General features: G+C 53.2%; 99 protein-coding genes and 1 pseudogene (1 of these 100 running past the window's edge). 17 read left to right on the top strand and 83 right to left on the bottom strand.

The window, feature by feature from the left end; all coding sequences use genetic code 11:
- Positions 1 to 118 (top strand): annotated as a pseudogene (locus D7M11_RS37375) (IS30 family transposase); the annotation flags it as partial.
- Positions 119 to 194: 76 nt separating this feature from the next.
- Here D7M11_RS37375 and D7M11_RS37115 read toward each other — a convergent pair.
- Positions 195 to 455: a hypothetical protein gene (locus tag D7M11_RS37115; RefSeq protein ID WP_205127061.1), complete on the bottom strand. Its 261-nt coding sequence runs from the start codon at positions 453 to 455 to the stop codon at positions 195 to 197.
- Between the two features lie 189 nt (positions 456 to 644).
- Here D7M11_RS37115 and D7M11_RS15995 point away from each other — a divergent pair, with 189 nt between their 5' ends.
- Together D7M11_RS15995 and D7M11_RS16000 are read left to right on the top strand one after the other, a co-directional pair.
- Complete coding sequence (locus D7M11_RS15995; protein WP_120748250.1) at positions 645 to 2,234, top strand: Ig-like domain-containing protein; 1,590 nt, start codon at positions 645 to 647, stop codon at positions 2,232 to 2,234.
- A 323-nt stretch (positions 2,235 to 2,557) separates the two neighbouring features.
- Positions 2,558 to 3,781: an IS110 family RNA-guided transposase gene (locus tag D7M11_RS16000; RefSeq protein WP_120748251.1), complete on the top strand. Its 1,224-nt coding sequence runs from the start codon at positions 2,558 to 2,560 to the stop codon at positions 3,779 to 3,781.
- Positions 3,782 to 3,924: 143 nt separating this feature from the next.
- On the opposite strand, the gene D7M11_RS16005 is transcribed toward D7M11_RS16000, so the two are convergent.
- The 3 genes from D7M11_RS16005 to D7M11_RS36435 form a co-directional block, all read right to left on the bottom strand.
- The gene (locus tag D7M11_RS16005) at positions 3,925 to 5,277 is read right to left on the bottom strand and encodes an FAD-dependent monooxygenase (RefSeq protein ID WP_120748252.1); all 1,353 of its coding nucleotides are present in this window, start codon (positions 5,275 to 5,277) and stop codon (positions 3,925 to 3,927) included.
- Positions 5,278 to 5,479: 202 nt separating this feature from the next.
- Positions 5,480 to 5,980 carry a CHY zinc finger protein gene (locus D7M11_RS16010; protein WP_338042497.1) on the bottom strand — a complete coding sequence of 167 codons (501 nt, stop codon included), beginning with the start codon at positions 5,978 to 5,980 and terminating at the stop codon, positions 5,480 to 5,482.
- A gap of 37 nt (positions 5,981 to 6,017) precedes the next feature.
- On the bottom strand, positions 6,018 to 6,308 hold the full coding sequence (locus tag D7M11_RS36435; RefSeq protein WP_158606647.1) for a hypothetical protein: 291 nt from the start codon (positions 6,306 to 6,308) through the stop codon (positions 6,018 to 6,020).
- A gap of 89 nt (positions 6,309 to 6,397) precedes the next feature.
- Between D7M11_RS36435 and D7M11_RS36920 the strand changes: the two genes are divergently transcribed.
- Complete coding sequence (locus D7M11_RS36920) at positions 6,398 to 6,628, top strand: hypothetical protein (RefSeq protein WP_193556209.1); 231 nt, start codon at positions 6,398 to 6,400, stop codon at positions 6,626 to 6,628.
- A 196-nt stretch (positions 6,629 to 6,824) separates the two neighbouring features.
- On the opposite strand, the gene D7M11_RS16020 is transcribed toward D7M11_RS36920, so the two are convergent.
- The 16 genes from D7M11_RS16020 to D7M11_RS16085 form a co-directional block, all read right to left on the bottom strand.
- Positions 6,825 to 7,982, bottom strand: coding sequence for a LamG-like jellyroll fold domain-containing protein (locus D7M11_RS16020; protein WP_120748254.1), 1,158 nt, complete (start codon positions 7,980 to 7,982; stop codon positions 6,825 to 6,827).
- 183 nt (positions 7,983 to 8,165) lie between these two features.
- Complete coding sequence (locus tag D7M11_RS16025) at positions 8,166 to 8,933, bottom strand: VOC family protein (RefSeq protein ID WP_120748255.1); 768 nt, start codon at positions 8,931 to 8,933, stop codon at positions 8,166 to 8,168.
- A gap of 82 nt (positions 8,934 to 9,015) precedes the next feature.
- On the bottom strand, positions 9,016 to 10,551 hold the full coding sequence (locus tag D7M11_RS16030; RefSeq protein ID WP_120748256.1) for an RNA polymerase sigma factor: 1,536 nt from the start codon (positions 10,549 to 10,551) through the stop codon (positions 9,016 to 9,018).
- A 195-nt stretch (positions 10,552 to 10,746) separates the two neighbouring features.
- Positions 10,747 to 11,676: a pentapeptide repeat-containing protein gene (locus D7M11_RS16035; protein WP_120748257.1), complete on the bottom strand. Its 930-nt coding sequence runs from the start codon at positions 11,674 to 11,676 to the stop codon at positions 10,747 to 10,749.
- A 72-nt stretch (positions 11,677 to 11,748) separates the two neighbouring features.
- Positions 11,749 to 12,237, bottom strand: a complete 489-nt coding sequence (locus D7M11_RS16040) for a DinB family protein (RefSeq protein ID WP_120748258.1) — start codon at positions 12,235 to 12,237, stop codon at positions 11,749 to 11,751.
- A gap of 261 nt (positions 12,238 to 12,498) precedes the next feature.
- Positions 12,499 to 12,651, bottom strand: a complete 153-nt coding sequence (locus D7M11_RS37380; protein WP_240041153.1) for a group II intron maturase-specific domain-containing protein — start codon at positions 12,649 to 12,651, stop codon at positions 12,499 to 12,501.
- 87 nt (positions 12,652 to 12,738) lie between these two features.
- Positions 12,739 to 12,897 carry a hypothetical protein gene (locus D7M11_RS37385; RefSeq protein ID WP_240041159.1) on the bottom strand — a complete coding sequence of 53 codons (159 nt, stop codon included), beginning with the start codon at positions 12,895 to 12,897 and terminating at the stop codon, positions 12,739 to 12,741.
- Positions 12,855 to 13,082, bottom strand: coding sequence for a reverse transcriptase domain-containing protein (locus D7M11_RS37390; protein WP_240041137.1), 228 nt, complete (start codon positions 13,080 to 13,082; stop codon positions 12,855 to 12,857). Before D7M11_RS37390 ends, D7M11_RS37385 begins: the two co-directional genes overlap by 43 nt.
- A gap of 246 nt (positions 13,083 to 13,328) precedes the next feature.
- On the bottom strand, positions 13,329 to 14,180 hold the full coding sequence (locus D7M11_RS16050) for a VOC family protein (protein WP_120748259.1): 852 nt from the start codon (positions 14,178 to 14,180) through the stop codon (positions 13,329 to 13,331).
- A gap of 640 nt (positions 14,181 to 14,820) precedes the next feature.
- The gene (locus tag D7M11_RS16055; protein ID WP_158606648.1) at positions 14,821 to 15,375 is read right to left on the bottom strand and encodes an AAA family ATPase; all 555 of its coding nucleotides are present in this window, start codon (positions 15,373 to 15,375) and stop codon (positions 14,821 to 14,823) included.
- A 182-nt stretch (positions 15,376 to 15,557) separates the two neighbouring features.
- On the bottom strand, positions 15,558 to 15,998 hold the full coding sequence (locus D7M11_RS16060; RefSeq protein ID WP_120748261.1) for a LysR substrate-binding domain-containing protein: 441 nt from the start codon (positions 15,996 to 15,998) through the stop codon (positions 15,558 to 15,560).
- 275 nt (positions 15,999 to 16,273) lie between these two features.
- Entirely contained in the window at positions 16,274 to 16,780 is a 507-nt protein-coding gene (locus D7M11_RS16065; protein ID WP_120748262.1) for a VanZ family protein, read from the bottom strand.
- 966 nt (positions 16,781 to 17,746) lie between these two features.
- Entirely contained in the window at positions 17,747 to 18,835 is a 1,089-nt protein-coding gene (locus tag D7M11_RS16070) for an RNA-guided endonuclease InsQ/TnpB family protein (RefSeq protein ID WP_120748263.1), read from the bottom strand.
- Positions 18,836 to 19,014: 179 nt separating this feature from the next.
- Positions 19,015 to 19,524, bottom strand: a complete 510-nt coding sequence (locus D7M11_RS16075) for an SRPBCC family protein (protein ID WP_120748264.1) — start codon at positions 19,522 to 19,524, stop codon at positions 19,015 to 19,017.
- 56 nt (positions 19,525 to 19,580) lie between these two features.
- Complete coding sequence (locus D7M11_RS16080) at positions 19,581 to 19,919, bottom strand: DUF1801 domain-containing protein (protein WP_120748429.1); 339 nt, start codon at positions 19,917 to 19,919, stop codon at positions 19,581 to 19,583.
- A gap of 7 nt (positions 19,920 to 19,926) precedes the next feature.
- Entirely contained in the window at positions 19,927 to 20,526 is a 600-nt protein-coding gene (locus D7M11_RS16085; RefSeq protein ID WP_120748430.1) for a TetR/AcrR family transcriptional regulator, read from the bottom strand.
- Between the two features lie 289 nt (positions 20,527 to 20,815).
- On the opposite strand from D7M11_RS16085, the gene D7M11_RS16090 reads away from it, so the two are divergent.
- Both D7M11_RS16090 and D7M11_RS16095 read left to right on the top strand, forming a co-directional pair.
- Positions 20,816 to 21,601, top strand: a complete 786-nt coding sequence (locus D7M11_RS16090) for an alpha/beta fold hydrolase (protein WP_120748265.1) — start codon at positions 20,816 to 20,818, stop codon at positions 21,599 to 21,601.
- Complete coding sequence (locus D7M11_RS16095) at positions 21,576 to 22,160, top strand: TetR/AcrR family transcriptional regulator (RefSeq protein ID WP_120748266.1); 585 nt, start codon at positions 21,576 to 21,578, stop codon at positions 22,158 to 22,160. Before D7M11_RS16090 ends, D7M11_RS16095 begins: the two co-directional genes overlap by 26 nt.
- Here the strand turns inward: D7M11_RS16095 and D7M11_RS37120 are convergent.
- The 20 genes from D7M11_RS37120 to D7M11_RS16195 all read right to left on the bottom strand — a co-directional run bounded on the left by D7M11_RS37120 (position 22,141) and on the right by D7M11_RS16195 (position 41,174).
- The gene (locus tag D7M11_RS37120) at positions 22,141 to 22,344 is read right to left on the bottom strand and encodes a hypothetical protein (protein WP_120748267.1); all 204 of its coding nucleotides are present in this window, start codon (positions 22,342 to 22,344) and stop codon (positions 22,141 to 22,143) included. The genes D7M11_RS16095 and D7M11_RS37120 overlap by 20 nt on opposite strands.
- A gap of 76 nt (positions 22,345 to 22,420) precedes the next feature.
- Entirely contained in the window at positions 22,421 to 22,963 is a 543-nt protein-coding gene (locus tag D7M11_RS16105) for a DinB family protein (RefSeq protein WP_120748268.1), read from the bottom strand.
- A 419-nt stretch (positions 22,964 to 23,382) separates the two neighbouring features.
- On the bottom strand, positions 23,383 to 23,694 hold the full coding sequence (locus D7M11_RS16115; RefSeq protein WP_120748270.1) for an RNA polymerase sigma factor: 312 nt from the start codon (positions 23,692 to 23,694) through the stop codon (positions 23,383 to 23,385).
- A 134-nt stretch (positions 23,695 to 23,828) separates the two neighbouring features.
- Positions 23,829 to 24,563: an MBL fold metallo-hydrolase gene (locus tag D7M11_RS16120; protein WP_120748271.1), complete on the bottom strand. Its 735-nt coding sequence runs from the start codon at positions 24,561 to 24,563 to the stop codon at positions 23,829 to 23,831.
- An 88-nt stretch (positions 24,564 to 24,651) separates the two neighbouring features.
- A complete protein-coding gene (locus D7M11_RS16125) occupies positions 24,652 to 24,888 on the bottom strand; it encodes a DUF6953 family protein (RefSeq protein ID WP_120748272.1) in 237 nt (78 codons plus the stop codon).
- Positions 24,889 to 24,989: 101 nt separating this feature from the next.
- Complete coding sequence (locus D7M11_RS16130) at positions 24,990 to 25,709, bottom strand: SMI1/KNR4 family protein (RefSeq protein ID WP_120748273.1); 720 nt, start codon at positions 25,707 to 25,709, stop codon at positions 24,990 to 24,992.
- Positions 25,652 to 25,828 (bottom strand): hypothetical protein, encoded by a 177-nt coding sequence (locus tag D7M11_RS36440; protein ID WP_158606651.1) that lies wholly within the window; start codon positions 25,826 to 25,828, stop codon positions 25,652 to 25,654. Before D7M11_RS36440 ends, D7M11_RS16130 begins: the two co-directional genes overlap by 58 nt.
- 184 nt (positions 25,829 to 26,012) lie before the next feature.
- Entirely contained in the window at positions 26,013 to 26,846 is an 834-nt protein-coding gene (locus D7M11_RS16135; RefSeq protein ID WP_120748274.1) for a hypothetical protein, read from the bottom strand.
- A 61-nt stretch (positions 26,847 to 26,907) separates the two neighbouring features.
- Positions 26,908 to 28,116 (bottom strand): hypothetical protein, encoded by a 1,209-nt coding sequence (locus D7M11_RS16140; protein WP_120748431.1) that lies wholly within the window; start codon positions 28,114 to 28,116, stop codon positions 26,908 to 26,910.
- A 27-nt stretch (positions 28,117 to 28,143) separates the two neighbouring features.
- A complete protein-coding gene (locus D7M11_RS16145) occupies positions 28,144 to 29,817 on the bottom strand; it encodes a P-loop domain-containing protein (protein WP_120748275.1) in 1,674 nt (557 codons plus the stop codon).
- 367 nt (positions 29,818 to 30,184) lie between these two features.
- Positions 30,185 to 30,799 (bottom strand): class I SAM-dependent methyltransferase, encoded by a 615-nt coding sequence (locus tag D7M11_RS16150; RefSeq protein ID WP_120748276.1) that lies wholly within the window; start codon positions 30,797 to 30,799, stop codon positions 30,185 to 30,187.
- 205 nt (positions 30,800 to 31,004) lie between these two features.
- Entirely contained in the window at positions 31,005 to 31,619 is a 615-nt protein-coding gene (locus D7M11_RS16155) for a DJ-1/PfpI family protein (protein ID WP_240041141.1), read from the bottom strand.
- Positions 31,620 to 31,632: 13 nt separating this feature from the next.
- Positions 31,633 to 31,980 carry a VOC family protein gene (locus tag D7M11_RS16160; protein ID WP_120748278.1) on the bottom strand — a complete coding sequence of 116 codons (348 nt, stop codon included), beginning with the start codon at positions 31,978 to 31,980 and terminating at the stop codon, positions 31,633 to 31,635.
- 156 nt (positions 31,981 to 32,136) lie between these two features.
- Positions 32,137 to 34,764: a glucosidase family protein gene (locus D7M11_RS16165; protein WP_120748279.1), complete on the bottom strand. Its 2,628-nt coding sequence runs from the start codon at positions 34,762 to 34,764 to the stop codon at positions 32,137 to 32,139.
- A gap of 47 nt (positions 34,765 to 34,811) precedes the next feature.
- On the bottom strand, positions 34,812 to 36,107 hold the full coding sequence (locus tag D7M11_RS16170) for an ABC transporter substrate-binding protein (RefSeq protein WP_120748280.1): 1,296 nt from the start codon (positions 36,105 to 36,107) through the stop codon (positions 34,812 to 34,814).
- A 118-nt stretch (positions 36,108 to 36,225) separates the two neighbouring features.
- Complete coding sequence (locus D7M11_RS16175; protein ID WP_120748281.1) at positions 36,226 to 37,206, bottom strand: nucleoside hydrolase; 981 nt, start codon at positions 37,204 to 37,206, stop codon at positions 36,226 to 36,228.
- 36 nt (positions 37,207 to 37,242) lie between these two features.
- Complete coding sequence (locus D7M11_RS16180; protein ID WP_120748432.1) at positions 37,243 to 38,364, bottom strand: mandelate racemase/muconate lactonizing enzyme family protein; 1,122 nt, start codon at positions 38,362 to 38,364, stop codon at positions 37,243 to 37,245.
- A 260-nt stretch (positions 38,365 to 38,624) separates the two neighbouring features.
- Positions 38,625 to 39,590 carry a zinc-dependent alcohol dehydrogenase gene (locus tag D7M11_RS16185; RefSeq protein ID WP_240041142.1) on the bottom strand — a complete coding sequence of 322 codons (966 nt, stop codon included), beginning with the start codon at positions 39,588 to 39,590 and terminating at the stop codon, positions 38,625 to 38,627.
- Positions 39,591 to 39,653: 63 nt separating this feature from the next.
- Entirely contained in the window at positions 39,654 to 40,430 is a 777-nt protein-coding gene (locus D7M11_RS16190; protein ID WP_120748282.1) for an SDR family NAD(P)-dependent oxidoreductase, read from the bottom strand.
- Positions 40,431 to 40,466: 36 nt separating this feature from the next.
- A complete protein-coding gene (locus D7M11_RS16195; RefSeq protein ID WP_120748283.1) occupies positions 40,467 to 41,174 on the bottom strand; it encodes a PIG-L deacetylase family protein in 708 nt (235 codons plus the stop codon).
- 164 nt (positions 41,175 to 41,338) lie between these two features.
- On the opposite strand from D7M11_RS16195, the gene D7M11_RS16200 reads away from it, so the two are divergent.
- Entirely contained in the window at positions 41,339 to 41,995 is a 657-nt protein-coding gene (locus D7M11_RS16200) for a GntR family transcriptional regulator (protein ID WP_120748284.1), read from the top strand.
- 156 nt (positions 41,996 to 42,151) lie between these two features.
- Here D7M11_RS16200 and D7M11_RS16205 read toward each other — a convergent pair whose 3' ends face one another.
- Entirely contained in the window at positions 42,152 to 42,856 is a 705-nt protein-coding gene (locus tag D7M11_RS16205) for a TetR/AcrR family transcriptional regulator C-terminal domain-containing protein (protein ID WP_147433446.1), read from the bottom strand.
- A gap of 154 nt (positions 42,857 to 43,010) precedes the next feature.
- On the opposite strand from D7M11_RS16205, the gene D7M11_RS16210 reads away from it, so the two are divergent.
- Entirely contained in the window at positions 43,011 to 43,376 is a 366-nt protein-coding gene (locus tag D7M11_RS16210; RefSeq protein WP_120748286.1) for a VOC family protein, read from the top strand.
- Between the two features lie 66 nt (positions 43,377 to 43,442).
- Here D7M11_RS16210 and D7M11_RS16215 read toward each other — a convergent pair whose 3' ends face one another.
- From D7M11_RS16215 to D7M11_RS16250, 7 genes are all read right to left on the bottom strand, one after another.
- Positions 43,443 to 44,519 (bottom strand): sialidase family protein, encoded by a 1,077-nt coding sequence (locus D7M11_RS16215; RefSeq protein ID WP_120748287.1) that lies wholly within the window; start codon positions 44,517 to 44,519, stop codon positions 43,443 to 43,445.
- A 978-nt stretch (positions 44,520 to 45,497) separates the two neighbouring features.
- Positions 45,498 to 46,661, bottom strand: coding sequence for an alpha/beta hydrolase family protein (locus D7M11_RS16220; protein WP_120748288.1), 1,164 nt, complete (start codon positions 46,659 to 46,661; stop codon positions 45,498 to 45,500).
- Between the two features lie 62 nt (positions 46,662 to 46,723).
- On the bottom strand, positions 46,724 to 48,013 hold the full coding sequence (locus D7M11_RS16225; RefSeq protein WP_158606652.1) for an ABC transporter substrate-binding protein: 1,290 nt from the start codon (positions 48,011 to 48,013) through the stop codon (positions 46,724 to 46,726).
- Positions 48,014 to 48,136: 123 nt separating this feature from the next.
- Positions 48,137 to 49,786, bottom strand: coding sequence for a hypothetical protein (locus tag D7M11_RS16230; protein ID WP_120748290.1), 1,650 nt, complete (start codon positions 49,784 to 49,786; stop codon positions 48,137 to 48,139).
- Between the two features lie 54 nt (positions 49,787 to 49,840).
- Positions 49,841 to 51,145 (bottom strand): ABC transporter substrate-binding protein, encoded by a 1,305-nt coding sequence (locus D7M11_RS16235; RefSeq protein ID WP_158606653.1) that lies wholly within the window; start codon positions 51,143 to 51,145, stop codon positions 49,841 to 49,843.
- Positions 51,146 to 51,342: 197 nt separating this feature from the next.
- On the bottom strand, positions 51,343 to 52,167 hold the full coding sequence (locus D7M11_RS16240) for an AraC family transcriptional regulator (protein ID WP_120748292.1): 825 nt from the start codon (positions 52,165 to 52,167) through the stop codon (positions 51,343 to 51,345).
- Between the two features lie 381 nt (positions 52,168 to 52,548).
- Complete coding sequence (locus D7M11_RS16250) at positions 52,549 to 53,703, bottom strand: glycoside hydrolase family protein (RefSeq protein ID WP_120748294.1); 1,155 nt, start codon at positions 53,701 to 53,703, stop codon at positions 52,549 to 52,551.
- A gap of 188 nt (positions 53,704 to 53,891) precedes the next feature.
- On the opposite strand from D7M11_RS16250, the gene D7M11_RS16255 reads away from it, so the two are divergent.
- A complete protein-coding gene (locus D7M11_RS16255) occupies positions 53,892 to 54,344 on the top strand; it encodes a NanQ anomerase/TabA/YiaL family protein (protein ID WP_158606654.1) in 453 nt (150 codons plus the stop codon).
- Positions 54,345 to 54,451: 107 nt separating this feature from the next.
- Here the strand turns inward: D7M11_RS16255 and D7M11_RS16260 are convergent, their stop codons facing one another.
- The 4 genes from D7M11_RS16260 to melA form a co-directional block, all read right to left on the bottom strand.
- A complete protein-coding gene (locus tag D7M11_RS16260) occupies positions 54,452 to 55,300 on the bottom strand; it encodes a glycoside hydrolase family 43 protein (protein ID WP_120748296.1) in 849 nt (282 codons plus the stop codon).
- Between the two features lie 222 nt (positions 55,301 to 55,522).
- A complete protein-coding gene (locus D7M11_RS16265) occupies positions 55,523 to 57,637 on the bottom strand; it encodes a right-handed parallel beta-helix repeat-containing protein (RefSeq protein WP_240041143.1) in 2,115 nt (704 codons plus the stop codon).
- An 18-nt stretch (positions 57,638 to 57,655) separates the two neighbouring features.
- Positions 57,656 to 58,741 carry a sialidase family protein gene (locus D7M11_RS16270; protein WP_120748297.1) on the bottom strand — a complete coding sequence of 362 codons (1,086 nt, stop codon included), beginning with the start codon at positions 58,739 to 58,741 and terminating at the stop codon, positions 57,656 to 57,658.
- A gap of 112 nt (positions 58,742 to 58,853) precedes the next feature.
- Positions 58,854 to 60,152, bottom strand: coding sequence for an alpha-glucosidase/alpha-galactosidase (gene melA / locus D7M11_RS16275; RefSeq protein ID WP_120748298.1), 1,299 nt, complete (start codon positions 60,150 to 60,152; stop codon positions 58,854 to 58,856).
- 128 nt (positions 60,153 to 60,280) lie between these two features.
- Between melA and D7M11_RS16280 the strand changes: the two genes are divergently transcribed.
- Positions 60,281 to 61,174, top strand: coding sequence for an AraC family transcriptional regulator (locus tag D7M11_RS16280; protein WP_120748299.1), 894 nt, complete (start codon positions 60,281 to 60,283; stop codon positions 61,172 to 61,174).
- Positions 61,175 to 61,260: 86 nt separating this feature from the next.
- On the opposite strand, the gene D7M11_RS16285 is transcribed toward D7M11_RS16280, so the two are convergent.
- Entirely contained in the window at positions 61,261 to 62,607 is a 1,347-nt protein-coding gene (locus D7M11_RS16285) for an ABC transporter substrate-binding protein (protein WP_158606655.1), read from the bottom strand.
- Positions 62,608 to 63,096: 489 nt separating this feature from the next.
- Here D7M11_RS16285 and D7M11_RS16290 point away from each other — a divergent pair, with 489 nt between their 5' ends.
- Entirely contained in the window at positions 63,097 to 64,515 is a 1,419-nt protein-coding gene (locus D7M11_RS16290; protein ID WP_120748301.1) for an extracellular solute-binding protein, read from the top strand.
- A 104-nt stretch (positions 64,516 to 64,619) separates the two neighbouring features.
- On the opposite strand, the gene D7M11_RS16295 is transcribed toward D7M11_RS16290, so the two are convergent.
- The 3 genes from D7M11_RS16295 to D7M11_RS16305 form a co-directional block, all read right to left on the bottom strand.
- Entirely contained in the window at positions 64,620 to 66,398 is a 1,779-nt protein-coding gene (locus D7M11_RS16295) for a glycoside hydrolase family 36 protein (protein ID WP_120748302.1), read from the bottom strand.
- 35 nt (positions 66,399 to 66,433) lie between these two features.
- The gene (locus D7M11_RS16300; protein WP_120748303.1) at positions 66,434 to 67,771 is read right to left on the bottom strand and encodes an ABC transporter substrate-binding protein; all 1,338 of its coding nucleotides are present in this window, start codon (positions 67,769 to 67,771) and stop codon (positions 66,434 to 66,436) included.
- An 80-nt stretch (positions 67,772 to 67,851) separates the two neighbouring features.
- The gene (locus D7M11_RS16305; protein WP_120748304.1) at positions 67,852 to 70,041 is read right to left on the bottom strand and encodes a hypothetical protein; all 2,190 of its coding nucleotides are present in this window, start codon (positions 70,039 to 70,041) and stop codon (positions 67,852 to 67,854) included.
- Between the two features lie 286 nt (positions 70,042 to 70,327).
- Here D7M11_RS16305 and D7M11_RS16310 point away from each other — a divergent pair, with 286 nt between their 5' ends.
- Positions 70,328 to 71,215, top strand: coding sequence for an AraC family transcriptional regulator (locus D7M11_RS16310; protein WP_158606656.1), 888 nt, complete (start codon positions 70,328 to 70,330; stop codon positions 71,213 to 71,215).
- Positions 71,216 to 71,477: 262 nt separating this feature from the next.
- On the opposite strand, the gene D7M11_RS16315 is transcribed toward D7M11_RS16310, so the two are convergent.
- Positions 71,478 to 73,376 carry a ligand-binding sensor domain-containing protein gene (locus D7M11_RS16315; RefSeq protein ID WP_205127062.1) on the bottom strand — a complete coding sequence of 633 codons (1,899 nt, stop codon included), beginning with the start codon at positions 73,374 to 73,376 and terminating at the stop codon, positions 71,478 to 71,480.
- Positions 73,377 to 73,751: 375 nt separating this feature from the next.
- Positions 73,752 to 75,032 (bottom strand): adenylosuccinate synthase, encoded by a 1,281-nt coding sequence (locus tag D7M11_RS16320; RefSeq protein WP_120748307.1) that lies wholly within the window; start codon positions 75,030 to 75,032, stop codon positions 73,752 to 73,754.
- Positions 75,033 to 75,175: 143 nt separating this feature from the next.
- Between D7M11_RS16320 and D7M11_RS16325 the strand changes: the two genes are divergently transcribed.
- Entirely contained in the window at positions 75,176 to 76,054 is an 879-nt protein-coding gene (locus D7M11_RS16325) for a LysR family transcriptional regulator (protein ID WP_120748308.1), read from the top strand.
- Positions 76,055 to 76,224: 170 nt separating this feature from the next.
- On the opposite strand, the gene D7M11_RS16330 is transcribed toward D7M11_RS16325, so the two are convergent.
- Together D7M11_RS16330 and D7M11_RS16335 are read right to left on the bottom strand one after the other, a co-directional pair.
- Positions 76,225 to 76,662 carry an Hsp20/alpha crystallin family protein gene (locus D7M11_RS16330; RefSeq protein WP_120748309.1) on the bottom strand — a complete coding sequence of 146 codons (438 nt, stop codon included), beginning with the start codon at positions 76,660 to 76,662 and terminating at the stop codon, positions 76,225 to 76,227.
- An 87-nt stretch (positions 76,663 to 76,749) separates the two neighbouring features.
- Positions 76,750 to 77,700, bottom strand: a complete 951-nt coding sequence (locus tag D7M11_RS16335; protein WP_120748310.1) for a carbon-nitrogen hydrolase family protein — start codon at positions 77,698 to 77,700, stop codon at positions 76,750 to 76,752.
- A 260-nt stretch (positions 77,701 to 77,960) separates the two neighbouring features.
- Here D7M11_RS16335 and D7M11_RS16340 point away from each other — a divergent pair, with 260 nt between their 5' ends.
- On the top strand, positions 77,961 to 79,343 hold the full coding sequence (locus tag D7M11_RS16340; protein ID WP_120748311.1) for an extracellular solute-binding protein: 1,383 nt from the start codon (positions 77,961 to 77,963) through the stop codon (positions 79,341 to 79,343).
- Positions 79,344 to 79,778: 435 nt separating this feature from the next.
- On the opposite strand, the gene D7M11_RS16345 is transcribed toward D7M11_RS16340, so the two are convergent.
- The 13 genes from D7M11_RS16345 to D7M11_RS16405 form a co-directional block, all read right to left on the bottom strand.
- Complete coding sequence (locus tag D7M11_RS16345) at positions 79,779 to 81,815, bottom strand: ABC transporter ATP-binding protein (protein WP_120748435.1); 2,037 nt, start codon at positions 81,813 to 81,815, stop codon at positions 79,779 to 79,781.
- 57 nt (positions 81,816 to 81,872) lie between these two features.
- Positions 81,873 to 83,645 carry an ABC transporter ATP-binding protein gene (locus D7M11_RS16350; RefSeq protein ID WP_120748312.1) on the bottom strand — a complete coding sequence of 591 codons (1,773 nt, stop codon included), beginning with the start codon at positions 83,643 to 83,645 and terminating at the stop codon, positions 81,873 to 81,875.
- Positions 83,646 to 84,044: 399 nt separating this feature from the next.
- The gene (locus tag D7M11_RS16355) at positions 84,045 to 85,073 is read right to left on the bottom strand and encodes an SGNH/GDSL hydrolase family protein (RefSeq protein ID WP_120748313.1); all 1,029 of its coding nucleotides are present in this window, start codon (positions 85,071 to 85,073) and stop codon (positions 84,045 to 84,047) included.
- A gap of 157 nt (positions 85,074 to 85,230) precedes the next feature.
- Complete coding sequence (locus tag D7M11_RS16360) at positions 85,231 to 87,090, bottom strand: right-handed parallel beta-helix repeat-containing protein (RefSeq protein WP_120748314.1); 1,860 nt, start codon at positions 87,088 to 87,090, stop codon at positions 85,231 to 85,233.
- 17 nt (positions 87,091 to 87,107) lie between these two features.
- Positions 87,108 to 88,472 carry an ABC transporter substrate-binding protein gene (locus D7M11_RS16365; RefSeq protein ID WP_120748315.1) on the bottom strand — a complete coding sequence of 455 codons (1,365 nt, stop codon included), beginning with the start codon at positions 88,470 to 88,472 and terminating at the stop codon, positions 87,108 to 87,110.
- Positions 88,473 to 88,728: 256 nt separating this feature from the next.
- Positions 88,729 to 89,508, bottom strand: a complete 780-nt coding sequence (locus tag D7M11_RS16370; protein ID WP_120748316.1) for a hypothetical protein — start codon at positions 89,506 to 89,508, stop codon at positions 88,729 to 88,731.
- Between the two features lie 393 nt (positions 89,509 to 89,901).
- Positions 89,902 to 90,891, bottom strand: a complete 990-nt coding sequence (locus tag D7M11_RS16375) for a LacI family DNA-binding transcriptional regulator (RefSeq protein ID WP_158606658.1) — start codon at positions 90,889 to 90,891, stop codon at positions 89,902 to 89,904.
- A gap of 164 nt (positions 90,892 to 91,055) precedes the next feature.
- Positions 91,056 to 92,234: a M20 metallopeptidase family protein gene (locus D7M11_RS16380; RefSeq protein ID WP_120748318.1), complete on the bottom strand. Its 1,179-nt coding sequence runs from the start codon at positions 92,232 to 92,234 to the stop codon at positions 91,056 to 91,058.
- A gap of 21 nt (positions 92,235 to 92,255) precedes the next feature.
- On the bottom strand, positions 92,256 to 93,260 hold the full coding sequence (locus D7M11_RS16385; protein WP_120748319.1) for a Gfo/Idh/MocA family protein: 1,005 nt from the start codon (positions 93,258 to 93,260) through the stop codon (positions 92,256 to 92,258).
- Between the two features lie 78 nt (positions 93,261 to 93,338).
- Positions 93,339 to 94,919: an extracellular solute-binding protein gene (locus D7M11_RS16390; RefSeq protein ID WP_120748320.1), complete on the bottom strand. Its 1,581-nt coding sequence runs from the start codon at positions 94,917 to 94,919 to the stop codon at positions 93,339 to 93,341.
- Positions 94,920 to 95,106: 187 nt separating this feature from the next.
- Positions 95,107 to 97,404, bottom strand: coding sequence for a helix-turn-helix domain-containing protein (locus D7M11_RS16395; RefSeq protein WP_120748321.1), 2,298 nt, complete (start codon positions 97,402 to 97,404; stop codon positions 95,107 to 95,109).
- A 191-nt stretch (positions 97,405 to 97,595) separates the two neighbouring features.
- Positions 97,596 to 98,957, bottom strand: coding sequence for an ABC transporter substrate-binding protein (locus D7M11_RS16400; protein WP_120748322.1), 1,362 nt, complete (start codon positions 98,955 to 98,957; stop codon positions 97,596 to 97,598).
- Between the two features lie 200 nt (positions 98,958 to 99,157).
- Positions 99,158 to 100,048, bottom strand: coding sequence for a LysR family transcriptional regulator (locus D7M11_RS16405; RefSeq protein ID WP_120748323.1), 891 nt, complete (start codon positions 100,046 to 100,048; stop codon positions 99,158 to 99,160).
- Between the two features lie 187 nt (positions 100,049 to 100,235).
- On the opposite strand from D7M11_RS16405, the gene D7M11_RS16410 reads away from it, so the two are divergent.
- Positions 100,236 to 101,306: a branched-chain amino acid aminotransferase gene (locus D7M11_RS16410; protein WP_120748324.1), complete on the top strand. Its 1,071-nt coding sequence runs from the start codon at positions 100,236 to 100,238 to the stop codon at positions 101,304 to 101,306.
- 436 nt (positions 101,307 to 101,742) lie between these two features.
- Here D7M11_RS16410 and D7M11_RS16415 read toward each other — a convergent pair whose 3' ends face one another.
- Together D7M11_RS16415 and D7M11_RS16420 are read right to left on the bottom strand one after the other, a co-directional pair.
- Positions 101,743 to 103,092 carry an Nramp family divalent metal transporter gene (locus tag D7M11_RS16415; RefSeq protein ID WP_120748325.1) on the bottom strand — a complete coding sequence of 450 codons (1,350 nt, stop codon included), beginning with the start codon at positions 103,090 to 103,092 and terminating at the stop codon, positions 101,743 to 101,745.
- Between the two features lie 282 nt (positions 103,093 to 103,374).
- Complete coding sequence (locus tag D7M11_RS16420; protein ID WP_120748326.1) at positions 103,375 to 104,697, bottom strand: replication-associated recombination protein A; 1,323 nt, start codon at positions 104,695 to 104,697, stop codon at positions 103,375 to 103,377.
- 953 nt (positions 104,698 to 105,650) lie between these two features.
- On the opposite strand from D7M11_RS16420, the gene D7M11_RS16425 reads away from it, so the two are divergent.
- Positions 105,651 to 106,559 carry a DUF4097 family beta strand repeat-containing protein gene (locus tag D7M11_RS16425; RefSeq protein ID WP_158606659.1) on the top strand — a complete coding sequence of 303 codons (909 nt, stop codon included), beginning with the start codon at positions 105,651 to 105,653 and terminating at the stop codon, positions 106,557 to 106,559.
- Between the two features lie 101 nt (positions 106,560 to 106,660).
- Here D7M11_RS16425 and infC read toward each other — a convergent pair whose 3' ends face one another.
- Positions 106,661 to 107,134: a translation initiation factor IF-3 gene (gene infC, locus D7M11_RS16430; protein WP_120748328.1), complete on the bottom strand. Its 474-nt coding sequence runs from the start codon at positions 107,132 to 107,134 to the stop codon at positions 106,661 to 106,663.
- Positions 107,135 to 107,196: 62 nt separating this feature from the next.
- Between infC and D7M11_RS16435 the strand changes: the two genes are divergently transcribed.
- Complete coding sequence (locus D7M11_RS16435) at positions 107,197 to 107,505, top strand: hypothetical protein (protein WP_120748329.1); 309 nt, start codon at positions 107,197 to 107,199, stop codon at positions 107,503 to 107,505.
- A gap of 27 nt (positions 107,506 to 107,532) precedes the next feature.
- Here the strand turns inward: D7M11_RS16435 and D7M11_RS16440 are convergent, their stop codons facing one another.
- From D7M11_RS16440 to D7M11_RS16470, 7 genes are all read right to left on the bottom strand, one after another.
- The gene (locus D7M11_RS16440; protein WP_120748330.1) at positions 107,533 to 109,143 is read right to left on the bottom strand and encodes a hypothetical protein; all 1,611 of its coding nucleotides are present in this window, start codon (positions 109,141 to 109,143) and stop codon (positions 107,533 to 107,535) included.
- A gap of 432 nt (positions 109,144 to 109,575) precedes the next feature.
- Positions 109,576 to 110,664 (bottom strand): MupG family TIM beta-alpha barrel fold protein, encoded by a 1,089-nt coding sequence (locus tag D7M11_RS16445; RefSeq protein ID WP_120748331.1) that lies wholly within the window; start codon positions 110,662 to 110,664, stop codon positions 109,576 to 109,578.
- 22 nt (positions 110,665 to 110,686) lie between these two features.
- Positions 110,687 to 111,043 (bottom strand): Rieske (2Fe-2S) protein, encoded by a 357-nt coding sequence (locus tag D7M11_RS16450; protein WP_120748332.1) that lies wholly within the window; start codon positions 111,041 to 111,043, stop codon positions 110,687 to 110,689.
- A 123-nt stretch (positions 111,044 to 111,166) separates the two neighbouring features.
- Positions 111,167 to 112,225: an amidohydrolase family protein gene (locus tag D7M11_RS16455; protein ID WP_120748333.1), complete on the bottom strand. Its 1,059-nt coding sequence runs from the start codon at positions 112,223 to 112,225 to the stop codon at positions 111,167 to 111,169.
- Positions 112,226 to 112,374: 149 nt separating this feature from the next.
- On the bottom strand, positions 112,375 to 113,940 hold the full coding sequence (locus D7M11_RS16460; protein WP_420818415.1) for an extracellular solute-binding protein: 1,566 nt from the start codon (positions 113,938 to 113,940) through the stop codon (positions 112,375 to 112,377).
- A gap of 73 nt (positions 113,941 to 114,013) precedes the next feature.
- The gene (locus tag D7M11_RS16465; RefSeq protein ID WP_120748334.1) at positions 114,014 to 114,874 is read right to left on the bottom strand and encodes a carbohydrate ABC transporter permease; all 861 of its coding nucleotides are present in this window, start codon (positions 114,872 to 114,874) and stop codon (positions 114,014 to 114,016) included.
- A gap of 9 nt (positions 114,875 to 114,883) precedes the next feature.
- On the bottom strand, positions 114,884 to 115,343 hold the 3' portion of the coding sequence (locus D7M11_RS16470) for an ABC transporter permease (RefSeq protein ID WP_120748335.1). Its footprint extends 452 nt past the window's final position; 460 of the gene's 912 nt are visible here — the last part of the coding sequence; its start codon lies off the right edge, out of view; its stop codon occupies positions 114,884 to 114,886.

Genomic DNA, 115,343 nt, shown 5'->3' on the forward strand with positions numbered 1-115,343 from the left:
GGTGTCGGATGAGGAGTTGGCGACAGCTCTTCGTCTTATCAACCTTCGCCCTCGTAAATGTCTCGGCTGGAAATCGGCTCACGAAGCATTCATGGACGAATTGTCGCACTTAGCTTGACAATCCGTCTTATCAAAAAATCACGAATTCCATCAATGACTGCACTTTTCCCACCGTTCACCACAGCCAACTTCTCTCAATACAAACCTTTGATGGACAATGTTTTTTTGGAAGCCAGCCGATGGTTGTGAGATACAGCAAAGCAAAAACGGTAACATCCCAGTTCTAGCATACGAAAATAGTTCATCCAGTTTTCTATAATGATAGGCCCTACTATGAAATCAAACTGTTTGCCAATGGTAACGATAAGTGGCCTAACAATCCATGCATTCTCTTTAGCTACAAGTACAGCTTGGCACCTCCCCTCGATTTGGACTTTCATCAAATGATCACCCATGATTGTTCTTTATATAGAACATTCTAATCGTGACAATCTGGAGAATAACAAGCGGATAGCAGTCAATATCGTTTTTGGCATTTAAAAAAGCTTGTATTTAGTGAAAATATTTTTTTGCTATGTTCTTTAATAAGAACATCACTCCGAATGTTGTATTGAATTCCAAATTATAACAAAGCGGAGGCGTACATGTTTAAACTCGGACGATGGACAAAAAGTTTGCTCGTTAGCGTGCTTTTATTCGGCTTATTGCCGGGATGGAACGCCGGAGTGGCGGAAGCTGAAGGGCAAGCTCCCGGGATAGAATGGGAGAGGCAGATCGAAGGAAGCGTGCGCGTAATCGATGTGCAGCCATTGAGTAACGGCGGATATACAACAATGGGAGCCGTGAAGGAGGGCGAATTATATTTGGACCGAACCGATGCGCAAGGAAACAAGCAATGGTCCAAGACGGTTACTCTCACCGAGAACGATAAAAACGTAACGGTCGAATCGGTACAACATACCCGCGATGGCGGCTATATTGTTGGCGGGACGATTACTTTCTTCCACTGGCGTTATCGCGACTATTATATCGCGAAACTCGACGGCAACGGCGACATACAGTGGAAAATCGTTGATAGTGCGGGAGCCTATGGTTCTTTCCAAATGATTCGGGAAACAAATGATGGCGGGTTTATCTATGTCGAATATACCGAAAGCATGAACGCGGGATTTTTCAGCACCTCGGCCATAAAAATAGATTCAAGCGGAAACAAGGAATGGACCAAAGTTCTGGGTGGGGGCAGATGGGTTGATCCGGACGTTGCCGCCCAATCTGTCCGGCAAACGGCGGATGACGGATATATGGTAGGCGGCTTCAAAGCAGGTAGCTTCTCGATTTGGAAACTTGACGCTGCCGGAACGATCGAGTGGAATCGGTTATACCCGGTACGCGGGGGTTATGTCGTTCCAGCTTCCAATGGAGGTTATGCAATCGCCGGAACCGGCGCAAGTGGAGAGAACGTTATCATTATGACGGATAGCTCCGGTGCTCAGCAGTGGACAAAAACGTGGAACGGCGGACAAACCGTGTCACTCGACACAACGAAAGACGGAGGCTACTTGGTCGGCACGAACCAAAACGCGGTCAAAACCGATGGCAACGCCTCGACACTATGGACTTATTCCGTATCCGATCTATCCAAGGCCATATCGACAGACGACGGAGGCACCATACTAGTGCGGTCACCGAACACGATCGTGAAGCTGGCCGGTCCATCGGCGCCGCCTCAAGGCCGACTGAAGCTGGATTCCATGAACTACAGCTTGGCGCCCGGTCAAACGATCGATACGGTTCTGAAGTTCGTCTACAGCGGCGGGCAAACCAATGTTACCCGGTTCGGAGCATATTCGGTCGCAGAACCGGCGATAGCGTCTGTCGACGCCTCCGGCAATATTAAGGGTCTCATGCCCGGGCAAACCGTGCTGACAGCCACTTACAACGGCTTACAGACCAAAGCGAACGTGTATATTTATGGCGGAGGAACCCAGAACAGCTTGAAATTCGATTCCTCGGAGTACAGCCTCAGCGTCGGACAATCGCTGGATACGGTTGTCTCAGCCGTTTACGCGGGGCAGACTTCGATTGTAACAGGACAAACCGTCTATTCAGTCGGAGATCCGTCGGTTGCATCGATCGATACAGCGGGAGTCATCACCGGGTTGAAGCGGGGCATGACCGCTTTGACGGCAACGTATAACGGTATGAAGGCAACGGCGAAAGCATACGTATACTAAGCAGTTACTTCAATGAAAAAAGGGAGCAGTTGCCGCGGCGATCTGCTCCCGTCTAATTCCACTAACGTACCCGTTAGCCACCCATGCCCCTCTTGGGGCACCACAGATTAATGAAAATTTTAATGCGGCGTTTTATACTATTCTTACGGCTGGTGAGGAAGGTCGTTAAGCTATGGTGTCGCGAACCCATCCGTTAGTCTGACTACGACGATCACGGTGCACCACGGTATGTCGCTCCTTTTGGGAAGCACGTGGGGTAGAGTAATCCTTTTCTGGTTGTTGCACCAGTCCTCCATTTCAATTGCCGTAGAAAGGTGAGTTATATGGATATCCTGATCGAACGCGCTTGCGGTTTGGATGTTCACAAGAAGTCCATTACCGCTTGCGTCATGACTTCTGAAGGAAAGGAGATTAAGACGTTTCGTACGCACACGGTTTTCCTGCTCGACTTGATCGACTGGATCAAGCAGCATGGCTGTACGCATGTGGCTATGGAAAGTACAGGTGTTTTCTGGAAACCGATCGTTAACCTGCTTGAAGCCGAGGACATTCAGTTCCTTGTCGTCAACGCACAGCACATCAAAGCTGTCCCCGGCAGGAAGACAGACGTGAAAGATGCCGAGTGGATTTGTAATCTCCTGCGCCATGGGCTGCTTAAGCCCAGCTATATTCCAGATCGTAACCAACGCGAACTTCGTGAATTAGTCCGTTACCGCCGCAGCCTCATTCAGGAACGCTCCCGCGAACATAACCGGGTTCAGAAGGTCCTGGAAGGCGCCAATATTAAACTCGCTGCTGTTGTCTCCGACATTATGGGCGTGAGCAGCCGCGATATGATGGGGGCCATGATCGACGGCGAAGAAGATCCACAAAAGCTGGCAGCCTTTGCACGGCGGACACTCAAGAAAAAGAAAGAAGAGCTGGAACTGGCCTTACGCGGCAACATGAGTGCCCACCAGCGAATCATGCTGAAAACCATGCTCACGCACGTCGATTTTTTGAATGAGCAGATTCTCGAACTGGATACGGAGGTAGCCAAACGGCTCGACCCTTTTCAGCAAGACATTGAACGGCTAGATACAATTCCAGGGATCGGTCGACGTACCGCCGAACAAATCTTAGCCGAAGTTGGGACTGATGTCGCTTCACGCTTCCCATCTGCCGCTCATCTTTGTTCATGGGCTGGCCTCGTTCCAGGGCAAAATGAAAGTGCCGGAAAACGTAAATCCTCGAAAACTCGCAAAGGCAACAAATATCTCCGAGCGGCACTGATCGAAGTCGCCCACTCCGTATGCCGATCCGACAACTACCTGGGAGCCCAGTACCGGCGCATCGCCGCCCGAAAAGGGAGACACCGAGCAGCCGTAGCTGTTGCACACTCGATCATGATCATTGCCTGCCATCTCCTTGCGCGCAAAGAGGATTACAAAGATTTAGGCAGTCATTACTTTGAACTGCGACAGCAAGAAGCGATTGTTAAACAAGCCGTGCGAAAGCTTGAGAATCTTGGTTTTCAAGTCGCTCTTTCTAATTCGGAGGCCTCTTAACCTTTTAATGGTTCATAATTCCTAAGAAGCACAGTTTTTAAAAACCATTAAAGCTGGGCTTAGTTTTGTGCTGCCATTTTTGGGGCTGAGCTAATATTAATTTTCGGGGTAGTTCAATGAATTACCAGTTGCCACGTGCGAAATTAACCATTTTTGCGCAGTACTTTATAAAGGATCGATGGTGAAAACAACGTGCTAACCGGGCGTAATAAGTTCATGACATAGATAAAAGCATTATAGATATCGGTATTTTGAGAAGACCGATGAAAGATCCGCCTGGTATACCATTGAAGAAGAGCGAGTCCTAGAGGCTTCCTCCCCACCACATGATGATAACGAAAATCCTCTATAAGAATCATATTCCATACGGGGTCAATAACCTTAGAAATTTTTCTATAGAACCGCTTGGTCAATCGGGTTGAAATCCCCTTCGTTTCTTTCCAATCTCGTTGGAGACAATCATCTAACACCAAAGCTTCCATAGCAGCTACTGACATGCCTTGTCCAAAAACCGGGTCAAATCGACAGAAAGCATCACCGATAAATAAAAATCGTTGCGGAAGATTTTTGACCTTCTCATAATGGTGACGTACGATATAAGGAACCTTATGTAGTTTGACTTCCGAGAGAGGTTTTGCATCCTGAAGCTCATTGTAAATCATCGTATGTGGCAACTTCTTCGTTAACTCGATAAAGTTTTGGGCTTCATCAAGATCGGAGTGAGCCAATTCACTATCGTATCCAAATAACGTGAAAATATGGCGATTTCCCTCAATACGACAAACAGCTCCTCCGATTTTTTCTATCGGCGCAGATGGATACACCAGGAGAGTTGACCAATCCCTTTGCATAGCATTTAATTGGTAGATTTGACTAACATAACAAAGGTCAATTTTAACTTTTTCTTCGCGATCACGATAATTATTCATTTGAAACCATTGATGAAATCTTGATCCATACCCACTTGCATCGATGACCAAATCAGCGTAAAGATCCGTTGGCCGTGACGAAACTGCATCTTTTGCCTGTACACCAAGAATGATGTTCTGATTCTCATCAAATATGGGTCGTAAAGCCATCATGTTATAATGGATACGCAGGTTTGAATTTTTTTCCACCAGAAGTCGAATATGTTTTTCCAAAAAAGGGCGACTTTGAAGATGAACAAATATTTCACCTTCAAACCTCTTTTTCCATACGCCGTGATGGAACCATTTGAGCTCCTTTGAACCATTGATACGAGTTGAACCATCCTGCGTCATAGCTTGGACGATACCGGGGAATAGCTGTTCCAATGCTTGTTCCCCTCCCTTGAGTAAAGCATGGAGATGATATCCTTGCGGAACTTCCTTTCTGGGTTGTTTATCCTGCGGATCTCCACCTCTTTCAAGTAAGGTTACGTCATCAAAGTAACGACATAACACTTGAGCTGTACAAAGTCCGGCTATGCCGGAACCTATAACAATTGCATGTGCTCCTAACCTTCGTTTAATCATCTCTTTGTCCCCTTCCAGAGAAATCAACATCTTGCTGCGCTGCCCGTGGCGAAGCTGCTCCGTATAGTTGAACTGATCGAGTTGCGCCGAAAGACCGTTCGTTTCATTGGGCCAGTCCTAATCTGAAACTACGATGTGACCATTCTCGAATATGAGCGCATTCTTTGAACGTCTCCGTTAGCGCAGTTATTAAGGTTTGGTTTTATAAGTCAAAGTACAAATGATAATGGGCCCGGCAACCTGCATTGAAATTGGCATTACAAGCGGAACATGCAGATTTATGGGTCAGATATTCATGAATGGTTAATTGGTGACCGCAGGCACCACAAAGAATGGCCTTCTCGTCGGTCTGATCTTTGCTCCATCGGGCTACAGGATGATCAGCAACTTCTTTATGACATTCATAACAAGGATGATAGGCATCACAGCAAGGAAACCGAATCGCTATGATATCGACATTAGAATGATAATGTTTGCAACGAGTCTGGTGATCTACTTCGACCCCATAGACTTTTATACCATGCACGCTAATGTAATTTTGTCTTCGAGCATTCGACATCTGAAAGTAACCTCCATCGAAAATTGTAATATGTACCACCGAGCTGTGTAACCACCGGTCGCTGAACACCGCGCGCCGCAGGGGGGCACCACCCTCAATGCCCATTTTATTGTAGGCAAGCTTCCTGATAAATCCTTTGTTCATAAGATAGCCGTATACATTGTAGGAAGGGGGTGTTTCATTATGGCTTACAACCCTTACCACCCTTACGGTTATTACCAACACCACCATCATTACATGCACCCGTACCATCATCATTACCACCCGCATTATTATCATCCTTATGGGGGCGGGCACCATTTCCATCACCAACCCGCACATCACTATGGTCATCATTCTGGAATGCATAGCCAGTGGAGCGGTGATTATGATGGATACAGGAAAAAATAGTTTTCTTAAAGGAGAGGCCTCGCTCACCTCTTAAACAAAAACTCTCTTTTTGGAAATAACCAAAAGGAGAGTTTTGTTTCATTTACTTCACTAACAAAGTCATAGTTAGTGCAAGTCTATCATCGTATTGCCGGCCGGAACCGTAAACGAGGCGCTCTCCTTCACCGGGTTTTGCACCGTATCGTCGGAAAAGCAATCGGCGAAGTAGTAATCGGTTCCCGGTCTGACGATCCAGACGAACGTATTCGTGGCCGTAATATTGTTGTTCCGGTTATAAAAGACGCATCCTTTGAAAAGGGTCTTTGGTTTCAGCGTATCAAACCCCCTATCCGTATTGTTCTCGGCTACACACTGAGCGTAGGTGACAGTCTCCGCATTTTCCGCCCAGAACCCGGCATTTAACTATAGCTTGTGACGGTACCTTATCTTAGGTTCTGCTTCCTTCGTTTACATCGCCACCGCTTTCAAAACTCATCCATTTTATTCCCCAAATAACGTTTATTATCCTTCTTGTTAGCTCGAGAAAGGCAGCCGATGTAAAAGCCAGCTGCCTACCTTTCTCGAGCTATCGTCTCCAGTTAGTTGAACGCTGTCCCTTCTAATATCGATTCAAAATTTTCATACAAATCTCAACTTCGCTTGGGTGATCCTGGTCATATACTTCTATAATAAATGCCTTCGGCCAATCTTTTTGAAGCTTATTATTTTGTATCCATCCATCAAGAAATCCATAAAGTTCACCCATACGAGACTCTTCGCCAGCTACAGATGCATACTGACCTGATAGATGAAAATATTCCATCCCTTCAGGGATGTCTGCAACCGATTCCGTCACTAAATACCCTGTATAAAAATACCCCTCGATATGGTCGTCGCCGCGCTTAGGCTCGTAGAGGATAGTCTCGGTATCGGTTCGCCCGAATATTTCATCCTTACGAGCTTGAAGTGATTGCATAGCTTGAGGAACGATCTTCCCGTATTCCGAAAACAATCCGCAATGCCTTATCCCGATCACTGTAAACTCCCTGTTTTCGACTTTGGCCTTTGTAACATTCTCCACCTTGAGCTCGTTAGCTTGTTCCAAGTATGCATCCGAAGTACTTGCGTATCCGTTTTCTGTATAGAGGGCCGTTATTTCTTGATCCGTAAGGACCCTATTGTACAAACGAATATCATCAATAACGCCATGAAATAAAAATCGCTTTTCATTTGTGTTCTTTTTACCGATAAAAATTGGTTCCTCTGGGTGAGGTTTAAGTGTTCCAGCTTGGGTATCGTGAAGTTCCCCATTGATATATAATTTATGAAACGCTCCATCGAATGCAGCAGTAATATGGTACCAAACACCGCGTTTTAGATGACTTTTCGACACCGCGTCGGCAGTTTCTTTCATTCGATGCCAAGTAGTGGTTGGGCCTAACGTACTTAGTTGAAAAACACGGCGGAGGTTGTCCTTATTCTTGTTTTTCCCGCCGTCATCTTGGGAAATTATGGCGTTATTCCACCAAGCCAAAGATGCTTTCTCATCATATCGGGCCCAAACGGAGAGAGAAAACGCCTCACTGCTTAATAACGGCGGAGGGGAAATCTCAATAAAGGCTTGCTCGCCATCAAATGCATATGCGCGATACGGTTGCCCAAACCGATCTGAAGTTAATACCGCGCCTTCAACGCGTCCGTGAAATCCGTTTCCGCTGGAATCGTCAGCATTGCCATGAAATAAATACTCCGCTACTAATCCATTATGTATGCTCATTTATACTTTTTCCTTTCCCCGTTATTGAGTATAACTTTATAATAAATGATGCCAAAACCCATTGATATCTATCTTTTTTGCAACTATGCTGCCCGTTAGCATTCCTGTAAAAGAGATGGAATTTGAATGAGAAAGACCACCCTTAGCGGATGGCCTTTCTTAGGTATAGCTACCTTTTCGTGTTTACCGTGTTTGCCGCACCATGATCCCGTTGCCATACGGGTCATGGAACGTGAAGCATGCCGCGCCCATCCGTACCTCGATACCGGTGACGTCCAATGCCTCTTTCGCGGACACGTGGGCTCTCGCCGCTTCGACATCCGGCGAATCGATCACCAAAGCCGGGGCGACGTGCAGATTAAGCTGCAACTTCTCGTAATATACCTTGCCGGACTGCGACAGCCGGTTGTCGTCGACCAGCAGATCCGCGCCCTTGTCCATCGCAATGCCGTTCAACCCTTGCACCACTGGATCAGGCCTGACGTCTTTCTGCAAAAAACCGGCGTACCAGTTCTCCGTCTCGGCCGCATTGTCTCCATGCGCAATCACGCGGCTGATTTTCGTGAGCAGCGGGTGTGCATCGCCCGCAGGCTCCTGCGGCTGCTCGTGCGATATAGCCCAACAGACCATGTTCCCGCCCACGTTGAAATGGGCGACATCGGAAAAACGGTACAGTTCTCCGATATGCGAGTAGTCCATGCCTTTGCAGAATTCGTACGATGCGTCGATATCTCGGACCGACTCGAACATGATCATCGGCGGGAAGCCCCACATATTGCTATCGAGAATGATTCCGGTGCCATCGAACGATACACCCCAGTAAATGCCACCTCCCGTCTTGTCCGGCCGAATCGGCTGTTCGAACAGGTTCGCATACCATTCGATGGACGCTTTCAGATCGGTTACGGGAAAAAATACGGTGCTGATAACAGGCTTGATCGGATGTGTCAAAGCTTGCACTTCCTCCCTAATAAGTTAACTTCAATACAAAGACACATCGAACCTCAAATCTCTATCAATCTGCCTAAAAAAATTATAGCCGCTTCAGCGCGGCCTCCAGGCAGCCCGCTGCTTCCGCCTCTGCCTCCATCGCAGCCTTGAGCCCTGCCGCCATGTGTTCCCGGTTCGACGTTACGCCGCCCATGCCGAACGGGAAGGCAGGATACAACTGCAGCATAGTCCGATAGATCTGCTCGTACAATTTACTTGCTGCCGCCACCAGAGACCGCGCTTCGCCGCGAATGCTCCGGTCCCGGGAGAGCTGCTCCAGATAACGGCAGGCATGCTCGCGGGCTTCCGACAGGAGAGCCACCTGATAGGCGTGACCAAGTGGATCCAGACGGTTTTCCAGGACGGCGTTTCGCCATTCCCGGTAAGCGGCCTGCCCGAACGAAAAGCCGGGCACACGGGGCTCATCCCCTCGGATCTGCTTCACGATGCCGGCGAGGACGGTGCGGACGGAAGAGGGCGCACCCGTCCGCCTGTCCAGAACGGCCGCAAACAGCCCCGGACTTTCAGGGCTTCTGCCTAAGCTCTCATAGGTATAGCGATGCACGCCGGGCCGGTGGCTTCGACCGAGCAGTACCCGTTCCGAATCGTCGTACCCGTAGACCAGGTCGAACTCGTTGATCGTTAGATTCCATACGATGGCCGGCCTGCCGGCCTCCACGGCGCCATGGATCAGCCGCAGTACGCCGACTTGCTGCTCCGGCAGGATCTGCTGTCGGCCGGGACGCCCGAAGCATCGGGCGCTCCACCCGATTCGCTCCGCGGCACCGTAGAAGGCGAAACTCCAGTCGAACGTCGACAACCCCCGCCAGTCGCATCCGGAGGAAATGCCGATCCGGAACGCGTCGCCCGTCATCCCCATAATCGTCGTAAGCGGCCGCTCCGTTTCACCGTCGTACCGCAGCACTTCGAGCAGCGCCACGGACAGGAGCGCATACGGACGCGAAAAACGAGGTTCCTCGAGGACGATGCGACCCGGGTTGCCTTCGCGGCGGCGACTGGCGAGATAACGGTCCACTTCCATGCGAAAACGCTCCTCGTTCAGCTTCGAACGGGAACGGGAAATCAGGTTATAGACGTTGCTTCGCGCAATGCCGAGCGACGCCGCGGCTTCATCCGGCTGCAACCCCTCCTCCATCGCGTCCATGACGCGTTTCGCGTTACCGCGCAAAGCGGCAAAATGGTTCATCGCTTCACGGCGTGATTCGCGACCGAGTATCTCCTGCAGCGGTTCATCTGGACGGCTGACCAAGTGCGGATCGTCCGATTCGGCCAGTTCGCCGAACGGCTTCGTCCGGTTCTCCGCGCCGCGCAGCATATTGATCGCCATACGGCGAACGAGCCTCTTCAGCCATGGGCGGAAGCGCTCCGGATCCCGAAGTCCGGGAAGCTTGGCCGCCAGCCGCAGTAACGACTCCTGGACCGCGTCCTCGGCAAGATGGCTGTCCCGCAAAATATCGCGGGCCCACAACGTCGCCTCCTGCCTGTACACCTCGATCAACTGCGCCAGCGCATCTTGGTCGCCCGCGGCCGCGCGCGTAATCATATCCGTTTGGTGCATGTTGTCCGACCTCTCCTCCGTCCCGCCAGTTTACGGCATTGAATGTTCAAGCTGCTGATCGCAAAGTTCATGCCGATGCCGATAAATATACTGGCAAGGCGTGCCGACGCCGATACTGCCCTTCATGAGTTCGTCGGAAATGGTCAAGACGGACGTAGCTCTGTTTCCAAGTGAGTGTAACGATCAAGCATTTTTTTAGCTTTGATCCTGCAACATTTTAACTTCATGTTCCCTAATCAAATCCTCAATTAATATGCCGTTGATCTTTAGACCGGAAATATTGCAATTCGTAATTTCGATATCCGACAAGTCACAGTTTGTCATTATGCTTCTGTTGAAGTCGCATCGATCAAATCGTACCGGTTCCATCCTGGCGTTTGGGTTATAGGCGGGATGATCGATAGGTGCCATTTTAGGACCGATATTGTGGATGTAAGCCCCGCCAAGGTTCGCCCCATCAATCTCTAATCCGCTTAAGTTGGCATCGGTAATCTTGGTTCCTGCAAGAGTTACTTCTTGAAAATAGAGAGGCTCTCCCTTAACGGTTACAAATCGTGAACCGGAGAGGTCGGCACAATTTACCAATATCTTCTTTTGTCGATCTAAACAATCGTTGATTTCCGTTATCTCCGGTATTGAAGTTCCTTCATCGGTTAGTGTTCCTGCGATGGAGAGCGATCTCACATTTACAGTTGATCCCATAGCAGAGCCAATCCCAATTTGTCCTGCCACCTTACTGAAATCTCCTATTACACGGTAACGTTCTATCCCGTCAACACTTACGGACGCATTGTCGACTTCAATGTTCCATATTAAGTTAATCCAAGTGTTCTTCGGCACTTTTCCCGCACCTGCAATACTTCTTGCCTTCCCCGTTCCGGGGTCGCACCAACGCAATTCTTCCTCATTGCGCTCCCAATTAAAAATGAGTTGCCCCCCATCGTATAGCAATCGGATATTCGTGGAATCAGTCATAACTTCGGCTCGAATGACGACGGGGCTTTTATATTTTTGTGGAGAAACCGCATAACCTTTATCATAGGAACACCATATTTTAATTTCTTCATCCGTTTTTTCAATGCTGCAATTTTCCGCAGTAAGTTCATGGAGGTTTATTTTTGACAATATAACCACCTCTTCCCATTGATATTACTACTTTAAATCAACATGCAATCCGCTGTAAATATTCTCTTATGATTAAAGGTTGTGTAACCTACGAGTTTCAAGAATTTGCTCAATATGGTGCGTAGCATGTTGAACGTCGTGTTCAAGGGCAGCATGCACTGTTGCCTTTCCATGCTCATGCATCAGAACTCTGTCCAAAGAATTTGGAAGGGTAGTACACAAGTATGCGATGTACTCTCTCATCATGGTGAATAATCTCATTTCCAATTCAATTGAACGATTTTTATAATCCATTTTGGAATTCCAAACATCCCCATTAAATTCGTTGAAAAAAAACGTTGATCCTGTGTCCGCCAAAGCGTATCGGTTAATCTGAAAGTAGTTCATATCACAGTCAATGATATGATGGACAATCTCTCTCATTGACCATTTGCCAGGTGCTCTTGTCTTATCCATCTCAGCATCATTTAAACCTGCAATCGCCTGCAGAAGTTCACTGGGTCCTCTTTTGTATTTCTCTATGAGCTCATGGTTGTCGTTATCAGTTAACCGTAATGACATCCCTACTCCCCCATTTGTAGTTTTCCTTACCATTAACAGCTAATTCTCTATGCTCGTTCAACTATCCTGCCCTTTACTAGAGTGAAAGCCCGGGCGGAGCCCAGCCTCTCCTCATCAAACCGTACGTGAGGTTTTCCCTCATACGGCTTTCCGATGTTCGTCATTCATGCGCATGCGACTTACAATAGCGTCTTAAGTCCATGTAGCTGGCATTGAAGCTTCACAACCGGTCCCGAACTGCGCCAAGCGATTTCGCTGGCGTTACTTTGCATACCATTTGGTCAACCGTATACGGATGTGCCAGTCTAACTTGGCCATCCACCTTGCGCCGTATGGTGTCGCATAGTAGTTCTTCCACCCTTGGATTTTCGAGTTCAGCCATCTCGCGTGTTCCTCGAACGAAACGTGCCGCATGTTTGGCGGCGCCAGTCGTTCCTTTACCACTTCCCGGATGTGCTTCTCCGCTTTCGTGCAGAGCCATTGTTGGGTCGCGTAGTAGACTTAGCTTCGTCCTGTTTCCGCTTTCGTTTTCCGGTGGTGCATGCCGAGGAAGCCGAATCCTTCTTCTCCCGTCCACAACCCTACTATCCGCGTCTTCTCTGGGTGCAGCGTCAATTTCAGACGCTCCATGATCGCCCGAATGAGTTTATGGGCATGCATCGCGTCCTTCTTTGTCTTGCATACCACGACGAGTCATCGGCGTATCGCATTAATTCTCCTACTTCTTTACCGTGCTTTTCCCACAACCGTTCGAAGTAATTCAGGTAGATGTTCGCAAGCAAGGGCGAGATCACGCCGCCCTGCGGCGTACCTAGCTTGAGAACGCGTCTGTCGCTGATTCGCATTTCGACGCGGCAGGATTCACTTTATGTTACAGCCTGGCAGGTTGCTCGCCCTGTCTCTGACTTGACTTTTGTCGATGCGCTTCTACACACAGATTTCGCTACACGCAGGCATCCCAGCTACACGGGGGCTTGGCCCCTCCCGCGACCGGACTTTCACCGGCTAGAAGATGCGTGCTTCTCTGGGCACGCCTTCAATGACAAAGCAGACTCTTTGCAGCAGCCTGCTCAATTTCACTATCGTCTCCTTTAGCGTAATGGCTTGCAATGAGAAACATTAAAGCGGTTTCCGTCGATGTCGTAGAAATGGAAAAGGACTCTTCCATTTTCCAAATGTCCCCCAGTCTCTCCGCATTCGACAGCGTTGTCTCTTAGGAATTGGTGATATGCAAAGAAATCCTCACGTTTCTTGACTAGCGTCAACGGACGAATAGTCCCATCGATTTTACCTGTATAAGTATCGCTCGGGAGCTGTTCCAATATCCAAATGGACCGTCTTGCATCCGTGTAGTTATCGCCCAAAGACATGACAAGGTAACCGTCTTCGGTATGATCTTCTTGCACCTTCATTCCGACAAATTCCTGATACCACTTACCGGCTAGCCGTACATCGCGAACGCCGATTCGTGTGCAAGACGGCTTGAATCCTTTGCTCTTTATGGAAACATCTTCTTCTGCTGTGAGCCGCGTACCTTCAGTGGTAGCCCAGAAATCAAAGTAACGTCTACCATCGGGGCCAACGTATATATCAGTGGTTCGAATTCCGGTTTCGATAAAATGGTTTTGTACTTTTTGCAAATGCTTTGTTCGCCAGCACCACCGAATGTTCGGATCGACAGTTCCTCTTTCCGCGTGATGAAATGGAAGCTTTTTCGAGGTCAGAACGGAATTGAGCCAGGTGCCATATCCGAGATGAGTCATTCTCCCTTTTTTTATTCGTTGATCGGGCCACCACGATTCTTTTCGTCTTACTTCCCAACCCATAAACGTGACATACCAAGCAATAGCCGGATCGTGGTTATCCCACAGTACATCAATTTCTCCACCGTCGTAAAACAGTTCTGGCACCAGGCTAGTTTTTACGGTTTGAATCAATGTCATAACCCATCTCCTTTTTTGGTTATATATCCCTCATGATTTTCCTCAGTTACTAGATGCCAGAATTAAACGAAATCTAACAAACGTATATCAACCGGCCCACTTCAAGATGCCGGCACCTCCACCTGTCACATGGTAATTTCGCAATCGTCTCCCGTTCATCCCGGCGTATAATCAACACACATATCTGCCCGTTACTTCAATAAACATCAAGAGGAGCTGTCCTTGCGGCAGCTCCACGCTATCGTTTCCGTTAGTTTAATCATTCAAATACATAAGGAGATAGTATAGAGAATTTTTAACCTCAAATAAGAATTCAAATTGACAAGCCCCAAAATTAGTATCACTACTTACTTTCCATACTTTGATGCTATATGTTCCGAATCATGAAAACCTTGGATAACTGCTTTATTCCAGTTTTCAATCGGGGTTAATGATATATGGGGTGGTTCAGTTCTGGTGACGTAATGATCGCATAATATATGTTGTTTTAGACTATCCACCAAATTATTATCAACAAAATTCACGGTCTCGAAGAAAAAATCATATTTAGTTGAATGAAAAATTTCTTATTGTGAATAGCTTTTGACTTTTTTTAGGCTTCTCGTTGTTTAATATCTTTTCTTGTTCTAGATCGCCTATCCTATTCAGCAAAAATTTTCCTCCTTAGTTCCTTTATGGAGGGATTGTATTCCCCTGAAGTGTCAATATAGAATTTAGGGACGTCGATCTGGGGTTCCTCGTAAGGGCCCACGCTCAGTTCAATTCCTTTTCTGAACATGTCGACTCCCTTATCGCCATGGAAGTATTCCCGAAGCGGGTTGTCCAGCCCCCGCCGAACAAACCTGTCGAGCGCGAGCTTTTCGTCAACCTTGCAAATCAACAGATAGACCCGCGCCTTTTCCATGAACTGCTCAAGCATGGTCGACCATATCCTGTGCTGGAATGCTGCTTCAGCAATCACTGACACATTGTTTGTTATCAGCCCCATGAGCGTATCAAAGAAGATTTCCGTTGCCGTTTTATTGGCTTCCTCCGGAAGCTCGTTATGTCTTTTGCCGAAAGTATGCACATACCCTTCCTTAATCTGATCCCGGCTGATTACTGGCATAAAAATCTCATTACCAAGCTCCTTAGAAAATGTTGTTTTCCCTGCACCTGGTCTACCAGTGACAACTATTAAATACGGCTTTGACAAGTGTTTCACTCCTTAATCGGATTTGTGAATAAAGAAAAATCACCCTTTTGGCGATATCTTTTAATAATTGATTAACAAGGTGGAGTTTCTGTATAATCCAATTTTGTAATCCATCATATTGTCGGTTAGTTCAACAGGCAGCCCAAAATGCCGACTGCCTGACGTAATGCTCAACCGCGCACCTAAAACTTCCTCCCAGCTTCACCCGCAAAATAGTCGATCGTATACTCACGGAATGCCCGCGCCGCCTTGGACAGAAACCGGTTGTCCATCCAAGCCAGATGCAGCGTACGCGTGCAGACCGGTTCGGTAATCTCCAGCAGGTCGAAAGCGTCCTGCTTCGGGTCCACATTCTGCGGAGGCAGAAAAGCTACGCCCACCCCCGCGCTGACAAGCGACCCGATGGCTGCCGGCTCGTCCATCTCGCATACCAGTCTAGGCATAAACCCGGCCTCTCGACAGAAACCATCCTGCATTTCTCGGGCGCTAACTGGAGCGTATCGTCTATACGCGTGCCTTCTCGAATGAAGCCGGACAATTGTTCGAGGGATTTCCCAACCATGTGATTCGCATGACGTTTGAGGAGAGAAGCGGTCAAACGCAGGCGTCCCTCCGGATCGCATGCCCCACTGAAGAAGATATGATTGCCACTGTGGAAATGGGTATCGTGATGAGGTATGCGGAAAGTTGGCACAAGCTTGCTAATCTGATTGAGCATTTAGCGCAATGACGGCTGCCCTGCGGCAGCCGTCCCCCCATGCCGCGCTTCCCGGCACCACAGATGATGAAAAACTAATTTTTCCAGGGTATTTGAGAAACGGCAGTCTAGCTGGCCGGCTGCCGTTGTCTTTTCATTCCACTATCGTCTCCGTTAGGTTAATGACTTAAGACGAGAGCTTTACAATTGTTTAATGCCTACATACTTGCCATTCAACCTGAAAAACCAGAAAATACCGTACCCCAGCAGGCCTCCAGAGGTATTCAGGATCAGATCATCCACATCGAAATTTCCGATGGAGAAAAAGACCTGCAAGCATTCCAGAAGTAAGCTGATTCCCAGTGATCGGATAAATACTCCACTAAGCGAAATCATTTTGCTTTTAGACAATATTACAATAAAAATTCCATACGGTATGAATGCCAAGATATTCCCAAACAAATTGATTACTTCATGGCTTGACGGACTTAGAACGGTATCGGAAATTGTTTTAAACGGTATAAAATTACCATACAGCATCCGGTGCATACTATACTCAGGTTTTTCCAGATTTTTCTGCAGTCGATACCACAGAAAATCCATATCAATCGAGCCGTACTTAAATAAAATGATTCTAAATAAGGTGAACATATACAAGGCAAACAGTCCTGGCACCACAATGCGATTCAGTAGTTTCGTTAGTTTCATTTTTCTCGTCCTCGTTTTGAGTCATGAAGGATCGTGCTATTATCGAGGCTATCGTTTGCAAGCTCCGGCTTCTGATGGTGGGCTTCATAACTGAGCAGCAAATGGAGAATACTCCAAAAAACACTTCTTCATTTCAGTTTCATTCTTACCTCTTCCAATAAGGATAAGGAAAACTGTTTAATAAAAAGTCGGGTATTTATAAAATTTTTTCTTAAATTTCATGAATGTTTGTGCAGGTAATCGCACTTCAAAGACCGTTCGAATCAAACAAATCGAGCCTGTGCCACCGCAGCTGCTGAATCAAGATTGCAGTTGATATCTAAAAATGGGCCGTCCTATCCATAACTTGAAGTTGGTTTTGAATCGGAAATACAAGCACGGGATTTTAGAATTTTTATTGCGCTAAGCTGCCCGTTACTTCAATGAACATCAATGGGGAGCTGTCCTTTTGGCAGCTCTACGCTATCGTCTTCGTTAGCGCAACGCAGCCTTGGTTATCCTAAACAAAAAAAAGCAACCGTTTCCAGTCGCCATATTATTACACAGGTTTACATTTTATTTAAGCTGTACCTCATCGCCGGGCTCACCTGTCTACCGTATGGGGAGCATATTAACTGACATATTCAGTTATCGTCTCCGTTAACGGAATGCCCTTATCGTCCTTGGCCCCAATTACCGCCGTTTGCTTACTTCTTAAAACAGATCATCCAGAATTTCCGAGATCTGCAACTACACATACGACCGGCAACGGGACCATATCCCCAATCACGTTCGGTTTGACATTGAAGCCGGCGCTAAGCAAATTATAGACAGTTCGTTCCACTACTTCTCCGACTTTTTCTTTAGTTGGCGGTTGATTAAGTGACGACTCCTCACGGCTTAAGCCGTGGGCTTCTCGAATCATCGAGACTCGTAACCTCGTCCCTCCCCGAAGGCTCCGTCCGAGCCTAGTCTTCCTTTGTGCGGTTACGAGACTTGCCGCTTCGCGCGCGCCAGGATATTGATCGCCGCATTCACATCCCGATCTAACGTTGTACCGCATTGCTTACAGCGATGGATACGTTCGGCCAGCGTTTTCTTCACGATGTGATGGCATGTGGAGCAACACTGCGATGTATAGCGCGGATCGACACGCACCACTTGACGACCGGCGCTTTCAGCCTTGTACGTCACGAATTGTACGAGTCCGCTCCACCCTGTATCCGCAATGCTTTTGGCAAGCTTATGGTTTCTCACCATCCCTTGCACGTTCAGTTCTTCGAAAGCGATCAGGTCGTAGCGGTTCACTAGCGTCCTGCTGACTTGGTGCGCGTAATCTTTGCGCTGGTTCGCCACACGTTCATGCTGCCGCGCAAGCGTCAGGACCGCTTTGCGTCTGCGGCTCGAACCGCGCTGTTTTCTGGACACCGCCTTTTGTTGCCGCTTCAGCTTCGCCTCGCTTTTGCGCAGAGGCTTCGGCGCTTCAAAAATAGATCCGTCTGAGGTTGCCGCGAGCTGCCTGACGCCAAGATCTACGCCTGCTTGACGGTTGGTTTGGGGAAGCGGCTCCGCTTCGATTTCGCAAGACAGACAAGCGTAATATCGACCGTTTTTACCTGTAATCGTACAGGTTTTGATCGCCCCTCGCGGCTGCCGATGCAATTGGATTCGTACAGGGCCGATCTTGGAGAGTTCGAGACGCGTTCCCTCCAAAGCAAATCCGCTTTGCGGATAGGTGAACGAATCGTAGCGGCTTTGCGGCTTGAAGCGTGGGAACCCCGCCTTTTCGCCGCTCTTGACGCGGCGATAGAAGGCTTGGTACGCCTTGTCGAGCCGCCTGGCGACATCTTGCAGCACCTGGGCGTGTACGTCTTTCAACGCCGGAATATGCTGTTTGCGCTCTCGGAACGTATTCGCTTGCTGGCCGTAGGTTGGCGCCTTACCTTCAGTTTTGTAAGCGTGAATTCGTTCAGCGAGCAAACGATTATACAGCAAGCGGCAGCGTTCGAGTATGCAGCGAATCTTTTCTTGTTGCTCGCTTGTAGGATACAATCGGAACTTGTACGTTCTTAACAAGACCTTCACCTCCTGTATACAGGATACCACAGGTGAAGGAACTAATGTTCGTATTTTTTGTCGAATGCTTGAGGCGGCTATAGCCGCCCCACATCCGAAGGCCTTATATCCCAACGCCTGAAGGTGTGGGTTTTACGGCCTGTTCTATAAATAATAAAACAGATCTTTTTTATCGCAAATTACTTCTGGCTAGCTAGGTAGTCAGCGAGTTGATCGAATGTACCTTCGAGGCCTTGTTGAAGCATTGGTGCCATGCCCTCATAGACCGCTTGCTCCTCAGCGGATGCGTTCAAAGGGCCGCCTTTGAGCGTCAGGGTAGTTATCCCTTCTTTTTCTTCGAGCGTTATGATATTTATAATTTCAAGCGGCCAACCTGCGTTAAAAGATGCTCGGAGCGTGTTGCCTTGCTCATCAGAAAAAGATTGGATAAAAACCACTTTCTCCGGTGCAACAACCTCTTGATATGCAAATTTCCCCCACATGACATGACTCCCGTCAGGAGACGTCTGACATCCTAAAAACATACCTCCTGGTCGAGCCTCCATTTTGGCGACTTCGAGGGAGAAACCTTTAGGCCCCCACCATTTCGCAAAATGTTTGGATTCCGTCCATACTTTAAAAACAAGTTCACGAGGAGCATCGAATACGCGTGTGATTGCCACTTTAAACGGGTACGGAATGTTGTTCATGAGTATCCTCCTTATTTTGAAGGGGTGTTCATACCCCGAAAGTGTTAGCTTAGTTGCTATAGCGTGCTTGAAGCTTGAATCACCAGTTTTGCCAACAGCTCATAGTCAGGCGTATCCCCTTCCCGAATCTTTAGCCATTTTCGCTCGGCGGGCCCTTCGAATCCTCGAGGGAATGCAAGACCGGTTGCATTCATGATCATAAATGCAATGGCATCTTTTGATGGCGAAATAACAGCTGCATAATGTCCATCCTTTAGAAAATGGGGTTTCTTGTACTGTATACGTTCTTCGACTTCTGGAATAGATTGATGCACCATTTGGCGCAGCCGGTTACTAACCTCGATTTGCCAAGGCTGATTAAGATTTTCGATAAATGCCGATACTTCCTCGTTCATCATCCTTTTACAGCTCCTTTTCTATAGTTAGGGACCTGACGAAAATGTTCACGTTCTCTTGTATGAATTGTTCTAGCTCGATACCCGGATAGTTCCCCCCGGCTTCCAAATCGTTAATAAATGCACCGTATTGAGCCATCATGAACGTGAAAGCCTGCATGGTGGGGTTCGAACAAGTTATTTTTCCTTTCTCGCTCATCGTAATGAAGTAATCCGTCAAAAACGTCAGCAGTTGTCGAGGATGCTGTAGTCGACGTTCTTTAAAGCCGGGAATATGGACCTCATCCTTTATGGCGATCTGAATAAGCTTTCGGTCGCGGTTCATGATGTCATGATATTTTCTGCTAATGGCTAGTAGGTCAGTTTCTACCTCCCACACAAGCTGTTCGTTGAAGAGCATTCGCATCTCTTCGGCATATTGAAATCGTTCAAGGGCGGATTCGAGCAAATTTTGCTTGCTTCCGAAATGCCGAAAAAGCGTCTTTTCGCTTAAGTCGGCGGCTGAGGCGATTTCTTCCGTCGTGACACCGTTGTATCCTTTCACAGAAATCAGGTCAATCGCAGCCCGTAATAATTTTTCCGCACTCCCTTGCTTAGTTTGACGCATGATCAGCTCCCTTTCTATAAGATACAGATAATGTCTGTCAGTGGTGACTGACATTATCTTAATCCAAAATTATCCTACAGTCAAGAGACCTTCTCGATAAAATAAGTTTAACCAAAGGGCAACGGACTATGGAAAGATATGGGGGTCCTCCCCCTGTTGTTTCCTTGTTGTCCAGGTCTTCTACGGGCCCCTTTTAATATCTTTCATTATTTACATTGACTGAACATTCAGTCATAAAATATAATAGGGATGCAAGCTATAATTTTGCCATTTGGAGGAGGAGATTGGCATGGATCTTTTTTACGAAGTTCAAGGAGAAGGCTCGCCGATTGTCATGATTCACAGCCCCGGCGTCGATTCGAGAGAGTGGAAGTATGTCGCGCCGATTTTGTCACAATCGAACAAAGTCATTACCTTCGACGGCCGGGGGACCGGACGCTCACCTGCTCCGCAAGAACCGACCAGCCTTGTGAACGATTTGCGGAAACTTCTCGAACATGTGGGTATCGATCGAGTCACACTAGTCGGCCATTCCATGGGCGGGCAGGCGGCGACGGATTTTACGCTATCGCATCCTTCGATGGTTGATCGGCTTGTATTAATTGCGCCTTCGTTAACGGGCTTCCCCTTTTCCAAGGAATTTACCGACTGGATGACGTCCGTTAATGCGGCCGCCCCCGATATCGTGAAACTGGTGGAATTGTCCTTGGCCGGGCCGAATTATCGCCTCACAATGGCCGGCCCGCACCGAGATTTCCTGCGTGAAATGGCTGAACTCTATATGACCCGAGTGTTTACCGAATGGCGAAGCTTCGAACTCCGTTGGCCCGAACCGCCGGCGATGACAAGATTGGAGGAGATCGCCGTGAAGACGTTGTTCGTTCATGGTACAATCGAATGGCCGGATATGTTCAAGATCGCCGAGCAATTCAAGCGGGTCCCTTCGATCCGATTTGTAGAAATCGAAGGGGCGGATCACATGCTGACTTTGACCCACGCGGTAGAGCTCGCCGAACATATCCGGAAATTTGTGCAGGGAGAACTCGACTATGCCTCGAACCCGGGAAGAAAATGAACGAATTCGTCAAGCCGCCAAGGAAAATATTCGCACGTCGGCGATGGAGATGTTTATCGAACGTGGGTACCACGATGCTTCGATCGACGATGTAGCGAAACAGGCCGGCGTCTCCAAAGGCTTGATGTACAATTATTACAAAGGAAAAGAAGAGCTTCTTGCGGAGATGGTACAGTTCCGGATCGACGAAATTAGCCGGGTGATGGAGGCGGCTTCCGCGCTCGATTCGCCGGCCGATCAACTGAAACATATTGTCGAAGGCGCGCTCGATAACGTCAAGAAGCGTCCTCAGGTATATCGTTTTTATCTGCATTTGCAAACCCAGCCGGAACAAGACAAGGTACTGTCCAAATACAGTCAAATGCTCAACGAGGCGATGGCCAAGCAATTCAAAGTACAGTGCGGGATGTTCGCCGGACTTGGGGCCGCAGACGAGCAATTAAGGTCTCTATACTTCTCTTCTACGCTTCATGGAGCCATGCTGATGATATCCACTTACCCTGACGGTTACCCGGTCGACGAAATAAAAGAGCAGATCATCAAACAATTTTGTACTTGATCGTTATGCTAGGCTCGGGAATTCCGCAGTCGACAAAATGAGATACATATGACTCCAACTGCCGCGCAAGCGTCAGGACCGCTTTGCGTCTGCGGCTCGAACCGCGCTGTTTTCTGGACACCACCTTTTGTTGCCCTTTCAGCTTCGCCTCGCTTTTGCGCGGATGCTTCGGCGCTTCAAACATAGATCCGTCCGAGGTTGCCTCGAAAACTATTAGCTGGTTTTAGTTGATGGAATCACCGCTGTAAATAATGCCTCGCTTATTTCCTTTGAGAGGCATAGAGAAACCGACAGTAACCAATTTCAGCAGCATTCTTCATCAGTTCAATATTTAGCCATGCTGCAAGCTCATGAAATGGCCTATCGATGAAAGGCCATTTCGTTCGTTCGCTAGAAAGAAATTCATCGTCCGATAACTCAGCCACTGCTGCTTCCCATTTATCGCGCAAATGGATTATTGTTTTCCTCGTTTCTTCTATGTTGCCAGGACAGCTAACATTTTCACGAGTTAGAGTTCCATCACCAAAAGAATGGTCAAGAACCATTGACCACCAGAACGTAATATGCCATGTTAACCACGCTATATTGGCTGGTCCAATATCGTATTCCTCTGATTCTGGCCAATCCGCACGCCATACTCCCGATTCATCAAAAACATGAAGTCCTTTTAAAGCAGGTCGCCAGTGGTACTCATCGTCTTTAAGGCCTGTAAAATGCAACTCAAGTAATTGCCATGAGATTTGTAACTGGAAGTTTATTGTATCACGGATGTTGCTTGCTGAGTTTTGAATACTATCATTCATTTTCACTTTCCTCCAAAGGCTAGTTAATAATAAAACATCTATCTATTATGTTTGCTTATTAACTAACACTTTACTATAACATCTACCAGTAAACAACGTTTTGTCCTAAACAAACATTAGTTTAATTTGTCACTATTTCGAAGCGGCCTTCCAAGCAAAGAAATGATTAGCGATCTAGCCCTTCATTTAACTTTGCTATCTTTACTAATCATAGTCGCGCTCCTCTCATCCAACTTGATCCAATCCTCTTCTGGAACGGCAAAAGAGGAGAGGAAGCAGACCGCTGCCTGCCCCCTTCTTTCATCCTTTCGATCAACGATTCGCAGCCTTATTGGGATCTTGCCACACATGAAACCTGTTGCGAAATGAAATAAAATAAGGATCGTCCGATTCATTTCATCCAGCTTGTTTAATACTTCCTATACGTCTGTCTGAATTTCACTTGCTTCCACTTTTTCTATCGGTGTTTGTTGAACGGAGAAGTCCAGTTTGCTTGGCGTCATTTTTTCCTTATTTACTTTTCTGATGTAATCAATGCTTTTCCTCTTGGCAATAGAGTACAGCCAACTACCAAACTTCTCAGGCTGCTGAAGCTTAGAGATTTGATTAGACGCTTTCAAAAAAGTTTCCTGTGCTATATCCTGCGCGGCGTGAAAATCTTTTGTGACACCATAAGCTACGGAGCAAACGGCTTTTGAGTATTTATTCACCAGCTCCGCGAAAGCAAGTATATCGCCATTGCGGGCTTTATCTACGTATTCAAAATCCTGCCGATCCGACCTGCGCTTTTCTTATAAGCGAAAAAGCCTGATTCCAGTTAAGATATCAGGTCTTCCCGTTTTTCTCGGTTATGGTGCAACTCGCTTTATCTCGACATATAAGTATCGACTAGCTTCTCAAGTGCCGGTCGAACCGCGCCCTCGTAGAGACCACCGTGATAGCAGTAGAGTCTCTTGATGTCGTATGCCAAAAGACGGCGAACGGATTGAACCGCCGCTTCCAGGTCCAAGGTGAATTGGGGATTGGCTATGTCCAACACGCCGTTCTCGATAACGACGGCATCACCGGCTACCAGCGTTTTACTGTGGGGGAGGTACATTGAGATGTGCCCCGGTGTATGTCCCGGCGTGTGAATGATCTCAATGCCACCGCACAACGGTAGCAGCTCCTTGTCACTCACCAATTGATCGACAGGAACGCGCTCGATCGTTTGTAGGAAGTGAACAAATTGTTCCGCCTGAGCCAATTCGTGCACCGGTAACGACGCAAGCGTGCTTTCGGCTTGAGCCAGCCGCAAAGATTTCTTTGTTCCGCCAATGTACGGGGCCTCAATTTCATGTGAAATGACTTCGATATGCGGATAGGACCGCTTCAATGCGGCCAACGATCCGATATGGTCCATATCGTCATGTGTCACGATTATAGTCGTGATTGTATCGAGATCAACGTTCGAGCGGCTCGCGGCTTCACGAATGCGATCTATAAAATCTGGATACCCGCAATCAATGAGAATGGTATGCTTCTCGTCCTTGAGAAGCACCGGCATAATCGTCTGAAGCTGTCCGTTAAATTGGAACTCGATATCCAAAGCATGAATCATGTCGTAAGTCCTCCTCCTAGCCATTCATCTTGAGCCAGCGGGATCTTATGAAATAAAAAAGAGACCAGTATGACGGCTAGTCCCCTCCTTATGTCCACCCCCAGAAAAAACCGTCCCGATCCCAAGCGGCTTTTCCGCTGTGGAGCTTTTTGAAAATTTTCTTTACATTCTTATCAATAGACGCATTCCCGTTCTCATTCACGTAAATAAACTGCTGTCCGAAATGTGTACGAATGTAGTTCACGGCCTCCTCCTGGTACAGAATTCCCGCAAACCTCACCTTCTCCAGCATCCATTCGGCCACCTGCTCGGCTGTTGCGTTCATGGTCATCTCATCATCCTACCGATCGAAAAAGTTGTCTATCTTGATCTGCTTCATCTTTAATTATAACAACAAATAGTACCAAAGCCATAACGGCATTCACTCTAGAGCTGGGAAGCCTCGCTATATTTGAATTTGATATTTCCGTGGATCTCTCCAAATTCTTCGATTTCTTTCGCCGTTTGCGCCCCGATCAGCATATCGGCCATCATGCCGTTGGAACGGAACCAACCTAGTCTGCGTTCCCGCTCGTTATAGAACAGAGCGCAAAACGGATGATAATACGTATCCAGTGCCTGGAATGTACTGCTAAATTGTTGTTCCGCAAGCGTTCTTGCTTGCAACGAAGAAACCAACTCGCCCTTTAATCGGCCTTTGGCAGAATGCTTCATGTGACTGATGGCAAATATCGCCGCTGTAATCATGACGTTTTCACAAATAGATTCCATATTGGGTTCCCAGTACCATGCTTCATCGTCCATGAACATAATTTGTCTCTTGACCGCTGATAACGCAAAAGGTTCTTTTTTTCTCATCCGATAGACGATATTTCCGTCCGAAACATGAATTTCGTCAATCGGCAAGTAGCGGTCTTTCTTTTTCGAATTACCGTCGGTCGTCAGCCGTGGATCGTTGCCGGCAGTGCGATAATAGACGCGCAATTCGGTCGGCAATGAAATTCCTAACCTTTTTTCCGCCTCCTCGATTTGTTCTTCCGTGCAGCCAAGAGAAACATTGCCGCCATGAACGATGCAGCTTAAGTTTTTCAGCCATTGTCCATATTTCGGATTTCTTCGTCGGATGCACCGTGATTTTGAACCAATTGCGGAGCTTTGCCGCCTTTGGCTTCATTTAATACTTCGGATGAATAGTAGGTGCCGTAAAACTCCTTTTTCCCGCAATTATCTACCGTATAGGTACCGGTTAGCTTAACAGCTTCCACGCACATTCCTCCTCGCTATAGCTTTGATTCCAATACTCCATTTTTCGCTATCACACGGTCCAGCTTAACGGACCTATCGGCGTACAGTAAGAAGGAGCTTGTCTCGACGTGACAGCTCCTAGAAATCCAGTAAATTCACATAACACTATTCTTTTTCTCTACGCCCCCCCTTTAACCTGCAGCTCTACATTGTAAATGCGCTAAGTAAAGACGGCCATACAGAAATTTTCTCACGGCAGGACGGACACAACGTTTCCCCCGCTAAATAATGCAGTTGCCCGGCCCATATGTGCTCTCCGATCGCTGCCGCCCGCTCCGCTAATGTTCGTATTTCTTCATCTGCAAATGAGGTTGCCGGAACAATTACATGCGATTCCTGGCCAGTGTGAAAGACAGGATCGTGTTCATAGGCTTGAAGAATTTCTGCATCTGCTTCATTAGGCCATATGAATACCTCTTCTCCACAGGCCGGGCACACGGCTACATACTCATCACCGTTAATAAACGTCATCAACATGTTGGCAGGGATATACGACCCCCGATATGCAGCGTCCGCAACAAGAACGTAACGTTTCTCTGTCTCATTTATGGAATGATGGGCTGCATAGTCGAATACTTCCTTTGCAAGCGCTTTGATATTGCCGATTGCCTCTATATAGTCACGATACAATTCCGTACAAACGGAGCTGCCTACATCTTCAGCAAGTTCAGCCCAAGATGCCGGAAACGGCGCCTCATCTCGCCCTTTACGGCTTGCCTCAATGATACCGCAATTTATGAACAGTTCTGTGCGCACTCCCGCATCATCTGTGGAACATGCTATTTGTGCCAAAAACGGTACCGCAGCGTATGTAGCCGTATAGATCGTATTTTGATGGAACAAATGTTCCTGAAAGAGTTCGTCAAAAATCTCCTGGTTATATTGCTGCATGAGCTGCTGCAATAACACGGGTACGTTCTCTGAAGAACCGTACGGCCCGGCCAGTTTTCCCCATACATCGCTATTCCATGTAAGCAAGTTCTCCCACCGTTCATGAAGTTATTTTATACCTAGTACCCGTTCATTTTCTCATTTTCATTCAGTAATCGCGCGCTGCATCGAACCAGCGTTGAGCCATCTCCTCTGGTATAGGCTGGCCAATCTGGTGATCAGACTGGCTGAGTTGCCATACCGCTTCACCAAGGTCTTCTCGTTCGGTAGTTTCGATGCCTTTAAGGGCATTGAAGCGCACGGTGAAAGCAGTAATGGCTGCTTCCGCATCGGCAAGGCAACATGCCTGGGCCAAGGCTGCCTGTGCAACATCATAAGCTTCGTTAGCCAGCTTGGCCAGACGTTTAGGCCAGGACGAGAACGGGCGGCCGAACTCGGTCGTCCACCACTCAGGCTTTCGCAATTGGCTCACCGAAGCATGCTGGGTCCACGGGCGGGTTTTAGCGCGTGTTTTCATTTGCTGCTTCAGGCGCTTGCCCGCGATCTCTTCCACATTGTAGGCGATAAATCTGTCAAGCAGCGGCCACGTGTTCAAGGCGGGCAACTCCCCCAGATCAGGCATGAAGCGCAGCTCCAGATTCGTTAAACCGGCATGACGGGCCAACAACTCCAAGTCGCAGAAGTTCCCCCACAAACTCAGTGAGTTAAGGTTTGGGAACCGGTTTAGACACTCCAGCGAGATAGGCTGTCCCAGCGGCGCGTTCTGTAGCGCCAGGCTCGTCACCTGGTGCAACTCACCCAGGTCGGGCAGCAGAAAAGGAGGATCATTTTTGCGTCGGCCGGTGCGCGGCGCTAGTGTCAGAGAAGACGGCATATCGCCAGTGGCCGAGAAGCGTGATAGATCGCCGGATACACTCAGGCGGAAATATCGCTTCGGAAGCTTCAGGCTCAGATGCCCCCCGGACTGGTCCAACTCGATATGCAAGCCATGCAAATTGGACTGGCTGGCGTCCGCGACCGTGTCTGCAGACAGGATCGGAGTCCACTTCATCTCTTCGATGGGACGTTTCTGCGCCCAGTCTAAGAAGCCTGCATCGCTGCCAGTATAGTGCAGGAATCGCGGCCAGGGCGAGCCCGCCGGCGTGGTAAAGGCATCGAATACGGTCCAATCGATGTGCGCATCAGGCGAGACGTGAAGGTCTGCCTTCTTCCCCAATGACGACGGTCCAATCGATAGACTGCCCACACCGGGCTGAATGACAAGCGTGTGACTGCGAGGTCCTGTCAGGTCGATGGGATAACGTCCAACTTCTCTAACAGAACCATCGGGAGGACGAGCTTGGTTATCATTTGGCATTTCTAACATCCTTTCGATTGTTCCCTCTTAATCCTGAATAAAATTCAAATGTTTCATTCGGTTTATAACAGATAATACTTCATTCACTCTTGGTAATTCAAGCCATCTATCGAAACCGGGAAAAAAGGAGGAGAATACAAGATCCACTCCTTCTCGCTCCATATCCTCGAGAGCTTTTTTGATCTTTTCATGAAGAAAGATGCGGCGATCCTGATTACTTATAGCGATTTTTCGAATTAAAAAGGCAATGGCTGCAAGCTGAGCGTGCGATGTGATATTGTAAAGCCCTCTGACATCAACTTGTTCATCGCCTATGATGATGTATCCCATGGTTGAAACTACCAGCTTTTCCGTACCGCTGCCCTGTGGATAACTCGAAAAGCGATCGGTTGTTATGTTTCTTTCGATCTCCCATTTTGCAAGGGGGATCCGTTCGCGCGGCTGGTCGTATTCACATAATTTTTTTGCTTCCTGGGTTACGTTTATGGGCACAAAATTGTCCATCAGGATGATCGTATCGGCAACGGATAAAAATTCGCCGCTACCTCCTATAACAAGAACAGAAGATACGTGGGCAGCCTCATAAAGCTCCCTGACACGTTCCGTAAAAGGTGTAATGGGTTCATGCTTGATTAAGGTACGCATTTTGATGTCTTGAATCATAAAATTCGTCGCACTTCGGTCTTCATCAATCAGAAGCAGCTTACACCCGACGTTGATGGCCTCCATAATATTGGCGGCTTGAGAGGTGGAACCTGAGGCGTAGTCAGTCGAAAATCGTTCGGCCGAACTATGGGGGATCCATTTTATGAAAGGCGTAATATTGATATTATTGATAGAACGGCCTTCCTCTGCCGATATTTCCATTGCACTTTGATCGGTAATCACAAATTCTCGTCCGTCGCTTATGATGTGATTATAAATCCCCGAATTCAGTGCATCCAGCAACGTGCTTTTCCCTGAATACCCGCCGCCGGTGATGACCGTCACCCCCTGTTTGATTCCCATTCCTCGCAACCCGCAAATTTCAACTTCAACATCTTCTGGGGAAGTAAAGGGCAAGGCGCCCTCCAGCGGCCCGCTGTTGTCTTTGTTTCTCGGCAAAATGCTGCCATTCGCAATAAAAGCACAATAATCATTGGATTTCAGCCATTCACGAATCCTATTTTGTTTGTTTACCAGTTCATAGGCCGCATATAATTTGCTGAGATCAAACTTGGCAATATACTTCTCCACTTCTTTTGGAAGCATTTTGCAGAGCATGCGCATAGCTTTATCATTATCCTGGAATGGAAGCTGAACAGTAATCATTAAGCATAGATACCATTTTTCCGAAAAAACTTCGACAGAGGATGCATTACGCTTTAGCACCACGCCGCTTGGACGAAAACAATAAAAAGCGCCATTTTCTTTATCGCTACGCGACCGGTTATAAAGCAATTTATTTAATGCTTCAATATGATCAATCCATTCTCTTAATCCAAAATCGGAGAGAACAACTTGATCGCTAGTTTCATCCAAGCCGAGACGGTCAAAAGGTATTTTTATGGTAATACATGGTTTATCCAGTGTGAGTTTATGGGTCCGTTCAATGGAATAGGCAACATCATTATTCCAATAGGTTGGGTCAGGCTCATAAATCATACTGTAAGAGGACTGTCGGGATTGTAAGGTGCGAAAATATTGAGCGAGTCTTTTCAAAACGTATCATCCTTTCATATTTGAAAAACGGTGAGTAACGGGAAACGACGCCGAAAAAAAATAACAGCCACTCCGCAAGTGGCTGTCATAGACCGGCAGAAAGCTTAAACCTTTCTTTTGCCTAAACATAAAAGCCCTGAGGGTGAATCCTACCCTCAGAGCCTAGTGTTTTCGTAAAAAGAATAAATAACTAAAAAGCAGCATGAGGATAGGACATATATTTTTTTGTTTTCATTTGTCCTCACCTCGTACGATTTATTTTTTACAGCAAAGCAATCATAACATGAAGATTTTCCCCAACATAGAGAAAAATTTATTATAACTAACCCAACTCTGAACAGTGACACTCATTCGCACAGTTTACACGCTACTGCACTTCGCCCTTCGGTTTGTTCCATAATAATACATATCGGTAATAAAAGCGGCGTCGGATTGTGGCCCCTGGCAATACCTCATGAGCCACTTGGCGAATTTCAAATAATGACTCTTTAGGCTCTGCAATGCGAACACCAGGATCTCGCATTCCGCCATGAAGTCTGTCCATCACCCGGATTGGGAGAACAAGAAGTCCGGAGATGATAAAATCCATAATAGACTTGTCAGCTGCTAAACCTACGATGAGGAGCCGACCGCCAGGCGCAAGCACTTGGCGCATTTTAAGCAGTGCGCTTCTCAATTCCATATGGTGCAAAGTCGCTACACAGATGACCGTAGAATAACATTCCTCTTGAGACGGGATTGGCATGGCGAGGAAGTCGCCGGTTACGAGCGATACATTGGATGCCTCAGCCAGTCGCGAATGTGCACGCAAAATAACTTTCGCGTCAGGGTCAATTCCCACTACTTTTTGAGCGAAAGGCGCGAGGTGTTGGAGTAGTAATCCGTCACCACATCCAATGTCCAGCACTCGTCCGCCGCGTGTTTTGGCATCTGCTACTAATTCTTCGTGAAATGCAGTATTGTGATTCCAATAGGTCTCGATTTCTTAATCCCTCCCGTTATACACCCTCTTTGTATGACAAATTATTTCATAAAATTGGAATTAGGACCAATACAAATTGGCTGATAAATAAATGATAACTAGGCCTCATTATTGTTCGTACATTACTTTCGTTAGCGCAACGACGGCAGCCGAACATTTTGGCCGGCTGCCGTTGTTTAACAATCAAGCTATCGTCTTCGTTACTTCAATCTCTTCGCCAGTCATACTCCATAATAGTTGCAGCTTCTATAGCTCTATCTATGCCAAGTAATTTTTCTATAACATACAACGCAGCATCCATACCTGCGGATACCCCTGCTGATAAAATGATCTTCCCATTATCAACATAGCGAGCTGCTTCTACTATTTCGGTGGAAGCAGGCACAATCTCCCTTAATTCATGGATAGCCAATCGATTGGTTGTAACTTTTAACCCATCTAATAAATTGGCTTTTGCTAAAATTAAGGCTCCAGTACAAACCGAAAGGATAACTTCAATATCATTGGATATTCCTCGAATCCAGTTCGTAATGGTATCATTGTTCATTTCTTTTCTTGAACCCCAGCCTCCGGGTATCACCAATATATCAGGCTTAGGGCAATCAGCGATCGTATAAGCTGGATTGATACTTAAGCCTCCCAGCGCTTTTACCGGACAGTTATTTGCCGCCACAGTGTACACGTTGAAATCTTGACCCTCATTACTTCCTGAAAGAAAAACTTCAAAGGGTCCTGCAAAATCCAAAGGCTCCACCTGTTCAAATAGGAATACCGCTACATTTCTGGCACGCCGGGCCTGCTCCATTTCTTCATCTCCCATAAAACCAAGCTCGTTATTTCTCCCAAAGCTCAATCAGTCGACCTTCAGGATCTTCGATCCAAATAAACTTTCCAAATTCGCTACTCTCTTTTTTCTTTGCAAGAGGCACACCAATCCGTTCAAGATGCTTAATCGTTTCGTCTAAATTATCTACTTGGAAATTTAACATTACTTGTTGTTCTGTTGGAAAATAACTGTCATTGTCGGCAAAAAAAGAAAAGATAGTCTCATTGCCTGATTGGGGTTTTATCACAGTCCCGTTCCAATTTTCGATTTCAATCTGCAGCACTTCACTGTACCATTTTTTAGTGACTTCAAGATTTTTGGTTCTCCAGAATATTCCTCCGAAGCCTTTTATCATCGTATCTATCTCCTGTCTGTTATCCTATTTATAACTATAGCCTACTTCTTTCTTATTATAGCATCTACGTAAATCACATTTATTAGCCGTACAACAAAAGGGGTCTGAATCTGCACAAAGATTCAAATCCCCTGTAATGTTACACTATACTTAAAATCAAAATTGTAAACGAATCGTAACTTCACCATGCAATGGGTCAATCCGCACTGATTCTTTATCCGCTTCATACGTTCCGCCGATAACTTCACGCGGTCTTCGTCCATCGGGATGCGGTAGACGCAAAAGAATAGTTTGCGGTAATCGATCGGGATCACATTGCAAAGTCACTCGAATGATGCCTTTCTCCAATAGAGATTCGACCTTAAGCGAAAATAAACCAAAATAACTGGCAACGTTCTGCAGCTCAATTTGTTTACCGTGCTCTAACCACACTCGCGGAATTCCCGGTAACAGCTTAAGCTCCTGTCCCTCCTCCATATACAGCATCTTCCGTGTCTGCATGAGGAACCATCCTTCTTCATGTGTTTTGTGCGGACTCGCGTGAAAGTAATGTTCCCAGAACGTATAGGTTTCGCGATCGGCCAATCCCGAAAAGCCATTGTAGTACGCCTTCAGGAAAGGCTTTACTTCTCCGCGCATTAGATGCACGAACGGATGAATACTGTAATAGGGCTGGCTTAACGCAACATTTCGCATACACATCAGCTCGCTGTGGAAATAAAGCATGAAGTCGGCAGCTTCTTCGTCCGGTTGTACCACTTCCTGCATGACGAGGTACAGCGGTCCCAAAAGCGAATCGCGCGCCGCTACCGAACCGTGAGTCAACCATCTCCCCCCCTCAGCGTACAGACTTAACGGTCCGCGGTGTTCTACCCATGGCGGCACAGTCGGAACCCAACTGCCGTCAGCGAGCGGCACAACCGGTGATCTGGACATCGCTTCAAGCAACCCTGTGCGAATATCAGCTCTGAGCGCTTCCGCTTCAGCGCGAATCGTTTCGGACAATCCCGGATCACCATAAGCCAGCATTTCAGCCAAGCGAATGATGCCAATGTAAGCATATCCATTGAGCATGAAGGAGCGGAACGGATCCTCCGGATCAGCTGTCTTCCCTTCCAGCATGCCATATCCCTTGCCCCGCAGTTCTTCCTTCTGATTCCGTTTTCTCCATGCCATCAAGTACTCATACGCTTTCAACAAATGCGGTTTGATTTCATCAATCCATTGTTCATCTCTCGTATACCGATAATGTTCGCCAATACTCCACAACGCCGCTCCCGTCTCCAGCATATACCCTCCGAAATTCTGGATGAAACCGTCCTCGTGCTGTTTATCGAGAAAGTACATCAGGGATCGTTTGGCTGTCTCCGCCCTCCCCATCGAATCGATAAACTGAATAATAGGCGAACTTTCGGAGCCAATTGCCGTATATACTCCGATTGTAGGTACAATCGTGCCGGCTGGTTCAAGACCGTAAGCTACCAGTTCCAGATGCAGCAGCCCGGCTTTGACCATCTCATCCAAACGTTTTTCCGGTAAATGGATCTGTGCACCGGCAGACAGCTTCTTCTGCCAATATTGTCGGCACTCTTCCAGCCGGTGTTCGAAATTTTGCTGAATCAAACGCTCTGCCCGCTCCGCTGGAATCGGGCGATGAGGTATATAAAATTCAAAGGTTACCGTTTCACCCGGCAAAATGATTACAGCCGTTTCCTCAGCATATAAGGGTCGTCCATCTAATTTGGATACCGCACATATTCTTTCAGCAGAGTACATCGTAAAACCGCTTTGGCCATCAAATGTATAATTTTGTGTATTGTTTAATACGTATGCATTCGGCATCACATTTCGAAACCAAGCATACCGCGGCACATCGGCCGTATTCACCGCTTCGGCCCGGAAATAAAATACGGTCATTTCCTCATCATTCATTTCCTTCGCAAGCAGTTCCTCACGTTTCTTCTTTTGTTCCTCGGTTAACATATGCCCGTGCCCGTAACCGTCAGCGATTAAATAATGCGTTCCTTTCACCGTCTGCTCCGTAAGCGGACTCTGTTCGTAAGAAACAAACGAAGTGCAGTGATATTGAATATCGTTGTCCACAATTTCCGCACGCAGTATAGGCAGAGAACCATCCTCCAGCCGTCTCGAAACGTTCTCCTCGCAGCCGATGCCCCGCCCTAGCAAAAAATGATAGCGCACGGGTTTGTTATTGTTATCCGGAAGCGGAACTTCAAACCCGTGAAAGCGAGGCTGAACCCAGTCCCAAAGCTTCTCTTCCCCTCCTACCCCGCGAAATCCAGTGCTAAAAATCCTCATATCCCGGGACAATCCGAGCCAGGTTTGGGAAGGAAGGCTGCGTGTATGTAGGGCTGCTTCAGCATAACTTTCTTCCGGTTCCATATTCCATTTTTGCAAATTAGTGAGCAGGCCCCTTGCCTGAATGTATTGTGCGATTTGATCGTAGGATCGCTCATCTCCGCCTTCCGTCACAATTACTTTATAAGCCGGAATGTAGATGGGATAGCGGGATTGAACATCGCTCAGGAAGAAGCTGAAAGGATGAGACGCCGTAGCGAGCGTTACCACCACTTTCTCAACCGTTTCATTCATTTCGATATGAAGCTCCAGCCTGGAGGGACCGTCACTATGGATGGAAAATTCATTCCCGTGTAGCCCCCCTTTGCCTTTAACTATGGAACCAGCTGCCAATTTCCCGCCAATAACGTGAATTCGGCCTTCTACCTGATCTTGTTTCCACTCAATAGCAATATGTCGGATCATTGGAATGGCGCTCCTCTCGAACGTTTAAGAAACTTATTCAAGCGATCTCATTTATCCGAAGCTTTCCTTTCAGCAACCGCCTTAGTGGCAAGTTCTTGCGCCCTGCGCAACAACGTATTCATATCCTCTTCCCCTTTGATCATCGGAAGGATCGTAGAATTCATGGAACCATAAAGATCGTTCCAGTCTCTAGTTACCGGTGCAGTTGGTGCATTTTTATTGTAATAGGCAGAGGCCCAATTCTTGTTCGGATAGGGTGTCTTCTTACCCAGCGCGCTTTTCACTTTATCATTTTTTAAAACAGTCATCATTCCTCTTTCCGCGAATGACGTCTGCATTTCCTCGGATACGAGAAATTTGAGTACTTCCATCGCTTCATCGGGATTTTTGCTCATAGAAGTCAGTCCCATTACAACGGAAACCGGCTGTGCTCCCGTACCGGGCTTATCGGAAAAAGTAGGCAAAGAAACGAAATCCCAGTCAATAGTGCTCAGTTGGTCGGGAATCTCAGCAGAAAAGGATTGATACATCGCCATCATGGCAAGCTGCGGCGTCCCTCCTCCAAAGTCCCTTCCTACCGAAGGAAGACCTTTTTCCTTCACAAATGTTTGATACGTTTGGCTCCGGGCCGGTTGAATGAAATAAGTATCCAATAGTTTCTTCCATGTGTCATTAAGAAATGTCGGAGCTTCTGTCTTGAAGTCGGCCAATGGCAGCGATAGCTGGTTGGAACTGAACAGTAATGGATGCGCCCAGAATCCTAAGTACCGGGTTCCGTCCTCTTCTCTGGTCAGGTTGCGAGCAATAGCCAATGTTTCATCCCAAGTCATCCCGTCTCGCGGGTAAGGAACACCGAATTTATCGAATATCCCTTTATTGTAAAATAAAACAAATACCTGATCATAAAGCGGCAATGCATACAGCTCTCCGCCGCTTGATGCGCGCAAGCCTTCGATAATACCTGGTGTAAATTGAGTCAAATCCAGTTTATGCTTTTTAATTAGTGGGGTCATGTCAAACTGGAGACCATATTTTTTCATCATCCAGAAAATTTCTACGTCAAAGGAATACAAGTAGTCCATTTTATTGCCTTGGGCAATTTGTTCTGAGATGGACTGACCTTTAGTCGATCCAGGGAGATAGGTAAATTCATAATCAGGGAATTTCTTACGAATTGCATTCGCAAATAAATCGTCAATCGTTTTCGCAGCTCCTCCCACTTCGGAAGTCAGCAACAATTTAACCGGATCCGTGCTTTTCTGGGCTCCTCCTCCATCCTTGCTCGAACACGCTGTCAAAGCCAACATCGTTATCAGGGGTACAACATACCACCGTTTCCACATGTTAAAAACCTCCCAATTTTCGAACTGCGGTACGACGGTTTCTCTGTATCATCCACTCGTATAGGTGTTGCCGCATCGCAATAACCAGTTCATGAACATTTCGCCATTTGGGCGAACATTAATCATTGACGGCAGGTCCTTTAGCAGCAATCATCAGATTCTCGATTCTGAGCGCCATTTCTTCCGAGGATAGCGTCGGTTTTATATAAATATCTCCGCTTCCTTCGTCATGGCTATGCCAATGGTGCATACCAGTTCCGGCATCGTATTTGATTTTGTACCCTGTTTTTTCAGTAAAAACGTCTCCCGTACCTCTCACCGCATACAGGACCGCAACCTGATCCCAGCTGGAACGGCTCTTCCCCTCCCCGTCCAAATATAATTTATAAGCCGTACGGACAGGATGCTGTTCATCCAGTTCCAGGCAAAGACGCGATCCGGTCCATATGTGATCGCCGTACTCGCTGACCGCAATCGGGGTTGGCCAATGACTGAGCACTTGTTCAGCGGATTCGGGGTCCATTTTCCAATTGAACCGGTCCTTCCCTTCGGGAAAAGTTGCGATCGCCATGCTGACCAGCAAGTTGACCTTGCGCCGCACCAATTCGGTTCCATTCATTTCACTCCATTCATCCGGTCCGGATTGCAAAAGTCGGGATAACGGTCCTAAAAAGCCAACTGCGCAAATCGTTACACTTCGATCGGGCTGCGCGGACAATAGTTTGCGATAAACCTGGGTGCTGTCAGGAGCATTGCGGCCGCTTCGCAAGGTATTGGGGTAATGCTGCGAAATATACCGATTATACATGCGCTGCGGATGCATTCGCCTGACATGATCCAGGTAGGGGAGAAGATTCGAATCCGAATCCTGGTCCTTAACTTTTAGTGTTCCAATCGGAATAAGAGGGCGGTTATAAAAGGTATTAAGCGCCTGCAGACAAGGTGCTTCCCATTCCAGCGGAGAACTGCAGATCATGCCCAAAATGTTCGCCTCTCCCTGATCCGCCAAGGCATGAAGAACGGCTACAGCGCCTACATCATCGCTATCCGTTTCTATGTCCGTGTCCAAGATGATAGAAACCGCTTTCCCTTCTTTCATTGGTTCTCCTCCCTTTCTTCATGCTTCCCGCCGTTATCATCCTACCCGGTATTGCTCCACAATCCGCTGATTCAGCTTGACTCCCAGTCCCGGTCGGTCTTCCGGAAGGATTACGTATCCGTCCTTGAACTCAATCGGCGTCTCCGTCAAGTCTCTCGCCAGCGGGGAATCGGACATCGTGTATTCGAGCAGAAATCCGTTCGGTATCGCGGCGGTAAAATGGGTGCTGGCGGCCAGAAGGACGCCGGTTTTGAACGCATGGGGAACGACTTTTTTGTGCCGGTCGTAGGCCATGTAGGCGATCTTCTTCCCTTCGGTCAAGCCTCCGCAGCGGGCAAGATCCGGCTGTATGATATCAAGCTGCCCCTCATCCAGCAGCCGCGCGAAGGCAAGCCGCCCGCTTTCCTGTTCCCCTCCGGCTATGAAGAGGTTCGTGCGGCTCGCGAGTTCCCGATACCCGGCTATGTCGTTGGAATGCAGCGGTTCTTCCAGCCAGTACACGCCATATTTCTCGTATACGCCCGCCATTCTCAGCGCTCCCTTGAGATCCCAGGCCAAACCTGCATCGATCATAATATCCATCCGATCCCCAATTGCCGAACGGATCGTCCTGACAAGTTCCTCGTCCAGCTTCGGGTCGCGCCCGATCGGTCCCCAGCCGAACTTGGCAGCCAAATAGCCTTGCTTTGCAAATTGTTCCGCGAGCCGTCCGGCTTCAAGCGGCGTTTCGGGCATAAGGGCACTGGCATACGCTTTTATTTTCCTGCGGAACGTGCCGCCGAGCATTTCACTGACGGGACGGCCGCAAACTTGCCCGGCGATATCCCACAGCGCAATGTCAACGCCGCTGATAGCATGGAGAGCCGGTCCCGTTCGGCCGAAATATAACGTGCCGCGGTACATTTTGTCCCATAACCTCTCGATTTCAAACGGATTTTCTCCGATCAGCAAATGCTTCAGGCCTGCCGCGATGGAATGCGATGGAGGCGCTTCCACGATAGCTTTCGCTACTTGAGGAACGGAGTCGACCTCGCCTACGCCGATAAAACCCTCGTCGGTATGGATACGAATGAGCAGCGTATCCTGGGTTCCGTCGCAGCGCGAGGCATCCAGCTCGGATAGGCGCAAGTAAATCGTTTCCACTTCGGTAATTTTCAATGAAGTCACCCCGTAATAAAAAATAAAATTTGGCAAGAAACAAGTTTCAGGTTAGGGCCTAATCACTCGTTCTCCTTTCTTGCATCGCTAGGTCTATAGTAAATTGATAACTGTTGGTTGTCAACAATTATAATTGTATTATATTCCCTTCTTATTTAGGTCAAGCACGGAGTTAGCGTCTCTGCGGGAACAAAACAAACAGGCGTGCTTCCATCGATGCAAATCGACTGAAGCATGCCTGTTGTGTATTCCGTTAACGCCTATACCACTAACATAATTTTCGCAATGGAGCCGGGACCGCGAATGAGCTTCTCGAAACATGCCTCCCCCTGCTCCAGCGGTTCCAGCGCCGTCCAGGGCAGCAGACTGCATGTACCACCTGTGATGCGGGATAGCGCTGTCGCAAAATCTTCCGGAGTATAGGCAAATGCGCCGACAAGCTTCAGCTCCTCCCGGATTATGGTATTAACCGGCAAAGAAGCGTCTGCCTCATGCAAACCGCTGAAGACGACGCGCCCTCCTCTTCGGACCGACTCTATACATCGGAGTCGGGTCGTCTGTGCACCGACAGCATCCACCGCAACGTCAAACCCCGGTTTCGGCCGAGCCTGGTCCAATTCCTGCTGATTGCTTACGGCTACACCGCCCAACTCCCGTACGATCCGCAGCCGCTCGGGATTCAGGTCCATCACGACGATATCGTGTAAGCCCATTGCTTGCGCCGATGCAAGAACGCATAGTCCGATCGGTCCTGCGCCAACAATCAAGACGCGATCGTTAGCGGACAGCCCCGACAACCGGCATACATGGACCGCGCATGCGAAAGGCTCCGCATAAGCCGCTTCTTCGAACGAAACGGATTCCGGGATCGGAAATACATTGGCTTCGGACACAACGACGTATTCTGCAAACGCCCCCTGCACATGCGCGCCGACAAGCTTGCGTTCCGCACATAGCTGGGCGCTGCCGCCGACGCACATGTCACAGCTTCTGCAGGAGTGGAGAGGATTCGCCGTTACGCGCTCGCCGATTCGGAACTTATCCGCTTGGCGGCCTAGCCCGGCGATTGTTCCGGCAAATTCATGCCCCATGATGAGTGGAGGCTTGCGCAAAGAACTGTGGCCCAAATAACCGCTCAACTCCGAACCGCATATGCCGACCCGCCTGACGCGGATAAGAAGCTCCCCCTCCCCGGGCTCGGGGATCGGAACATGTCGTACATTCAAAACCTTCGGGTTTTCATATACAAGCGCTCTCATCGTTTCCATCTTCGTTATAACCCTCTATCCTCAGAAAGTAACGGACAAGCCGCCGTCGACCGGGATTATCGCGCCTTGGATGTACGAGGCTTGGTCGGAGGCGAGAAACGCGATAACCTCCGCTACCTCGTCCGCTCTTCCCGGTCGGGCCAGCGGAATTCTCCTTTGTTCCACGTATAAGGAACGGAACTTCTCGGTTTCCAGCTCATTAACCCCGCTGACGATGGACAGCCCGGCATCGACGAAGCCCGGGGCGACGCCGTTTACGCGAATTCCGTAAGGCGACAACTCCAGCGCGGTGCAGCGGGTCAGTTGATCGAGCGCGCCTTTAGCCGCATTGTAATGACTCGATTTGTCCAGCGCACGACTGCCGTTAATGGAAGATACATTTACGATTGCACCTCCGTTCCCGTTCGCGATCATGGCGTTAGCAACGTATCGAGAGCACAAGTAAGCGCCATCCACGATGACGTCGAATACTTGACGCCAACGCGATGTCGTTTCCAGCAAGTAGCCACTCTCATAGAAGATAGCCGCATTGTTCACAAGCACATCGATGCGTCCGGTGCTCTCTATCGTTTGCTCCACAAGCAGGCGCACCTCTTCCTCCCGGGTCACGTCAGTCTTGAAGAACAAATGGCTGCGACTCGAACCGCTTAGCTCTCGCAGCGCGCTCTCTCCCGCTGCAGAATTCGGGCCGGCTATAACTACGCGAGCGCCTTCCACGGCGAATTTCTTCGCTGCTGCACGGCCGATTCCGGTAGCGCCGCCCGTAATGACGACAGTTTTGTCCTTAAAGCGATTCACTATGTACCCGCCCTTCTTTAGCCTGATCCCTTGCCTTTAAGGAAGCAGACTGCCAGTAATGTTGCGCGGATAAGCTTTGGCTCGGATGAACCCCTCCGCGTAACGTACGCCGCACTGAATACCGCGAAAGCGCGAGATGACATCTATCATGTCCAGCGCATTGGAGCCGTATTGATCCTTCAACCAATCCCCTACCTGGCTTTCATGCTTCTCCAGCATGCTTCGCTTGACCTGGAACGTTTCCGTAATATCAACGTACTCTTCCGGCAAAAATCCGAGACCGGCCATGCTTTCGAAGAAATAGACGATCGGAATTCTCGCTGAGGGCGAGTGAGCGGTTTTAATGTTCGGCACGGTAGTCATAATCGCCACATCATTGGCGATCTGGCCCGTTATCGTATGATCCGGATTGTACAGATCGCCCGGCCAATGAGTCAATACGAGATCGGCACGTACCCGCCGCATCGCATCGATGAAGGCCAGCCTCGTTTGCTCCGTATCGAACAAAAACTCATCGCGAAATCCCATCCAGATCAACTCAGCGCCGATAATATCGGCCGCCGCTTGGGCTTCCGCTTGGCGGATTCGGGCGATTTCGCCAGTAGGCAGCGTGGGCGAACCGACCTCTCCATTCGTGACTACCGCGATAGCTACTTGATCGCCTCTTCGTGCGAATTTGGCAAGCGTACCGCCGCAACATATTTCAGCATCGTCCGGATGTGCACAAATTGCCAGTACATTCATCGCCTAATCAGCCTTTCCCTAATGAATAAGAGCTTCTTTCCAATCATACGATTCCGTCGCTTTATTGTCAACAATCGACTATCAATTGGTTTCTGTTGAATTTTATAGGGAGTACGATATACTATAGACGTGAGACAAAATTTAGCATCACTTAGGAGAACGCAATGAGTAAATTTCAATTCAAAAGCCAAGAAAACTTATCGCTTCGCCAAAAAGTAGCAGCCGATATACGCGATGCGATCATCCAAGGCAGCCTGAAGCCCGGGGAAAAGCTCAAGGAGCAGGAAATCTCCGAGCAGATGGGCATCAGCCGCGGTCCGATCCGCGAAGCATTGCGGGATTTGGAAGCGATGGGACTTGTAACTTGTCTTCCATATAAGGAAACTGTCGTTGCCGACGTCACGAAAGAAGAAATCGTCGATATGCTTATTCCGATTCGCCTTAAGCTGGAGCTGTATTCCATCAAATATAATTTGGATCGGTACGACAGTCATTTCTTTGATACGCTGAACGAGGCTATCGCCCGAATGGACCGGCATGCGGCCGATAACGACATTGCCGGACTCGTGGAGGAGGACATTCAGTTCCATGAACACATTATCCTATGGACGGAGTCCTCGTATACCCAGCAAATATGGCTTGGCATCGTCAACCGACTGCGGCTGCATTTTATGAAAAACACACTTCACTTTACGGATTTGTCCAGGGTACCGAACGATCATAGGGCACTGGTTGATGCTCTGGGTACGAAAGATCTCGGCATCATTACTTCCGCCTGGGAGAAACATATTGAAGATGACGATTGCTTGCTTTACTTGTAAATGCCGAAAGAACGCTCCTGCATGATTTGCGGTCAGGAACGTTCTTTTTATTTAGGCGGCCTTTGAAGCGTCATAAGGAAGCTTCACTCGTTAGACGTAAAATTTATTTCCTATGAACAGCCTCGACCGCCCGATTCTCTCCAGCAGCCTTGCCTGCTAAAGCTTACCCGTTAAACCGTCGATTAACACGCTCAAACCGAAATGAAATTCTTTTTCCCAATCGGTTCTAGTCGTGTAGGGAGCCAAGCGAATCATATTCGGGAATTTCTCCTTTGGCAGCTGTCCATAAAACTGCTCATAATGCTCGCTCATGTTTTCATAAGAATCGTGTTGGTTATTGGCTATAGCCAAAAGCCGAGCATTCTCGGCTGCAAAACCAAACACATAATTTTTCAGTATGGATGCGATCCATGGAATGTGGGGGTCCGGGAAGCCCGCGCGAACAAGCAGGTGATACAAGTTTTCGATCTGAGCGAGTCTTTCTGAGCCTTTCGCAATCGCTTGATGAAACAACTCTACTGCATCTCTATGGGAAAGAAGAATCTTTCTTAATTGCTCCGCCCACTGGTAAATTTGCTCTTGCCAACCCAAGGACGGTTCTGGCCAAGCCATTCCTCTGCATATTCGATCCGAAAGAAGCTGCATTAATTCTTCTTTGTCTTTGACATGATAGTATAAAGAAGCTGTCTTCACCTGTAATCGATCCGCTATTTTTCTCATGCTGAGCTCTTTTAACCCAACCTCATTTAACACCTCTAGAGCGGTTCCAAGGATCCGCTCCCGATCAAGCGGCACATGAGCTAAACCGATTTCTTCGTTTTGTCCATCTGGCCGTTGCATATACATTCGTCGTCTTGCCACAATGATCACCTCTATCACTTGAAGTATATCATGACTTGACAATCTAATGACGTTAGATTATTCTAAAATCATTAGATTATTCTAACATCATTAGATTAAATTCGAAGCGTCGTCATGTAGCGACGTTTCCTTCTTAAGGAGTCGTGGATTTATAATGAAACTCAACCACCTGAACCTGTGCGTTCTTGATTTATCCGAAGCGATTGTATTTTTTCAAAGCTTACTGGGCTTTCGGCTTATCGAACAAAAAGGAGCTGTCATTGCCGTTATGGATGACGGTCATGGATTTACTTTAGTTCTTAGCAGCATGCAGGCTAACCCGAATGAAAATTATCGCTATCCGAAGGATTTCCATCTGGGTTTCTATGTCGACACGGTAACCGAGGTTAACGAGTTCCATAAGAAGCTTATCGCATCCGGAATTGCATCCGATCCTCCTAAAATGATGAGAGGCGGATACACTCTGTACTTCACAGCACTGGGCGGAATCCTGTTCGAGGTCACTTGTTTTGATAATTAAAGAAAATAAAGCGGCAGTCCGTTCCTTGTTTAAGGTTCGGGCTGCCGTTTTTATGAGCGTAGTTTCCTATACAAGTTTACACACGGTTCCAGCAATATACCGGCAGACGTCGGTATCGTCGTAATAATAATACGTCACCAGCACGCGGCCGTCGTCCAGCTGTACGGCGGTCGGGTATCCGATATCGAGCGACAGCCCATCCTCCCTCAGAACGGTTTCCTGTGCTTCCTCCCACCGTTCGCATTCGGCGTCGAGCACGATCGTGCCAATCCCGAAAGGCGAGTTCCGATAACCGTAGGAAATCACCAGATGGCCGCTGTCCAGTGTAAGCGCATGGAACGGGGTCGGGGAATAATACGGACGTTTGACCGGTCGGCTCCAAGTTAGCCCTCCGTCGACAGATTCGGATGTATATAGAGGAGAACGCGGTGTCTCCTTGGTCGCCTGGACGTTCACATTGCGCGTTCGAATGAACGCTACCAGTTTCCCCGAAGGGGTCCGGTACAAGTTTGGCTCCTCGAACGAATACCCGTCACACGACTCGATTACGGCGTGAGCGGTCCAAGTAGTTCCTCTGTCTTCAGTTCGGACGATATGAACGTGCGTGGTATCGAGACTGTAGAGCGGGGTTAAGATAGCTCCGTCGTCCAGTTCCACGCTATTGCCGCGAATCGCTCCGGCAAAAGGAATCGGAATCGGCTGATCCCACGTCTGTCCGCCATCCGTCGAGCGAATCGAATGGGCGTTTTTAAGTCTGCCGACCCACTTCCCGAAAATCAACTTATCGCCGTCCCGCTTCTCCCCCGTATCTTCCTGCTCGAGCACTTTCCACATAAAAAATGTGGCGAACAGCGTTCCGTCGCGCAATTGGTTCAAGCAAGGGTCCTGCACCCCGCAGAAATAATCGTCGTACAGCACATTCGGCTCCGGCTCCCACGTTATTCCGTCCGCCGATCCGATTATCATCGCCCGGGACGAGGGGTCGATATGGGATATTCTCGCTTCGTTGCGTCGTCTGTCCGGAGCTTGACGAAATCCGAGGACGATCTGGCCGTCAGGACGTTTGACGACGCTCGGAAAAAAACTGTTATACTTCTTATCCTTATATATCTCGATATGTTCGATCGGTTCTAATCTTTGCATGGTTTCCACTCCTCTTATTTATATTCCATTATTGTGAAGCCAAGTAGTGCAGCCATACCGAACCCTATTCATGAAACATGACCTCCCTGCAATAGATGAAGCACTTCCTACAGTTATAAGCCAACAAAAGCACAACCGAACAGAGCTTCCACCAAACGCGCAGCATCACCTCCTTTCCGAAAAGCAGATATGTTATTGCCTGCCAACGAGCTCATTTCGCCTAATAAGTATTCCAAAACGGAGTATATAAAGCGCTTTCAATCCCGTTAGCAAACGGCGGAATCCCTCTTTACTCGAAGAATTCGGCAAAATTCATAAGCTATATTCTAAACGTCAAAAATCATTTGTGTCTTATTATGTTACATCGTGTATTATTGATACAATGAATGGTTTCATTATAGCTTCTAAAGATCAGTCTGTAAATACGAAACAGAACAAATAGAAATAAAATTCGGCCAAAACCGCGACATTCCCCGTTTCGGCCGTGCAGCAACAGATAATATTTGCCAGCAATAGTATTGGTAATTACACTTCGAACGTTAGAAAGGCTGCCGAAATCAATCGCGCCGATTCCCCTCGGCTAAACCCACACACCTGGCCCTGGCCCTGCCCTTCGTCTTTTTCTTTTCTTGAATGGGTTTGGCTTCTTCGGAAAGCAAAAGTAACTCGGGAAGGCTTTATATGGAGGGGCGGGCATGATAGGCTAAATTGTCTTTGGCGATACGAGTTTACAAGGTTATCGCCCGATCACAAGGAATCATGCCCATAGAGGCTCCATGTCAAGCCTGGCTCGCATGTAGGCTAAGGCTGCAAAAAAAATTGCCCATCTGCTATATAACGGTCCGACAGAGCAGAGTAGACTGTGTGCCGTCGGGGCCGGAAAGTACGGAGGCTCCGATAGCGTCTATTCAGTCATGTTCCTGTCAACGGTTGCACTACCTGAACGGTAAAGTTCCGGAATCGGCGTGGCCTGCTAGATCACCGTACGACGACAGGAGTGCTGGTCGTATGTCCATATGAATCGCGAACGTTAATAATGTAAGCTTTGGCATCCTGCGGAAGGCGAAGATGGACGCGATGGCCCGACCGATCGAGCGTACAATCGGTAGTTGCCCATTCGCATTGCTGCCAGTTGTCGCAGTTCTGCGTATAGATCAGTTCTGCATGGATCGCTTCATTTCCGTCAGTAGAATCGAGGGCGACAGAAACGGCTCCGTCCTGTTCCATGGGTTTGCCAAGGCGCAGCAAAGGTTTGCCGCCCTGGACGATACTATCCGCGAATGTATAAATTTCGTCCGGCTTCCAGCCGAGCGGGTGTGAATGTCCGAGATGGGGATATATGCACATGCCGGACTGTTCGATTTCATTTTTGGCGTGATGATACGATTTGCTGAAAATGTTCATCCCGAAACAGGGATCGTAGAGCCAATTCACCCACAGCATCGGCATCGCCACACGGGAGAAATAGGCGGAAGGCTCAGTCAACCGTTTGACGGATTCGGCGCTTGCTTCTCCCATATCGACGAATCGCCGGCCCCATTCATTGTCGGCTTCGTACAGAAAGCCGCACCCGTATACGGGAATGGCGAAGGCGAACCGGCTGTCGATTCCGGCGACAAGACTGGTGACGATGCCGCCCCACGAAATTCCGGTTATTCCGATCCGGTTCATGTCTACAAGAGGAAGGGTGCGCAAAAAAGAATGGGCCAGCATGACATCGGCTGCGGCATGAAACATCCACTGCTCCTCGACAGGCTGATCGCAATCCAAGTAAATGCCCTCTCGAGAAGGACCCGGCATCGTATGAGCGATCCGTTTCGTTTCCCCCTGCGACCTGTCGGGGACGTTCCCTTCCAGATCCATGGCAATTGCGGCGTATCCTCGCTTCATCCATAAATGGACCCACTCTTCATAGGCGGTGCCCCCGCCTCCGTGTACGAGAACAACTGCCGGCACCTTCTCGCCTTCCGCCGCCTCCGGTATCCCGTAATGGGCAAAAATACGCGTTTCTTTCCCCTTGAAAGGGAGTCCCTCGTAAAAAATCGAATGGATGCCGTTTGCCGCTTTCACGTCGGACGGATATATGCGCGGGGAACCATGCAACTGCTCCATGTTCCACGGTGACAAAATCGGTCTGTCCATCTTACTCCTCCACTGTGATCAATGTGACTTTGCTCTCATTTTCAAAACCCGAACACTTCTGTTCACTTTTTCTTTTGCTCCTCAATCGCCTTGTTCGTTTCTTCGTCTGCTCTGGCCAACGCGGTGTTCAGGTCGAGCTTTCCGTCAATAAATTCCTGCAAATATTTGATAACCGCTTTGCTGCCTGCCGCATCGTAGATCGTCTTGCCATACGATTCCGCATGCTTCATCTTGAAAAACGGAGTCAAGTCGGTCCCTTTCGCCGCTGGCAGGTCGGCGAACAAGCTCATTTGCGCCTGACTGTTCGTTACGACAGGATTCATTCCCAATCTCGCATTTCTCGTTTGCACTTCGTCCGATGTCAAATGGGCCACGACCTGGAACGCCGCGTCCGGATTTTTGGTCGTTTTGGAAATAACGATCACTTCTATAAAGCCGGACGGGCCAACCCAAGGCTTATCTTTAAAGAAAGGGAACGTAGTAACTCCCATATTGAAGCCTAGCTTGGGGTCCGGGAACATCAGCAGATGGGGATACATCGCCAATTTCTTCTCCGTCATAAACGCTTTTGCCGCATCGTTGTACGCTGCGCCTTTCGGGTAATTGCCTGGTATGCTGAAAACATCTTTATACGTTTGGAACAACTTCCTCCAGGATTCGTGCGTGCCGATCATGGACTTCTCTGTTTTTGGTTCTGCATAAGGAGCGGACAGTTGAGTCGACAACCGGTTATGACTAACGCCCGGACTTATACCGCGATATTCGATCCCCTCGTACGTTCGGGATAATTTGGCGGCCAATTCCATTACTTCTTCCCAAGTGCTGCCTTCTTTCGGATAGGGAACTCCGAATAGATCGAAAATGTCCTTGTTGTAGTGCAGTCCAAACCAATGATTGGCTTGCGGCCAGGCAAGCAGCTCATCCGTCTTGGAGTATGAGCGGATTTCCTTTATCACTTCCGGCTGGATTTTGGAGAAGTCGAATTTGTTCCGCTTGGCCAGTTCGTCCAGACTTAACGGGACATCGAGCTCAAGGGTAGGGATCAGGTTGGTCAACCCGTCGAAAATAAGGTCCGGCGCGTTGCCGGAAGCCAGTAGATCGGGCAACTTCTGGCCGAATGGGATCAATTCCAGCGTAATATGCGGAAATGTTTTCTTGATCGGCTCGACCACCAGCGTGTTGTAATAGTCATTACCAACGTTGGACGCGAAAAAAACTTTTAACTTAACGGGTTTCGGCGGATTCTCCGCAACTGGAGAATTCTCCGCGGCAGGCTGTCTTTCGCCCCCGCAACCGGCTACAAGTAAAAAAGCCAATACGATAGCCAATGCAAATACGATGCGTTTTTGCACTGTGATAACCCTCCTTGTAATACTCCGCTTTTTCATAAATCTGCCTTTCAATGTGAAACTCTCGCTTGCCCGTTTCTTAGAACAAGGACCGAATCCGATTGTCGCTCGGGATCGCAAACGCTTTCAGTGCTGCTCATGGAGGCCGCAAATTACCGACGTATTCGGATAGTCCGCATACTGGGCGATCGAGCCGATCGCGCCGGCAAGTCCTTCGATCCGCGTATTATACGTCCGGTTCTGGAGCTTGAAACGCACCGTCGTTTTAGCCGCCATCCCCGGAGTTAAAATCGCAGGAGATGATACGGCGTCGGTCGATAATTCGATGGTCGTGTCCCGCACCTTCGCGTCGTCCGCCAAGCTGGCCGTAACCGCATCGGTACAAGTGCCGACATGCTTAATGCCGCGAAACTCGCAGTTTGAAGTGGCGAATACATCGTCTCGGATCACGTCCGCTTCGAAAAAACGCGCAAACCGGATCAGTTGGTCGCAAGCCCCGATAAATGTTCCGCCGTCGAAGACGACATTGTGCCAGTCTCCCATCATCAAGGAGCTGATCGAGCCGTAACCGGGATCGTTACTGATCGAGAACTGGCCGATCCTGACGTTCGAGCCGCGATCGGAAACAAACAAGCCGTGAGGCCGGCCGTACGTGACCGATTTCCCGCAATTTCGCGCACTGACGTTCTGGACGATATGCTGCATGCTGACACCGGGATGCGGATAGCCCGCGCTGTTGCCGAACAAACCGACGACCGTTTCGCATCGCTCGGCCACGAGACTGTTTACGATCACCCCGGAATCCTCCTGATTCGTCCCCCCGGCCAGACACAGTCCCATGTAGCAATCGACGGCAATGATGCTGCCGATAACCGCTTTTCTCGCCCCATACAGAGCCGGATTGACGCCCGCTTCGCATGTGACCGCCCGTCCGCCTTTACGGGACTTGTCGTGCGCGGCGCGGATCACCGTAATATTTTCGGCATGCCAGGATGCATTGTTCCTTCTCAAATAAAGCCCGCCCTGGGCCGGAACGTAACCGCAATCGACCTTCAGCTCGGTAATATGCACATGGTTCGCTCCGGGCACCCCAACGACAGCGCAATCGTACGTGGTCTGGGCGATGATCTTGAGCCAGTTCGGTCCGCCGAACGTCGTGTTGTTCCACAACGTAATCGTCTGCCCGATCCCGTAGGCTCCTCCCGCCCAGTCCAGCGTCGCGCTCCCGCCTCCCTGCTTCTTCAGTTGCAGCGCCATCGCCTGAAGCTGGGGGTAGCTGTCCGTCGCACCGTCGTCGCCCTTCGCTCCGTAACGGGTGGCGAGCAATCCGCCTGTCTTGCGCAGGACAGCGATCCTGCCGCTGGCCAGAAGATGATCGCCGAAACCATCCGGGGTCCCGCTGAATTTCTCCGGGAGGACGATATCGTAGAAGGCTCCTCCTAGAGCCCCGAGGGGCGACGCCTCCCAGCCCGCATAATAGGAAACCGTGCAGGCGATCGTCCTCTCCCTCAGATCTGCCAGCTTCATCTCGGCAACGTTATCGAATACGGCGACATTCCCGCAGCATTCGCCGCCAGCCGGTCCGTATACGTCCTGCCCGACCGTCAGGCCCGGCAGCGCCTCGCCGAAGGCGCTTGCCCCGCCCCCGAACAGCATTCCCGCCGCCGTTGCCGCGCCGGCTGCCGATAAGGCGACGAGCATCTCCCTGCGGCCCATTTTGCCTTCGCCGGCCTGCGGCTCCGTTCGCTCTCCCTGATTCCGTCTCGCATCCGCCATTTACGCTCACACTCCCCGATCCAATGGTTACGTACCGCAAGAAAACCGCCTCGCCTATTTTTTCTTCTGCATCTCGAGTTGTTTATCCGCCCGGTCGTTCGCATCGCGAAGCGCCGAATTGATATCTTTGCTGCCCGCCAGCACTTCGGTCAGCGCCTTGGCGAGCTCCGCCCGGACAAGCGAATCGTAGGCGTTTACTTTGTACATCGGTGCCGATTGCAGCTTAAAGATCGCCGCGACGTTTTTGCCCTTGAGCGATTCCAGATTGGCGCCGAACGCTTTCTGCGGTTCGGGATCGACGAGGCTTGAGACGTAGCCGTTCTTGCTGATCTCCATCTGGACCTCCTTCGAGGTCAAGTAGGCGATCACCTGGAATGCCGCTTCCTTATGCTTGCTGAGCGACGAGATGCTCATATTGTGCGAATCGACCTGGTACGACCGGCCCGGCGCTTGCTCATACGTCGGCATCGTCACCATATCCCAGTTAAGCGCCACTCCTTTTTTGTGATAGTCCTCGAAGTTGCCAAGCACGTTCCAGAACGTGGACATCGCTAGCGTGCCTTTATAAAAGTCGGTCATATTGTTGCCGCGGCTGTTTCCCGGAATCGTGTAGATCGTCTTCAGGTTGTCGAGCGCGATACCGAATTTCTCGTCCTGCAAATTCGCTTTGCCGTCCGGCTTGACGAACGGCACCGTCAATTGGGACATGGCCGAATAGGAGTCGCTGGCGTCCAGCCCCTTGTAAACGACTCCGCCATCCGTCCGGGACAGCTTGCCCGCAAGCGACGCAGCGTCTTTCCACGTCATTCCGTCCTTCGGGTACGGTACGCCGAACTTGTCGAACAAGTCCTTGTTGTAGTACATCACGGCAAAGTTGCGATAAATCGGCAGCGCGTACAGCTCGCCCTTATCTCCCCACATCCGGATCGCGTCCATCGCAAGCGGATCGAGTTTGCTGACATCGAAGCCGCTCGACTTGACCAGCCCGCTCAAATCCTGCAGCACGTTTAAGTTGATATATTCGGCGTACCACGGCGTGCTGTTATAGATCAAATCCGGAAACGTTCCCGCCGCGACGAGGTCTTCGGGCAGCTGCCCCTTCTGGCGCAGCAGCGGCTCCAGCGTAATATGCGGATATTTTTTGCGGACCGCCTCGACGATCAGATCCTGGATCGGAAACGCATTTTGCATATACAAGGTGAGCTTGACCGGCTCCGGCGGCGGCGGCGGCGCCTGCTTCTCCGTCCCTGCGGACGCGCCTTGCGGCGGTTCGGCTGCTGGCGTTTTCCCTCCGCAACCGGCAGCAACGACCAGCAAGGCGATCGCGGCGAGCAATGGCGTATAACGGTTCTTTTTCACTTTCGATTCCCCCGTATGACATTGTAGTAAATACAACCTCATCATAAGGGATCGCCACGGTTCGGGTCTTTAGCCGAATCATGCCTATCGATCGCCGCGAGAAACCGCTTTCCTGCATAGTTGTTTTTTCCCGTTTGCACAAAACTGACCTCGTATTTCGTTTCCCTTCGCGCGCGGGCATCGCGACCGGGCTCCAATTAGCGCTTTTGCTGCATCGTCCTCCACATCTGCGGGCTGACCCCGTGCTTGCGCTTGAACAGCCGGGAGAAATAGTGAATGCTGTTAAACCCGGTCGCTTCGGCGATCTGCTCGATCCCCATCGATGTGTTCACAAGATAACTCATCGCTGCGCTCAGCCTCAGCTTGTTCAAATACTGCATCGGCGTCACGCCCGTTTCCCTTTTGAACGCCCGAACGAGGTATGACGAATTGAGATGAACCCGGTTCGATAAGAGGGACAAATCGACGGGCTCGTAGTAATTGGTTTCCATGTAACGCATGAGCGTCCGGACAAAATCCTGGGCCGAACGGTCGTTTTCTTCGGCTTGCGCCGTCCGCCCGCTCAGCAAATAGTTTTGAATAAGCCGGACCGTTTTCCTTATATCGAGCAGCAAGATCTGTTCGTCATAATCGGCGCGGTTTTCCTTTCCGCTTTCCATCGAGTCGATCAGCTCGTCAATCATCCTGCGAATGGTGCGCATGTCGGCGCTCGCATAATCGAGCGATTGCTGCAGCCGATTCCAGGAAACGGCTTGCTCCAGGCTAACGAGCGGCTCGTCCTCCTCCATGTCGATCTCGATATACCAGAAGCCGACCGGCGGCTTGGGACGAATCAGGCGATGGGGCGTATTCGGCGTCAGCAGAAACAGGCTCGGCGAAGGAGAGGCGAATTCGAGCCCCATCCATTCCAGGTCGGCCTCACCCTTCGTAATATGCAGCAATTCGAAATAAGGGTGAATGCCCCCGCTTTTGCCTGTATGACCGTGTTGCAGTGTGTGGTAATTAAAGATGCGGATACGCAAAAGTAAGCTCCCCCCCGGTACGCGGTTGTTGCAGGCGTTAGTTAGGTGTTAGCCCGATTATAGGATCGGGAGCCCGCATGGGTCAATCGGACCCGGGTGAAAAAGAAACAAGGACGAGCCGGCTGCGATCCGCAAGATCAGCCGTTCCGTCCTTACTAATGAAGCGAATCGATCGCCGGCGCTACACAACCTGAAAAGCGTACAGATCGGCATCCTTCAGCCGAAACCGCAGCCGGACCGGCCTGCCTTCCAGCCGCTCGAGCCCCGCTCCCGATTTCCATCTCACCGCTTCCCCGAGCGAATCGCCGTACAAAGGCTCCATATCGTCAAAAGAAAACCCTTCGATCGCTTGGCCCGACTCGTCGGCCGCCTCCACCTGAATCAAGCCGACAGCCGAAGTCGAGTAGTTGAGCTTAAGGCTATGGCCGGTGAACAGCAGCGGCTTCGTTTGCAGCTCCCCGCCGGCGTAATCCGCATGAACGGAGGCGAATCCATACTTGCGCACGGCATAACGGCGCAGGCGGATCGAGTCGAAGCGGTAATGCTCCCCGATGTAAACGAAAACTCGGTATCGTTTAGGGCGCAGCCGTACGCCGTCATCATATTGCGGTCGGTCCAGTTGCGCTCCTCCAGTCCGGGGCGCACCCAGCCTTCCATAAACGTACGATCCCACGTGTAGCCGTCCCGGCTCGTCATGAACACGGCGTCGCTCACGCCGGTCTCGCGATGCCACGGCATTTTTTTCCGTCCGGGCACGAAGCGCATCGGGAACGACAAATACAGATGCTCGGCGCCGGGGCAAACGATCGTCGCGTTCGTGTAAAAATGCTCGAGCGGAACGCCGTCCGCATATTCGTTCCGCCGCTGCGGTTCCCAGTTCACAAAATCGCGGGAAACGGCGCTTTGCACGCCGCGAACGAGATCGGCCGTAAAATACCGGTTGTAGCAGCGGTATTGCCGGGTCGACTCATCCCAGAAGGCGATGTTCTGCGAGTCGAACGCTCCATCCGTCATAACCGGCTCCTCCCGAAGTTTCGTCCAGCGGATGCCGTCATCCGAACGCAGGGCGTACAGCGGCGATTGGTTGCCGATCGTTTGCGCCGATGTGCCGATGCCCGCCACCGCCTTGTAACGGCCGGTAGCCCCACCAAGCTCGGACGGATCGTAGAACGGAGCGAAGTTATGGGCAAGCACGCCCTTCAGCACGATATTGTTGCGCGTGGAGCCGCCAAATTCGACCAGCCCCAGCTCCGGCTTGACGAAATGAATGCCGTCCTCGCTCTCCGCGTAACAAGTAACCTGATCGTGCGAATCGTCTGCCGCCGAATTGCCGCGATAATACAGCCGCACCTTCCGCTCGTCCTGAATGACCGTAAAATAGCTGCAATGCTTCCCTTCCCACGCCTCCGGGAACGTCAGCGCCACTTCCTTCGGCACCGGCCGGTTTATCTGCAGGCTCACCCCGTTCATTCGCTCAATCAGCGTCTTGTCCACAAACAATTCGACTCTGGAGCCGATAGCAACCGAATCCGACATCGTTACTCCTCCTTGTCCTGGAACGCCAAGCACGGGCGTCTCCCTCGGGCCAATCTCCCAAATCTAATCTTTACAGGCTTGGACGCAGCGACTACAATGTTCTAGAAAAGTCCCCCGCAGCATGATAACGCTCTCGTACTCCGTGACGATTCAACTTGTTCCTATCAATAGCCAAGGAGAGATTCATAGTGATTCTTGATTCCATTGCCAATCTCGGGCAATATGCCGGCGTGCATCCCCGTTTCAAGCAAGCGATCGAATTTTTGCAAACGCATGATATCAAAACGCTGGAGCCGGGCAGGTACGAGATTGACGGCAGCCATTTGTTCGCCAATGTGCAGCATTACGATACGAAGCTGAAGGCGGACAGCATCTGGGAAGCCCATCGCAAGTACTACGATATTCAAATCGTCGCCGAAGGCGCCGAAACGCTGGGCCATTCGCCGATCGAAAGGGCCGAAGAAACGACCGCCTACAACGAAGAGTCGGATTACGCGCTGTTTGCGGCAAACGGCGACTTCTTCACGCTGAACGAAGGTTATTTCGTCTTTTTCGCTCCGCAGGACGTTCATTCGCCTTGCGTAGCCGTGGACGAGAAGCCCGCTCCCGTCAAAAAAATCGTCATTAAAGTGGAAATCTAAGCCTGATGCCGCTTGAAGCGGCACCGGACCGCCGGTAGCCCTCGGCCTTGCCTTCGCAAGGTGCGAGGGCTCTTTGCGCTAACCCAGCACTGCCCCCAAAACCCGGCTCACCCCTCCGGCGCAAGGCCCGCGCGCATAGCGGCAAACGGGACAAATACCGCCCGCTCCAGCGAACCCCCGTTTGGCGTATGGTACGTAAGCATCCACTCGCCGCGCAGGTCGCGGAACAACATGCCGTGCCCGCCGTCCTTGTCGTACAGCGGCCGTTCGTCATGGGTCCACGGTCCGGCAAGCTTGCCGGATATGGAACGGGACAGGCCGAGCGCGTATCCGTCCGCGCCGAAGCTGGACCACATCATCAGCAGCTCCCCGCCGGAGCGGAACAGGAACGGCCCGTCGGTGATGTAGTCGATGCCCGTATGCCGTGCGACGGACCAGGGCGCCTCCGACGCCTTGAATAACAGCACCGGTTCCCCTGTGGCCCGCTCCAGCGATTCGTCAAGCGGAACGGCGCACATTTCGCCATCGTGCACCTGCAGCCATTCGTGGCAAAATACCATCCACGGCTTGCCCTCCTCGTCGATATGCAGCGTTCCGTCGAGACATTCCCAATCGCCAGGCGTCACCGGCCCGCCGCCGCACAGCCGGAATGGACCAAGCGGCGAATCGGCTACGAAAACTTGCGTCCCCCGGCACGCCTCCTCCGCTTTGAGCGAAGCCAGCATATAATACCGGCCGCGGTACAGATGCACCTCCGGCGCCCAATAATCGCGGTCCGCCCAGAAGCCTTCCTCCGGCCGTAACACCGGAATCGGCCCGTCCCAGTTCTCCAGATCCGTGCTCGTATACGCGTCAAAGCCCCGGATGCCGTTCGTGCCGTACATAACATACAGCCCAGCCTCCGGATCGACGAGCACGAACGGATCGCGTATTCGCAATTGATCGCGTGTTATCATCGTGTTTGCCTGACCTCCCGAATAATCGAATCGTATCACATTATGATACGACGTACCGCATTCATTCACCCTTATTATAAAGATCAGCTTTCCGGCTGTAAACGAATAATTGGAAAATTTCGGTTCCCCTGAACGCCGGGAAGTGCCCCCGTCCCCCTCTTTCCGAAGAGTCCGGCGGCACTTCCCGGCATCACCCGCGCTTACACCGTATCGTGCTCAGACTCAGCTGAGCGGTATGACCGCGCCCGAAGCGTCCTTGAACTTCAGCTTGGAGTCGGTGGCATCGACGAACAGCGAGCCGTTCGGGATCGAAGCCTCGACGCTTGGGAGCAGCGATACATATTCGCCGTTTAGCGCCTTGGCGTTAACATAGCCGTTTTGCAGCGTTTCCTTGCCCGTACGGTCGCCGACGGACAACGCGCCTTGCCACGAGGCTCGCATCAGCGGCTTCAACGATCCGTTCGACATGCTGTTGAACTGCAAATCCGCCTTCTCCGCTCCCGCCGACGAGCTCATCTGCATCGCCACGACTTCGGCATACAGCGTCTTCTGCGACGAGGCGTTGTGCGTGTACATTTTCATTCCGAACGTGGCGGCCGCTTTGTCCCGCTTGTACGTTTCCGCATACTTCGGCACTCCCGGCTCGACGACGTCGGTCGTATCCGGAGCGAGATTGGCCACGAAATCGCCGGACTGATTAAAGCCGAAGTTGCCGATCAGCTTGGAGCCGCTCGATCCGTTGTAGATGCCGTTTTTATGAGCAGCCCCGTTCGGTACGGTAGAGCGAATCATGTTGCCCGAGACGAGATTCTGCGAACCCGTGACGATGCGGATGCCTGCATAAAGGGAGCCGTCGATATCCGCGCGTTTGTTCGGCGACAAAATATAGTTGTCCTGCACAACCCCTGCGCTCAAATTGTTGAAATACATGCCGTCCTTGTTGCAGAACGTAATGAAGTTGTTCGTGACGAATCCGTTTTGAAGCACCGGCGCTTCCGCCACGATGCCGTAATTCATTTGCTGGGTGCTGTCGCTCGTCGTTTTGTTCCAGCCCAGATTCTGCGCGCCGACGAATATGTTATTGCTAATCTCGTAGCCCTGCTGAAACAGCGAGGTCGTACCGTCCAAATTGACGATCCTGACGCCGTCGCCGAACGAATTGTATGCCTGGTTGTCGTTGATCGTGCTGCGGTCGACCGGCCCCTTGAAGAAGCCTTTGCAGAAATCGGCCATATTGCCGATAATCTGGTTGCCGTATGCCCGCGCCGACGTAATCTCGATGCACCATGATTCCACGCCGGGCGCAAGCTGGCTTAAATCTTTCCCCATCGAATGAAACCGGTTCTGCACGAAGCGGTAGCCGCGGCATTCCGCATTCGGGTATGGATCGATAATGACGGCCTTGACGCTGTTCGAGAAAATGTTGTAATTGAAAAAGACGTTGCGGCCGACGTTGCGTACGCACTCGTTCAGCTTGAAAAAACCGCAAAACTGGATGTCGCCGTCAAGATTGGACAACGTCTCCTGCCCCGAGCCGTCGGACCGGTCGTACAGGATGCCGTTAACGGTCGGCACGTACGGATTTTGCGATAAATTCCCGTCGCCTTCGAGCTGCAGCCCTTTCATGCAGAACGCGTAATGCTTTGCCCGAATCATCCATACGTTCGCCGTCGTGCATACAAGCCGCGGCGTATATTCGCTTTTGAAATCGGAATAAAACGTCACCTCCGGCTGGCTGATTACGAGCGACTGGGTGATCCGGTACGTCCCCTGCGGGAAATAGATATTGCTTCTCGCCCCGCCGGCATCGATTGCGCGCTGGATCGCCGGACCATCGTCGCTTACGCCGTCGCCCTTTGCCCCAAACCATTTGACGTTCAGCGAACCGTCATACAGCCGTTTGAAGCGGGCGCCGGAAGCCGAAACGAGCACCGTCCCGCCGTTATCCGCCGATGCTGTGTCCGCCGGATCGTAGACGAAAGGACCGTCCTGCTTCCCGTCCTTGACGAAATAAGTAAAATCGGGATCCGGATCCGCCATCGTCCGAAGCTCGGCCATCGTCACGGACACGCAGTAATTCATATCCATCAACACGTTAGGCAACAAATCCGGCGGACCTTTGCGATCGTATACATCGCCCGTAACCGCCGGCCCTCCCGCGCCGAACACCGTATTCATCGTGCCGCCGATTACGCTTCCGGCAGCCAATGCCGCTCCCACAATCCCGAGCGACGACAACATCGCCCTTCGGCTCATCGCCGTCATGCCGCCGTCCGTCCCTCCCGCTTCTGCTCCCACACGTTGCTTCATCCGCTCGTTGCCCGGTTCGTACGTCATCCTCGCAGCCTCCCCTGATTAGGATTTAAGACTTTCGGCGATCTCGACCTGCTTCCCCCAGATTGCAAACGGGTTCGGGCTCGGGAAACCGCTCTTGAAATCGTACTGCCAGTTCGCTCCCGTATCTCCCGTCAAAAACAGGCGGTTCTCGCCCGTCACGGTCAAACCGGTGTAGCCGGTCGTCGTCCCGCCGTACGTCGTCGCAAACGACGTCCAGCTCCGGCCCGAGCCGTCCTCCGACAGCAGCATACGCGTATCCGGCCTCCCGTAGCTCAGCACCAGCCGGCCATCTCCAAGCGATCGCAGCGCCGGAAGCACGCTGTACGTTTCCTCCGGCGTCGGTCCCGGCAGCGGCTCCGGCTCGCTCCACGTCCTGCCATCGTCGTGCGAGCGAGACTGGTATAGCGGCTTGTTGCTGCCGATACGCATGACGCACAGCAGCGAGCCGTCGGCCACCCGGGCGACAGTTGGCTCACAGTAGCCTTCGGGCCCGGCTTCGGGATCGTAGGCGACCGTGGACTCGACGCTCCAATGGACGCCGCCGTCATCCGATTTGGCCCATATCGTTCTATATTTCGTATCGCTGGCGTAGTAGCCGTACAGCACCGCTCCCAGCGTACCGTCTTCCATCTTCAAAACCCAGGTGAAGGCGAAGCCGCCCCGGCCTGTGCCGGCCACGATGCACCTCATCGGAACGGGCGTCACGAGTTTGCCCTCCGTCACCTCCCAGGTCGCGCCGCCATCGGCGGAATGCACCCAGCGAATCGTCTGCTCGCTGGAAATATCGCCGCCGAGCATCGTCGCCACGAACGACGGACCGCCGATCCGTCCCTCCGGCTGCTGCACAAGCGAGATCGGAAACCACGTATGCGACTGATAATACGGCCATGTATCCCCGCCATCGTCCGACATGCGCAGTCCGACCGACGGCGGAATGTTCGCGTCGTCCTTCGTTTGGCTGAAATAAACGAACAGTCTCGTGCGCGAGCTCCCGTCCTTGTCCAAGATGCGAAACGCCGCCGCCGCGGGGAAGGCGCATAAATGCTCCCCCTCCGCCTTATGTACGACAAACGGTTCGCTTGTCTGAATGCTGAAATAGCCCATTGGTTCCTCCTCTTTCTTCGTGAGTACGGAGTTTTATGTTCGGCATGAAAAAGACGATGCGGCGTACCGTTGGAAGGCGCCTCTCCCGAGTCTTCCGGGCTATCGCCCTCCGTTATCGGTAAGCCGGCAGCCAGCTCCCGTGCCTTTCAATCAGCTCGTCGCACATCGCCACGATATCGTCGATCGACAGTTCCGCCGACGTATGCGGATCGAGCAGGGCCGCCTGATAAATATGCTCCTTCTTTTGCGTAATCGCCGCCTCGATCGTCAGCAGCTGCGTGTTGATGTTCGTCCGGTTGAGCGCGGCGCATTGCGGCGGCAGCACACCTGCGTACGTCGGCGTCACGCCGCTCGAATCGGCGATGCAGGCGACCTCGACGCACGCCTCGCGGGGCAAGTTTTCGATCAGTCCGGTGTTCATCACGTTCCCGCCGAATTTGAACGGAGTGTCCGTTTCAATGGCGTCCAGAATGTACGAAATATATTCATGGGAGCGCGTATGCGTCAGCCCTTCGTTGCCTATCAGCTCGCCGCGCATCGTTTTCCACCGGTCGATCGCCCATACGCACCGGCGCGGATATTCGTCCAGCGGAATGTTAAACCTCTCGATCAGCTCCGGGTAGCTTCGTTTGATGAAATACGGGTGGTACTCGGCGTTATGCTCGGAGGATTCGGTAATGTAATAGCCGAAGCGCTGCATCAGCTCGAACCGGACCATGTCGCTGTGCTTCTCCTGCTGCTTTAGGGCGGCGCGCCGTTTAATTTCCGGGTACAAGTCCACGCCGTTTTTCGTAATTTCGAGCAGCCACGCCATATGATTGATGCCGGCGATTTTCCACTGCACGCCCTGCTCCTCCATGCCCAAGTGCTTAAGCAGCCTCGGCGCGCACACCTGTACGCTGTGGCACAGCCCGACCGTCTTCACCCCGCCGTACGTGTTCATAACGTTCGTCAACACGGCCATCGGATTCGTGTAGTTGAAGAACAGCGCGTCCGGACAAACCTCCTCGATATCGCGGGCGATCCCGAGCACGACGGGAATTGTGCGCAGATTGCGGAAAATGCCGCCGATCCCAACCGTATCGGCGATCGTCTGGCGCAAGCCGTACTTCTTCGGCACCTCGAAGTCGGTGATCGTGCATGGATCGTAACCGCCCACCTGAATCGTATTGATGATGTATTTGGCTCCGCGCAGCGCTTCCTTGCGGTCGGCATACGCCTTGACGGCGCAGCCGCTGCCCAGCTTGCCGATCAGATGGGTCAGCATCCGCTCGGCGTCCTTCAGCCTTTCCGCATCGATGTCGAACAGGGCGAATTCGAACTGCTGCAGCGACGGTACGAGCATGCAATCCCCTAGCACATTTTTGGCAAAGGCGACGCTGCCCGCCCCGATGAACGTCATTTTGTCCACTTTCCATTCCCTCCGAATCTTGATCGTTTCTCTATATTGGGTGCCTCGAATTAAGCGCTTACGAACTTCCTCATTGCTGCTATACTAGTGCATAAGATGAAATCGATACGATCGGGGTGGTTTCCTTCATGTTCCCTCACGAGTTGTGCAGCCGCAAAACGTTTCAATTCCACTACATGACCCCGTCCGCGCTAAGCATGCGTCTCGGCGGGATCGGCTGGCAGCACGTCACTTCGACGGAGTACCGCTATGACGGCCTGAAACGGAGAGACGGCGAAGGCACGATATTCCAGTTCACCTTGTCCGGACAAGGCACGATCCGTCATGGCGACCGCGAATACGTGGTGCCGAAGCATTGCGGCTTTTTGTGCACGCTGCCGAGCGACCATGAGTACTATTACGACGAAGCGTACGGGCCGTGGGAGTTCCTGTTTATCGCCGTAAGAGGCGAGGACGCCATCCGCCACTGGAATTCGCTGATCGACCGTTTCGGCCCGGTCGTCCCGTTCGATGAGCAGCTCGAGCCGTTCCTCTGCATCAGCGAGCTGTACGCGCTCATTTACCGGAACGCCGAGCTGGACAAATACGAGGTTTCCGCCCGGCTGTACCGGTTCGTGCTGGAGCTGAACCGGATCTCGGAAGGCTACGGAATCGTGCCGTACAAAGACTCGCCGGAGCCGGTCCGCACGGCTATCCGCCTGATGCAGACGCAATACGCCGCCCCGCTTGCGCTGGACGATATCGCCGCAAGCGCCGGCTTGTCGAAATACCATTTCAGCCGTGTCTTTCTGAACAAAACCGGCATTCAGCCGATGCACTATTTGCGCAAAATCCGCATCGAGAAGGCATCCGCCCTCCTCGCTCAGACGAACAAAACGATGGAGGCAATCGCCCGCGAAACCGGCTTCGAGGGCAGCAACTATTTTATCCGCGTCTTCAAATCGCTGGTCGGCATGACGCCGAGCCAGTATCGGCAAAGCCTCGGCCCGGAAACGGCCCACGCCCTGCGGATCGAGAAATGACGGGGCGTGCGCGATTTTCGCGGCCGGCGGCGGCTGCGCTGGCAAGCGCTTTGGCAAGACCGCGCTTAAACGGTCAGCCGCATCCGTTACTTGCTCTTCTCCTTCTCCAGCTCCTGCTTCAGCTTCTCGTCAAGCTGCCGCAGCGCTGTGTTCGTATCGGCTTTGCCGCTCGCCACATCGTGGAACGCCTGCGCCATCGAGTCCTGTTGAACGACGGTCGGGACGGTCGCGAGACCGGCTTTCCGTTTCGGCGAATACGGGGCCCACTCCTCGTAATAGAATAGCGATTTAAAGTTTTTGCTCTTCAGATCGGGCCGGTCCTGGGCGTAAGCGTCCCGGATCGTTTTGCTCGCCACTGTCGGCAGCATCCCTTTTTTGGAATCGGCCATCTGTACGTCGTCGCTGACCATCTCCATAATGACTTGGAACGCATCTTCCTTATGCTTGCTCGTCGCGGATATCGACCAGTAGGCGGGGCCGCGCCAGGCCATCTTTTTCGGAGCGCCCTGAATCGTCGGATACGTGACGATATCCCAGTCGATCTCCGGCGGAATCGGCAAGTATTGACTGTATTGGTTCACTTGCATGGCGACGTTTCCTTTTTTGAACGCGTCGTTAATTTCCGCCGGGCGGGTAGCCTCGATTTTGTTGTTCGGCAGCTCGTAAAACCGCAGGAAATTGGCGAACAGCGGCTTCCATTTCTCGAGATCGTACAAGCCGTCGCTGTTCGGATCGAGGATCGGGTAGCCGAACGTATTGTCGCGCAGCATCGCCATAATGTTGGCGCTGAAGCCTCGGTACACGGTGCCGCCGTCCGTGCGGCTCATTTTTTTGGCGATCTCGTACGTTTCGTCGAACGTCATTCCGTCCTTCGGATAAGGCACCCCGAATTTATCGAACAAGCCTTTGTTGTACGTAAGCACCATCGGGAAATACGGCGCGTAAGGAATGCCGTACAGCGCACCCGTTTGACCGGCGTCGATCATCTCCTGCACGAAGGGAGCGTTCAGGCGCGACAAGTCAACCTTCAGCTTCTTTACGTATTCGTTCAAATCGGTGCCGAGCTTCAGGTCGAGATAGTTATTTTTCAGATTCGGCACGTCGGTGCGGATCAGATCGGGCGTTTCTCCGCGCGCTACAAGCTCCGGCAGCGAGTTCCCTTTGTCCGGCGGAATGTACTTGAACGTGATGTACGGAAATTTTTTCTCGAGCGCGGCCCGAAACCGGTCGTTGAATTCCTGCTCGGGCACACCGAGCCCGAATACGGTCAGCGTAATCGGCTCTTTTTTTACCTCCGGCGACGGTCCGGTTAGCGGCGTCTTCGACGCTTCTCTTCCCTCCGATCCCAAGCCTCCCCCGCTGCTTCCCCCGCATGCTGTGAGCGCAATCATCGATAGTCCCAATATTAGCGGCAGTCCGAATTTGTTGTTCATAGACATGACCTCCCGATTGAATTTGTGTGGAATTTGCAATAACTAGAACATATGTTCGATTATAAGGTTAAAGCCACCCCCTCCTCGCACATTTCCTGCGCGAAGATGATTCGCAAGCGATACATCGCCGTTTAGCAATCGCTTTCAATTTGCCGCCGATCGCATAAAATTGCTTTCGTCCCGCACGGATCGTTAGCTCTTCCACAACCCGGGATAGTTCAATATCGCTTGTTACTTGGATTATATCGATTCCGGGCCCGGATAAATATAGGATATTGTTTTGATAAACGTTCAAATTATTGCGGCCGATTCGTTCCTTTCCAGCAGCGGTCGAAACAGTCGGTATGCGGCATGACAATTGATACGGCATCGGGTATAATTAGCCAAGTGTATTCCATGAACGGCGGACAAGTCATACGGCGACTTCCGGTTCGGCCCGCAGGATTCCGCCGCGGCTCGAATCGGGGCGCTTTCAACGGAGTGGTTTAGGTGAGCGCAACTTCCAAACGATCCGGCTCCAGAACGCGACTGGAGCAGTTGATACAAACGTTACGGGACGAAATCGTCTCCGGCGCGAGAGCCGAGGGCGCCTACATCCCCTCCGAGCTGACGTTATGCGAGCAGTTCGGCCTGAGCAAAAAGACCGTACGCAAAGGGCTGGATGTACTCGTAAACGAAGGCTTGCTCGAAAAGGTTCCGCGAATCGGCGCCCGGGTGACCGGAGCGGCCAGTTCCGAACCAATCGTCATTACATTCGGCTACTATCCGAAGCTCGTACGCGAAATTCGGCTGCAGCACATGATCGAATCGTTCAACAAGCTGCATGGCAGCATCCGCGTGCAGGCTATTCCAATTTCCCATCACTACGACCAGACTCTCAATACCCGGCGGCTGCAGGACGACAGCCTCGACGTCGTTACGATCAATGCGCACGATATCGAATATTTTACCCAGGCGGACGATGGCACCTGCCCGCTCGAGCCGCTTGCTCCGGTGGGCGGCATCTATCCGTTTCTCGAGCAGCCTTTCCGTGCGGACGGCGGCGGGCTTTACGCCCTGCCATTTGTGTTTACGCCGGTCATTCTATGCTACAACAAGGAGCATTTTCACGAAAAAGAACTGCCCGAGCCGGACAGCAGCTGGACATGGGAGGATTTGCGGCAAGCGGGCCATGCTTTGTCCAATGGCGCCAATCGGTTCGGCTTTTATTTTCATCTGCCCTCCGGCAACCGCTGGCCGATTTTCCTGCTCCAGAACAATGTGGCCTTTCGGACGGATGGGCAAGGCGGCTACATCCTGAACGTTCCGGAAGCGAAGGAGGCGCTTCGCCTATGCCGCGACCTCGTCCGCGATCCGAAGCTGTTTCCGGTTTATTTGTCGGAGAACGACAGCGACGCGCACGCTCTGTTTTTGAACCGTAAGGTGTCGATGATCCTGTGCACCTACGACAGTCTGAACGATTTCAGCAGCGCGCCGTTCGTTTATGACATCGCACCGATCCCATCGCTTCGGGAGCCGAAGACGCTGCTTGGCGCAATCGCCCTGGCCATCCCGGCTCATTCCGCCAAAAAGCCGGAGGCGAAGTTGTTTATCGACTACATGTTGTCGTACCAAAATCAAATGGACATCCGCCTGAACACCCTGAGCATTCCGAGCCTCAAGCGGGCGGCCGAGTGGGTCGGTGACGGCGAGGCGGACCGCGTGCTGAACCGCCCCTACCGGTTTCACATGTATCGCGATATTATTCCTTCGTTCCGCTTCGCTTCGGAGCTTCGGCTGCCTACCGACCATTTGCTGCAAATGGGGCAGGAGCTGAAGCTGTACTGGTCGCAGCTTGAAGATCTCGATACGATATTGGACCAATTGGAGCAAAAGCTTTCCGCGCCGGCAAGCAAGTCGCAGGCGTAGTCTCCTTCCCTATGTATCCGCCAAAAAAGGCTTACATCCCGCGAGACCTGCTCGCGAGTATGTAAGCCTTTCGACTTCTACCGGCGTCGATTATGGGCTCTTGTTCAAAGCAATGCCGCTTTCAGTTCGCACCAACCCGCGGGCGGAATGGCGAATTTGCGAACCCCCGCAGCACCGTCAAACGTCTCATTGGCGGCAATGCGTCCGAGGCAATCCCGTACGACCATATGCCGCTTTCCGATCGCAGTCGGCAAATCTGCAATCACCTCTGCGCCCAGCGTTCCGTTCACAATGATCCACTGCTCCGGGACTCGCTCCGGACGAACCGCCATTGCCGCATATACGGCAGAGACCAGCTTGCGCTCGGTTCGGGCATGGACGACGGGGTAATATAGCTGCGGATACAATGGCATCAGTTCGCCGTCCAGCAGCGCATCGCGATGCTCCTTCCAGAAGGCGAGCCAAATCTTAACCATATCCACATGGTCGGACGGAACCGCGTCGAGACGAACAGAAAGCTGCGGGACGGCGAAAAGCGTATGTACAAGCTGCATGGCGGCATGCTCGACGGAGTCGTTCGGATGCCACATCACCATATCCGCATGGACTGCGGTTCGCCCGGCCAGCAGCCGAATGTCGATAGTCCGGATGCGGTTAGTGGCGGCATCGTTCGGGCAGTCCGCCGCCCGCATCATATTGCCGTATTTGCGCATGAGCGGCCCGATGTAGTTTTGGCGAAATTCGATCATGACATCGGGACGAATGGTGCGCAGCCGATCGGAGACGTCGTCGAGCAGCTGAATGACGGCTTCCGTCATGGACGTCTCGTCCTTCCCCTCCGCCTTCGACTCGGCATGAGCCGGCACGCTTTCCGGAAGCCTGTCGATAAAGTCCAGCTTCAGGCCGTCCAGTCCCCAATCCCGCAGCGCCCGCTCGTAAATGGAGGCCAAGAAAGTCCGAACATCAGGGTAACGCGGGTCCAGCATCATCGTATCCGGTTTTTCCGGCAGCAGCTTGCCCTCGAATCGCTTCCACGCCTGCGAACGGTTGCCCGCGTACGGCACCGCCATCCACAGCAGGTAGCGCATGCCGAGCCGCTGCACCGCCTCCACATGAGCGCGCATATCCGGAAACCGTTCGGGACACGGCTCCCAATCGCCGCAGCTGGAAAACCCGGAAATTTCCCCGTTTCGATGCCAGCCATGATCGACAATGACCGCTTCGCATCCGGCTTCCTTGGCGAGCGCGCATTGGCGCTCCACCTCCTGCGCGCTCAATTGCTGATGGTAGCCGTACCAGGTCGAGTACATGGGCAGCCTCGCAGCTTCCGGCACATCGGCCGGCTCATAGCCGGGAATGCTCTCCCACCAAGCGCTGACGTCACGAAGCGATTCGTAGTAGGGTACGTCGCGCGTGTCGACGCGAAGTATGATCTCGTACTCTGCCTTTTCCGGGAAGGCAACGGTTCGTACATAAACATCGCAATACAGCTCGGCCGTATGTTCATGCACCGAGCAGCGGATCGCGAGCGGATGACGGGCATCCGAACACGCCAGCGTCAGCCGGTTGCGTCCTTCCAGATTGTAAAAGCTCTGAACCGGGGCAATATGGTTGGCTCTGGAACGCAGGAGCGGTCCCCATTCCACTTCCAGGCCGCGGAAATTGCGCAGGCCGGGGTCCCAGGAGCCGTGAATATCCTGGAGCGGATGAACCAGCCGAATGCGCTGCTCGGTCAGTGGACCTCCGTCCGGACTGCGTAGATGAACTCGAAACAGATCTACTCCTTGCTCCGTTTCCACCCGTTCGATCGCCGCCTCAGCCGGCGGTAACGTTACGTCCTTCGCGGCTGTAACGGTCAACTGATGTTTGTTCTTTGTACTCATCCGATTTCTCCCCCTCTTATCTGTTTGTTCTTCTTCTATTTCTGTGCTTCCGCCTGCAGCATTTTGTCGATCTCCTCTTGTGCGGTCCGCAATGCCGTGTTCATATCTTTGTTGTTGACGATAAAATCGGTATATTGCGCGTTTAGAATCGCCCGCGCCTTGCCGTCATAAGCGCTGAACAGCGGCGCCGGAACCGGCTTGCTCTTGAAGATGCTCTGCAGCCGCTTGCCCTTCATATAGTCGAGCCCCGCGCCGAACTGCTCCTTCATCGCCGGGTTGACCAGCGGCGACAAACTCGGCCGCGTCTTGGCCCCCAGCAGCTGCACCTCGTCGGAAGCGAACACTTCGATCACCTTCAAGGCGGCCTCTTTGTGCTTGCTGGTCTTTGTGATGCCGATCATATGCAGATCGACCATGCCGTACGTATTCGGGCTTCCCTTGTAGCTCGGATACTGCGCTACATCCCAGTTCATGCCCGCTTCGGTCGGTTTTTTCATCAGCTCGAAAATATTGATCGTTGCCAGCATCGCCACATTTTTATTGTTCGGGAAACGGAGCGGCGCACCCGAGGTGAGCTCTGCAGGCTTGGCCGGAATATTGCCCGCAATCTCATACATGCGCTTCGCCGTGTCAAACACCGTACGCCAGCCGTCGGTCAGGACATTGGCACGATTGGAGGCGGCGTCCACCGGTACGATTGACAACGGGAATGAGAGCCGTGTCGGCGATTCCAGGTCAAGTCCGTAATAACGGTCGGTTCCGTCCGTACGCGCTACTTTGCGCGACAGCTCAATCGTATCTTCCCACGTCATGCCGTCCTGCGGGTATCCCGCTCCGAACTTGTCGAAAATGTCCTTGTTGTAGAAGAGGGCGTTGAATTGCACGGAATACGGAATGCCATACAGTCCGCCATTGCCCGACACCGCTCGGATCGCGTCAAGATAAATGCGGTCGAAGCGGGAGAGATCGTATTTCCGCAGGTTGACAAGCGGGGTCATGTCCTCCGCCAGATCAAGCTGAATATAGTTGCCGATATCGCCTTGAAACGTCGTGTACAGATCAGGTACATCGCCCGCGCTCACCAACTGCTCGATGCGCATTTGCGCTGTCGGCTTGATGATTTCCACTGTAATGTACGGATACTTTTGCTTTAGTGGCTCAAGCAGCAGTTTGTTCCAGTTTTCGTCGGTCAGGTTTTGTCCGGCATACAGCTTGAGCGTAACCGGTGTTGTATCCTCCTTGGGCGTCTCCGCCATGTCTGCCGACGGAGTTGTCTCTTTAGGTGCTCCGTTTCCTCCGCCGCAGCCCGTTAGCGCCGCTACAGCAGGCAGCAGCACACATAACCACGTTTGTGTTTTCCATTTCAACTTCATCGATTTGCGCCCCCTCTAGATATGTTGTATGTCCTTTCGATTGCCTTAATCAAGCGCTTTCCCAGTCAGCCCGATCATCGTTACGATTGTGCGCCGACTGCGGTGCCGTCGCCATCGCTGGCCGGATTTCCCTGTACGATCCGCAGCTTGCCTGCCGCATCGACCCACAGCGTATAATCGCCCAGCCGCAACCTGGCGCGATCCCAGCGGTGGCCCTGAAGCGCCATATCCGCCGCAGCTACCGTCCGGCCATTGATCGCCGCAGATACATCGATGGCATTGCGCAGGGAGTTGAGCCCGTAATGCACCGCCCCTGCATTGGAGCCGATCTGCACCGATTTGTTCAACCCCGGAAGGTCAGAGCAGCCCGTGATCGTCGTATCTGTCGCTGTCTGCACATAGATCGTCGTATCGCCGGCAGTTGTCGAACGATTCTTGATGTTTTGCAGCGTCACCCGCTCAGACACCGGCCTGACGATGCCTCCGCGTACCCAGACCGCACGGCCGCTGTTTTGACCGTTCGCGCCGCGCACGACGCCGTCGCAAACGGATAAATCGCTGCATCCCAGCACATTAACAAACGCCGCCTGAAAGCCGGTCACCATCCCGCCGTCGATCAAATCCTCCATGTTAAGAGCCCCGCCGGCCGACAGACCGGCCGCTTGCAGACCGCTGCATTTGCTGAACCGGATCGTACCCGCCGCCGTCACATTTGCGACGGTCATCTCTCGCATCCCGGTCGCCCACAGCGAAAACGGAGCGCCCTGCTTCGGCTTGGACAGCGCCAAATTGCCGATCGTCACTTCCTGCCCCCATCCGGCATATGGAGTGAAATAGAAATCGAGGAAAAACGGATACACGCCTTGGGCGGATGTACATACTGTATCCAGCGAGCGGATGCCAAGCACCGACACGCCGATCGGCGACATCATCTTGAACGATCCATTGTCGGTTGCACCCGTCCCTCCCCGCGTCACCATATTGGAAATGACCGCGTCGCGCACGTGGCTGAATCCGCAGACGATCGGCGACAAACCATCCGCCCGGATCTGATCGGCCGAAACGCCGACACTATAGCCGACCGACAAAGAACTGCATTGAAAATCGTAGAGGCGGATATTGTCGCAGCCTCGGGCGATAACCGTATCGATTCGGATTCGGCCTCCGGATATCGTAACGTCTGCAACAGCGTCCATTTTGACCAGAACAGGGTCCGTATGTGCGTAAGCGAGCTCCTGTTCCAGCACGAGCTCGGAGACACCTACGCTTTTGATTCGGACCAGTTCGAAATACGCCTTCGCACCGCCAGGAACAAGTTCGGTATGACTGGGAATGCCGTACCAGCAATCCGTTCCGTTGCGATTTTCAATGCGCAGCAGATCGCCAGGAGCAAACAAATGGCCGAAGCTGCCGGCAATCGTATACGCCCCGCGCTGCAAAGTGCCGGTCCAGTTCGTTCCGATCGTCTTGGCCGCATACCAGTCCGGATACCCCCAGCGCAGCGGCGTATCCAGCTTTAAGGAAAACGGCGTCACGGCAGTTATCGTGGCGAAGTCATATCCCTGTTGATTGATGGAGGCAAGCCCAGCTCCCTGCAATCCAACCATCACGAAATCGCCGACACTGTAGTCAGGGAACGAGCCGTTCAGTACCGTTGCCCCCGCCGTAAGCGAACCCGTTCCGTTCACTCGATCCCGGCTGTACAGGCCGCGTTCATTCGCATCCGGCCCGATCACTCGCACTGTGCCCTGAATGTGGCCGCGGTTGCGGATCGTTTTGTGCGAAGGAACCGTCAGCTCGTTGACCGCGTAAGTGCCTGGAGGAATATCGATATAGTCGAAGTGATTGATGGCCGCCTGGAAAATGGCCGTTGTGTCTGCGGGGTAAACCGCTACCCCGAAGCTCGCAGTGCTGCCCAACTCAGCCAAAACGTCGCCAAGCTTCCGCGATGCCGTTGTCCCAGCAGCCGTTACCGTCAGGTCGCTTCCGTCCTCGCAGCAAGCCATCTCCCCGCTCTCCGGATTTCCCCCATATACCGCCGCGCTGACTGTCCCGCCGCCCGTCCCGCCCATCCATACCGAACTCGCCAGCACCGCGCCCGTCCCCAGCAATCCGCACCCAAGCAGTTCCCTGCGGGACCAGACGCGACTTTCTGCCGCTCCGTCCGGATTCTCGAGCTCGTTTTTCCGCCCCGCCACGGAAAACGCTCCCGCCGGTTGTTCGATATTCGCCCCTTTCTCTTCAACCCTCGGTTTCTGCACTTCGCTCATGGTTTCATTCCTCCTTTGGCATCCTGCCTCAAGATGAAAACGCTTCCGTTAATCTTTCCTACGATTCCGATGCCTCATTCCACACCTCAACCAGCAGCTCTCGAGGCAGTCAGTCTCCCCGCATGATCCGGCGTCCGCCGTACCACATCTGCCGGTAGCGTCATTGGCATCGTCGTCAAGCTCATTATAGCAAGAACTCTTGGTAGGCCATTACCGATGCATTGTGCTAAAATGTTGCTAGATTGCGATTGTGGTTGAAATCACGAATATGGACGGAGGCCGTGCGTTGAAGCTCATACAGGACATGGGAGTCGGAAAAACGCCGTTTGTCGTCGATCTGCTGATGAAACGCGCGAAACCCTTTGGCTACTACCACCACGCCCATCAGGGAATGGAGATTTTATATGTTCATGCGGGTTGGGGGCAGGTCATCGTCAACCAGCAGCGTCATCCGATTCGGCCAGGGACGCTGCTTTTTTTCCAGCCTTTTCAGTTGCACCGGGTACAAATGGAGGACGTTTCGCCGCAATCCCCCTATATTCGCTCTGTCGTCACCTTCGAACCCACCTTGTTCGATTCCTACCTGATCGCCATGCCGGAGCTGCAACTGTTTTTCCGTTATTTGTGGAAAGGTGCCCTTACCACGCAGCTTCTTTATTTGCCGGAGAAAAACGACATGCTGGACCAGTTGCTAGCCTACTACAAGCCCCGTTTTCCCGTGCCGGCTGAGAGCGCGGGTGAGGAATGCTTAGAACCTGCCATGCTGCTGACGATGCAGCTGTTTGATTACATCCGCATGTTTTGGGGCAGCGAACGGATCGATCAGCCTCAGGACGCGCGCAATCATCATGCGCAGAGCATCCTCCAATGGGTCGAGGAGCATTACGCCGAAGCGTTTCAGCTTGAACGGCTGGCCTCGGACCTGCATTTGTCCAAATATCACATTTCCCACTTGTTCAAACAGTATACAGGAAGCACAATCAACGAATATTTAGTTGCGAGGCGCATTCGCCAAGCTTGCTGGCTGCTGCAGACCAGTCCTCTGCCTGTGCATGAGGTCGGCACGCTGGTCGGCTACGACAACCCTTCGTATTTCTGCCAATTGTTTCGCAAAATGACGGCCTTGACGCCGCAAGCGTACCGTCGGATGCGGGAAGCCAGCTTCCGGTTGTAAAGGGGGATATCTTTTTAATAAAAGAAGGAGTGTTGACAAACGCTTTGTCAACACTCCGATTTACGCGGATTTTGTATTCCTGTTCGCTCAAATGTGATCTTGGTCTCTTAGGTTGTCATCCTTGTAGCCTTCTCTAGTATCCTTACCATTCGGGATAGATGTAATGTTCATGTTAAAATGTCTGTGAATTCGAATCTACTTCGCTTCCTTCTGGCAAGCCCGTCTCGTCGGCTGCTCGCTTGCCTGCTGCCTGCGTGTGCTTTTACAGTTCGTACCTCCATAACGCCGAATCGTCGGACATATAGAAATGTCCGTCCGCCGCTTTCGTTAAATAGCGGTATCCGTTTGCGAGTATCGTCACCTCCATCGTATCCGGGCGAATTTGGAAAAACTGTCTCTGCGCGTTCGTGCCGTAAACGTTGCCGTCATCCCCGATGGCGAGATCGGCGTCGGCCCACACCGTCTCGTTCGCGGCGCCCCGCTTCAGCTTCGCTTCGAGATACGAAAACGTTCGGGAGAGAGGGTCGAATGTGAACAAATGGTCGCCCGCCACGCCCCATATGCGGTCGTCCGGACCGTTCAGCAGACCGCTGACCGTACCGCGGCCGGGGACGGGAACGATTTCGAAGACGCACTCTCCCTTCCCCGGATCGAAGATGAACAGCTTCCCCCCAATCTCTATCGGACCTTTCGTCCCCAAACCGCCATAATTCGTCGTGCCGCCGTAGACGAGCCCGTCTCTGTACAGCAGCGACACCACACCCTGATTGCGAATGATATTTTTGTGCACGCGCAGCTCTTCCGTCCCGACATCGTAAACCGCAAGTGCTCCTTGAAGCGAATGGGTATCGGGCACTGTACCGACAAACAGCTTGTTCAGCTCCTCGACCCCGATGATCGCGAACGGCCGGTCCTGCCCCTCCTTCATCAAATTCCACAGCTTGCGCGGATTCGTGGCGCTCCAGGGAAGGGCGGGGTCGTATTCGCCTAATCCGGCGCTGCCGTAGATGCCGACGTACAGCTTGCCGCGAAAACCGGCGATCGATTCGGCTTGACCGAATTCGCGAGTTTCGCCGAACGTCATCTCCGCGCAGTCATAGGAAGCGAACCCCATCATGTAGCCGCCTGCATACACCCGGCCGTCCTCCGCTCCGTGCAGGCTGCGAACTTGGACCGGAGCGCCGGAATGCCGGAATCTCGATTCGGCCAATCTTCCCGTGGACTTGTTGTACAGCAGGATGCGTCCGCCTTCCGTGGACGATATCATCGTATAGCCCGGCCAATCCGGGCGCCTCAGCTCCATGAATTTGGCATTTTGGTAATGAAGCGCTTTCACTGTTTCGTCGGGAAACCGGTCAGTAAACGCACGGGTAGCCACATTGTACGTGCGCAGCACGCTGCCTCCTAAATACACATGCTCTTCATCTCCCGGCATGACAGCCACCGTCTTGCAGCCGAGCCCAATCCCGCTGCCAGGATCGTAAAATTCGACCGTATTCGTCGCCGTATCAACGATTAGCAGATGGTCCGGTTTGCTGAGCCGGATAAATAGCTTGCCGAGCCCATAACCCATGCAAAAAACAGAGCTGTAACGGCTGTAATCGTCCGGCAAAAGCTTCGCGAGCAACTCCTCCCGCTGCCCCGTCGCAAGATCGATCCGGTACAGCCGGGCCGTTTGCCTGCCCAGACCGGCATACAAGGCATGGTGGACCGGGTCGTAAACAAGCGAGTCGAGGTATTTCTCCTCATCGCACAGCCTCCCCAGATGATCGATCCGATTCGAGCGGGGATCGTAGCGGAACAAAGCGCCGCTTGGGTACGTACCCGTATAAATGTTGCCTTCTCTGCATTCCGTCAAATAATATACGACCGACTCCTCGCCGAGCCGCCCCAAGTCGGCTAGCCGATCGCTCCCGGGCACATACCGGTACAGCCTGCCGTTGCCGTACGTCCCAACGTACACCGATCCGTCGCTGGCCTGCAGCAATCCCCATGCTCCGCTCACCCCCGGCATGTCGACCGTGGTGAGCACTTCCGCTGTCATGGCGTCTACGACAGCGAATACAGTGCAGTCGCCGCCTCCTTTAATAACGGTATAGATGACAGCTGTTCCGTCCTGATCGCGGCCGACCGCGCAGCCATTGTTGATGATCCAATTCAAGGGCGTTCCTATCGGTGTTAAAGTTCCCATCATTCAATCCCCCGCATAAACGTTTGTTGGTATCCTTTGGTATACATAAAGTATAGGTTCGGCTGCGATTTGATGTCAATCGCTTAAATATGTCCTTAATTGTCGGTCAAACAGATGTGAATGTGTAAACCTAAGGATACTAATATAAGAAGCAAAATACGAAATAAAACCGCTTCCACCGGGATGGCCGGATAAAGGCGGTTTGTTTCCTGCCGTTCACGCAAGCTGTTCACCCAGCGATTCGCGAAACAGTCCGAAAACGGTGAAAAAACGCCTGATTCTGGGAACTCCAGCATCAGGCGTTTTTTTCAGACTGATATTCCACTCCGAACGGCTCACCCGCCATCACCGCTCAAACAACTGCTCCCGACGGGGCCCGACGGATACCTGGCGGATGCCGACGCCGATCAGCTCCTCCAAACGCAGCACATAAGCCTGCGCTTCCTTTGGAAGCTCGTCGAACGAGCGGACGCCCGTGATGTCCGTGCGCCAGCCCGGCATCGTTTCGAGCACCGGCTGGGCGGACTCCAAAATCCCGTTCGCCGGAAATTGCCGGGTCACTTCTCCGAAAGCGGTGCGGTAACCGACGCATAGCGGGATTTCGTCCAGATAAGCGAGCACGTCCAGGTTGGTCAGCGCCACCTCAGTCGCTCCCTGGACCATACAGCCGTAGCGCGTCGCCACCGCATCGAACCAGCCGACCCGGCGCGGGCGTCCCGTCACGACGCCGTATTCACCGGCATCGCCGCCCCGCTTGCGCAGTTCCTCCGCTTCGTCCCCATGCAGCTCGGTCACGAACGGGCCGGTTCCGACGCAGCTCGAGTACGCCTTCGTTACGGCTACGACGCGGTTAATCGCATACGGCGGCAGCCCCGCTCCGACGGTTGCGAAGCCGGCAAGCGTGGAAGACGACGTCGAATACGGGTAAATCCCGTGATCCGGGTCGCGCAAGGCGCCGAGCTGCCCTTCGACCAGGATCGATTCGCCCCGCCTCCAGGCGTCCTGCAGCAGCTCGGTCGTATTGCAGACGAACGGCTTCAGCCGCTCGGCCTGCTCCAGCAGCTCCTCCGCGAGCTTCCCGGCATCTACTTCCGGCTTGCCGTACAAGTGCCGCAGCAGCACATTTTTCGCTTCGAGCGCCGCCTTCAGCCGTTCCAGCAGCCGCTCCTTGTCGAACAAATCCGCCACCTGGATGCCCAGCTTCAAATATTTATCCGCATAAAACGGAGCGATTCCTTTCTTCGTCGAGCCAAACTGCCGCTCGCCGAGCCGCTCCTCCTCCAGGCCGTCGAACAGCCGATGATACGACAGCACGAGCTGCGCCCGCTCGGACAGCCTGATGTCCGGTGCGGGAACGCCTTTGCGGACGAGATTGTCCAATTCGGTAAAAAAGTCTCCCATATCAAACGCGACGCCCGGACCGATCACATTGACAGTCCCCGGACGGCATACGCCCGACGGGAGCAAATGCAGCGCGATCTTTCCGTAATCGTTAATGATCGTATGGCCGGCGTTGCCGCCGCCCTGAAAACGGACTACGTACCGACTTCCTCCGGCCAGTGCGTCCGTAATTTTGCCTTTTCCCTCGTCTCCCCAATTGGCGCCGACAATCGCGGTAACCGGCATTCGTTCATTTCCCCTTCCGAACTTGTTTTATTCCTTACGGTTTCATTATAATGAACTTATAACTATAAATGAAATGAATAGATTTAATATCTAATATAAATTGAATTTATGTTAGTGAATGGAACAGGAAAGAGGTTGGGACTATGATCGAAAATATGGAATGGTACCGGGCGTTTTACGAAGTCGCCCAAACCGGCAGCTTCTCCAAAGCCGCCGAGAAAATGTATATCACACAGCCGGCCGTCAGCCACGCGATCAAGCAGCTCGAATTCCGGCTCGGGGGAGCGCTGTTTTTTCGTTCGTCGCGAGGCGTCAAGCTGACGGCGGAGGGCGAAGTGCTGCTGCGGTTCGTTTCCCAGGCGCATCACTTCCTCGAGAACGGCGAAAAGAAAATAGCCGAGATGCGCAAGCTGATGGCCGGCGAGGTCAAGATCGGGGCGGGCGACACGTTATGCCGCTACTATTTGCTGCCCCATCTCGAATCGTTCCACAAGCTGTACCCGGACATCAAAATTCAGGTGACGAACCGGACGACGCGGGAGACGATCGCCCTGCTGAAAGAAGGACGGATCGATTTCGGCATCGTTAATCTGCCAATCGAAGAAAAGCAGGTGCATGTAAGGGAAAGTATGACGCTGCACGATTGCTTTCTTGTAAGCGAAGATCGGTTCGCCAGAGCGGAGCGTGCGCTTACGTGGGAGGAGCTCGTCCAGCTTCCTTTGCTCATGCTCGAGAAAGGCAGCAGCATCCGCCGCCATGCAGACGATTATGCGCAGCGCCAAGGCGTCCTCCTTCAGCCCGAAATCGAGCTCGGCAGCATCGAGCTGATCGTCCAGTTCACCCGCATCGGGCTTGGCATCGGCTGCGTCATCCGCGAGTTCATCCAGGACGAGCTGTCCGGCGGCAGCTTGTACGAGCTGCCGGTGGAGCCGCCGCTTCCGCCCCGGCGGGTCGGACTCGTCACGCTTCGCGACGTTCCGCTGTCCGCGGCGGCACAGCGGCTGCTCGAGCTGCTGCCCTGAACGGACGCTGTCTTTTCGCCGGTTCTTAAAGGCCTTTACCGGCTCTTGCTAGCACTTTGCGGTGGATACACGCTGTATGTCGCTTTTTCAACTCAAAAAACCTTCGATCCGTCGCCGGATCGAAGGCTGCACAGGGAGCGCCCGAGTTTATGCCGAACCGGGCCGCCGGTTCAGTGAAACTCAATGTCGATGTTCTTTTTCGGAGGCGGCTGCAGCTTCGGCATGCGCACTTCCAGCACGCCGTTTTTGTAGCTGGCCCGAATGCCCTCCTCCTGTACAGGAGCCGGCAGCCCGATCGAGCGCTGAAACCGGCCAACGTACCGTTCGCGCTGATGCATCTGCTCTTCCTTGACCTCATGCGAGCGATGAATCGTGCCGGAGATCGTAAGCACGCTGCCGGACACGTCCAGATGGACGTCTTCTTTCTTTTCCAAACCGGGCAAGTCGCATGTTGCGATCACCTCGGTGTCCGTCTCGTGAACGTCCACCCGATGCGCCCCAAATTGCTGCTCTCCGCGAACGAAAGCGGGGAAATCGTTGAACATGCGGTCAAAGTCTCGCTTCCAGCCTTCCATATTGCGAAACGGGTCGAACGGAATCAAAGCCATGATGTCGTAAACCTCCTGGGGATCGGTTATTCATGGCTAGTTTTCCAAAAACGTTCCGAATGTATGCGCAAAGCCAGGAACTATCGCTTAAGGCTCCATATGACCGGGAGCGCAGCGGTGGGCGAGCGAGCGGTTGAAATAGTCGTCCAGCGGCTCAAGGCCGTACTCGGCGATGATGTCCCGCACCGACAAATCGTCCGCTTCGCTGCTGATGAGCACGGAGCCGAGCAGGCCCGGATCGTGGATCTTTACCTTCGGTCCGTATTTTCGTTTGATGGCGGCAAATTGCCGTCCGTTCTCGTCGATATGGAGAACGGCGCAGTCCATGTTGACGGTCGCCGTAATATAAGGATAGTAGTTCGTGCTCTGGGCAACCGTTTCACCGAGCGGGTTCAAGACCGAGCTCGGAAGCCCGGCAACCGCGCCGACGAAATGCGACCGGCATGAGTACGCCCAGTAATTTTGCATAAGCGCGCCGTGATACATCGAAGGAAATACGATAAGATCGGGCTTCGCGCGCACATATTGCAGCCGCAGCTCGTCAAAGTTGAGGTCGAAACAGATCGCCGCCGCCACCCGGCCGAAATCGCATTCGAAGATCGGCGCATCCTTGCCGTACAAGATGCCGTTCGCGTCGTATTCGGCCGGGACGAGATGGTTTTTGTGATAAGCGCCCATAAGCTTCCCCTGCCGGTCGATAAACTGAGCCGTGTTGCGCCAGCTTCCATCCTCGGCCTGCATATGGGTCGGATACACGATATAACATCCGTGCTCCGCGGCGACACTTGCGAAATAATCGCGGATCCGGTTGCCGCGCACCCGGTAATATTCCAAACGTTCTTCCTTCGGATAATGCGCCTTGCTCGGTCTGTCGCACGCCTCCGGCATCACGATCAGATCCGGCTTGTCGGGCAGCACGAACCCCAGCATCCGCTTCCAATGCGCGATCATCCGTTCGACCGCTTCCTCAGCACTTCCCCCGGCTTCAATGACGCAGGGCGCCGGCCCGAGACTGCTGATTTTCACATACCTCGCCATCTTAGCAATCACTCCTTTTTCCGCATAGTCCTCTCTATCCTTACGCTGCTTTAGCTCATCTAGTGTCTTATTCTTCTCTCAATTCGTCACATCTATTGGTACTTTCTTGGTATTCAACCTGATTATAATTTCGTCGTGGAATCGCTGTCAACTTATTTCGCAGCGTGAGGACGTACGGACAGAAGCGGCCTGTCCCATGACAGGGCGTGCTTTTTCCTCTATAATAGGGAGAACCGATTCGTTTAGCGCGGAGGAAAGAGATGAAAACATACCAGCCCAAAACAACACCGAAAACCAGGCTGCACCGGATGGTTACGACGCTGCGCGACGAGATCGACACCGGGAAACGCAAGCAGGGCGAGTTCATCCCATCCGAGCTGAACCTGTGCGAGCAGTTCGAGCTGAGCCGCAGTTCCGTGCGCAAAGGCCTGGAGACGCTTGTCGCCGAGGGTTATATCGTGAAAGTCGAACGAGTCGGCACGAAGGTGCTCGGGCGGCCGCGTACGGATGCGATTACGCTTGTCTTCGGCATTTACTCCAGTCTGCTGGACGAGGTCAACCTTCAGGAGCTTGTCAACGATTTTCAGCTCGAATACCCGAACATCCGCATTGAGATGGTCGATCATTTATTTCCGAACAACCGGCCGGCCATTATTAGCCACACGCAAGCAAAAGGCATCGACGTTTTGCTGACGAACGCCTATCACTTCGAAACGATGGAGGGAGCCGTTCAAGAGGCGTCGATGCTGGCTCCGCTTGAGCGGAAGGAGGGCATCTATCCGTTCCTTTCGTCGCATTTTACGAAAAACGGCGCACTGCTGGTGCAGCCCTTCCTGTTCTCCCCGGTCATATTGTGCTACAACAAAGATCATTTCCGCGAAAAGGGCTTGTCCGAGCCGGACAGCAGCTGGACGTGGGAGGAGGTGCGGCAGGCGGGTAAGCGGCTGTCGAACGGAAGCGACCGGTACGGCCTTTACTTCCATGTGCTGTCGGATAACCGCTGGCCGCTCTTCCTGCTGCAAAACGGCGTCAAGTTTCGCAAAAACGGACAAGGAACATACCAGTTGGACGATCCGAACATCAAGGAAAGCCTGCAATACTGCATGAGCCTGATGAACGACCGCGAGCTGTTCCCCGCTTATTTATCGGAAAGCAATACCGATGTCGAGGCTCTGTTCCTGAAGCAAAACGTCTCGATGATCGTCGTTACCTATAACAGCCTTAACGCCTTGCGCGGTGCCTCCTTCGCTTACGACATAGCCCCGCTGCCCTATTACCGTGAGCCGAAAACGCTGCTCAGCGTCATCGGGCTCGCCATCAACCGGGAATCGAAGCAGCAGACCGCGGCCAAGCTGTTTATCGATTATATGACTTCGCCGAAAGCGCAGCTGTCGATCCGCAAACAGACGCTGAACATTCCCGCGCTGCGATCCGCCGCCGAATGGACCGGCGAAGAGCCGATTGCCGGCCGGCCTTCGCGGTTCCACCTGTTCCGCGAAATTATGCCGACGTTCCGCTTTTTTACCGAGCTGGGCATTCCGTTCTCCCAGTTCTCGATTATGCGGGACGAATTGAAGTTTTATTGGGCCGGACTGGACAGCCTCGATAATGTGCTGATGCAGATCGAGGACAAGCTGACCTGAACACGGCGGGGGTTAGCTTGACGCAATTGCCAAAACCGCGACGGCCTAACTCGCCCGCCGGCATATGCAGTGAGGCCTCGGCCACTCGCTGAGAGGCTACGGCCATTTGCAGAAAAGCCACGGCCACTCGCAGAGATGCCCCGACCACTTGCGCGAGGCTACGACCACTTGCAGTAAAGCCACGCCCCCCCTGCAATAGCAGTCTTTTGGGCCTTCTATTTTCCTTGAAACTATTCAATTTGGAAAAATAGAGTGTTTTTGGGCCTCTTAATGCTGCCCCACTCGCCTCAAATAATGTTTTCGATGCCGGATAAGAGTCCCAAAGACCGCTATACCAAGCAACGCCCAATCTCCTACTAAATTAAGATGCGCCAAAGACTCTTATAGTAAGAGAAAGCGGCACGGTCGTAAAAAAAGAGGCGCCGGGCCCCTCCGTCAGCTTGTGACGGCAGGAGTCAGCTCCCCTTGCTGGATGCGAACCATTTGGCTGTACTTCCCTTGCTTCTCCATCAGCGTATCGTGATTGCCCCGCTCGACGATTTCCCCGCGGTCGAGCACGAGAATGAGGTCGGCGTTTTTGACTGTCGAAAGCCGGTGCGCGATGACGAACGTCGTGCGTCCCTGCTTGACGACTTCAAGCGCGTTCTGAATGAGCGCCTCGGTTTCGGTGTCGATGTTCGATGTCGCTTCGTCGAGGATGAGAATGGCCGGATCGAAGGCGAGCGCCCGAGCGAACGAGATAAGCTGGCGCTGACCGGCGGACAGCGTGCTGCCTTTCTCGATAACCGGCTCGTCGATGCCGCCGGGCAAATGCTTCAGCAGCCGGTCGGCTCCGACATCGGCGAGCGCCTTCTCGATGCGCTCCCGCGTAATCGCCGGATCGTCCAGCGACACGTTGGACGCGATCGTTCCCGTGAACAGGAACGGGTCCTGAAGCACGATGCCCATATGCTGGCGCATCGTTTGACGCGGCATGTCGCGGATATCCGCGCCGTCGATCGTAATGCGTCCGCTGCTCGCGTCATAGAAGCGGAACAGCAGATTGAGGATCGAGCTTTTGCCCGAGCCGGTATGGCCGATCAGCGCCACCGTCTGCCCCTGCTTCGCCTCGAACGAAATGTTTCGCAGCACATATTCGTTTTCCTTATACGCAAACGATACGTCGTCGAACTTGACATTCCCTTCAAACCGTTTCATGCTGCGGTCGGATACGTCCTCGCCTTCCTCGTCCAGCAGGACGAATACCCGCTCCGCGGACACGAGCGCCGTCTCCAGATTCGGCAGCTGATTGACGATGTTGACGATCGGATTGAACAGCCGGTTCAAATAATCGACGAACGCATACAACACGCCGAGGGTGACGAATGCTTCCGGACCGCTCAGCGTCGCCGAGCCGAAATACCAGATGAGCGCCACGAACGCGATGTTCCGGATGACGCTGACGAGGTTGTAGCCGGTCCACGAATTGAGGCTGAGCAGCTTGTTGCGGTACGTAAACAGCCGCGAGTTGATCGTTTCGAACTCGGCTTCCATCCGATTTTCGGCGCGGAACGCCTTGACGACCTGCATCCCTTGAATCGATTCGTTGATGACGCCGTTAATTTCGCCTACGGCGGCGCGAATCGTCCGGTTGTACCGTTTCGCCTTTTTGCCGTATACGTAAATCCAGACCGCCAGCACCGGCAGTATGAACAGACAGATCGCCGCCAACCGGCTGTCGAGCACGAACAGCGCTGCGAAGATGCCCGCCATGTAGATCGTGCCGGTGAAAAAGTTCGCCAGTACCGTAACGTACAACTCGCGAAGCGTCTCCGTATCGTTCGTAATCCGCGACACGACTTTGCCGGCCGGTAAATTGTCGAAATAGCGGACCGGCAGCCGGTTCATCTGCCCGAACACGTCGGAGCGCATTTTGCGGATAATCCGGTTGGACGCGGTTTGCAGCACGTACCGCTGCCCGTACGAGAACGCCGCCGATACGATCAGCAGGCCGAAGTAATACCAGCACAGCCGGATGAGTCCGCCAAGCTCCGGCTGGAAAAAGGCGTACATTTCCGCAGCGGACAGCTTCTTCGCCTCGTACGTGCTCTGTCTGTCTCCCCGGGTGATCAGCAGCTTCTGGTCGGCAGTGATGGTTCGCTCGCCGTCGAAGGCGATCTGCCCGGATATGAAATAATAATCCCGCTCCACTTGCAGCACCCGGACCTGATCGCCGCGCGGCTCTCCTGCAGCGAAGTGATCCTCCCGCTTGTAGCTGGCTCCTCCGTACTGGACGGCGTACTCGCTATTCGTATTCGTCGCCGTGCTGTACCACGGCTTCTCGATGCCGGTAATGTGAACATCGATGAGCCGTTTGGCGACGAGCGGCCCGGCCAGCTCCGTTCCGACCGCGACGGCCAGCATCAGCAGCGCGAGCAGCAGATGCGTTTTGTAATGCAGCGCGTATTTCGTGAGTCGTCCGAGCGTTTTCATCGGCTTGCCGGCCGCCCGGTCGATCTCGAGGTCGTAATGTTCAGCTTCCATACTCATTTACAGTTCACCGCCTTCGGACCGGTTTGCGTCCACCTGCTGTCTCTCGTATTGTTCCTTGTACCAGCCGCCTAAGCTCAGGAGCTGCTCATGGGTGCCCTGCTCGGCGATTCGTCCTTCATCCAGGACGACGATCCAGTCCGCCTCCTGAATCGCGGACAGACGATGCGTGGCTATCAGCGTCGTTTTGCCGGCGCGCGTCTTGCGGATATTATCGACGATAATCGCTTCCGTTCGGGCGTCGACCGCCGACAAGGCGTCGTCGAGCATCAGGATGTGCGGATCGGCGATCAGCGCCCTTGCGATCGATACACGCTGCTTTTGCCCGCCCGAAAGCGATACGCCTTTCTCGCCGACCGTTGTCTCGAGACCTTTGGGCAAAAACTGAAGATCGCCTTCCAGCACCGACGAGGAGATCGCCTGAAGCAGCTCTTCCTCGGTCGCATTGCCGCTGCGGCTTCCGAACAGGATGTTCGCTCTTACCGTGCGGGAAAACAAAAACTGCTCCTGCGGCACATAGCCGTACCACGATTTCAGCAGATCGGCGTTTATCGTATCGATCGCCGTGCCCGATATCGTAATCTGCCCTTCGCCGCCCGGGTATTCCCGCAGCAGCTGTTTGATCAGCGTCGTTTTGCCGCTGCCGGTTCTCCCGGCAATGCCGAGCGTTTGACCAGGCTTCAGCTTAAACGTCACGTCCTGCAAATTATCGACGGACGACGACGGGTAGCGGAACGTAACGCCGCGGAATTCGATCGCCCCCGGCTCCTCCCCGACCTTGGCGGCCGCCTTTCCGTCCGGTTCGGCTACGTCCGGCTTCCAGCCGAGTGTCGTGCCGACGCGGTCGAGCGAGGCGTTGCCTCGCTGCATAATATTGATTAGTTCGCCGATGGCGAACATCGGCCAGATGAGCATCCCTAGGTACACGTTAAACGCGACGAGACCGCCGATCGTCAGCTCGTTATGGTAAACGAGATAAGCGCCGTAGCCGAGCCCGATCAAGTAGCTCGCGCCGGTCAATATTTTCATCGTCGGCTCGAATAGGGCGTCGATCCGCACAACGGCGATATTTTTGTCGAGCACATCTTTCGTTACGGCGGCGAACTTGCTTTCGGCCGCCCGTTCCTGCACATAGGCGCGAATGACCCGGATGCCGGATATCGTCTCCAGCACGCCGTCGTTCATCGAGCCGAAGGCGTCCTGCGCGTCCATGAACCGCTTGTGAATCCATTTGCCGTAAATGCTTACCAGAATCGCCATGATCGGCAAAGGCAGAATAGCCGCGAGCGTCAGCTTCCACGAGACGAACACGGTCATCGTGACGAGCAAGGTCGCCATCCACAGCGTGGAATCCATAAACGTCAATATGCCGAAGCCGGCCGTTTGCGATACGGCTTGCAGGTCGTTTGTCGCCAGCGCCATCAAGTCGCCGGTCCGGTTCCGTTCGTAGAAGGTCGGCGTCATTCTCAGAAAATGCCGCATCAGTCTGGAACGCATCAGCCGCTCGACGACAAACGCGCCGCCGAACAGCTTGTAATGCCACGTAAAATTGATCAGATACGCGGCGGCCGTAATCGTCAGCAGCTGCACGATCGTCAGCCGGATCGACTCCCAGTTCATGCCCCCGACGTTAATCGCGTCGATGGAGCGTCCAACCAGCATGGGCGGAATAATCTCCAAAATGCCGGAAATAACCAGCAGGATAACGGCAATCGTGTACCGTTTCCATTCCTGCCGGAAAAACCAGCTAAGCTTGCTCAGTACGGTTAACATTGTAGGTTCTCTCTCTCCTCTCCGAACTCCAGTCCATGCGAATACAAAAAAACACACCGCTCGTGAGCGATGTGCTTCGCCATTATGCAAGAAGGCGCACGCCACGGGCTTAACGTGACCTGCGCCTCGAATATACCGGACAAATGCGGAACGCCTTAACGCGCCCGCAGCTCTAGTCCGCCTCCGAATGCCGAATCACGATAGATGAAATTCCGGTTTGCTCCAAAGAGCATCCGATCTGCACGGAATTCATCAATTAACATGTTCGGCATCTCCTTCCCGGGCTCGCTTACGCTGTTCATAAGTTACGTTATCACGGGAAGATTTCGTCTGTCAATCGGCCTGCGGAATAAAAAATGATTATACTCGTGTGTAGCCGTCATTCTTCTCTTGCGCCGGTTACCCGTTTGTAATGGCAAAACCGCGATTTAACCCATACTCGGCAAGCACCTGCTGCATGGCCTTATCTCCGAAATTTTGGCCCATAATCGCATAGCCTTGTCCGTTCGGATGCAGGTTGTCGGGCAGATGCTCCGCATACGATTCATCGAAGATGGCATGTCCGTGCACGTAATGCAGATGCTGATCGCCCAGTCCTTCCATCGCTGCAACGGCCGCTTCGACTTCTTCCCGCATTTCGGCCAGCGTAAAGCCTACCGTATTCGGCGTCGTTTCTCTTGGCGGCGACCAGATCGGCGACATCACGATGATCGGCGTATCCGGATGTTTCTCGCGTACGATCTGGATGAACCCGATGACGGCCGCGCGGAACGTCCGTTTGTTCAAGGTGCTGCCTCCGTATACGTTAATGCCCATACAGAGCGAGATGACGTCGGCGTCCAAATCCCGGATCGTGCGGGCCACCATCGGCTCCAGATGGCAATTGCCGGAATAGCCGAGGCATGTCAAATCGAGCCCGAAGCGGCGGGCGACGATCGCCGGCCATGTGAACGCCGGGCTGAAGGCCGCATTGCACTGCGTAATCGAGCTGCCGTATGTAATCCATTTCGGGCGCGTATCTTCGGGAATATGCAAGCTCGCGTTATCGTCGATTCCGATCGCGCGAACGACCGTGCTCGACTTTTGCGGAAGATAAATCTCGATCAGCTTGTCCTGTGCGGGCAACTGCTCGAATCGCAGCGTCGTCTCGCCGGGCTCCAGCACTTGCGTAAGCACCGGGGCGTCGCCGCTGACGAGATCGAATTGGACCTGGGCCTGCACGGGGGCCACTTCAAGCGATACGGTTGTCGTGTCGCTGGCAAAACGCAGACGAATGCCGGCGGACAAGATAGCCGTTCCGTTAATTCCGTTAGGCGGGAACAGCTCGTAATGCTTGTAATTAATGCGCCATGGCCGTATTCCGTCCTCCAGTTGTTCCAGCGATACGGCGCCTTTAAATAGCGAAGGATTCACTTCAATGCTCTGCATGCGCTTTATTCCCCTCTCGGTATCGTCATCTTCCTAAATGTACAGGCTGCGGAGCAGACTGGCAACCCAGATGTTGCCACGCCAAGAAAAGAAAACCTCCCTCTTTGGCACGAAAGAGAGAGATTTTTCCGAATAACCGGAATACTTGGCAAATCGGCTACAAAATGCCGATTACATACCGCAGCGGGTCGCTAGTACTGACGATCGTCAACTGCCGGCTCGTATCGATCGAAGCCACAAGCTTTCCGTTCGCTGTGCTCACGTTCAAGAAGTCCGTCCCTGGCCTAAAGCCGGACGAAGACCAGCCTCTGGCCGTTTCATGCCGCAAATTCCCGTCGGAGACGGAGCCGGTCGCAACGATAATGCTCTTGTACTTCGTAATATCGTCATTTAACGCAACCGTTCCGGTCGAGACATTCAAAGCCGCGGTTAATGGCCGCTCGCCGCGTTCACCTTCCACCGCCGAATCCGCCGCGTCGCTGCGAATCATCCCCGCCGTTCCCGAGGCAAGCGTATTGCCGCTTACCTTCACGCCGGAGCTGCCAGCCGGAATATAGATGGCATATTTATAATTGCTCGGAAAGCCGGAGTTGCTGACCGAGTTGCCCGCGACCTCAAGCCCGGCGCAGCCGTCCGCCCGCAAGCCGTAATACCCGCCGTCCTGCGCCTGGGCTACGCCGCGAAACACGTTGCCCCGCACGACGATGTCGTTCGTGTTCGTCGCGTATACCCCTTCTCTGCCGGCAATCGAACAAAGATTGCCTTCAAGCACGATTTCCATGCCTCCGATGATTCGTAGCGGAGAGTTGGCCGTATTCGTCACGATATTATCCGACACCGTGATGTGAACGGACGGTTCGTCAAAACCGCCGCTGACCGTTTTGCGCGAAACCGTGATCCCGTGCAGTCCGGATTCGCGAACCGTATTGTTCGATACAACCGTATTTTGACACGAGTACAAAGCAATGCCCGCGCTGCCCGAATTCTCGATCGTGTTCCCCGAAATAACGGCATTCCGATAACTCTCCGGCTTGATGGCGATGTCCGCCATATTCTTGAAATGATTGTTCACGATGCGGATTCCCTCGTGAAACACCTGATAACCCGCCGTGTCGTACTTCGAGCCGTGCGTGCCGACGCCGCGGTGGCCGTTCTCGAACGTACAGCCCGCTATGACTACGTCCCGGCAAGGCGTATCGTCAAACGAGCCGAAGGTTGGAAAAGCTTCCTTCGAGGCGAAGTCGATCTGCACCATCTCGTACTGGCCTGTCGAGCGGACAATCTGATCCTTGAACAAACAATGGAGCAGCTTGACGTTACGGCTGGAATTAAACTCGATAATATGGCCGTTGTGACCGTTAATGAAAGTTACCCTTTCGATATGGACCCCGTCGGCATGGGCGATCGCGAACGCCTGGAAGTTCAGAGACGGTTTGGTCGGCGCATTCGTCTGACCGCACAAGTCGATGGTGCCGCCGATCACGGTAATGCCGCCATCGCCGTCGTAACCCGTCGCATAGCCGGGATTGCCGACCTCCCCGTTGACGAACAGCTTCAAATTCGTGTCGGGATCGCCCATTTTTTTCAGCACGGCCCCATCATCCATCCGAATAAACGTATTTCGCCACAGCCGAAGGGGCCGAGTAATGACATATTGCCCCGGCGGCACCTGCACGACGCCGCGGCCGTTCTCCTTCACCTTTAGCAGCGCCTGCTCGAATGCCGCCGTATCGTCGGCGATTCCATCTCCGGCCGCTCCAAGACGTCTTACGTCGAATACCGGAGCCGTGTCCCGCTCCTCGAAGCGCGGGTGATCCGGGTGGCCGCGCCCGGGGGAATACACGTTCTTCGTCACCGTGCCGCCCGGCTCAAGGTCCGGATGGGGATACGCTTTCCCGCTCGCCGCGACTGCCCCAAGCGACCCAACGGCCATAGCGGCTCCAGCGGCTCCGAAGGCTTGCAGCAGCTTTCTGCGGCTGAGGTTTCCTGCCGATTCGCGATCTTTCCCATAACTCATTTTCGCTCACCCCGCTTTTATTTGCCTTTGGCCGCAATATCGCTGTTGATTTTTTCTTCCGCATCGCGCAGCGCCGAGTTGACGTCTTTGCCTTTCTGGAACATGTTTCTCAGCTCCGCCTGGATGACGGTCATCGCCGCCGTGTCGTGAAGGGATGGACGATACGGGTCGGCCGTCGTTGTTTTAAAGGCAGCCGCGATATTTTTGCCCTTCAGAAACGGCAAGTCTTGGCCGAATGCCGTCTTGTATTTGTCATCCTTCAGGATGCTGCTTCTGCCCTGCTTCGCCATGTCGAGCTGCACTTCGTCGGAGATGACCGCCGATATAACGCGGAACGCTTCATCTGGGTATTTACTCGTGCTCGTTGGCACCATAATGTGCAGGTCGGCCCCCATTCCTTTTCCCGGCGCCTCGGGGAACGTCGGGTATGCCGCGAAGTCCCAATTCAAGTCCGTCAGCTCGCCGAGCCGGGCGGTCGTAATAATATTAACGTCGGCGAGCATGGCGAGCGTCCGGTCCTTCGTGAACGCGTTAATGCCGGCCGTTTTCCACGCATACTTCTCGTTGCCCGGAATTTTGTAAATTTCCGCGGCTTGAACGAGCACCTTTTTCCACAGCTCGTTATTAACGATCGCACGGTTCGTCTTCGTATCTACGAACGGCAAGGAAAGCTGCATGGCCATTCGCTCCGGCACGTTCGGCTCCAATCCGCGGTATTGCGTCGTTCCGTCCATTCTCGTAAGCCGTTTGCCCAAATCAGTCGCTTCCTGCCACGTCATGCCGTCCTTCGGATACGGTACGGCGAACTTGTCGAAAATGTCCTTGTTATAATACAAGGCGCTGAAGCTTCTCGTATACGGGATCGCCACCAAATCGGCACTTTGCGCGGCTGCCTTCATCGCTTCGAGAGGCTGGGGCTCGAACCTCGCCAAATCGATGCCGTTCGTTTTCAAGCCTTCGGTGAGCGGCTTCAGCAGCTTCGCTTCGCTAATGGCTGGAATGCCGTTGACGTTATTCGTAATAATGATGTCCGGTACACTGTTCGAGGCAAGCATCTCGGGAATCAGCTTGTCGTCGTAATCGATTCGTTCCGCCGTGAGATACGGGTATTTCTTCTTAACCGGGTCGGCAATAAACCGTTTGAACTCCTCATCCGTCAAATAGCCGCCTTTTTTGACGCCGATCTTCATCGTGACGGGAGCGCGCTCCTCTTCTTTTTGAGCAGCCGGTTTCGGATCGCCGGACGACGAACACGCGGCGAGTGCGGCAATCGCAGTGACCGGGAGTATATAGCGCAGGGTGCGTACCAGGTTTCGTTCCATCTTAGTAGTGAAGTTTGAGCTTTTCATCTGTTCGGTGACTCCCTTCCATTCGTTAGTCATTTTCGTAATCGATTACATTTTGGGCGAAACAAAAGCTTTGTCCATAGATCTTGCGAATTGTTACAAATTGCTGAGGGCAGCGAATCACCTCCTTAAAGTTTATCACGGAACGGTTATGTCTGTAAGGCGGAAGCGAAGTTTTCGTAATCGATTACATTTTCAGCATCAAATCCGGCTCGTCAGCCACTTTCAGCCTATCACCTGTTTGTTAAACGGAATGCCTATTTTCGTTAATAATATATGAAGCTTGGTTTCCCTAATCCTTCTTCCAGCGGAAAAACGTCTCCATATCCGTCATGCCGTACAAGCTTATGCCGGGAAATCGTATTGTCGTTCCGGCCATTCCGTCTGCAAGTTTCCCGTTCAACCGAAGTACGGCGTCTTCCGCTTGTTCCCCGATCGTTTTATTCGCCAAATACCCAAGCGATACGTGCGGCCGGTACTTTTTCGAAGCCGAGACGATGCCGAACCTTTCCTCGAAACGACGGTTCAGCTCCTCCCGCTTCATTTCCAAACCGCGCAAGGCGACCTCGGAGCGTTCATTCGCCGGTTTCAGCAAGGCGACGATCGACGAATGGTTCCATTTCTCGCACCGGTCATACGCGAATCGTATCGGCTCTGTTTCCATCCCGATCGGCTTTCCGCCGCTGTCTTGCAGCACCTTATGATCCGCGTGAAACGATGCGGGCATTTCCTGCAGCAGACGGCACGCTTCCGCACGCTCCTCTTCGTTCAGCCGGCCGACATTGTAATCATTGATCCCGTCCCAAACCGTTACATGATAGGAGTTCGGCGGAAGCGGGCAGTACAAATAGTCGCCGATCAACTCACGCTCCATCTGTCCGGTAATTTCGTTAAGCTTCCGGTAAAACGCGAGCGCCGACTCTTCCCGGCGAGAGTCCATTTTCTCCAGTCCGGCGAAACCGCTTAACCTGGAATAGCTGTCGCCCGGATTGTCGAACAGCAGCGAGAACCCTTTAAACGGGGCCCATACGGGAACGAATGAATGTACTTTCGAATTCGTTACGATAGTCATAAGCTTGGAAAAACCCCTTTCCTTGTAGTCTTAGTTGAATTCGAGAATTTGTAATCGATTACAAAAATACGAAAAAACGTCTATCGACCGTTCCATCAGCAATAACGGAACTTTTGCTTCCGTTCCCGCTGTCTAAGCGGAACCGCTAGTTCCGTTATTGCCCCTTCGCGAGCCTATTAGGCCCGCATAAAGGAAGCAGCACTTCCTTTATTGCTCCGTTTGCCCGGCTCCATTCGAGCTATTGGCAGCCTTAACAGAACTTTCGCTTCCGTTATCGCCAGATCAGCGTCGTTCCTCCTGCTATAGCGGAACTTTCACTTCCACTTCCCGCCCTTGGTTAGCCTCGATCCTGACAGGATAAGTCCACGAAAGAAAAGGAAGGATTTCAGCCCGTTACGTCTCTCGTACCACCAGCTGATGCGGCAGTACAATCAGTCCTTCCTCTTCGGCTTTCGGCTCGTTGTTCAGCTTTTGCACAAGCTTGCGGACGGCGCCGTAGCCTAAGTCATACAGCGGCTGAACGATCGAAGTGATCGTCGGATTCGTAATTTCCGCTAAAAACGTTCCGTCAAAGCTGATCAGTCCGATCTCCTGCGGCACGTGTATCGAGCGCTCCTTGATCCCTTTTAACACGTAGGCAGCCTGCATATCCGAATGGGTGATGATGCCATCCGGCTCCAAGCCTTGCTCCACCATCCTGTTGACTGCATCCTTCACATGCTCGAATTTGTTCTGGACACCGGCAATCAGCTCCGGACGAAACGGAATGCCAGCCTCGTGCAGCGCATCCTTATAACCCTCGATCCTTGCGAGAACCGAGCTCGTTTCGCGGCTGCCGGCTATGTACGCGATCGACGTAAGTCCTCGCCCGATCAGCTCGCTCGCCGCCTCATAGGCCGCCTTCCGATTATCGATCGTAATGCAGGCCGCGTCGACGCCTTTATAATATTCCGTGCACAGCACCACTTTGTAGTCGCCCATCAGGCTCTCCACCAGCTCCGTGCTGGCGCTGGACGATACGAAAACGATACCCTCGGCCAAATTCGTCTTCAGCATGTTGATGTACGTATCCAATATCCACCGCTTCGACTCGATCGTCCCGATAATAATGTTGTACGTATGATCGTAGGCAGCCGCCTGAGCGCCTCGGGCGATCTCAGAAAAGTAAGGGTTGGACATCGACGGCAGCACCATTACGATCGTCCGGCTCGCCTGCTTCCTTAAGTTTTTGGCGAGCATATTCGGCTTGTAATTCATGTCCTTGATCACTTGCAGCACTTTATTTTTCGTGTCGGGCTTAACGACCGGATCGTTGTTCAGCACCCGGGAAACCGTCGCAACGGAAACGCCGGCTCGACTCGCAACCTCTTTGATGGAGCTCATCCTTGGATCCATTCCTCTGCAAGACTTTTTGTAATCGATTACATTAAACGCGATAACAATTTGATAATAGCACATGATTTGCCAAATGACTAGCATAAACTTTTCGGAAATGAAAACAGCCCGGGAATGAACTGTTAGTAAGGTTCATCCCGGGCTGCCACCCCTTACGCCAGCCGGTCAAGAGCGACGCCCGCCAGCAGCGCAGCACCTACGGCCAAACAGCCCTCGTCCGGATTGAAGCGCGGCGAGTGCAGCCCCGCCGCCTGTTCGGCATTCTCCGAGGGACCGGAGCCGAGCCAGAAAAAGCAACCTTTCGCAAAGCGCAAATATTCCGCAAAGTCTTCCCCGTACGTCATTGGCACCGGCTCCGCCCGTTTCCCGCTCCCAAGCATCCGGTCGGCCAGCTCGGCAAAGCGCCCGGTCAAGTCCGTATCGTTCCATACGGGCGGCACTTGCCGGATATAACGGACCGTTCCCCGGCAGCGATAGGCCTCGCATATACGGCTGACGATTCTCTCGATCGTCTCCGGCATCGTCTCGCGCCACTCCGGGTCCAGATTGCGTACCGTTCCCGTCAGCTCGACAAAGTCCGGAATGATGTTATTAGCGGTCCCCCCATGTATCGTGCCGATGCTGACGACGACGCCTTTCGTCGGCGGCGCCTCGCGGCTGACGGCCGACTGTAGCCCCGCCACTACGGCCGAGGCGGCGACGATCGGATCGATACACGTCTCCGGATATCCGCCATGACCGCCTTTGCCGTCCACGCGGATTTCCAGGCGATCGATCGAACCCATGAGCACCCCGGACTTCAGCCCGATCGTGCCCGCCGGATAAAAGGGCAAATTATGCAGCCCGTATATCTCGTCGACGCCGTCCATAACGCCCCGCTCGATCATCGTGTTCGCCCCGGCGAGTATTTCCTCCGCCGATTGAAACAAAAAGCGGACCGTTCCGCGAAGTTCGGCTTTGCGGCTTGCGAGCAGCCGGGCCGCTCCAAGCAAAACGGACGTATGAATGTCGTGACCGCAGGCGTGCATGACGCCGGGATTGCCGGAGGCATAGTCCAGCCCGGTCTCCTCGGTGATCGGCAAGGCGTCCATATCCGCCCGAAGAGCCACGGTTGGCCCTTCCGATGCGCCGCGCAGATCGGCCACGACGCCGAAGCCGCCCACTTGCTCGCGTACCTCCAGACCGAGCCCCTGCAGAAACCGGGCTACGATTCCGGCGGTGCGCGATTCCTGGAAGCTAAGCTCGGGATGCCTATGCAAGTCTCTGCGCAGCTCGATCAGCTCGGGCTCCAGCAGCTTGGCCTGTTCAAGTAATAAATCCGACGTTTTCATTGGTTTTCCCTCTCTCTTCGATTATTCGTGCGATTGTCCAACGGCCTCGGCTCCGACGCGCTGCTCCGCTCCCGTCTCGTGGGAGCGGTAAGCGCTCTCTACGACATCGATTACGCTGCGGGCATAATCCAGCGAACACTCCGGCTCGTGGCCGGTTTCGATGTATGTTACCAGATCCTCGAACTGAAGGACAAACGGATCGTCGCCTCCATCTATCGGCACCGTCTCGTACGCGCCGCCCCTGCTGACGAACAAACCGCCGCCGCCCTGACAGCGGATCATGCCGCCGGTAAACAGCAGCTCGTATTCGTTCTTCGGCGCACAGTTATAGCCGGATACGGTAATCGTCCCGGCGACGCCGTGCTCGTTCTCGGCGTACAGCACCCCGCTCCCTTCGACATCGCCCCGCTCCCCGTACCACGTCAAGGACGCTCTGATGCTCCGGATCCGCCCGCCGCTCAGCCACTGCATCCGGTCGATGCAGTGCGAGCCGATATTCATCACGATGCCGCCGCCCGATTTATCCTTATCGAGAAACCAGGCCGGACGGTCCGGGGTAAAATAATAACCGTGACGCGTGTCGTTCATCGCTACGAGACGTCCGAGCTCGCCGCTGTCCGCGAGCGCTTTGGCCGCCCGATTTTCCGCCAAGTAATGCTGGGTATGGCCGACCATCGCCTTCACGCCGCTTCGTTCGATCGCCTCGATCATCCGATCGCATTCCCGGACGTTCATCCCCATCGGCTTCTCGAGCAGCATGTGGCAGCCCGCCCCTGCTGTGTTTTGCACCGCCTCAAGGTGAAGATAATGCGGCAGCGTGATTACCGCAATATCCGGCTTTTCCTTCTCGAGCATTTGCCTGTAATCCGTATATACGGCTGCTCCCTTTCCCGCACACAGCTCCGCCGCCCGCTCCTCGCGGACGTCTGCAACCGCGGCAAGCTTCAGCCCTTCCATCGCGGCAATGGCCTGCGCATGGCGGGAGGCGATAATGCCCGCGCCTATTAGGGCCGCTTTGTATGTCATAACGTTCCTCCTACTGTCCGGTTGCGAGACGCCTCCGCAAGACCATACTGATTCCCTCCACGCCGCTTTTGCAAAGCCTCAGCGGAGAATGTCGGCGTCACGCAAATCCTGATTGTATTTTTCGAACAAGGCGGCCCCTTTGTATTTGGTCAGCAGCTCCTCGCGGTACTGCAGCCAATTGCGGCCCGATTTGTCTTCGAAAATCGCTTTCGCGAACAGCTCGTTTTGCCGCTTTCGATAGCCGGCCAAATCGAAGCCGTCGGGCGGCGTCAGCGACGTGCCGATATAGTCCTTGAGCGGCAGTGACGTCAAAAACTTCTCGATCGCCAGATCGCGCTCCGTCACCCGCGGATCGTATACGGTCAGGCCGTAAAGCTCCGGCTGCGGCGTATCCTGCGTGAAGAACGACCATATTTTCAAAAAATCGCCCTGCTTGGCAACATCGCCGACAAACGCGTCCACATTCAGCCGCAGCGTCTTGCCTTCCCGCGTATAATGCTTGCCGGCTTCGCCGTAATGGGTCAGCAAATAACCTTCCTCGCTGCACAGCCAGTCTAATATGTCCACGGATCTCCGCACCTTCTCCGGATTCCGCTCCGCTACGCTTTTGGCAAACAGAAACGGCGACCCCGGCCCGGACTTCGCGCCGAGCGGAACGTTCGGGAACATCGTAAACGGCAACCAGTCGGCGTTCGGATTCACCTGCTTGGAGCGGTACTGAACCCCCTGGGCGTTGCTGTCGAAAGCGAACGTTTTCGTGCCGCCCATAACAACGCCGATCTTGCCCTGAATCGCCTTCTCGAGATGCTGAGGGCCTTTGTTCAAATACCAGTCCGGATCGATCACCTTATCGACGTACATCAGCCTCGTAATATCGTCCAGCATATAACGCATGCCGGGCGTCATCGACCCGTCGACGACGCTGCCGTTCTCAATATAACTCGGGAACAGGAAGCCCGCCTTGTAAAACTCCGGCCAATCGTAGCCGATCGTCATACCGCTTCCGGAGGTGGAGAACCCATACGTGTCCTGTTTGCCGTTGCCGTCCGGATCGCTGAAAGTAAACGCTCGCATTACATTCACGTACTCGTCGTACGAGGCGGGGACGGAGAGGCCCAGCTTGTCGAGCCAGTCTTTTCGGATATAATACGCCCGGTACGACGACTTGACGTACGGCAGCGGAGCGCGGACAAACTTGTTCTGCGTCTGGTACGTCCTCACTTCGTCCTCCGTCGTCCAATACTTGAAGTAGTTCGGCATCGTCTGCGGAGTGACGAAATCGGTCAAGTCGGCCAGCAGCCCGTCCACCGCGTATTTGTTGCCTCCGTCGGAGTTTTGATCCTTCCACATATCGGGCGGGGTCGAGGCGAGCAGCGCATTCAGCTTCGTATTATAATCGTTGTTCACAATCATGTACGTTACGTTCAGCTCGACATTAAACTTCTGCTCGATCACTTTGCGCACGAAATCTTTGCTCCGGTCCGGCAAGTTCGTATTCGGCGGCGCCGTAATGAACCAGTTCAGCGTGAGCTTCCCGCCCCCCGCCTCGGCTGCGGTACCGGCATCGCCCCTGTCCTCCCCGCTGCATCCGCCCAGCATCAGCAAAGCCGCCGCCAGCGCGGCGAACCGTCCGTTTCTAGCCAGCATCGTGATCCGCATGCGACGCCTCCGTCCGATAAAGTGATGGACCCGGTTAACATAAGGGCCAGACCCGGTAATTCGATCTTGTCACGCGCGCCAGCACCATACAATACTCAATTGATCACGGATGCCGGAACGTGAGGATACAAACCGGAACTTAAAGATAAAATCTCTATGCATGGCGGTTTAGGCGGACTATAGAGCGTCAGCCGCTTGCGTCCCGGCGGGCGGCCGAATACGTTTGTCGGTAAGAGCCGGGCGTATCGCCAGTCGATTGTTTGAAAATGCGCGAAAAATTTTGCACCGACGTATAACGCAGCCGGTCGGAAATATCCTTGATCGGCATATCCGTATAGGCGAGCCACTCCTTCGCCTTGTCCATGCGCAAACGGATCAAATAGTCGCCGAAGTTTTCTCCGGTCTCCTCCTTGAACCATTTGCTGAGCGTCGGGCGCGAAAGCTGGAGCAGATCGGCGATCTGCTGCAAGGATAGGTCGGTCTCGAGCTGCTCGTGAATGAAAGCGAGCGCGCACTGGACCGCTTTTTTCTGCTTCGGGATGTGTAAACTCTCCAGATGCCGCCGCACTCCGGCGAGCACGTCCCCGTTCAGCCACGCTTCGATGTCCTCCAGCGTCGATAGCGCGTACAACATCTTAACCGCATCGCCGCCCGTCACCTCGCTCAAGTGGCAGCCCGCCTCCTGAAGCAGCCCGTCGATCTCGCCGAGCAGATGGGCGAACAAACCGAGAATCGCCTCCGGCTCCCGCTGCGATTCGGAAGCCTCCCGCACAAGCGAGCTTACGTGCTCCATCGCTTCGCCGTATTCGGACCGCGCGAGCGCTGACATGACCGACCGTTCCAGACGAATCCATTGCCGGTACGGAAAGTGGGGCTGACGGGCGGCAGTGTGCCGGGAAACGAGCGAATCCGGCCCCATTGTAAAGCGATGGGCCAAATACGACAGCGCCTCCTCGTAGGATTCGTGGACACGGCCAAGTCCCTCGCGCGGCTCGGCGATCGCCACCGAAACCGTTAAGCGGAAATATAACTTCACATTGTCGCGGATACGCCCGCCGTATTCCAGCATGCTTTTATCCAGTGCAGGGCCTGGCTCTTCGGCCGCCGTGAGGAAAACGATCTGGCCGAGCTTCGGCGAGAAGGCGATGACGGGACCGAACTCCTCGCCGATTTCCTCCACCATTTTGCGCAAGGCATACAAAATGAGCGAGCGGTCGTGCTCGCTGTAGCTATTTTTCAGCTCCTGCGGCCGATCCACCTCGGCTATCCCGACTGCATACCATTTCCCGACAAGGGTTGCAGTGAACGCCCCCCACTCGCGTTCCGTCTCCCCGGTCGGCCATTCGCCGCGGATGAGCGACTGCAGGGCATGCTCCTTGAGCGTCGGCATCTGCTCGTTCAGACGACGCAGCAGGTGCTCGTTCGCCCGGCTCATATCGTTCAAATAACGGTCCAGCTCGACTACGACGTCCGGATCGCTTCGATCCGCCTCTTCGGGCGCCATTTTGGCTTTGGCCATCAGCCGCTGCAGCGGAACGAACAGCCGGTTCGAGCCGATAACGGCAGCAAGTCCCCAGACGACGGCGATGAACACCGCAAGAGCGATCGACACGAGCTGGATATTGTTCGATTTTCGCGACATCTCGGCTGTGGAGGTCAAAGCGATATACGTCCAGCCGTTCAGCGCCGAACGAATCGACGAGACGATATATGTTTGGTCGTCGTGACTGATCCTCTCCGGCAACCGGTCCGGCGATGTCATCAGGCCGAGGACCGCGCTTTCGAGCCCCGTGTCCGGGCGCAGCGCATCCGTATGCTCGCTCACGATCTGCCGGCCCAACTCGTCGACGACGATCAGGCTCCGGTTTAAGGGAGAGCCGGTTTGCTCCAGCAGCTCCTTCAGCCGATCGGCGTTTAATTGCAGCAGCAAAATGCCTTTCGGGTTCGAAGCGTTCAGCGGAATCGTGCGCACGATCAGCATATCTTTTTGATTCGCGTACGTGTTGGGCGGTATTTTAAAAGAAAACAGCTGAGTCGGCGGCATCATCTGCTTGACGATTTCATTGTACGGATAGTCGATTTGCCGGATCAGCCCGAACCGGTTTGAATAAACGGAATTAAACCGGGTCAGAATCAAGGCGACGTCGATCGGAACGTCGGAATTGCCAACCGTATTTTGCAGTAAATCGATCGTTTGCACCGAGCTTTCGAACATGTCCATCGACATGCCGAACTCCGCCGCCCGTAATAGGGTCGAATTGGCCGCGAGCGACAGCGACATTTGGTCCATCCGGTTGACAAAGGCGTCCACCTGCATCTGCACCGTCCGCAAAATCGTACGCTGATGCGAATCGACTTCCTCCTGTAAGCTGACCGAAGCCAAATACGAGGAAATGCCGCCAAGCAGGAGAACCGGGACGACGCTCAACACAATGGTAAAGGCAAGCAGCTTGCTTTTATATGACCATCTTCTCTTCGCTGCCATAACGTTTGCCCCCTCGATTCCATCCCTTCAGACTTGTAAGCGCATCCATTCGATCGGGTCAATTCGCTTCTTGTCTATTATCTTACCTGCAACGAGCCGGGGGCACAATGCTTATATTTGCCCGGCAAAAAGCCCGCAACCGATCGATTGCGGGCTTGGGGCTGTCCGGCGGCTAGGGCCGGCGAAGCAGATTATTTTTTCGTGGCGAGCAGCGCATCGATTTCTTTGTTCGACGCCTCCTCCGCCTCGCGCAGCGCGGTATTGACGTCCTTCTCGCCCAGTGCGACGGCGCTGTAGGCCGCCTGGAATTTGGCGACGACGATGTTCTGCGCGATCAGTTGGTTCGCCGAGGCGTAGCCGGACGGGGTGTACGTCTTCGGCAGCAGCGCGTTGATGTTTTTGTTTTTCAGATAAGCGACTTCCGAGCCGAACTGCTTCATGATCGCGTCACGGTCTTTGAGTATCGGCAGCATGCCTCTTTTGGCCAGATGCTCCTGGAATTCGTTCGAGGACAAGTAGGCGATCACGTCGAACGCATCGTCCCGCAGCTTGCTGTTTTTCGTAATGTAGAAGTACGTCGGGTACGGCTGCGCGCCTACGCCAGGCTTATCCTTCATCACCGGATAAGAGGCGACGTCCCAATTGAGCGTATCCTTGAACTGGGTCAGGCCATATACGCTGAAGTGCAGGTGCATGGCAGCCAGCTTGTCCTTGTTGAACAAGGCGATTTGCGCCGCCAGCGGGACCGTCTTGGCATCCAGCCCGTTGCCCGGAATTTTGGCAAAGCTCGTCAGCAGCTCGAACTGCTTCTTGAACGCGTCGGTCGTAAACGTCGACTTGTTCGTCACCGGGTCGATATAATGGATGCCCGCCTGATTCAGCACCATCGCCGCTGTCGGCGACATCGTCAAGCCTTTGTACGACACGCCGCCGTCGGTGCGCGAGAGCGACTTGGCGAGGTCGGCCAGTTCCTCCCACGTCATGCCGTCCTTCGGATATTTGACGCCGAACTTGTCGAACAAATCTTTATTGTAGAACAGCGACATCGTATTGTTGAAGACGGGCAAGCCGTAGATCGCGCCGCCGGCCAATTTTTTCTGGGCGTCGAGCACAGCCGGCTCCAGGCGGTTCAAATCGTACTTGTTCTTCGCGATCAGATCGGAAATGTCCTGATACAGCTTATATTCAAGCAGCTCAGTGCTGGCGCCGATCGAGTAATAGACGATATCGATTGTTTCCCCGGAGGCCACCATCTTGTCCATCCGGTTAGTTGCATTATAAGGAATGAATTTCGGCGTAATGTACGGGAATTTCGCTTTGATCTTGTTGCCGAACGTCTCCATGAAGGCCGGTTCGTCGAAATCGCCGGAGGAGGAATAAAAGACGAGCTCGATCGGCTTTTTCTCTTCGACCTTCGGCTGTGCCGCAGGCTCCGTTCCCTTTTTGTCGCCGCTATCCGTTTTGTCCGCGCCGCATGCCGCGAGCATCGTCATGCTTACCGCAGCGATGGCGATCCATGCCGCCCCTTTTGTACTCCATGCCCATTTGTTCATGTTCCATGCACCCCTTATCGTCTTGGCTTCGCTCTTCAGTCCGATACTGGCATGAAACCCTTTTCACAGGCAATACTCACTTGATCGCCCGCCCCGTTACGAGAGGATACAATCCCGAACACAAAGATAAAAAGCCCGCGGCTTCTGGCCCCGCAGGCTCTTGATCTGTTTTAGCGGCCTTGCTTCGCCGCTCCGCAGCGCTAGGCACGTTCTTCTCCCTCGTCCATCGTTTGCCGCAGATTTTCGATAAACGCGCGAGCAGCCGAGGACATAAACATGTCGTTTCGATGCACGATGCCGACCACACGCTGCGGTGTCGGATCGATGATCAATACGCTGCGCATCCGCTTCTGCCGGATGCCGCTCAAATACGTCTCCGGCAATATCGTCAGCGCGATGCCGCTCAACACCAGCTCGAGCAGCGAATCCAGCGTAGTCATCTCCATCACCGGCTGAAAGTGGAAGCCGAGCGTCTTCGTCGCCCTGTCGATCAGCTGCCGCACGAGAAATTTGGACGGCAGCAGCGCCATCGGCACAAGCCGGAGGCTGCCGAGAGCGACCTCCCCCGCGTCTGCGAGCTCATGCCCCTCGGGTACGGCCAGACAAAGCCTCTCGGTATAAAGCGGGATGCTCTCGAGCTGTTCCCCTTCGACCGGCAAAAAAACGAGCCCGAGATCGAGCCGGTTGTCGAGCAGCCCCTGTCTCGTCTCCTCTGTGCTGAGCTCGGCCGCATTAATCGTAATGCCCGGGTACATACGGTGAAACGATAAAATCGGCGATATGAGCATATGATTCCCGGCGCAGCCGATGCGGATCTCCCCTTGACCCAGCCCCTTCAGCTCCCGGATCGCCGACTGAGCCTGTCCCAGCTCGTCAAACATGCGCAGGCAGTGCCGGTACAATATTTTGCCGGCTTCGGTGACGATGACTTTTTTGCCGACGCGGTTGAACAGCAGCGTCCCCGTTTCCTGCTCCAGCGCGCGTATTTGCTGGCTAAGCGTAGGCTGCGAAATGCCCAGCTTCTCCGAGGCCCGGGTAAAATGGAGCTCCTGGCACATCGTCACGAAATATTCGAGATGCCTAAGTTCCATACGTTTCCCTCCGCTATCCGCAGTAAATTATTGGTAGTGTCTATAATAATAATAGAAACGATTGGATTGTTCAATGATACAAATACATTTATAATAGGAACCATAGATCGCGGGCTTCAATGATTTGCCGCATCATAGCGATACAATCGGCATCCAATTCGAAATTCGATCAGGGAGTGAACACGAAATGAGCAGCATTCGATTTGAGCAAAACTTGTCCCTCAAGGAAAAACCCGACGCCAGCAAACTGGAGTTCGGCAGAACGTTTACGGATCACATGTTCCTGCTCGACTACACCGAAGGCCAAGGCTGGCACGATCCCCGCATCGTCCCTTACGGTCCGTTTACGCTCGACCCGGCCGCTATGGTGTTCCATTACGGCCAGGCGATCTTCGAAGGCCTGAAGGCGTTCCGGACGAAGGAAGGCAAAGTCATGCTGTTCCGCCCGAACAAAAACGCGCAGCGGCTGAACGTATCGAACGAACGCCTGAGCATTCCCGCTCTTGATGAAGACGCGTTCGTCGAGTACGTCAAAGCGCTCGTGGAAGTCGAACAGGACTGGGTCCCTTCGACAGAAGGCACGTCGCTTTACATTCGTCCGTACATTTTCGCAACCGAGCCTTGTCTCGGCGTAAGAGCGTCGAAGCAGTATTTGTTCGCGATTATTTTGTCGCCGGTCGGCGCCTACTACAAGGAAGGCATTCATCCGGTCAAAATCAACGTCGAGAGCGAATACGTGCGCGCCGTACGCGGCGGTACGGGCTTCGCCAAAACGGCAGGCAACTATGCGTCCAGCATCAAAGCGCAGGAAGAAGCGAAAGAAGGCGGCTACGCTCAGGTGCTTTGGCTTGACGGCAAAGAGCATAAGTACATCGAAGAAGTCGGCAGCATGAACATGTTCTTCAAAATCGGCGGGGAAGTGGTAACGCCGGAGCTGAACGGCAGCATTTTGGCCGGCATCACGCGGGATTCCGTTCTGCACCTGCTGAAAACATGGGGCGTGCCGGTATCGGAGCGCAAAATTTCGATCGAAGAAATTTATACGGCATCGCTGGAAGGCAAGCTGGAGGAAGCGTTCGGCACCGGTACGGCGGCCGTTATTTCCCCGGTCGGCCAGCTGCATTGGAACGAACATACGATGGTCATTAACGACGGCAAGATCGGCGAACTGGCGCAAAAAATATACGATACGATTACCGGCATCCAAAACGGTACCGTTCCGGATACGTTCGGCTGGAACGTGACGATCGGCGAATAAGCCGGACTGTTATGCAAAAGGGACTGTCCCATAAGTTCCCAAAATAAAAAGGCTGGGGGAGAAAACGTAAAGTTTTCTGTCCAGCCTTTTTGTGTTGTCCCGCCTACCGCCATAGGCAGGCGGTTAATAGAAGCCTTTTGAGACTCCTATCTCCCCGGACACTAGGGTTTTTGGAAAAATAGAGTGCTTTTGAGCCTCTTATCCCCCGTGTATATCGCCTCCAATAGCGATTTCGTCACGAAATAAGCGTCTCAAAAGACTGCTATGCCTGCGCACGGCCCAAGTAAAGATAAGATAAGACGCTTTAAAGACTCTTATCCTAAACCAACTCACTCCTGACGCCGACATCTACTGCTTCCGCCAGTGTCCGCTGGTTCAGTCGTCGCAGTATCATTCCCACCGAAAAAGGGGCTAGCCCCAAAGGGACGTCAGGATCTTAGAAAAAAGTGCTGTACAGCAAGTAGGCATTCAGGCAGATAATGACGGCGGCAACGGCCCATGCAACGATTTTCAGCCACAGCCGGTTGGCGAACTCGCCCATCTTCTTCTTATCGTTCGTAAACTGGATCAGCGGCACCACCGCAAACGAGAGCTGGAGCGACAAAATGACCTGGCTCAGGATGAGCAAATCGGTCGTCCCTTTCTCCCCGGCGATCGCAGTGACGATAACGGCCGGGATGATCGCGATCAGCCGCGTAATCAGCCGGCGCAGCCACGGAGCGAGGCGAATGTTCATGAAGCCTTCCATGACGATCTGTCCCGCCAGCGTGCCCGTCAGCGTCGAGTTTTGACCCGAAGCGAGCAGCGCGACGCCGAACAGGATACTGCCGATCGTCGTTCCGAGCAGCGGTGTCAGCAGATGGTAGGCGTCGTTAATATCGGCTACCTCGGTGAGCCCCGCTTTGTGGAACGTGGCGGCCGATATGATCAGGATGGCGGCATTGATGAACAAAGCGAAGAACAAGGCGATGCTCGAATCCCATGTAGCGAATCTAATGGCCTGCTTCTTGCCCTGCCGGGTCGGCTCGATCTGTCTCGTCTGCACGATCGACGAGTGCAGGTACAGATTGTGCGGCATGACCGTCGCGCCGAGAATGCCTATGGCGATGTACAGCATCGCTGGATTGGTGACGATCTCGGTCGTCGGGACGAACCCCCGCATAATGCCTCCTGCATCGGGCTTCGCCAAGAACATTTCGGCGAGGAAGCAGCCGCCGATCGTAACGATCAGCACGACGACCAGCGTCTCCATAAAACGAAAGCCTTTATTCTGAAGCAGCAGCACAACAAGAACGTCCACCGCTGTAATGACAACCCCGACTATGATCGGAATGGCGAAAAGCAAATTCAGCGCTATGGCCGACCCGATGACTTCGGCCAAATCACAGGCCGCGATCGCCAGCTCGCACAAAATCCATAATGTAAAGGCGACTGGCTTGCTGTAATGATCCCGGCACGCTTGCGCCAAGTCCCGGCCCGTGACGATACCGAGCTTGCCGGACAAGGCTTGCAGCAGCATCGCCATCAAGTTCGAAAGCAGAATAACGGAGAGCAGCGTATAGCCGAACATCGAGCCGCCGGCGATATCCGTCGCCCAGTTGCCGGGGTCCATGTAACCGACGGCTACCAAATAGCCGGGACCTACGAAGGCGAGAAACTTTTTGAGCCAGGAGCCCGTTTTCGGAATCCGGAGACTGCCGTGCACCTCGGGCAGCGAAGGCCGCGCCCGGGCCATTCTCCAGCCGTCGTCGGGAGCCAGCTGTACGTTTGAATTAGAATCACTCATATCGTATCACCCGATTTATCAATTTATTGTAGGGGACAAACTAAGTTTGCCTAATGCAACTTTTAGGAAAAAGAAAAAGCTGGTTCAGCATCCTATTCGTTTGCCCGTAAAGTTGTTCTTCATGATATAAATTGTACTCGCGCAACTTTCTTTGTCAAGGAAAACTTTTTGGAGTTTGTCCGACCGTCGCAAGCCGGACGAAGCGTCGGCAGTAGGGCAAAGAGCCGCTTCGATCGTTCCGCCGCGCCCTTCATTCCGGCAAAGAAAAAACGCCGATCCGGGTTAGTGATCCCGTTCGGCGCTCCGGCGTCGCTGCTGCTGATTTTGCTTCATTTTCTGCTCCGTCCCCTGATCCGACGCTTCGAAAAAACGCTCGCCGCGGATCGCATCGGGCACGTATTGCTGGTCGACATAGTGACCGGGGTAATCATGCGGGTATTTATACCCGGCATGGCCGAGCTGGGTGGCGCCCTTGTAATGCGTGTCGCGCAAGTGCAGCGGCACGTCCGCCGATTTCGTCCGCTCGAACGACTGCATGACGTTCATGATGGCGATCGGGATCGAGTTCGACTTCGGGCTCTCGACCGCAAACAATATCGCCTGCGCAATATTATACTTCGCCTCCGGCCAGCCAATTTTGTGATAGGCGTCCATCGCCGTCACCGCCTGCACCATCGCCTGCGGGTTGGCCAGCCCGATGTCTTCACTGCACGCCACGATCAGCCTTCGCAGAAACGTCATCGGGTCCATGCCGAGCCGCTCGACGGCGTACAGAAACCAGTACAGGGCGGCGTCACTCGACCCGCGCACACTTTTGTGAAACGCAGACAACACGTCGTACTGCGTCGACTCGTCAGCCTTAATCGTCGGCTTGCGGATCGATTCCTCGGCAACGTCCAGCGTAATGCGTACCGTACCATCGGCCCCCGGCGCCGTCGTAAGCGCCGCTAGTTCCAGCGCGTTAAGCGACCGACGTATGTCTCCGTTCGCCATGCTGGCGATATGCTGCAACGCTTCTTCGGCCGCTTCGATCTGCATGAAGCCGAGTCCGCGCTCGCGATCCGCCAAAGCCCGCTTCATCGCCATAAGCGAGTGCTCGCGCGTCAAAGCCTTCAGCTCGAACAGCGTGGAGCGGGACAGCAGCGCCCCGTTTACATGATGAAACGGGTTTTCCGTCGTCGCGCCGATCAGTGTAATAATGCCCTGCTCGACGGAAGGAAGCAGCGCATCTTGACGGGACGAATTGAACCGGTGCACCTCGTCGAGGAACAAGATCGTCTTTTTGCCGTACATGGCCTTGTTCGCCTTCGCCTGCTCGATGACGTCGCGCACATCCTTGACCGAGGCGTCCACCGCATTGAGCCTGACAAATTCCCCGTTCGTCGCGTTTGATATAATACCGGCAAGCGTCGTCTTTCCCGTACCGGGAGGGCCATACAGCAATATCGAGCTCACCTGGTCCGCCTCGATCGCCCGGCGCAGCAGCTTGCCCGGACCGACGATATGCTCCTGCCCGACGTATTCGTCCAGCGTTCTCGGCCGGATGCGGTCGGCCAGCAGCCGTCCTTCCGTTTTCTTATCGTTATCGTATGTGAATAAGTCCACCGGCTTCTCCCACCTTGTATCTTTAACCTATCGAACAGACCGCGTATTTAACCGGCAGGCGCGAACGATGCGGATGCGGCAAAAGCCGTCACCAGGGCGATGACGGCTTCGTGCCTTGTTCTTCCTCCATTATAGCAACATAGGCGCGTTTGGATCAAACGGAACGATCGGTATGCGAATGCACACGGACGGCTGCGCCGCACATAGTTCACTTCGGTAAAGGCTATCGATGCATAAAACGTAGCGAGAAGCGACAAAATGAGGTGATGACACCCCATAGCTAAAGTGAGGGGCTTCTCGGTTCAATGGAATCGCGGCTATCAACATCGTCAACGCTCCTTTTGCAGCTCTATATGCCGTTTTACCGAACCGTTAACACTTTGCGCCGATCCTTCGAACAGCGTACAACGTGACGATTCCCCGTAACTAAAGGCAAGGGCTCTCCGATTATCAAGACTCGTCATCATCTCTTCCTCGAAGGCTCCGTTCGAGCCAAAAGGCTAAAGCGGTTAAATAAACAGAAATAAAATGGCGTATCTTCGTCTTCGCACAGGAATCCTTTTACTCGACAACTGGTTTCTCCGCTGCCACCGCCAATGATTTCGCCAAAAAAAGAACATACGTTCTTTTTCTTCATTATAACACATAGGTTTGCCCTTCGCACTTCCTCAGGAGGCGCGGGGCAAAAGCGCCTTACATCCCCATAGCTTAAGCAAGTGCTTACAGCAATAACTTATAAATCGGCATGACGATCGAACGAAAGCTTCACAATCAAAATAATCGTAATGCCAATCAGCAGATGGATCAGCACCATCGTTCATCCGTACCCGCGACCCAAACCAAACTGGCCTAAAGTCTTGAACGAGGTTCCGCCGCCGGTCCGTTTCCGTATCCTTCCTTATGATGTTACACTAACATCAACAACGCACACGCCATTAGGAGGAATTATGGAAGTGAAAAAATCAGGATTGATCGGCGTCGTACTGATCGGCGTACTCATATGGTTCGGACTATCCGTCTGGAATTCGGACGAAGGGTTTATGTCGGGCTTGCCGTTCTTCGGCACGAAGGAAGTTTTTATCGAGAAATCGTTTGAAGCCTCAAGCCTCAAAAACGTAGAGGTCGATGTGTCGAGCTCGGACATCAACGTGATCCGCGGCAATTCGGCGCAAATTAACGTAAGGGTGCAGGGCAAAGCAAGCAGCAAGATCGCCAGCAAAATCGATCTGAAGGCGAAAACGAAGGGCGATACGCTTGAGCTCGGCATCGATCAGCCTACTGGTTTTCAGTTCGGCTTCCATTACTCCAACGTATCGATAACCGTCGAGGTTCCCGAGAAGCAGTGGAACGAGATTCAGGCGAAGGTGAGCAGCGGCAATATTTCCGTTGAAAAGGTGGACAGCAAATCGATCGAAGCAAAAGCCAGCAGCGGCAATATTAAGCTGACGGCAAGCAAAGCGGCCGAAATGGAGCTGAGCACAAGCTCGGGCAACATAAAAGCTGCCGATTTCAAAGCCGACTCGCTCAAATTCCATACGAGCAGCGGCGATGTGAGCTTGAAGGACGGGGAAGCGAAGCTGAAGGGCGATGCAACCTCGGGCAACATTCGGCTTGAGGTTGACGAACTGCTTCATGACGCCGATCTTTCCACCGGAAGCGGCAATGTGACGGTGACGCTGGACCGTGAGCCGAAGTCGCTAGCAGTCGATTACCGGGGCGGTTCGGGAAACGGCAAAATCAAATGGGACGGCTTCCGCTATGAGGATAAAGGAAAAGACGGCAATATGCTGAAAGGTTCGTTCGGCGCCGGAGAAACGAAACTGAAAGTAACGACAGGTTCCGGCAACTTCAAAATGGACTGACCGGTACACGCGCAAAAACCTTGCCTGGCACCCCTCCTCCTGACGAAGACAGCTTCGCGGCGGGATGGGCGGGCAAGGTTATTTTTTGCGGATTTCCCAACTCAAAGCGGATTGAGCTGCACCTGAGCCTGCTTGCCGCTAAGCTGAATGCCCGTTGTCGGCCGTCCCAGCGGCTTCAGCTCTTTCAGCAGCGATTCGAGCAGTTCCTTCGCCTTTGCGCCTTCCTTGCCTTGAATACGTACGACAAACAGCACCGCATCTCCCGATTTCAGCAGCCGCGCCGCTTGATCGGTTTTGGTCGCCAGATCGTGTTCCTCGATCTGCGGCGTAAGGCGCAGCTCCTTCACCTTCGGCGCCCGTTCCCGCTTGGCGTCTTGCTGCGCTTCCTGCTTCGCCGCCCCTGCCGCTGTCAGCTTGCACGGCGGAGGACTGCTCATCAGCGAGGTGCAGACGAGATCGACCTTGAGCTTTTTCGCCAGGGCGAGCGCCTCCTTCGTCGGCACGATCCCGAGGCTTTCGCCGTTTACTCCGGTGAGCTCCACTTCGGAAGCTTTTATTTTCTCATTAAGGATCATTGTTCTCCCCCAGCACATTCGCTTATAATGTTCCATATTACGCGTTCGAAGGGGAATATTCAATGAGCTATAGGAACAGCCGTGAGATGGAAGAAGAGATCATCCGCAATTACGAGCGCGATGAGCATATGATGATTCTTGTATTCGCCCAGTGGTGCGTCAACCACGACCTGAATCCGGAGGAGCTATACAAGCAGGCTTACCCGGACCAGCAGGACAATCCGGTTTTGCAGCAAACGCTCGAGCTAGTCGTTCCGAAGGAAGAAGCCGGCGACATTCCGCATGATACGGTGCTTGGCGTGTTGTCGTTGTTCGGCAACGAAGAGCTGTCCTTCGTCGTAACCGAGCATATCGCCAAACTGCGGAAGTAGTTGTCCGAGGCAAGCCTCGCCCGGCAGCTAAAGCCCGGACAAAGCGAAATACTCCGCATCCCCTTCTTCAAAAAGCCAGCGCCCGTTAAACACAGGCCGGTAAAGCACATGCCCCGGTGTGACAGTCCGCAGCGATTTCGATGCGTCATCGTACTGATATAGCGCCGAATCGCTGCCGTTCCGATCCAATGAGATCCAGAGCGGCGCTTCCTTCGTCCAGCCGGGGACGGGCGCAACCGGCTGCTCGAAGCTCCAGAACAGGCCGCTCTCCCGCTCCAGAGCAAGGATGGCGGCGGTCGGCGGAACGATAACCTGTTGCGGCGTGACCCATACCGGATCATTCAGCTCGGCGAGGCTCGTCACTCGCTGCAGCTCCCGCAGCGTACGGCTCTTCATGTCGAGCAGCTTGTAGGCGGCCGCCGTCTTCCGGGGTTCGCTTCCTTCACACCGCCCCAGCCGGTAATACGCCACAATGGCCGCGTCCGGCTGCTCGAGCCAGCCGATTACATCGGCATACATTCCCTGCTCCGCCCCGGTCGCGATCTTCGCGACCGTTTTACCGTCCCGGTCCATGACATGCAGGTTTTGCGGAGCGATGATACGAAGTCCGTCCTCCTGCACAAGGACCGCTTCCTCATTCTCATTGTCGGTGTACATATACACCGTATACGTCCCTTCCGGGTTCCAGATGTAAGCGGGATGCTGCTCCATGCCCCCCTCGTGCTTCGCCTCCGCCACCACTCGACCATTCAAGTCATACAGCCGGTTCTCGTACCAGAATCGATCTCCGCTTGGCGAAGGAACAATATGGAACAGCGGCCACGCATGGGAAAAACGGCCTTCGATGAATCGGACGGACTTGCCGGATAAATCGGCGCGCCACAATTTTCCGTCCCTGTAGCTGTTGATAAGAAGTACGCTTCCGTTCCCCCCCAACCATCTCGCTGCAAAAAAATCCGGACTGACATCGTCCGGCACCCGATCGAGCAGCACTTCGGAGGCGCCTGACACCAAATCGACCGCTTCGATCCGGTAACGGAATGCCGAATCATCGCTCGAATCCGCAACAACCGCAACGACGACAAGCCGGCCATCGGGAGCGAATCCGGCTGGCCCTGCTATCGAATCGACCGAATACACATCCCGAATCGTCGCGTTTATAAGCGGAACGACGCGAATCTGCCGCGAATCGGGCCGAACGATAACGGCGTCCTGCCGGTAAACGGAAACCGAACCGTCCTCTGTCACGTTTTCGTACCGGCGAACAATATGCACCATAGACTCGCTGCCATCCCAGGCAAAAGACTCCTTGACGAACGGCTGACCGGGCCCGTCGAATACAAGGCGAAATCCGTTTGACCGGCTTACGCTCTGCACGTTCAGACTCTGCAAGCCAAGTGGCTTCCAATCCGTGCGTTCAGCCGCATAGGCCCCTTCCTGTTCGTCACGCGCAGGCGAGCCGATACCATTCCCGGCCAAAACTGCCGGGCTTTTCAAGCCGAAAACGCCCCGAATACCCGATTCAGAGGATACCACGGCAGCTTTTACATCCAAAGCGGTATAGCTGCTGCCGCCAAACCCGGCCGCCAGGACAGGCAGCGAAGCTAACGCAATCGTAGCAAACCATTGTCTCTTCATCGTCGCCTCCCTACCGCTGGTAGTCTCTTCCATTATGTAGACGACGGAAGCATGGCAAAGTTGTGTGCAGCAGTTACATCATAGAAAAAAGCCCGGCAGCTCTTCAGCCTGCCGGACCTTCTCACCCTTAATACGAAAAAATAAGTTTGGACATACGCAGCAGCAGCACAACCGCTTCCGCTCTTGTGGCCGGGGCATCCGGCTCGAAACCTTCCTGCTGCATCGTGTCAGAACGGCTTTCGAGCAGCTGCTGAATTTAATTTATGACGGCTCCTTCTATACGTCAAGAACTAAATGGGAATTTTCGGGAAACCGGATTCGTTTAAACGTGGATCTGCGCAGAAACGCGCCACTCTACTAGACTTACAAAACTTCTATACACGCCAAAAAGCTGCCCGACACCACACCAGCATCGGCAGCTTTTTCTCATATTTATGAATGGCCTTTAACGGAAACGAATCTGTACTTCGTGCCCGAGCCGATCTGCCGAAGCAGCGGCCGGTCCTCCGGGATAACCCGTCCGAGCACATTCACCCGCTCATCGGCGGGCAGATCGGTTCGCGTAACTTGCACCTCGCCGAAATAGCGGATGTAGCGCGAATTGTCCATCGTCACCGTACCGACCGGCCGCTCGTGCGTATAACGCGGCACGGGATCGAAGCTGTGCTCCCGCACGAACGGCCGGCCGAGCGGCGTCCGGATCACTTGCTCCGCGCCGTCCCATGGATTCGTATGCACGGTGCTCAGGAGCGGGAGCAGTGGCTCCTGCAGTGGCTCCAACCACTGCACCCGCAGCTCGATAAGGCCGGAGACAGCCTGCTGCGCCACCCGCCAATCTTCCTCAGACGGAGCCGGATCGCCGAAGTACACGATATCGGCGAGCCCCTCCGCCGCAAGCTCCGCGGCCGCCTCGGCGGTCCGCATTCGGCGATGCGCCTCTACCGTCGGCAACCCCTCGAAGAGCGGAGCACGCGGCTCCTTAAGCGAAGGAAGGAAACCGCCCGTTTTCATCCCGTACTCCCGGAACATCCGGTTTTGCCGCCGGTAAAAGTCGAGCGACACGCCGGTTTCCCGCCGGGGATAAAAATTGTGGATAGCAATGAGCCGCTCGAGCGGTATGCCTTCCTTCTCCAGCCGCTGCACCTCGTCCCGGTTCATCGCACCGGCGTTGATCTGGAACGTAAAGCCGCCGGCGCGAATGATCCGCACCGTTTCTTCCATAGTAAAGCCGTGATCGAGCCGGAGCGTCTCGATGCCGAGCCTCGCCAGCGGCGCCATGTTCTCCGGGTCCGCTCCGAACTCGGCAAGCGACGCCCGGCTCACATCGGCGGCGATGCTCATCCCGGCGTTCGCCGCCCGCTCCAGCAGCCTCCGCACCTCCTGCCAACCCTCCACCTGGGCCTCGGGCAAGTGGAGCGAGGTGAACAGATGGCGGCAGGAGAGGCGGATCGCTTCGTCCAGATGCCGCTCGGCATCCGTTATGCCAAGCGTGGGATAAATCGATTGTCCAAGTTCAGTCAAACTGTTGCCGCCTCCTAATGGTTCAGCTTCCGATTACGATGCCGATGTTTCCGTCCTGCACTTCCACCTTGTAGCTGCGGGTTCTCACTTTGTCGCTGAACAGCGACTTGCCCGTCTTGATGTCAAACTCCCAGCCGTGCCACGGACAACGAACGATTTCGCCGCCCCGGCCGTATTCGTACTCGTAAACGTCCGAGGGCAGGTTCGTGCCGCAAACCGCGCCGACGCAAAGCGGCGCGCCCAGATGGGGACAGTAGTTATGAAGGGCGTAATATTGCCCGTCGATCCGGTATATGCCGATCTCCCGGCCTTCCACATTCGCAATCGCGCGTCCGCCCTCCGGAATGTCGCTTGTTTTCATCACGTAATGAACCGGCATGGCTTCTCATCTCCCGCCTTTCTTTTACCCCGCCAAGTGGAGCCCTAAGCTTCGAAGCCGGGGGCTCCCCCGAAAGGAACGGATTTAAGCTACAGAGGCTCTCATCGCTTTCGGGGGAATCGGTTACGGCAGCTTATACAGCGCCCTCGCGTTTTCCGCAAAAATTTTACGCTTCGCCTCCGGCTTCAGCTTGCGCAAAATTTGCGTCGGCGCATCGAAGTCCCAATGCGGGTAATCGCTGGAAAACATCAATATATTTTCGGCGTCGATCATATTGAACAGGTCGACCAGATGCTGCGGATCGTCCGGCTCCTCGATCGGCTGCGTCGACAAATAGCAGTGCTCGCGAATATATTCGCTCGGCAGCCGGGTCAGCCACGGAACCGTGGAGCGCAGCGCCTTGTAGTTTTTGTCCAGCCGCCACATGAGGCCCGGCAGCCAGGCGATGCCGCCTTCGGTCAGCACGACCTTCAGATTCGGGTATTTGACGAAAACGCCCTCGCATACCATGCTGACGAGATGGGTCATGAACATTTGCGACAAGCACGTATGCCATTCGATATACCGGGACGGGTAACCCGCGGCGGTCGGGGGAGTCGAGCTCCCCGCCCCTTCCGCGCCCGGATGAATCGCCAGCGGCAAGCCGTTTCGCTCGCACGCCTCATAGATCGGGTGATAGTAGCGCTGGCCGAGCGGCATCCGCGCCGCGCTGGAGATGATGACCTCGACGATATCGGGATGGCCGCCGATCCGGTCGATTTCGCGCGCAGCGAGATACGGGTCCTGCGTGGCGACCGCCATCGCCCCCTTGAACTTGCTGCTTTTGCTGAGCCACTCGGCGATCAAATAGTCGTTGTACGCCGAGCAGATCGCAGCCGCGAAGTCCGCATCGTGGGTGGCGGAAATGTTATAAATGACGCCGGTCAGTATCGCATAGTCCATGTTATACGCTTCAACGAGCTGCTTCAGCATAAATTCCGGGTCCGAGCCGGCTTTGCCGCCGCCCGGCGGAACGGAATCTCTTCGCAGGACGCCCACCGGCGAGTAATAGCCGGAGCCCGCCATCCCGATGCCGCTGGCCGCCACTCTGCTTTTCCACGGCTCGGGCAAGTAAGGGACGAATGCGGAATCGTTCTGTTCGTTATGGACATCTACGTCGATCACTCTGAAAGATTCGGACACGGGAAGCTCCTCCTCAGGTTTGGGGGCTCCCCACAAAGTATTTGGAATAATCGATTCCCCCGAAAGTGACGTAACCCTTCGCAGCTTAATCCGATTACTTTCGGAGGAGCCCCCTGTTTAGAAGCTTAAACTCCACTTTGTGGGGTTATTTACTTGCCGTAAGTGCGCTTGTAAGCCGTATTGTACATATTCAGCAGATCGTCGGAGCCGAGCTTTTTCGCCTGGTCGATAAACTGGGCGTACGTCGTATCGTTGATCGGCGTTTTGCCGGTAACGAACTCGGTAATTTTTTGCTCCAGGAATTTGGTCAGAGCGCTCAACTTCGATTTTTCCAGTTCCAGCTCTTCTTTATTTTTCACGCTTGCCTTCGGAGCCAAAACGATGTACGGCGCATATTTCGTGTTGATCGCTTTGAGCTTGTCGCTTGCGCTCCGTTCCCAAGCTTCGCGAGACAACGCGTTGTTCAGATTGATCAGGTCGTACCAGACGCCGAAGTCACGGCGCAGCGGAACGTACGGGGCTTCGCCGAATTCCTTCATGAACACCGGCTTGCCGTTTTCGAGCGTATACGATTTGCCCTGGATGCCGAGCGCCAAATAGTTGGTGCCCTCTTCGCTCACCAGGTAATCGAGGAATTGCACGGCCCGGTCCTTGTCTTTCACCTTCGCCGATACGGCTCGGCCGGTAGAGCCTACGACGGCACGCGAGAACTGGTAGTTTTTGACGCCAGGCGCTGCGATCGGCAGGATGGCGTCGAGCTCGTAGTCGGCCGGAGCGCCCGCTTTTTTCGCGCTATCCGTAAGCGTGGAAAGGTTCGCCTTCCAGTAGTAGGATACGAGCGCCTTGCCCTTCATCATCCGCTCTTCCCATTGCGGACCGGTCAAGAACGGATATTCCGGGTCGAGCAGCTTCTCGCTGTACAGCTTGTTCATGTAGACGATGGCGTCTTTGTACTTCGGCTCGTAAGGAGCAAACGCGTATTTGTCGGTTTGCGGGTTCAGATTGTAGAAGCCTTGAATGCCCGTAAACATATTACCCATCACCGTATACAGCCCCACATCGCCCGTAACCGCAGACGGTGAGTACGGATACGCGTCCGGGTATTTCTCCTTCAGCGCCTTCAAATACTGGTACAATTCGTCCGGGTTCGTAGGGTCTTTCAGCCCCAGCTTGCTCGTCAAGTCTTTGCGCACGAGCCAGACGAAGTTGAAGCCTTTGCCTTCGGCGTCTCCCTCCAGCACCGGGATCGTGTACAAACCGCCGTCCGCGCCCGTGGCCTGCGCCTTCGCTTCCGGGTATTTGTCAAAAAACTTTTTGATGTTCGGCGCTTTGTCGAGGTAATCTTTCAAGTTCAGGAACACTTTCTCCGGCCCGTTGTCCCGTCCTTCTTGTGTCGATACTTGAATGAAATCGGTTACGGAATTGGTGGCGATCATAATTTGCCGCTTCTCGGCAAGCCCCTCCGCGCTGACGACCTGGAAGTCGACCTTGACGCCGGTTTTCGCTTCGATTTCTTTGAATATTTCCCAGTCCGTGCGAACTTTTCCTTCGGTGCGGTCATAGGCCAGCCATGTAAATGAGATAGGTTTCTTGGATGCCGCCTCCGGCGTTTTTCCATCGCCGGCGGGAGTATCCTTCGTACCGGAACCGGTACAGCCTGCGACGAGTCCTCCAAGCATGACCGTTGCGGCAATCGTTGCGATTCGTTTTTTCACCTGGTTTGCCTCCCTTTACGTATATCGATTTGTATATGTTGCAGTGGATTCCGGGAACTTCCCGGCCCCGCGGCTAACCTTTGATACCGCCGATCATGGCGCCCTGCACGAAATATTTCTGAATAAACGGATACACGCACAGGATCGGCAAGGTGGCGACGATGATTAAGGCGTACTTCATCGTTTGCAGCTGGCTGGCATCGCTTTCGGACGTAATTTTCGCCCCTGCCACCAAAATGTTGCGCAGCATAATTTGCAGCGGGTACATGCTGCGGTCGTTCAAGTAGATCAAGGCATCGAAGAACGCGTTCCACTGGCCGACGGCCGTATACAGGCCGATCGTAGCCATAACCGGCATCGACAGCGGCAGCACGATGCGCAGCAGTACTTGAAACGATCCGCAGCCATCGATGGTGGCGGCATCCTCCAATTCCTCCGGCAGCCCTTCGAAAAAGGTGCGCATGATGAACAAATGCCAGGTGCTGACTAGCGTTGGCAGCACGATCGCCCATATCGAGTTCAGCAAACCGAGCTTTTGCACGACGAGGAACGTCGGAATCATCCCGCCGCTGAACAGCATCGTGAAGGCCGCCATGAGCAATATGACTCTCCGGCCGGGCAGCCATTTTTTCGCCAGCGGGTACGCCATCGCGGCTGTGACGATAAGCGTCAGCGCCGTGTGGACTACGGTATACCGCACCGTATTCCAGTAGCTGATCCATACGTCCGGATTGGCGACAATCGCTTTGTAGGCGTGAAGAGACACATCCTTGGGCAGCAGCAGCACTTTCCCGCTCGCCACCATCGCATCCGAGCTGATCGATGCGGAGAAGACGTACACCATCGGATACACCATGACGATGATCAGTCCGATCATCAATAGCACGTTAATCGTGTCAAATAGTCTAGACGCCAGGCTGACTTGAATTTTCATGCGCTCACCTCACCATAAACTCGTATCGGAATATTTGCGGACGATCCGGTTCGCCGTCACGACGAGGACGAAACCGATGGCGGACTGGAACAATCCAACCGCGGTAGCGAAGCTGAAGTCGGCGTCCAGAAGACCTCTCCGATAAACGAAGGTGTTGATGACGTCCGATGTTTCGTAGTTCATCGGGTTGTACAGCAGCAATATTTTCTGAAACCCTACTTCCATAAAGTGGCCGAGATTCAGCACGAACAAAATGATCATGACCGGCACCATGCCGATAAACGTAATATGGCGCATTTGCTGAAAGCGGTTCGCTCCGTCCATCTTCGCCGCCTCGTACAGCGTCGGATCAACTCCGGCGATGGCGGCCAAATACAGAATCGTTCCCCAGCCGACGCCCTGCCAGATGCCCGAGCCGACGAAGATCGTCCGGAACCATTCCGGCAGTCCGAGAAACAAAATCGGCTCG

The organism is Paenibacillus ginsengarvi (genome assembly GCF_003626695.1).
GTDB classification, from domain to species: domain Bacteria; phylum Bacillota; class Bacilli; order Paenibacillales; family NBRC-103111; genus Paenibacillus_AB; species Paenibacillus_AB ginsengarvi.

Excerpts from the sequence above, each read along its gene's own strand:
- D7M11_RS37115 (WP_205127061.1), bottom strand. The coding sequence starts at position 455 with ATGGGTGATCATTTGATGAAAGTCCAAATCGAGGGGAGGTGCCAAGCT.
- D7M11_RS15995 (WP_120748250.1), top strand. The coding sequence starts at position 645 with ATGTTTAAACTCGGACGATGGACAAAAAGTTTGCTCGTTAGCGTGCTT.
- D7M11_RS16000 (WP_120748251.1), top strand. The coding sequence starts at position 2,558 with ATGGATATCCTGATCGAACGCGCTTGCGGTTTGGATGTTCACAAGAAG.
- D7M11_RS16005 (WP_120748252.1), bottom strand. The coding sequence starts at position 5,277 with ATGATTAAACGAAGGTTAGGAGCACATGCAATTGTTATAGGTTCCGGC.
- D7M11_RS16010 (WP_338042497.1), bottom strand. The coding sequence starts at position 5,980 with ATGAACAAAGGATTTATCAGGAAGCTTGCCTACAATAAAATGGGCATT.
- D7M11_RS36435 (WP_158606647.1), bottom strand. The coding sequence starts at position 6,308 with ATGAAACAAAACTCTCCTTTTGGTTATTTCCAAAAAGAGAGTTTTTGT.
- D7M11_RS16020 (WP_120748254.1), bottom strand. The coding sequence starts at position 7,982 with ATGAGCATACATAATGGATTAGTAGCGGAGTATTTATTTCATGGCAAT.
- D7M11_RS16030 (WP_120748256.1), bottom strand. The coding sequence starts at position 10,551 with ATGCACCAAACGGATATGATTACGCGCGCGGCCGCGGGCGACCAAGAT.
- D7M11_RS16040 (WP_120748258.1), bottom strand. The coding sequence starts at position 12,237 with ATGTCATTACGGTTAACTGATAACGACAACCATGAGCTCATAGAGAAA.
- D7M11_RS37380 (WP_240041153.1), bottom strand. The coding sequence starts at position 12,651 with ATGCGGCACGTTTCGTTCGAGGAACACGCGAGATGGCTGAACTCGAAA.
- D7M11_RS37385 (WP_240041159.1), bottom strand. The coding sequence starts at position 12,897 with ATGCATGCCCATAAACTCATTCGGGCGATCATGGAGCGTCTGAAATTG.
- D7M11_RS37390 (WP_240041137.1), bottom strand. The coding sequence starts at position 13,082 with ATGCGAATCAGCGACAGACGCGTTCTCAAGCTAGGTACGCCGCAGGGC.
- D7M11_RS16050 (WP_120748259.1), bottom strand. The coding sequence starts at position 14,180 with ATGACATTGATTCAAACCGTAAAAACTAGCCTGGTGCCAGAACTGTTT.
- D7M11_RS16060 (WP_120748261.1), bottom strand. The coding sequence starts at position 15,998 with ATGCGATCCGGAGGGACGCCTGCGTTTGACCGCTTCTCTCCTCAAACG.
- D7M11_RS16065 (WP_120748262.1), bottom strand. The coding sequence starts at position 16,780 with ATGAAACTAACGAAACTACTGAATCGCATTGTGGTGCCAGGACTGTTT.
- D7M11_RS16075 (WP_120748264.1), bottom strand. The coding sequence starts at position 19,524 with ATGAACAACATTCCGTACCCGTTTAAAGTGGCAATCACACGCGTATTC.
- D7M11_RS16080 (WP_120748429.1), bottom strand. The coding sequence starts at position 19,919 with ATGAACGAGGAAGTATCGGCATTTATCGAAAATCTTAATCAGCCTTGG.
- D7M11_RS16085 (WP_120748430.1), bottom strand. The coding sequence starts at position 20,526 with ATGCGTCAAACTAAGCAAGGGAGTGCGGAAAAATTATTACGGGCTGCG.
- D7M11_RS16090 (WP_120748265.1), top strand. The coding sequence starts at position 20,816 with ATGGATCTTTTTTACGAAGTTCAAGGAGAAGGCTCGCCGATTGTCATG.
- D7M11_RS16095 (WP_120748266.1), top strand. The coding sequence starts at position 21,576 with ATGCCTCGAACCCGGGAAGAAAATGAACGAATTCGTCAAGCCGCCAAG.
- D7M11_RS37120 (WP_120748267.1), bottom strand. The coding sequence starts at position 22,344 with ATGTTTGAAGCGCCGAAGCATCCGCGCAAAAGCGAGGCGAAGCTGAAA.
- D7M11_RS16105 (WP_120748268.1), bottom strand. The coding sequence starts at position 22,963 with ATGAATGATAGTATTCAAAACTCAGCAAGCAACATCCGTGATACAATA.
- D7M11_RS16120 (WP_120748271.1), bottom strand. The coding sequence starts at position 24,563 with ATGATTCATGCTTTGGATATCGAGTTCCAATTTAACGGACAGCTTCAG.
- D7M11_RS16125 (WP_120748272.1), bottom strand. The coding sequence starts at position 24,888 with ATGAACGCAACAGCCGAGCAGGTGGCCGAATGGATGCTGGAGAAGGTG.
- D7M11_RS16140 (WP_120748431.1), bottom strand. The coding sequence starts at position 28,116 with ATGCCAAATGATAACCAAGCTCGTCCTCCCGATGGTTCTGTTAGAGAA.
- D7M11_RS16155 (WP_240041141.1), bottom strand. The coding sequence starts at position 31,619 with ATGGGAGATGAAGAAATGGAGCAGGCCCGGCGTGCCAGAAATGTAGCG.
- D7M11_RS16160 (WP_120748278.1), bottom strand. The coding sequence starts at position 31,980 with ATGATAAAAGGCTTCGGAGGAATATTCTGGAGAACCAAAAATCTTGAA.
- D7M11_RS16165 (WP_120748279.1), bottom strand. The coding sequence starts at position 34,764 with ATGATCCGACATATTGCTATTGAGTGGAAACAAGATCAGGTAGAAGGC.
- D7M11_RS16170 (WP_120748280.1), bottom strand. The coding sequence starts at position 36,107 with ATGTGGAAACGGTGGTATGTTGTACCCCTGATAACGATGTTGGCTTTG.
- D7M11_RS16175 (WP_120748281.1), bottom strand. The coding sequence starts at position 37,206 with ATGAAAGAAGGGAAAGCGGTTTCTATCATCTTGGACACGGACATAGAA.
- D7M11_RS16195 (WP_120748283.1), bottom strand. The coding sequence starts at position 41,174 with ATGAATGTACTGGCAATTTGTGCACATCCGGACGATGCTGAAATATGT.
- D7M11_RS16200 (WP_120748284.1), top strand. The coding sequence starts at position 41,339 with ATGAGTAAATTTCAATTCAAAAGCCAAGAAAACTTATCGCTTCGCCAA.
- D7M11_RS16210 (WP_120748286.1), top strand. The coding sequence starts at position 43,011 with ATGAAACTCAACCACCTGAACCTGTGCGTTCTTGATTTATCCGAAGCG.
- D7M11_RS16215 (WP_120748287.1), bottom strand. The coding sequence starts at position 44,519 with ATGCAAAGATTAGAACCGATCGAACATATCGAGATATATAAGGATAAG.
- D7M11_RS16220 (WP_120748288.1), bottom strand. The coding sequence starts at position 46,661 with ATGGACAGACCGATTTTGTCACCGTGGAACATGGAGCAGTTGCATGGT.
- D7M11_RS16230 (WP_120748290.1), bottom strand. The coding sequence starts at position 49,786 with ATGGCGGATGCGAGACGGAATCAGGGAGAGCGAACGGAGCCGCAGGCC.
- D7M11_RS16250 (WP_120748294.1), bottom strand. The coding sequence starts at position 53,703 with ATGTCGGATTCGGTTGCTATCGGCTCCAGAGTCGAATTGTTTGTGGAC.
- D7M11_RS16260 (WP_120748296.1), bottom strand. The coding sequence starts at position 55,300 with ATGATAACACGCGATCAATTGCGAATACGCGATCCGTTCGTGCTCGTC.
- D7M11_RS16265 (WP_240041143.1), bottom strand. The coding sequence starts at position 57,637 with ATGACGTACGAACCGGGCAACGAGCGGATGAAGCAACGTGTGGGAGCA.
- D7M11_RS16270 (WP_120748297.1), bottom strand. The coding sequence starts at position 58,741 with ATGGGCTATTTCAGCATTCAGACAAGCGAACCGTTTGTCGTACATAAG.
- D7M11_RS16280 (WP_120748299.1), top strand. The coding sequence starts at position 60,281 with ATGTTCCCTCACGAGTTGTGCAGCCGCAAAACGTTTCAATTCCACTAC.
- D7M11_RS16285 (WP_158606655.1), bottom strand. The coding sequence starts at position 62,607 with ATGAACAACAAATTCGGACTGCCGCTAATATTGGGACTATCGATGATT.
- D7M11_RS16295 (WP_120748302.1), bottom strand. The coding sequence starts at position 66,398 with ATGAGTACAAAGAACAAACATCAGTTGACCGTTACAGCCGCGAAGGAC.
- D7M11_RS16300 (WP_120748303.1), bottom strand. The coding sequence starts at position 67,771 with ATGAAGTTGAAATGGAAAACACAAACGTGGTTATGTGTGCTGCTGCCT.
- D7M11_RS16305 (WP_120748304.1), bottom strand. The coding sequence starts at position 70,041 with ATGAGCGAAGTGCAGAAACCGAGGGTTGAAGAGAAAGGGGCGAATATC.
- D7M11_RS16320 (WP_120748307.1), bottom strand. The coding sequence starts at position 75,032 with ATGCCGGTTACCGCGATTGTCGGCGCCAATTGGGGAGACGAGGGAAAA.
- D7M11_RS16325 (WP_120748308.1), top strand. The coding sequence starts at position 75,176 with ATGATCGAAAATATGGAATGGTACCGGGCGTTTTACGAAGTCGCCCAA.
- D7M11_RS16330 (WP_120748309.1), bottom strand. The coding sequence starts at position 76,662 with ATGGCTTTGATTCCGTTCGACCCGTTTCGCAATATGGAAGGCTGGAAG.
- D7M11_RS16335 (WP_120748310.1), bottom strand. The coding sequence starts at position 77,700 with ATGGCGAGGTATGTGAAAATCAGCAGTCTCGGGCCGGCGCCCTGCGTC.
- D7M11_RS16340 (WP_120748311.1), top strand. The coding sequence starts at position 77,961 with ATGAAAACATACCAGCCCAAAACAACACCGAAAACCAGGCTGCACCGG.
- D7M11_RS16345 (WP_120748435.1), bottom strand. The coding sequence starts at position 81,815 with ATGAAAACGCTCGGACGACTCACGAAATACGCGCTGCATTACAAAACG.
- D7M11_RS16350 (WP_120748312.1), bottom strand. The coding sequence starts at position 83,645 with ATGTTAACCGTACTGAGCAAGCTTAGCTGGTTTTTCCGGCAGGAATGG.
- D7M11_RS16355 (WP_120748313.1), bottom strand. The coding sequence starts at position 85,073 with ATGCAGAGCATTGAAGTGAATCCTTCGCTATTTAAAGGCGCCGTATCG.
- D7M11_RS16360 (WP_120748314.1), bottom strand. The coding sequence starts at position 87,090 with ATGAGTTATGGGAAAGATCGCGAATCGGCAGGAAACCTCAGCCGCAGA.
- D7M11_RS16365 (WP_120748315.1), bottom strand. The coding sequence starts at position 88,472 with ATGACTAACGAATGGAAGGGAGTCACCGAACAGATGAAAAGCTCAAAC.
- D7M11_RS16370 (WP_120748316.1), bottom strand. The coding sequence starts at position 89,508 with ATGACTATCGTAACGAATTCGAAAGTACATTCATTCGTTCCCGTATGG.
- D7M11_RS16375 (WP_158606658.1), bottom strand. The coding sequence starts at position 90,891 with ATGAGCTCCATCAAAGAGGTTGCGAGTCGAGCCGGCGTTTCCGTTGCG.
- D7M11_RS16380 (WP_120748318.1), bottom strand. The coding sequence starts at position 92,234 with ATGAAAACGTCGGATTTATTACTTGAACAGGCCAAGCTGCTGGAGCCC.
- D7M11_RS16385 (WP_120748319.1), bottom strand. The coding sequence starts at position 93,260 with ATGACATACAAAGCGGCCCTAATAGGCGCGGGCATTATCGCCTCCCGC.
- D7M11_RS16390 (WP_120748320.1), bottom strand. The coding sequence starts at position 94,919 with ATGCGGATCACGATGCTGGCTAGAAACGGACGGTTCGCCGCGCTGGCG.
- D7M11_RS16395 (WP_120748321.1), bottom strand. The coding sequence starts at position 97,404 with ATGGCAGCGAAGAGAAGATGGTCATATAAAAGCAAGCTGCTTGCCTTT.
- D7M11_RS16400 (WP_120748322.1), bottom strand. The coding sequence starts at position 98,957 with ATGAACAAATGGGCATGGAGTACAAAAGGGGCGGCATGGATCGCCATC.
- D7M11_RS16405 (WP_120748323.1), bottom strand. The coding sequence starts at position 100,048 with ATGGAACTTAGGCATCTCGAATATTTCGTGACGATGTGCCAGGAGCTC.
- D7M11_RS16410 (WP_120748324.1), top strand. The coding sequence starts at position 100,236 with ATGAGCAGCATTCGATTTGAGCAAAACTTGTCCCTCAAGGAAAAACCC.
- D7M11_RS16415 (WP_120748325.1), bottom strand. The coding sequence starts at position 103,092 with ATGAGTGATTCTAATTCAAACGTACAGCTGGCTCCCGACGACGGCTGG.
- infC (WP_120748328.1), bottom strand. The coding sequence starts at position 107,134 with ATGATCCTTAATGAGAAAATAAAAGCTTCCGAAGTGGAGCTCACCGGA.
- D7M11_RS16435 (WP_120748329.1), top strand. The coding sequence starts at position 107,197 with ATGAGCTATAGGAACAGCCGTGAGATGGAAGAAGAGATCATCCGCAAT.
- D7M11_RS16440 (WP_120748330.1), bottom strand. The coding sequence starts at position 109,143 with ATGAAGAGACAATGGTTTGCTACGATTGCGTTAGCTTCGCTGCCTGTC.
- D7M11_RS16450 (WP_120748332.1), bottom strand. The coding sequence starts at position 111,043 with ATGCCGGTTCATTACGTGATGAAAACAAGCGACATTCCGGAGGGCGGA.
- D7M11_RS16465 (WP_120748334.1), bottom strand. The coding sequence starts at position 114,874 with ATGAAAATTCAAGTCAGCCTGGCGTCTAGACTATTTGACACGATTAAC.